General features: G+C 72.0%; 95 protein-coding genes (2 of these 95 only partly in view). 35 read left to right on the top strand and 60 right to left on the bottom strand.

Annotation, left to right across the window (positions count from 1 at the left end; all coding sequences use genetic code 11):
- From nudC to RCO28_RS07090, 6 genes are all read right to left on the bottom strand, one after another.
- Positions 1 to 938, bottom strand: partial view of an NAD(+) diphosphatase gene (nudC, locus tag RCO28_RS07065; RefSeq protein ID WP_282532949.1) — the 5' portion only. 4 nt of this gene lie to the left of the window's left edge; only the first 938 of its 942 coding nucleotides appear in the window; the start codon lies at positions 936 to 938; its stop codon lies beyond the left edge, outside the window.
- 102 nt (positions 939 to 1,040) lie between these two features.
- The gene (locus tag RCO28_RS07070; protein WP_308940090.1) at positions 1,041 to 2,477 is read right to left on the bottom strand and encodes a dipeptidase; all 1,437 of its coding nucleotides are present in this window, start codon (positions 2,475 to 2,477) and stop codon (positions 1,041 to 1,043) included.
- A gap of 10 nt (positions 2,478 to 2,487) precedes the next feature.
- A complete protein-coding gene (locus RCO28_RS07075; protein ID WP_308940091.1) occupies positions 2,488 to 6,135 on the bottom strand; it encodes a UvrD-helicase domain-containing protein in 3,648 nt (1,215 codons plus the stop codon).
- A 79-nt stretch (positions 6,136 to 6,214) separates the two neighbouring features.
- Positions 6,215 to 6,913, bottom strand: a complete 699-nt coding sequence (locus RCO28_RS07080) for a hypothetical protein (RefSeq protein ID WP_308940092.1) — start codon at positions 6,911 to 6,913, stop codon at positions 6,215 to 6,217.
- Between the two features lie 132 nt (positions 6,914 to 7,045).
- Positions 7,046 to 10,516 (bottom strand): ATP-dependent DNA helicase, encoded by a 3,471-nt coding sequence (locus RCO28_RS07085; RefSeq protein ID WP_308940093.1) that lies wholly within the window; start codon positions 10,514 to 10,516, stop codon positions 7,046 to 7,048.
- 377 nt (positions 10,517 to 10,893) lie between these two features.
- Positions 10,894 to 11,262 (bottom strand): MGMT family protein, encoded by a 369-nt coding sequence (locus RCO28_RS07090; RefSeq protein ID WP_308940094.1) that lies wholly within the window; start codon positions 11,260 to 11,262, stop codon positions 10,894 to 10,896.
- 200 nt (positions 11,263 to 11,462) lie between these two features.
- Here RCO28_RS07090 and RCO28_RS07095 point away from each other — a divergent pair, with 200 nt between their 5' ends.
- The 3 genes from RCO28_RS07095 (at position 11,463) to RCO28_RS07105 (ending at position 17,480) form a co-directional block, all read left to right on the top strand.
- Complete coding sequence (locus tag RCO28_RS07095; protein WP_374991106.1) at positions 11,463 to 14,204, top strand: YbhN family protein; 2,742 nt, start codon at positions 11,463 to 11,465, stop codon at positions 14,202 to 14,204.
- 71 nt (positions 14,205 to 14,275) lie between these two features.
- Positions 14,276 to 15,820, top strand: coding sequence for an alpha/beta hydrolase (locus RCO28_RS07100; RefSeq protein WP_308940096.1), 1,545 nt, complete (start codon positions 14,276 to 14,278; stop codon positions 15,818 to 15,820).
- 88 nt (positions 15,821 to 15,908) lie between these two features.
- Positions 15,909 to 17,480 (top strand): alpha/beta hydrolase, encoded by a 1,572-nt coding sequence (locus RCO28_RS07105; protein ID WP_308940097.1) that lies wholly within the window; start codon positions 15,909 to 15,911, stop codon positions 17,478 to 17,480.
- Between the two features lie 58 nt (positions 17,481 to 17,538).
- Here the strand turns inward: RCO28_RS07105 and moeZ are convergent, their stop codons facing one another.
- The 7 genes from moeZ to RCO28_RS07140 form a co-directional block, all read right to left on the bottom strand.
- Positions 17,539 to 18,717, bottom strand: a complete 1,179-nt coding sequence (moeZ, locus tag RCO28_RS07110; protein WP_308940098.1) for an adenylyltransferase/sulfurtransferase MoeZ — start codon at positions 18,715 to 18,717, stop codon at positions 17,539 to 17,541.
- 63 nt (positions 18,718 to 18,780) lie between these two features.
- Positions 18,781 to 19,533 (bottom strand): spherulation-specific family 4 protein, encoded by a 753-nt coding sequence (locus RCO28_RS07115; protein ID WP_308940099.1) that lies wholly within the window; start codon positions 19,531 to 19,533, stop codon positions 18,781 to 18,783.
- Positions 19,521 to 20,477, bottom strand: coding sequence for an NAD(P)-dependent oxidoreductase (locus RCO28_RS07120; RefSeq protein ID WP_282532931.1), 957 nt, complete (start codon positions 20,475 to 20,477; stop codon positions 19,521 to 19,523). Before RCO28_RS07120 ends, RCO28_RS07115 begins: the two co-directional genes overlap by 13 nt.
- Before the next feature lie 150 nt (positions 20,478 to 20,627).
- Complete coding sequence (locus RCO28_RS07125) at positions 20,628 to 21,782, bottom strand: hypothetical protein (RefSeq protein WP_308940100.1); 1,155 nt, start codon at positions 21,780 to 21,782, stop codon at positions 20,628 to 20,630.
- A gap of 250 nt (positions 21,783 to 22,032) precedes the next feature.
- The gene (locus RCO28_RS07130; RefSeq protein WP_308940101.1) at positions 22,033 to 23,838 is read right to left on the bottom strand and encodes a DUF3492 domain-containing protein; all 1,806 of its coding nucleotides are present in this window, start codon (positions 23,836 to 23,838) and stop codon (positions 22,033 to 22,035) included.
- Between the two features lie 190 nt (positions 23,839 to 24,028).
- Positions 24,029 to 25,300, bottom strand: a complete 1,272-nt coding sequence (locus RCO28_RS07135) for a DUF3152 domain-containing protein (protein ID WP_308940102.1) — start codon at positions 25,298 to 25,300, stop codon at positions 24,029 to 24,031.
- Between the two features lie 8 nt (positions 25,301 to 25,308).
- On the bottom strand, positions 25,309 to 26,289 hold the full coding sequence (locus tag RCO28_RS07140; protein ID WP_308940103.1) for an alpha/beta hydrolase: 981 nt from the start codon (positions 26,287 to 26,289) through the stop codon (positions 25,309 to 25,311).
- Positions 26,290 to 26,469: 180 nt separating this feature from the next.
- Between RCO28_RS07140 and RCO28_RS07145 the strand changes: the two genes are divergently transcribed.
- The 4 genes from RCO28_RS07145 to RCO28_RS07160 all read left to right on the top strand — a co-directional run bounded on the left by RCO28_RS07145 (position 26,470) and on the right by RCO28_RS07160 (position 28,474).
- The gene (locus RCO28_RS07145) at positions 26,470 to 26,688 is read left to right on the top strand and encodes a hypothetical protein (protein WP_308940104.1); all 219 of its coding nucleotides are present in this window, start codon (positions 26,470 to 26,472) and stop codon (positions 26,686 to 26,688) included.
- Between the two features lie 254 nt (positions 26,689 to 26,942).
- Positions 26,943 to 27,590 (top strand): TetR/AcrR family transcriptional regulator, encoded by a 648-nt coding sequence (locus tag RCO28_RS07150; protein WP_308940105.1) that lies wholly within the window; start codon positions 26,943 to 26,945, stop codon positions 27,588 to 27,590.
- Between the two features lie 138 nt (positions 27,591 to 27,728).
- The gene (locus RCO28_RS07155; RefSeq protein ID WP_308940106.1) at positions 27,729 to 27,956 is read left to right on the top strand and encodes a DUF3107 domain-containing protein; all 228 of its coding nucleotides are present in this window, start codon (positions 27,729 to 27,731) and stop codon (positions 27,954 to 27,956) included.
- 236 nt (positions 27,957 to 28,192) lie between these two features.
- Positions 28,193 to 28,474: a hypothetical protein gene (locus tag RCO28_RS07160; RefSeq protein ID WP_308940107.1), complete on the top strand. Its 282-nt coding sequence runs from the start codon at positions 28,193 to 28,195 to the stop codon at positions 28,472 to 28,474.
- A gap of 54 nt (positions 28,475 to 28,528) precedes the next feature.
- Here RCO28_RS07160 and RCO28_RS07165 read toward each other — a convergent pair whose 3' ends face one another.
- Positions 28,529 to 29,347, bottom strand: coding sequence for a ferritin-like fold-containing protein (locus tag RCO28_RS07165; RefSeq protein ID WP_308940306.1), 819 nt, complete (start codon positions 29,345 to 29,347; stop codon positions 28,529 to 28,531).
- A 317-nt stretch (positions 29,348 to 29,664) separates the two neighbouring features.
- Here RCO28_RS07165 and RCO28_RS07170 point away from each other — a divergent pair, with 317 nt between their 5' ends.
- Both RCO28_RS07170 and RCO28_RS07175 read left to right on the top strand, forming a co-directional pair.
- Complete coding sequence (locus RCO28_RS07170) at positions 29,665 to 31,797, top strand: DEAD/DEAH box helicase (RefSeq protein ID WP_374991107.1); 2,133 nt, start codon at positions 29,665 to 29,667, stop codon at positions 31,795 to 31,797.
- A gap of 112 nt (positions 31,798 to 31,909) precedes the next feature.
- A complete protein-coding gene (locus RCO28_RS07175) occupies positions 31,910 to 32,755 on the top strand; it encodes an alpha/beta hydrolase (RefSeq protein WP_308940108.1) in 846 nt (281 codons plus the stop codon).
- A gap of 32 nt (positions 32,756 to 32,787) precedes the next feature.
- Here RCO28_RS07175 and RCO28_RS07180 read toward each other — a convergent pair whose 3' ends face one another.
- On the bottom strand, positions 32,788 to 33,693 hold the full coding sequence (locus RCO28_RS07180; RefSeq protein WP_308940109.1) for an NYN domain-containing protein: 906 nt from the start codon (positions 33,691 to 33,693) through the stop codon (positions 32,788 to 32,790).
- Positions 33,694 to 34,040: 347 nt separating this feature from the next.
- Between RCO28_RS07180 and RCO28_RS07185 the strand changes: the two genes are divergently transcribed.
- Positions 34,041 to 34,193, top strand: coding sequence for a hypothetical protein (locus RCO28_RS07185; RefSeq protein WP_308940110.1), 153 nt, complete (start codon positions 34,041 to 34,043; stop codon positions 34,191 to 34,193).
- Positions 34,194 to 34,292: 99 nt separating this feature from the next.
- Here the strand turns inward: RCO28_RS07185 and RCO28_RS07190 are convergent, their stop codons facing one another.
- From RCO28_RS07190 to RCO28_RS07200, 3 genes are all read right to left on the bottom strand, one after another.
- A complete protein-coding gene (locus tag RCO28_RS07190) occupies positions 34,293 to 34,898 on the bottom strand; it encodes a MarC family protein (protein ID WP_308940111.1) in 606 nt (201 codons plus the stop codon).
- Positions 34,899 to 35,019: 121 nt separating this feature from the next.
- Entirely contained in the window at positions 35,020 to 35,901 is an 882-nt protein-coding gene (locus RCO28_RS07195; RefSeq protein ID WP_308940112.1) for a PHP domain-containing protein, read from the bottom strand.
- 153 nt (positions 35,902 to 36,054) lie between these two features.
- Entirely contained in the window at positions 36,055 to 36,696 is a 642-nt protein-coding gene (locus RCO28_RS07200) for a DUF6758 family protein (protein WP_308940113.1), read from the bottom strand.
- Between the two features lie 167 nt (positions 36,697 to 36,863).
- Here RCO28_RS07200 and RCO28_RS07205 point away from each other — a divergent pair, with 167 nt between their 5' ends.
- On the top strand, positions 36,864 to 38,117 hold the full coding sequence (locus tag RCO28_RS07205; protein ID WP_308940114.1) for an MFS transporter: 1,254 nt from the start codon (positions 36,864 to 36,866) through the stop codon (positions 38,115 to 38,117).
- A 28-nt stretch (positions 38,118 to 38,145) separates the two neighbouring features.
- Here the strand turns inward: RCO28_RS07205 and RCO28_RS07210 are convergent, their stop codons facing one another.
- On the bottom strand, positions 38,146 to 38,730 hold the full coding sequence (locus RCO28_RS07210; protein WP_308940115.1) for a suppressor of fused domain protein: 585 nt from the start codon (positions 38,728 to 38,730) through the stop codon (positions 38,146 to 38,148).
- 480 nt (positions 38,731 to 39,210) lie between these two features.
- Between RCO28_RS07210 and RCO28_RS07215 the strand changes: the two genes are divergently transcribed.
- Complete coding sequence (locus tag RCO28_RS07215) at positions 39,211 to 40,326, top strand: magnesium and cobalt transport protein CorA (protein WP_308940116.1); 1,116 nt, start codon at positions 39,211 to 39,213, stop codon at positions 40,324 to 40,326.
- 13 nt (positions 40,327 to 40,339) lie between these two features.
- Positions 40,340 to 40,951: a hypothetical protein gene (locus RCO28_RS07220; RefSeq protein WP_308940117.1), complete on the top strand. Its 612-nt coding sequence runs from the start codon at positions 40,340 to 40,342 to the stop codon at positions 40,949 to 40,951.
- 121 nt (positions 40,952 to 41,072) lie between these two features.
- On the opposite strand, the gene RCO28_RS07225 is transcribed toward RCO28_RS07220, so the two are convergent.
- On the bottom strand, positions 41,073 to 42,023 hold the full coding sequence (locus RCO28_RS07225) for a MerR family transcriptional regulator (RefSeq protein ID WP_308940118.1): 951 nt from the start codon (positions 42,021 to 42,023) through the stop codon (positions 41,073 to 41,075).
- A gap of 144 nt (positions 42,024 to 42,167) precedes the next feature.
- Here RCO28_RS07225 and RCO28_RS07230 point away from each other — a divergent pair, with 144 nt between their 5' ends.
- Positions 42,168 to 43,835 carry an alpha/beta hydrolase gene (locus RCO28_RS07230; RefSeq protein WP_308940308.1) on the top strand — a complete coding sequence of 556 codons (1,668 nt, stop codon included), beginning with the start codon at positions 42,168 to 42,170 and terminating at the stop codon, positions 43,833 to 43,835.
- Here RCO28_RS07230 and RCO28_RS07235 read toward each other — a convergent pair.
- Positions 43,808 to 44,593 (bottom strand): hypothetical protein, encoded by a 786-nt coding sequence (locus tag RCO28_RS07235; RefSeq protein WP_374991108.1) that lies wholly within the window; start codon positions 44,591 to 44,593, stop codon positions 43,808 to 43,810. The genes RCO28_RS07230 and RCO28_RS07235 overlap by 28 nt on opposite strands.
- 197 nt (positions 44,594 to 44,790) lie before the next feature.
- Here RCO28_RS07235 and RCO28_RS07240 point away from each other — a divergent pair, with 197 nt between their 5' ends.
- From RCO28_RS07240 to RCO28_RS07250, 3 genes are read left to right on the top strand one after another with little or no spacing between them, the layout of a single operon-like run.
- Entirely contained in the window at positions 44,791 to 46,062 is a 1,272-nt protein-coding gene (locus RCO28_RS07240) for a magnesium transporter MgtE N-terminal domain-containing protein (RefSeq protein WP_308940119.1), read from the top strand.
- Positions 46,055 to 46,639 (top strand): DUF1003 domain-containing protein, encoded by a 585-nt coding sequence (locus RCO28_RS07245; RefSeq protein WP_308940120.1) that lies wholly within the window; start codon positions 46,055 to 46,057, stop codon positions 46,637 to 46,639. Before RCO28_RS07240 ends, RCO28_RS07245 begins: the two co-directional genes overlap by 8 nt.
- A 40-nt stretch (positions 46,640 to 46,679) precedes the next feature.
- A complete protein-coding gene (locus tag RCO28_RS07250) occupies positions 46,680 to 47,828 on the top strand; it encodes an Mrp/NBP35 family ATP-binding protein (RefSeq protein WP_308940121.1) in 1,149 nt (382 codons plus the stop codon).
- A 74-nt stretch (positions 47,829 to 47,902) separates the two neighbouring features.
- On the opposite strand, the gene RCO28_RS07255 is transcribed toward RCO28_RS07250, so the two are convergent.
- From RCO28_RS07255 to sigE, 5 genes are all read right to left on the bottom strand, one after another.
- Entirely contained in the window at positions 47,903 to 48,520 is a 618-nt protein-coding gene (locus RCO28_RS07255; protein ID WP_308940122.1) for a hypothetical protein, read from the bottom strand.
- Positions 48,521 to 48,788: 268 nt separating this feature from the next.
- Positions 48,789 to 49,238, bottom strand: a complete 450-nt coding sequence (locus RCO28_RS07260; protein ID WP_308940123.1) for a sec-independent translocase — start codon at positions 49,236 to 49,238, stop codon at positions 48,789 to 48,791.
- Between the two features lie 152 nt (positions 49,239 to 49,390).
- Positions 49,391 to 51,412 carry a trypsin-like peptidase domain-containing protein gene (locus RCO28_RS07265; RefSeq protein ID WP_308940124.1) on the bottom strand — a complete coding sequence of 674 codons (2,022 nt, stop codon included), beginning with the start codon at positions 51,410 to 51,412 and terminating at the stop codon, positions 49,391 to 49,393.
- A gap of 166 nt (positions 51,413 to 51,578) precedes the next feature.
- The gene (locus RCO28_RS07270; protein WP_308940125.1) at positions 51,579 to 52,700 is read right to left on the bottom strand and encodes a zf-HC2 domain-containing protein; all 1,122 of its coding nucleotides are present in this window, start codon (positions 52,698 to 52,700) and stop codon (positions 51,579 to 51,581) included.
- Positions 52,697 to 53,476 carry an RNA polymerase sigma factor SigE gene (sigE, locus tag RCO28_RS07275; RefSeq protein WP_308940126.1) on the bottom strand — a complete coding sequence of 260 codons (780 nt, stop codon included), beginning with the start codon at positions 53,474 to 53,476 and terminating at the stop codon, positions 52,697 to 52,699. The genes RCO28_RS07270 and sigE overlap by 4 nt, the downstream gene beginning before the upstream one ends.
- Positions 53,477 to 53,590: 114 nt before the next feature.
- Here sigE and RCO28_RS07280 point away from each other — a divergent pair, with 114 nt between their 5' ends.
- Positions 53,591 to 54,298 (top strand): O-methyltransferase, encoded by a 708-nt coding sequence (locus tag RCO28_RS07280; protein ID WP_308940310.1) that lies wholly within the window; start codon positions 53,591 to 53,593, stop codon positions 54,296 to 54,298.
- 232 nt (positions 54,299 to 54,530) lie between these two features.
- Here RCO28_RS07280 and RCO28_RS07285 read toward each other — a convergent pair whose 3' ends face one another.
- Positions 54,531 to 54,698 carry a DUF3117 domain-containing protein gene (locus RCO28_RS07285; protein ID WP_282532901.1) on the bottom strand — a complete coding sequence of 56 codons (168 nt, stop codon included), beginning with the start codon at positions 54,696 to 54,698 and terminating at the stop codon, positions 54,531 to 54,533.
- Positions 54,699 to 55,057: 359 nt separating this feature from the next.
- On the opposite strand from RCO28_RS07285, the gene RCO28_RS07290 reads away from it, so the two are divergent.
- Complete coding sequence (locus RCO28_RS07290) at positions 55,058 to 55,858, top strand: enoyl-CoA hydratase-related protein (protein ID WP_308940311.1); 801 nt, start codon at positions 55,058 to 55,060, stop codon at positions 55,856 to 55,858.
- A gap of 25 nt (positions 55,859 to 55,883) precedes the next feature.
- Here the strand turns inward: RCO28_RS07290 and RCO28_RS07295 are convergent, their stop codons facing one another.
- Together RCO28_RS07295 and RCO28_RS07300 are read right to left on the bottom strand one after the other, a co-directional pair.
- On the bottom strand, positions 55,884 to 56,468 hold the full coding sequence (locus RCO28_RS07295; RefSeq protein ID WP_308940127.1) for a DNA-3-methyladenine glycosylase I: 585 nt from the start codon (positions 56,466 to 56,468) through the stop codon (positions 55,884 to 55,886).
- A complete protein-coding gene (locus RCO28_RS07300; RefSeq protein WP_308940312.1) occupies positions 56,465 to 56,908 on the bottom strand; it encodes a cell division protein DivIVA in 444 nt (147 codons plus the stop codon). Before RCO28_RS07300 ends, RCO28_RS07295 begins: the two co-directional genes overlap by 4 nt.
- 196 nt (positions 56,909 to 57,104) lie before the next feature.
- Here RCO28_RS07300 and folP point away from each other — a divergent pair, with 196 nt between their 5' ends.
- The gene (gene folP / locus RCO28_RS07305; RefSeq protein WP_308940128.1) at positions 57,105 to 57,974 is read left to right on the top strand and encodes a dihydropteroate synthase; all 870 of its coding nucleotides are present in this window, start codon (positions 57,105 to 57,107) and stop codon (positions 57,972 to 57,974) included.
- A gap of 109 nt (positions 57,975 to 58,083) precedes the next feature.
- Here the strand turns inward: folP and RCO28_RS07310 are convergent, their stop codons facing one another.
- Positions 58,084 to 58,833, bottom strand: a complete 750-nt coding sequence (locus RCO28_RS07310) for a TIGR00730 family Rossman fold protein (RefSeq protein ID WP_308940129.1) — start codon at positions 58,831 to 58,833, stop codon at positions 58,084 to 58,086.
- A gap of 166 nt (positions 58,834 to 58,999) precedes the next feature.
- Positions 59,000 to 60,088 (bottom strand): succinyl-diaminopimelate desuccinylase, encoded by a 1,089-nt coding sequence (dapE, locus tag RCO28_RS07315; RefSeq protein WP_308940130.1) that lies wholly within the window; start codon positions 60,086 to 60,088, stop codon positions 59,000 to 59,002.
- 74 nt (positions 60,089 to 60,162) lie between these two features.
- On the opposite strand from dapE, the gene RCO28_RS07320 reads away from it, so the two are divergent.
- A complete protein-coding gene (locus RCO28_RS07320) occupies positions 60,163 to 61,158 on the top strand; it encodes a heavy metal transporter (protein WP_308940131.1) in 996 nt (331 codons plus the stop codon).
- 334 nt (positions 61,159 to 61,492) lie between these two features.
- Entirely contained in the window at positions 61,493 to 61,945 is a 453-nt protein-coding gene (locus RCO28_RS07325) for an ATP-binding protein (RefSeq protein WP_308940132.1), read from the top strand.
- Positions 61,946 to 62,138: 193 nt separating this feature from the next.
- On the opposite strand, the gene RCO28_RS07330 is transcribed toward RCO28_RS07325, so the two are convergent.
- The gene (locus RCO28_RS07330; RefSeq protein WP_308940313.1) at positions 62,139 to 63,233 is read right to left on the bottom strand and encodes a bifunctional succinyldiaminopimelate transaminase/glutamate-prephenate aminotransferase; all 1,095 of its coding nucleotides are present in this window, start codon (positions 63,231 to 63,233) and stop codon (positions 62,139 to 62,141) included.
- Positions 63,234 to 63,338: 105 nt separating this feature from the next.
- The gene (gene fdxA / locus RCO28_RS07335; protein WP_187811607.1) at positions 63,339 to 63,659 is read right to left on the bottom strand and encodes a ferredoxin; all 321 of its coding nucleotides are present in this window, start codon (positions 63,657 to 63,659) and stop codon (positions 63,339 to 63,341) included.
- A gap of 140 nt (positions 63,660 to 63,799) precedes the next feature.
- Here fdxA and RCO28_RS07340 point away from each other — a divergent pair, with 140 nt between their 5' ends.
- Together RCO28_RS07340 and RCO28_RS07345 are read left to right on the top strand one after the other, a co-directional pair.
- Positions 63,800 to 64,798 carry a GNAT family N-acetyltransferase gene (locus RCO28_RS07340; RefSeq protein ID WP_308940133.1) on the top strand — a complete coding sequence of 333 codons (999 nt, stop codon included), beginning with the start codon at positions 63,800 to 63,802 and terminating at the stop codon, positions 64,796 to 64,798.
- A gap of 31 nt (positions 64,799 to 64,829) precedes the next feature.
- Positions 64,830 to 65,660, top strand: a complete 831-nt coding sequence (locus tag RCO28_RS07345; protein WP_308940134.1) for a transglutaminase-like domain-containing protein — start codon at positions 64,830 to 64,832, stop codon at positions 65,658 to 65,660.
- Positions 65,661 to 65,753: 93 nt separating this feature from the next.
- On the opposite strand, the gene RCO28_RS07350 is transcribed toward RCO28_RS07345, so the two are convergent.
- The 4 genes from RCO28_RS07350 to RCO28_RS07365 form a co-directional block, all read right to left on the bottom strand.
- Entirely contained in the window at positions 65,754 to 68,090 is a 2,337-nt protein-coding gene (locus tag RCO28_RS07350; RefSeq protein WP_308940135.1) for a hypothetical protein, read from the bottom strand.
- A gap of 380 nt (positions 68,091 to 68,470) precedes the next feature.
- Positions 68,471 to 68,884 (bottom strand): DUF6113 family protein, encoded by a 414-nt coding sequence (locus tag RCO28_RS07355; RefSeq protein ID WP_308940136.1) that lies wholly within the window; start codon positions 68,882 to 68,884, stop codon positions 68,471 to 68,473.
- Positions 68,881 to 69,837 carry an N-acetyl-1-D-myo-inositol-2-amino-2-deoxy-alpha-D-glucopyranoside deacetylase gene (gene mshB / locus RCO28_RS07360; RefSeq protein WP_308940137.1) on the bottom strand — a complete coding sequence of 319 codons (957 nt, stop codon included), beginning with the start codon at positions 69,835 to 69,837 and terminating at the stop codon, positions 68,881 to 68,883. The genes RCO28_RS07355 and mshB overlap by 4 nt, the downstream gene beginning before the upstream one ends.
- 47 nt (positions 69,838 to 69,884) lie before the next feature.
- The gene (locus RCO28_RS07365) at positions 69,885 to 70,079 is read right to left on the bottom strand and encodes a DUF2304 family protein (protein ID WP_282539368.1); all 195 of its coding nucleotides are present in this window, start codon (positions 70,077 to 70,079) and stop codon (positions 69,885 to 69,887) included.
- A gap of 221 nt (positions 70,080 to 70,300) precedes the next feature.
- Between RCO28_RS07365 and RCO28_RS07370 the strand changes: the two genes are divergently transcribed.
- Entirely contained in the window at positions 70,301 to 72,499 is a 2,199-nt protein-coding gene (locus tag RCO28_RS07370) for a prolyl oligopeptidase family serine peptidase (protein WP_308940138.1), read from the top strand.
- Between the two features lie 246 nt (positions 72,500 to 72,745).
- Here the strand turns inward: RCO28_RS07370 and RCO28_RS07375 are convergent, their stop codons facing one another.
- From RCO28_RS07375 to RCO28_RS07430, 12 genes are all read right to left on the bottom strand, one after another.
- A complete protein-coding gene (locus RCO28_RS07375) occupies positions 72,746 to 73,780 on the bottom strand; it encodes a dipeptide ABC transporter ATP-binding protein (protein WP_308940139.1) in 1,035 nt (344 codons plus the stop codon).
- Entirely contained in the window at positions 73,773 to 74,771 is a 999-nt protein-coding gene (locus RCO28_RS07380) for an ABC transporter ATP-binding protein (RefSeq protein WP_308940140.1), read from the bottom strand. The genes RCO28_RS07375 and RCO28_RS07380 overlap by 8 nt, the downstream gene beginning before the upstream one ends.
- Before the next feature lie 8 nt (positions 74,772 to 74,779).
- The gene (locus RCO28_RS07385) at positions 74,780 to 75,763 is read right to left on the bottom strand and encodes an ABC transporter permease (RefSeq protein ID WP_308940141.1); all 984 of its coding nucleotides are present in this window, start codon (positions 75,761 to 75,763) and stop codon (positions 74,780 to 74,782) included.
- The gene (locus tag RCO28_RS07390) at positions 75,756 to 76,679 is read right to left on the bottom strand and encodes an ABC transporter permease (RefSeq protein ID WP_308940142.1); all 924 of its coding nucleotides are present in this window, start codon (positions 76,677 to 76,679) and stop codon (positions 75,756 to 75,758) included. Before RCO28_RS07390 ends, RCO28_RS07385 begins: the two co-directional genes overlap by 8 nt.
- Before the next feature lie 24 nt (positions 76,680 to 76,703).
- Complete coding sequence (locus RCO28_RS07395; RefSeq protein WP_308940143.1) at positions 76,704 to 78,326, bottom strand: ABC transporter substrate-binding protein; 1,623 nt, start codon at positions 78,324 to 78,326, stop codon at positions 76,704 to 76,706.
- Positions 78,327 to 78,506: 180 nt separating this feature from the next.
- Entirely contained in the window at positions 78,507 to 79,655 is a 1,149-nt protein-coding gene (locus tag RCO28_RS07400) for a dipeptide ABC transporter ATP-binding protein (protein WP_308940144.1), read from the bottom strand.
- Positions 79,648 to 80,706 carry an ABC transporter ATP-binding protein gene (locus RCO28_RS07405; protein WP_308940145.1) on the bottom strand — a complete coding sequence of 353 codons (1,059 nt, stop codon included), beginning with the start codon at positions 80,704 to 80,706 and terminating at the stop codon, positions 79,648 to 79,650. Before RCO28_RS07405 ends, RCO28_RS07400 begins: the two co-directional genes overlap by 8 nt.
- Before the next feature lie 11 nt (positions 80,707 to 80,717).
- Positions 80,718 to 81,668 (bottom strand): ABC transporter permease, encoded by a 951-nt coding sequence (locus RCO28_RS07410; protein ID WP_308940146.1) that lies wholly within the window; start codon positions 81,666 to 81,668, stop codon positions 80,718 to 80,720.
- On the bottom strand, positions 81,661 to 82,587 hold the full coding sequence (locus RCO28_RS07415; RefSeq protein WP_308940147.1) for an ABC transporter permease: 927 nt from the start codon (positions 82,585 to 82,587) through the stop codon (positions 81,661 to 81,663). The genes RCO28_RS07410 and RCO28_RS07415 overlap by 8 nt, the downstream gene beginning before the upstream one ends.
- A 148-nt stretch (positions 82,588 to 82,735) precedes the next feature.
- A complete protein-coding gene (locus RCO28_RS07420; protein WP_308940148.1) occupies positions 82,736 to 84,376 on the bottom strand; it encodes an ABC transporter substrate-binding protein in 1,641 nt (546 codons plus the stop codon).
- A 513-nt stretch (positions 84,377 to 84,889) separates the two neighbouring features.
- Positions 84,890 to 86,797, bottom strand: coding sequence for a translational GTPase TypA (gene typA, locus RCO28_RS07425; protein ID WP_308940149.1), 1,908 nt, complete (start codon positions 86,795 to 86,797; stop codon positions 84,890 to 84,892).
- Between the two features lie 177 nt (positions 86,798 to 86,974).
- Positions 86,975 to 89,329: an ABC transporter family substrate-binding protein gene (locus RCO28_RS07430; protein WP_308940150.1), complete on the bottom strand. Its 2,355-nt coding sequence runs from the start codon at positions 89,327 to 89,329 to the stop codon at positions 86,975 to 86,977.
- Positions 89,330 to 89,772: 443 nt separating this feature from the next.
- Between RCO28_RS07430 and RCO28_RS07435 the strand changes: the two genes are divergently transcribed.
- The 6 genes from RCO28_RS07435 to RCO28_RS07460 all read left to right on the top strand — a co-directional run bounded on the left by RCO28_RS07435 (position 89,773) and on the right by RCO28_RS07460 (position 96,626).
- A complete protein-coding gene (locus tag RCO28_RS07435; protein WP_308940151.1) occupies positions 89,773 to 90,060 on the top strand; it encodes a hypothetical protein in 288 nt (95 codons plus the stop codon).
- Between the two features lie 70 nt (positions 90,061 to 90,130).
- Positions 90,131 to 90,955, top strand: coding sequence for a hypothetical protein (locus RCO28_RS07440; protein WP_308940152.1), 825 nt, complete (start codon positions 90,131 to 90,133; stop codon positions 90,953 to 90,955).
- Between the two features lie 13 nt (positions 90,956 to 90,968).
- Positions 90,969 to 92,915, top strand: coding sequence for a fumarate reductase/succinate dehydrogenase flavoprotein subunit (locus RCO28_RS07445; RefSeq protein WP_308940153.1), 1,947 nt, complete (start codon positions 90,969 to 90,971; stop codon positions 92,913 to 92,915).
- Entirely contained in the window at positions 92,912 to 93,682 is a 771-nt protein-coding gene (locus RCO28_RS07450) for a succinate dehydrogenase/fumarate reductase iron-sulfur subunit (RefSeq protein WP_308940154.1), read from the top strand. The genes RCO28_RS07445 and RCO28_RS07450 overlap by 4 nt, the downstream gene beginning before the upstream one ends.
- Positions 93,683 to 93,746: 64 nt before the next feature.
- Positions 93,747 to 95,855 carry a TPM domain-containing protein gene (locus RCO28_RS07455; RefSeq protein WP_308940155.1) on the top strand — a complete coding sequence of 703 codons (2,109 nt, stop codon included), beginning with the start codon at positions 93,747 to 93,749 and terminating at the stop codon, positions 95,853 to 95,855.
- Between the two features lie 57 nt (positions 95,856 to 95,912).
- Entirely contained in the window at positions 95,913 to 96,626 is a 714-nt protein-coding gene (locus RCO28_RS07460) for a PspA/IM30 family protein (RefSeq protein ID WP_308940156.1), read from the top strand.
- 92 nt (positions 96,627 to 96,718) lie between these two features.
- On the opposite strand, the gene RCO28_RS07465 is transcribed toward RCO28_RS07460, so the two are convergent.
- From RCO28_RS07465 to RCO28_RS07490, 6 genes are all read right to left on the bottom strand, one after another.
- On the bottom strand, positions 96,719 to 99,352 hold the full coding sequence (locus tag RCO28_RS07465) for a SpoIIE family protein phosphatase (RefSeq protein ID WP_308940157.1): 2,634 nt from the start codon (positions 99,350 to 99,352) through the stop codon (positions 96,719 to 96,721).
- Positions 99,353 to 99,522: 170 nt separating this feature from the next.
- Positions 99,523 to 99,957, bottom strand: coding sequence for an ATP-binding protein (locus RCO28_RS07470; protein WP_308940158.1), 435 nt, complete (start codon positions 99,955 to 99,957; stop codon positions 99,523 to 99,525).
- A 167-nt stretch (positions 99,958 to 100,124) separates the two neighbouring features.
- Positions 100,125 to 100,538, bottom strand: a complete 414-nt coding sequence (locus RCO28_RS07475) for a (deoxy)nucleoside triphosphate pyrophosphohydrolase (RefSeq protein WP_308940159.1) — start codon at positions 100,536 to 100,538, stop codon at positions 100,125 to 100,127.
- A 96-nt stretch (positions 100,539 to 100,634) separates the two neighbouring features.
- Positions 100,635 to 100,814, bottom strand: a complete 180-nt coding sequence (locus RCO28_RS07480; RefSeq protein ID WP_308940160.1) for an SPOR domain-containing protein — start codon at positions 100,812 to 100,814, stop codon at positions 100,635 to 100,637.
- 271 nt (positions 100,815 to 101,085) lie between these two features.
- Positions 101,086 to 101,835, bottom strand: coding sequence for a GntR family transcriptional regulator (locus RCO28_RS07485; RefSeq protein WP_308940161.1), 750 nt, complete (start codon positions 101,833 to 101,835; stop codon positions 101,086 to 101,088).
- Positions 101,836 to 101,912: 77 nt separating this feature from the next.
- Positions 101,913 to 102,779, bottom strand: coding sequence for a DUF4190 domain-containing protein (locus RCO28_RS07490; protein ID WP_308940162.1), 867 nt, complete (start codon positions 102,777 to 102,779; stop codon positions 101,913 to 101,915).
- A gap of 112 nt (positions 102,780 to 102,891) precedes the next feature.
- On the opposite strand from RCO28_RS07490, the gene RCO28_RS07495 reads away from it, so the two are divergent.
- A complete protein-coding gene (locus RCO28_RS07495) occupies positions 102,892 to 103,062 on the top strand; it encodes a hypothetical protein (RefSeq protein ID WP_308940163.1) in 171 nt (56 codons plus the stop codon).
- Positions 103,063 to 103,147: 85 nt separating this feature from the next.
- Here the strand turns inward: RCO28_RS07495 and RCO28_RS07500 are convergent, their stop codons facing one another.
- Positions 103,148 to 104,719 (bottom strand): S8 family serine peptidase, encoded by a 1,572-nt coding sequence (locus tag RCO28_RS07500; protein WP_308940164.1) that lies wholly within the window; start codon positions 104,717 to 104,719, stop codon positions 103,148 to 103,150.
- Positions 104,720 to 105,065: 346 nt separating this feature from the next.
- Between RCO28_RS07500 and RCO28_RS07505 the strand changes: the two genes are divergently transcribed.
- On the top strand, positions 105,066 to 106,187 hold the full coding sequence (locus RCO28_RS07505; RefSeq protein WP_308940165.1) for a pyridoxal-phosphate dependent enzyme: 1,122 nt from the start codon (positions 105,066 to 105,068) through the stop codon (positions 106,185 to 106,187).
- Positions 106,188 to 106,343: 156 nt separating this feature from the next.
- On the opposite strand, the gene RCO28_RS07510 is transcribed toward RCO28_RS07505, so the two are convergent.
- Complete coding sequence (locus tag RCO28_RS07510; protein WP_308940166.1) at positions 106,344 to 109,268, bottom strand: FAD-linked oxidase C-terminal domain-containing protein; 2,925 nt, start codon at positions 109,266 to 109,268, stop codon at positions 106,344 to 106,346.
- 58 nt (positions 109,269 to 109,326) lie between these two features.
- Entirely contained in the window at positions 109,327 to 110,601 is a 1,275-nt protein-coding gene (locus RCO28_RS07515; RefSeq protein WP_308940167.1) for an aminotransferase class III-fold pyridoxal phosphate-dependent enzyme, read from the bottom strand.
- Between the two features lie 184 nt (positions 110,602 to 110,785).
- Here RCO28_RS07515 and RCO28_RS07520 point away from each other — a divergent pair, with 184 nt between their 5' ends.
- Entirely contained in the window at positions 110,786 to 112,258 is a 1,473-nt protein-coding gene (locus tag RCO28_RS07520; RefSeq protein ID WP_308940168.1) for an NAD-dependent succinate-semialdehyde dehydrogenase, read from the top strand.
- A 64-nt stretch (positions 112,259 to 112,322) separates the two neighbouring features.
- The gene (locus RCO28_RS07525) at positions 112,323 to 112,841 is read left to right on the top strand and encodes a DUF3830 family protein (protein WP_308940169.1); all 519 of its coding nucleotides are present in this window, start codon (positions 112,323 to 112,325) and stop codon (positions 112,839 to 112,841) included.
- A gap of 91 nt (positions 112,842 to 112,932) precedes the next feature.
- On the opposite strand, the gene RCO28_RS07530 is transcribed toward RCO28_RS07525, so the two are convergent.
- Both RCO28_RS07530 and RCO28_RS07535 read right to left on the bottom strand, forming a co-directional pair.
- Positions 112,933 to 114,384: an amidase gene (locus RCO28_RS07530; RefSeq protein ID WP_308940170.1), complete on the bottom strand. Its 1,452-nt coding sequence runs from the start codon at positions 114,382 to 114,384 to the stop codon at positions 112,933 to 112,935.
- Positions 114,381 to 115,343, bottom strand: the 3' portion of a protein-coding gene (locus RCO28_RS07535) for a D-2-hydroxyacid dehydrogenase (protein ID WP_308940171.1). The gene runs 33 nt beyond the window's last position; 963 of the gene's 996 nt are visible here — the last part of the coding sequence; its start codon lies beyond the right edge, outside the window; it ends in the stop codon at positions 114,381 to 114,383. The genes RCO28_RS07530 and RCO28_RS07535 overlap by 4 nt, the downstream gene beginning before the upstream one ends.

A 115,343-nucleotide genomic window follows, 5' to 3' on the forward strand; every position in this document is an offset into this window, starting at 1 on the left:
GGTACGGGCCGGGGCAGCGGCCTGCCGTACCAGAGCTCGATGAGGCGGGCGGCGATCGAGATGCCGTACGGCGGCAGGACCTCGCCGGACTCGAAGGCGGCGGCGAGGTCGTCCCGGGAGAACCAGCGGGCCTCCTCGATCTCCTCGCCGTCCACGTCGATCTCCGAGGACGTGGCACGCGCGACGAAGCCCAGCATCAGGCTGGACGGGAACGGCCAGGGCTGGCTCGCCACGTACTCGACGTCCCCGACGGTGACGCCGGCCTCCTCGAAGACCTCGCGGCGGACCGACTGCTCGATGGACTCCCCCGGCTCCACGAAGCCCGCGAGCGTCGAGAAGCGCCCCTCGGGCCAGTGCACCTGGCGGCCGAGCAGGATGCGGTCGTCCTTGTCGGTGACGGCCATTATCACGGCCGGGTCAGTGCGCGGGTAGTGCTCGGCGCCGCAGGCCGGGCAGCGGCGGATGTGGCCCGCGGCGGCGATGACGGTGCGCTCGCCGCAGCGCGAGCAGAAGCGGTGCAGTCGCTGCCAGTTCTCCAGGGCCACGGCGTGCACCATGAGGCCCGCGTCCCGCGGCGACAGGAGCAGTCCGGCCTCCCGCAGGCCCGCGGGCCGCGCCGACTGGTCCATGCGGCCGGGCAGGGAGTCCTTCTGGAGCGCGAAGTAGCTCACGCCCTCGTCGTCGGTGCCCAGGAAGTAGCGGTGGGTCTCGGTGACGGGCGCCTCGAAGGCGGGCGTCGTGACGAGCTCGGTGCGGCCGTCGGGGGTGTCGTCGATCAGCACCTGGCCGCCCGAGACGACGAAGACGCGGGTCGTCGGGTGACTCCAGGCGGCGGCCAGCCACGCCTCGTCGAGCCGGTGGTGGGCGGCGCGGTCGATGCCGCTGGGCGCGGCCAGCGACAGGGGCCGGTCAGCGGTGCGGTCGGTCCAGGTGGTCACAGGTGTTTCCAACTCCCCCGGTGGAACGGGCTGTTCGGCAGGACGGGTACGGCGGTGACGGCGGGGCGTGGGGCGTGGGCCCGCACGTCACGGGCGGCGGGATCAGTCCGGGGCGGGCCCCTCGGGGGTCGTGGTTGCCGACTGCGCAGGCCAGGTCGCGGCGAGATCGCCCCACAGATAGGCGGTGGTTTCGACGCCCTTCAGGAGCAGGTCCAGCTCGACCTTCTCGTTGGGGGCGTGCCAGCCGTCGGACGGCACGGAGATGCCGAGGAACAGCACCGGCGCCTCCAGGACGTCCTGGAGGTCGGCCGCGGGGCCGGATCCGCCCTCGCGCGTGAAGCGGATCGGCTGCTCGAAAGCGCGCCCCATGGCGCGGGACACGGACTGCAGAGCGGGGTGGTCGAGCGGCGTCAGGCACGGGCGCGTGGCGCCGGAGAACGTGATGCTGTGCCCGATCCCGGCGGGCACCTGACCGGCCACCCACGCGCGTACGGCCTGCTCGACCTGGTCGGGGCGCTGCCCGGCCACCAGCCGGAAGGAGAGCTTCAGGAAGGCCGAGGCGGGCACGATCGTCTTGCCGCCCGCGCCCTGGTAGCCGCCGCCCATGCCGTTGACCTCGGCGGTGGGGCGGGCCCAGATCCGCTCGAGCGTCGAGTAGCCGTCCTCGCCGTGCGCCGCGCGCGACTTGGCCGTACGCAGCCACTCCTGCTCGTCGAAGGGCAGCTCGGCGAAGAGTTCGCGCTCGCGGTCGGTGAGCGGCACGATCCCGTCGTAGAAGCCGGGGACCGCCACGCGCGCGTGCTCGTCGTGGAGGGCGGCGGCCAGGCGCGCGGCGGCCGTCGCCGGGTTGGGCACGGCGCCGCCGAACGAGCCGGAGTGGATGTCCTGGTCGGGGCCCGTGAAGGCGACCTCGCACTCGACGAGGCCCCGCATGCCCGTGCACACGGTGGGGGTGGTCTCGGACCACATGCCGGTGTCGGAGACGATCACCGCGTCGGCGGCGAGGCGCTCGGCGCGCTCCTCGACCAGCGCGCGGAAGTGCGGCGAACCGGACTCCTCCTCGCCCTCGATCAGCAGCTTCAGGTGCACGGCGGGGGTGCTGCGCCCGGTGGCGGCGAGGTGGGCGCGTACGCCCAGGGTGTGGAAGAAGACCTGGCCCTTGTCGTCGGCGGCACCGCGCGCGTGCAGCCTGTTTCCGTCGATCACCGGCTCGAAGGGGTCGGTGTGCCAGCCGTCCTCACGGGCGGCGGGCTGGACGTCGTGGTGGCCGTAGACCAGGACGGTCGGGGCGTCCGGTTCGGCGGCGGGCCACTCGGCGAAGACGGCGGGGGCGCCTGCCGTCTCCCAGACCTCGGTGGTCGGGAAGCCGGTGTGCTTGAGCTTGTCGGCCAGCCAGTGCGCGCTGCGGCGTACGTCGTCGGCGTGCTCGGGCTGGGCGGAGACGGACGGGATGCGCAGCCACTCCGCGAGGTCGTCGAGGAAGGCGGCGCGATGCTCTTCGATGTACGCGCGGACGGCGCTGTCCGGGGTGTAGCTCATGCTCTTGAGCCTAGCCGGACGCCGACGTCGTCCGGTCGGCGTCCCCCCTCGGGCCTCGGCTCGGCCGGCCGCGGCCGCCCGCCTCGCGCGCGTGGTGCCGGTTTTCGCCGTGCCGCGCGGTGGCGCGGTCGTCGGCCTCCTCGGCGTCCGTCCCGGCGAGCAGGTGCTCCAGCTCCGCGCGGCCGGGCAGCCGCTCCGGGTAGGTGGTCTTTCCGGTGCGGACGAAGACGAACGCGGCCCTCACCGCCTCCACCGGCAGGCCGTGCTGCTCGGCCCAGGCCAGGCGGTAGATGGCCAGCTGCAGCGGGTCGGCGGCACCGCCGTGGCCCGTCTTCCAGTCGACGATCTCGTACGAGGTGGCGGCGCCGTCGCCAGGACCGGAACCGTCCGTGCGGTACACCGCGTCGATGCGGCCCCTGATCACCCGCCCGGCGATGGCCAGTTGGAAGGGCGCCTCGACGCAGTACGGGGTGCGGTACGCGTACGGGGTGTGCTCGAAGGCCTCCTTGAGGGTCTCCAGGTCGCGCTCGTCGGCGATCTCGGCGTCCGCGCCGGGGAGCTCGTCCGGGTCGAGCATCGGCAGTTCGAGGGCCTCGAAGCGGGACTCGATCCAGGCGTGGAACCGGGTGCCCCTGCGGGCCGCGGGCTGCGGCGGGCGGGGCATCGGGCGCGCCAGCTCCTGCGCGAACGCGTCCGGGTCGGCGGCCATCCGCATCACCTCGGAGGCGGTGAGCGAGAGCGGTACGGGCACGTCCCGCACGCCCACACGCGCGCGCTGCAGCTCCGCCGTCAGGGACTCGAGGTCCTTGTCCCAGGAGGCGACGGCGCGCTCCTCCTCCGGGGTGAGCCGGGGCGCGGGCGCCGGCCGCTGCGGCACAGCGCGCGCGTGCGGGTCGGTTTCGCCGTGCTGGTGGGGGATCTCCGGGCGGGTGTGCGTCCAGGTGTCCCAGGCTGCCGGGTCGTCCTCCGGAGAGCCGGAATCGGTCTCTTCCGGGGGGAGTTCCTCGTACGGGTCCGGGGTGCCGTCGCCGCACGGGTCCGGGGTGCTGTCGCCGTACGGGTCCCCGTGGCCCTCCTCGTAGAGGTCGTCCTCGGACGGCGGCGGGGGCCAGTCCGGGTCGTACGCCTCGTCCTCGGCGGCAGGGGACTGCTGGGGTGCCGTCAGGGCGTCCAGGTGGGCCAGGACGGTCTCGGCGGCGGCGTGGCGGCGGGCCGTCGCGGCGGTGTCCAGGGGCAGGGGCCAGGCGACGTCGGTGGTCTCCTCGCGCAGGGCGGGGTTCTCCTCGTCCGGCTCCGGCGCGTCCGCCCACGCCTCGATCTCGCCGTGGCCTGCGGCGCAGTGGTCGTGCAGGGCGAGCAGGAAGTCGGAGGGGCCGCGGGGGCGCTTCTGGGCCGGGCCCCACCAGTGTCCTGAGCCGAGCAGGAGGGAGCGGGGGCGGGTGAACGTCACGTATCCGAGGCGGAGTTCCTCCGTGCGCTGGTGGTCCTTCATCTCCTCGTGGAAGGCCTTCAGGCCCTTGCTGTCCCAGGCGTCGATGTCGGGCAGCGTCGCCGCGTCACCGCGCAGCTCGTGCGGCAGCACCTTGGAGCGGGCCGTCCACTTCTCGCGGCCTTGGGTGGAGGGGAACGTTCCGGTGACGAGTCCCGGCACCACGACGACGTCCCACTCCAGGCCCTTCGACTTGTGCGCGGTGAGCACCTTGACGGTGTTCTCGCCGCCGGGCAGCGCGTTGTCCAGGCCCTTCTCGTACTGCTCGGCCGTGCGCAGGAAGCCGAGGAAGGCGAGGAGGGACGCGGACGGGTCGTTCGCCGCGAAGGAGGCGGCGATGTCGAGGAAGTTGGCGAGGGTCTCGCGGCGGCGGGCCGCGAGGGCGTGCGGGGACGCCGACAGCTCGACGTCGAGTCCGGTGGTGGCGAGGACGCGGTGCAGTACGTCCATGAGCGGGTCTGCGAGGGAGCGGCGCAGTTCGCGCAGCTCGGCGGCGAGGCGGGCGAAGCGCACGCGCGCGTCGGCGGAGAACGGCAGCCGGTCCTGCGGGCCGTCCGCGTCCAGGAATGTGTCGAGCGCGTCCGCGAGGGAGATCACCTCCGCCGGGTCGACGCCCTCGACGGCCTCGGCGAGGCGCCGGTCGGCGTCGGCGGAATCGTCCTCCACGCACGTGTGCTGCACGAGGAGGCGGGCCCTGCGGCCGAGCAGCGCCAGGTCGCGTGGGCCGATGCGCCAGCGCGGTCCGGTGAGCAGGCGCACGAGCGCGGCGTTGGCCCCCGGGTCCTGCAGCACCTCGCAGACGGCGACGAGATCGGCCACCTCGGGGAGGTGCAGCAGCCCGGAGAGGCCGACGACCTCGACGGGGATGTCACGGGCGACGAGCGCGCCCTGGATCTGCGCGAAGTCGTTCGCCGTACGGCACAGGACCGCGATGTCGCCCGGCTCCTTGTCGGTGGCGACGAGGTGCGCGATCGAGTCGGCGAGCCACTCGATCTCCTCGGCGTGGGTGGGGAGCAGCGCGCACCGCACCGTGCCCGCGCCGACCGCGTCGGGTGCGGGCCGGAGCGCCTCCACGCCCGCGTGCAGGGCGCGCAGCGGGGCCGCCATGCCGTTGGCGAGGTCGAGGAGGCGGCCGCCGCTGCGGCGGTTCTCGCTGAGCGCGTACCGCGTGGCGGGGCTGCCGTCGGCGTGCGCGAAGTGCTCGGGGAAGTCGTCGAGGTTGGCGACGGAGGCACCGCGCCAGCCGTAGATCGCCTGGCAGGGGTCGCCGACGGCGGTCACCGCGTGCCCCGTTCCGGCGCCGAACAGGCCGGAGAGCAGGATGCGTTGGGCGACGGAGGTGTCCTGGTACTCGTCGAGCAGGACGACGCGGAACTCGTCGCGCAGGATGCGGCCGACCTCGGGGCGGGTGTCCGCGAGGGTGGCGGAGAGGGCGATCTGGTCCCCGAAGTCGAGGAGGTCGGCGGAGCGCTTGGCCGCGCGGTACCGCTCGACGAGCTCGGTGAGTTCCTGGCGCGCGGCGGCCGTCTCGGGGACCTTGCGCAGCTCGGCGTTGGAGAGCTTCACACCGTCGAGCACGCTCAGCAGCTCGGTGTCGTACGCGCGGAGCCTGGACGGTCGTACGAGGTGCTCGGCGAGCTCGGCGTCCAGGGCGAGGAGGTCGCTGACGAGGTCGGGGAAGGACCGGGTGAGCGCCGGATAGGGGCCGGGGGCTTCGCGCAGCACGCGCGCGGCGAGCTGGAAGCGGGTGGCGTCGGCGAGCAGCCGCACGCTGGGTTCGAGGCCGATGCGCAGGCCGTGGTCAGTGAGCAACCGCCCGGCGAACGCGTGGTACGTGGAGATCACCGGCTCGCCGGGTGGGTCGTTGTCCGGGTCGATCGTGTCCGGGTCGGTCACTCCGGCCTTGATGAGCGCGGTGCGCACGCGCTCGGCGAGTTCGCCCGCCGCTTTGTTCGTGAACGTGAGGCCGAGGACCTGCTCGGGGGCGACCTGGCCGGTGCCGACCAGCCAGACCACCCGGGCCGCCATCACCGTCGTCTTGCCGGAGCCGGCTCCGGCCACGATCACCTGCGGGGCAGGCGGCGCCACGATGCAGGCCGTCTGCTCCGGTGTGAACGGGATGCCGAGGAGCTCCTTGAGCTGCTCGGGATCGGTGATACGCGAGGACACTCCAGAGAGGCTAACGGCGGCCACTGACAACCCGGGCATCCCGGGAGCCGGCGGCCGCCGCATCGCTCAGCGCACGGGGTCAGGAACCCGCGATGAGGTCCTGCATGTCGGCGATCTCGGAGGCCGGCGGGGCCTCGACCTCGACCTTGTCGTTGAAGTCGGTGAAGTTCATGGTGTTGGGGTCGTCACCGCCCTTGGTGACGGCGCGCAGGAAGTAGGGCTCGCCCTCGGCCGCGACGTAGAAGGTGACGGTCTCGCCGCCGGACTTCTTCTTGGTGAGGGTGGCCGCCTTCTGGCCGTCGACCTCGGAGTCCTCGCCGCGCTTGACGCCCTTGAGGTCGCCCTCCTTGAAGAGGGACTTCAGGTCGCACATGTCGCCGTTCTGGCCGGAGGGCACCTTCACCCAGCGGTCGCCGACCTTCTTGGCGGTGGCCTCGTCGCCGAGGGTGCCCTTCCAGTAGGCGGTGTCGCCCTTCATGTAGCTGGTCTTGTCGATCACGCGGATGTCGACCGTGCCCATGTCGGCGGACTTCATCTCGCCGTTGCAGGCACCGCCCTTGGCGATCTGGAAATCGATCGAGGTGGCCTTGCCGCTCTGCTTGCCCTCGGCCGAGAGCTTCACGGAGTCGACGCCGCTGGTCGCCTTGGACGCCTTGTCGGCGATCTTGTCGGCGCTCATGCCCTCGAAGGGGTCCTTGTCGCCGAAGCAGCCGGTGACGCTGACGAGTGCGGCCGCGCAGGCCACTGCCGTCGCCAGGACCTTCCGATTGGCTGCCATGTGTATGTCCCCTCCTGGGTACCGATGTCGCGGTGTGCTTTACGTGGACTTTACGTCGGTGATAAGTCGGAACCGGTCACTCCGGGCGTGGGATGGATCACGCCCGGCAACATCCCGGATCCGCGAGAAAGCTCACTCCACTACGTGCCGTCCCTCGGCCCGCGCGCTGCACGAGGACCGGAACGAACAGTGCGTGCAGTGCTGGCCGGTGCTCGGCGAGAACCGTTCGTCGAGCACCTTGCCGGCGGCGGTGGCCAGCAGGTCGCCCACCCACTGCCCGGTCAGACCGTCCTGGGTCTGCACCTTGGGGAGCGCCTCGCCGCCGTCCTTCTTGGCGGCGGGCTGGCGCAGCTGCACCAGTTCCGCGCCGCCCGGCTCGGGTCTCTGCCCGTCGAAGACGTCGTCGACGGCGCCTTCGCGCACCGCCAGCTGATAGACGGCGAGTTGGGGATGGCGGTCCACCTCGGCCGCCGTGGGCGCCTGTTTGCCCGTCTTGAAATCGACCACATAGGCGCGCCCTTCGGCGTCCGCCTCCACTCGGTCCATGGAGCCGCGGATCCGCACCTCATAGGAGCCCGCTTCCAACGTGACGTCGAAATCGTGCTCAGTGGCGACCGGCGTACGCCCGGGACGGGTGCCGTTGGTGTCGACGTGCCAGTGCAGCAAGCGTTCGAGCGCCACGCGCGCGTGCTCCTTCTCCTGGGCCGACTTCCAGGGGGCGTCGAAAGCGAGCGCGTCCCACACCGAGTCGAGCCGCTCCATCAGCACCGACAGGTCGGCCGGGGTGCGCCCGGAGGCGACCTCGTCGGCCAGGACGTGCACGACGTTGCCGAAGCCCTGTGCGGCGGTCGCGGGGGCGTCGGCCTTCACCTCGCGGCCCAGGAACCACTGCAGGGAGCAGGTGTTGGCGAGCTGGTCGAGGGCGCTGCCGGAAAGGACGACCGGCTGGTCGCGCTCCCGCAGGGGCACCGCGCTGTGCGTGGGCTCGTACATGCCCCACCAGCGGGACGGGTGCGCGGTCGGTACGAGCGCCCTGCCGTCCTCGTCGCGCAGCGCGGCGAGCCGGGCCAGGCGCTCGGCCGCCGCCTCGCGCAGGGTGTCCGAGACGCGCGGGTCGACGGTCGTGGCGCGCAGCTCGGCGACGAGCGCGGCGACGGACAGCGGGCGGCGCGGGCGACCGGTGACGTTCTGCGGTTCGACGCCGAGTTCCGTCAGGAAGCGGGAGGGCTGGTCGCCGTCGTCCGCCGCGCCCTTCACCGCCGTGACGACGAGCCGCTCGCACGCGCGCGTGGCGGCGACGTAGTACAGGCGGCGCTCCTCCGCCAACAGGGCGCCCGGCGTGAGCGGTTCGGCGAGGCCGTCGCGGCCGATGCGATCCGCCTCAAGGAGGGAGCCGCGGCGGCGCAGATCGGGCCACAGCCCCTCCTGCACGCCCGCGACGACCACGAGGCGCCACTGCAGCCCCTTGGAGCGGTGCGCGGTCATCAGGCGTACGGCGTCGGGGCGCACCGCCCTCCTGGCGAGGGTGTCGGCGGCGATGTCCTGAGCCTCGACCTCGCCGAGGAAGTTCAGCGCGCCGCGTCCGCCGCTGCGCTCCTCCGCACGGGCCGCGGTCGCGAACAGGGCGCAGACGGCGTCCAGATCACGGTCGGCGTTGCGGCCCGCGGCACCGCCGCGCCGCGCGGTCCGTTCGAGGCGGGTCGGCCAGGGCGTGCCGCTCCACAACTCCCAGAGGGCCTCCTCGGCGGTGCCGCCGCCGGCGAGCAACAGCCAGGTACGGCGCAGCAGTTCCGCAAGGCGCCGGGCGCCGCCCGCGTACGACGGATCGTGCGCGACGAGCCTCTCCGGCTCGGCCAGGGCGCGCGCGAGCAGGACGTCCGACGGGGGCGGTACGCGGTTGCCGCCGGCGCGCTCCTCGTCCCGCAGGGCCCGCCCGAGGCGCCGCAGATCGGCGGCGTCGGTGCCACCGAGCGGTGAGGAGAGCAGGGTGAGGGCACGCTCGGTGCTGAGCCAGGGGACGGTCGTGCTTCCGTCCGGGACGGTCGTGCTCCCGTCCGGGGCGGCCTGGTCGGACGCGTCAGACGGGTCGGACGGGTCGGACGGGTCGACGGAGGAGGCTCCAGGCTGCCTCTCTGTGGTGCCGGTTTCGGGCACCTCCTCTGTGGTGCCGGTTTCCGGCGCCCCTGTAGTGCCGGTTTCGGAAGCCTCCGCAGTGACCGCCTCCGCTGCCGCGCGCAGGGCCTCGAGGAGCGGGGCCACCGCGGGCTCCTCGCGCAGGGCCACGTCGTTGCCGTCGACCTCCACCGGGACGCCCGCCGACGTCAGGGCTCGGCGGACCGCCGGGATGCGGACGCCCGCGCGGACGAGCACGGCCATGTCGGACCAGGCGACGCCGTCCTCCAGGTGGGCGCGGCGCAGGATGTCCGCGACGTTCTCCACCTCCGCACCCGGCGTCGGGTACGTGAACACGTCGAGTCGGCCGCCCTCGTCGACCGCGCGCAGCGCGCGGTGGCGCCGTACCTGCTCGGCGGGCAGGCGCGGCAGCGGCATCCGCTGGGTGATCCGGCGCGTGGCCTCCAGGAGGGCGGAGCCGGAGCGGCGCGACGTCGTGAGCACCTCGACCGGGGCCGGGCGGCCGTCGGCCCGGCGGAAGGTGTCCGGGAACTCGAGGATGCCGTTCACGTCGGCGCCGCGGAACGCGTAGATCGACTGGTCCGGGTCGCCGAACGCGACCAGGGAGTGGCCCCCGCCGGCCAGCGCCTGGAGGAGCCGTACCTGAGCGGGGTCCGTGTCCTGGTACTCGTCGACGAAAACCGCGTCGTAGCGCGCGGACAGCTGGTCGGCGACATCGTCCTGGCGGGCGAGCAGCACCGCGCGGTGCACGAGTTCGGCGTAGTCGAGGACGCCCTGCGCGTCCAGGACGTCCAGATACTCGGCGAGGAACGCGGCCGCCGCACCCCAGTCCGGGCGGCCGGTGCGGCGCGCGAAGTCGCCGAGGGCGGAGGGGCCGAGGCCGAGCTCACGGCTGCGGGCGAGGACCGCGCGCACCTCGTCGGCGAAGCCGCGCGTCGTCAGGCAGGCGCGCAGCTCGTCGGGCCACCGCACGCGCGCGTGGCCGCTGTTCTCGAGGTCGATCTCGCCTTCGAGGAGCTCGCGTACGACGACGTCCTGCTCGGGTCCCGACAGCAGCCGCAGCGGTTCGACGAACAGTTCGGCGTCCTGGTGGGCGCGGACCAGGGCGTAGCAGAACGAGTGGAACGTGGTGGCCCGCGGGGCGGAGACGCCGCCGATGCGCTGCGCCATCCGGTCGCGCAGCTCCACCGCCGCCTTGCGGCTGAACGTGAGCACCAGGATCCGCTCCGGGTCGGTGCCCTTGGCGATCCGGGCGGCGACCGCCTCCACAAGAGTGGTGGATTTTCCGGTGCCCGGACCGGCGAGCACGAGCAGCGGTCCGCCCGCATGGTCAACCACCGCGCGCTGTGGTGCGTCAAGACGAGGGGGATCCACTCTGACCGGCGGAGTACGCACCAGTCGGTACGCACGGGTGCCCCCCTGACGCACGGATGCGTCGGGAGCGCGCCGTTCGGAAGTAGAGGAGCTCACGTGGATCGCCGGTCCTGGTGGGTGTGCTGGGTGGAGAAGGGGCCGTGGGCCCCGCTGGTCGTCGTACGACCGCCGCGTCCCGCGCGAGCGGTGGCCGTTGCGGCGGCGGTTGCGGCGGCGGTCCGGTGACTGCCGCGCTCGACGCTACGCCAGTCGCCGGCCGGAACGCGCCGCTTCCCCGGCTTCGCCCGCTGCACCGCAGGCCGGGAGCCTGTCGCCGCGGGCCGGGAGCCTGTCGCAGGCCGGGGGCGTGTCGCCCGTACGGTCCAGCAGGCGCCCGCGGTGGCGCCGCATACCGGAAGCTGTCCCTTGTGAGACCCCGCTCACCCTTCCTTGCTGCGGGACCGCGCTCGGCGGACGCTGCTGCGAGGCCACGCTCAGCCGTCCCCGCCGTCCCAGCCATCCGCGCCGTCTCTGCCATCCCCGCCGTCCCAACGCGCCCGCCTCATGTCGAGGCGCTGCTCGCCGGCGCCCGTGCTGCGCAGCGGGGTGGCCTCGACGCGGTAGCGCTCCAGGGCGCGCCGCTCGTGCCCCGGCAGCAGGTGGCCGTCGGCCCGCACCACGCGCCACCAGGGCACCGCCCCGCCGTACAGCGCCATCACGCGGCCGACCTGGCGCGGGCCGCCCTCGCCCAGCCACTCCGCGATGTCCCCGTACGTCAGCACGCGGCCGGGCGGGATGCGCTCCGCGACCTGGAGCACCCGCTCCGCGTAGTCCGGAAGTTCCGGCAGGCTCTCCTCGCTCATCCGGCCCATATTGCCGCACCCCACCGACAATCCGGGCGGGAGAGGGAGCATGGTTCTGTGAACCCCGGGTGTGCGTATCAGGGACACAGTCCGACGGCTGAATGCACCCTGATGCCCCCTGTTGTCAGCGGGTCGTGCCACCATCATCCGGACGGTGACTGGTGATACGCGAGGAAAACGAGACGGAGAAGGATCAGGGAGTGCAGCCCCCCAAGGACGAGCGCACCCCTGACACGCCGTCGCGCCCGGACACCGACGGCCCGCGCGAGACGGACGACGACGCGCGCGAGAAGAGCCCGGCCGAGCACCCCGAGGCCCCCGTGCCGCACGGCTCCACCGCCTCCACGGCCACCGGCGCCGGCGACGAGGTCGAGGGGGACGAACCGCTGCTGCCCGCGCGCGTGCACCGGCCGTCCGACCTCATGCGGATGCTCGTCGGAATCCTGGCCGTCGTGCTCGTGCTGTCGATCGCGGCCTTCGCGCACGGCACCACGTCCGGCCTCGAACAGGACATCAACAAGGGCACCGACCAAGCGCCCGACCTGCTGATCAAGTTCGCCGGACTGAGCGCCTCCATCGCGGTGCTGCTCGTACCGGTGGCCTTCGCGATCGAGCGGCTCATCAAGCGCGACGGGCTGCGCATCGCCGACGGTGTGCTCGCCGCCGTGCTCGCCCACGGTGTGACGCTCGCCACCGACCTGTGGGTGGCGAAGGCCGCGCCCGACTCGATCCAGGACGCGCTGACCCGGCCGCTCGTGGAGGACCCGGGCTCGCTGACCGACCCGGTGCACGGCTATCTCGCGCCGGTCATCGCGTACATGACGGCCGTCGGAATGTCCCGAAGACCGCGCTGGCGCGTGGTGCTGTGGACGGTGCTGCTGCTTGACGCCCTCTCGATGCTCGTCGCCGGATTCACCACCCCGTTCTCGATCATCCTGACCGTCCTGATCGGCTGGACCGTCGCGTACGGAACGCTCTACGCGGTCGGCTCCCCCAACGTCCGGCCCACCGGGCAGACGCTGCTCGCCGGGCTGCGGCACGTCGGGTTCCGGCCGGTCAGCGCCGCGCGCGCGGAGGACGCGGCGGAGTCCACCGAGGCCGGCGACCGCGGCCGCCGCTACTTCGTCACCCTGGAGGACGGCCCGCCGCTCGACGTCACGGTCGTCGACCGGGAGCAGCAGGCGCAGGGGTTCTTCTACCGCGTGTGGCGCCGGCTCACGCTGCGCGGCATCACCACCCGGCGCAGCCTGCAGTCGCTGCGCCAGGCCCTGGAGCAGGAGGCGCTCCTCTCGTACGCGGCGATCGCGGCCGGGGCCAACGCGCCGAAGCTGATCGCCACGTCCGAGCTCGGGCCCGACGCGGTGATGCTCGTCTACGAGCACCTGGGCGGCCGCTCCCTGGACGCGCTGTCCGACGAGGAGATCACCGACGACCTGATGCGGGACACCTGGCTGCAGGTGCAGGCGCTGCAGTCGCGGCGGATCGCGCACCGGCGCCTCGCGGGCGACGCGATTGTGGTGGATCGTTCCGGCAAGGTGATCATCACGGATCTGCGGGGCGGCGAGATCGCCGCCGGTGACCTGGTCCTGCGGATGGACATCGCGCAACTGCTCACCACGTTCGGCCTGCGCACCGGCGCCGAGCGCGCGGTGGACGCGGCGGTCGGCCTGCTCGGTCCCGACGCGGTCGCGGACTGTCTGCCGCTGCTGCAGCCGATCGCGCTGACCCGGTCGACCCGGGCGACGCTGCGCAAGCTCGGCCGGGAGCGGTCCCAGCGCGAGCGCGACGCGGTCCTCGAGGCGTCCCGTAGCTCCAAGCAGGCGCGCGAGGAGAGCGGAACCGAGTCCGCCGCATCGGAGCGCAAGGCGGCGAAGGGCCACAAGCAGGCCGAGAAGCGGGCCCTTGACGAGGCGCTCGACGTGGCCCGCGAGGAGGATCTGCTCACCCAGATCCGGCACCAGGTGCTGAAGATCAGGCCGCAGGCGCCGGTCGAGCCCGCGCAGTTGGAGCGGATCAAGCCCCGCACCCTGATCAGCTTCCTCGCCGGGGCGATCGGCGCGTACTTCCTGCTCTCGCAGCTCACCGGCATCGACTTCGCGAAGCTCTTCGAAGAGGCCAAGTGGGGCTGGGTGGCCGCGGCGGTGGCGTTCTCGGCGCTCAGCTATGTGGCGGCGGCGATGGCGCTGCTCGGCTTCGTGCCGGAGCGGGTGCCGTTCCTGCGGACGGTGACGGCGCAGGTCGCCGGGTCGTTCGTGAAGATCGTGGCGCCCGCGGCGGTCGGCGGCGTGGCGCTCAACACCCGGTTCCTGCAGCGGGCCGGCGTGCGCTCCGGGCTCGCGGTCGCGTCGGTGGGTGCATCCCAGCTCTTCGGCCTCGGCTCGCACATCCTGCTGCTGCTGACGATGGGTTATCTGACGGGTACGGAGAAGACTCCGGAGCTGACCCCCTCCCGTACGGTCATCGCCGGCCTGCTGACCGTCGCGGTGCTCGTACTCGTCGTGACGGCGATCCCGTTCCTGCGGCAGTTCGTGGCGACGCGGCTGCGGTCGCTGTTCGCGGGCGTCGTGCCGCGCATGCTGGACGTGCTGCAGCGGCCGCAGAAGCTGATCACCGGCATCGGCGGCATGCTGCTGCTCACCGCGATGTTCGTGCTCTGCCTGGACGCGTCGGTACGGGCCTTCTCCACCGACGAGACCGTCTCGCTGAGCCTGGCCAGCGTCGCCGTGGTCTTCCTCGCGGGCAACGCGCTCGGCTCGGCGGCGCCGACGCCGGGCGGTGTGGGTGCGGTCGAGGCGACGCTGACGTTCGGTCTGGTGGCGATCGGCCTGCCGAAGGAGGTCGCGGCGCCTGCCGTGCTGCTGTACCGGCTGCTTACTTTGTGGTTGCCGGTTCTGCCGGGCTGGTTGTGCTTCAACCATCTGACGCGTAAGGGCGCGCTCTAGGCCCTGTCTGAGCCTCACCTGTACGGCCCCCGCCAAGAGCGCCCCCCAAGGCCCCGGCGCAGGATGGAGCCATGCCGAAACGTCCCGCACGCGCGCGTGCCGCCGTCCTCTCCGTGACCCTGTTGACCGCCGCGCTCGCCGCGGGCTGCGGGGACGGCGGGGACGAGGCCGACCTCCCGTCGCAGAAGCCGTCGTGGAAGGACTGCCCGGCGCCCTCGGCCGAGCAGGGCGGCGGCGACTCCCCGTCCCCGCTGCCCGGCGGCGCCGCATGGCAGTGCGCCACGATGAAAGCGCCGCTCGACTGGGACAAGCCGAAGGGCGACACCATCGACATCGCGCTGATCCGCGCCGAGGCCTCCGGCAAGGCGGAGAACCGGATCGGCTCCCTCATCTTCAACTTCGGCGGCCCCGGCGGCTCGGGCATCACGACGCTGCCCGCCTTCGGCGAGGAGTACGCGAAGCTCCGTACCCGCTACGACCTGGTCAGCTTCGACCCGCGCGGCGTCGGCCGCAGCGCCCCGGTGACCTGCCGTACGGACAAGCAGCTCGACGCGTACTACCAGCAGGACGCGACGCCGGACGACGCCGCCGAGGAGAAGTCGTACGTGAACGAGGTGAAGGGCTTCAACGGGGACTGCGAGGAGAAGTCCGGCGAGGTGCTGCCGCATGTGGCGACCACGGACGCCGCCCGCGACCTGGACCTGATGCGGCAGGTCCTCGGCGACGACAAGCTGCACTACTTCGGCATCTCGTACGGCACCGAACTCGGCGGTGTCTACGCCCACTTGTTCCCGAAGAAGGTCGGCAGGGCCGTGTTCGACGCGGTGGTCGACCCCACGCAGAGCGCGGAGCAGGGCTCGCTCGGCCAGACCAAGGGCTTCCAGCTGGCCCTGGAGAACTACGCCAAGGACTGCACGTCGAAGGTGGAGGACTGCCCCGTCGGCGACACCCCCGAGGACGTGCAGGCGCGGATCGCGAAGCTCCTCAAGGACCTCGACGCGAACCCGCTGCCCGGCATCGGCCCGCGCAAGCTGACCCAGACCGCGGCGACCAACGGCATCGCGCAGTCGCTGTACTCGCAGGACTTCTGGGAGTACCTGACGGAGGGCCTGGAGCAGGCGTACGACGGGGACGGGAAGATCCTGATGGCGCTCTCCGACTCGATGAACGGCCGCAGCCCCGACGGCACGTACAGCAATATCGGCGCCGCCAACATCGCCATCAACTGCGCGGACGACAAGCCGCGTTACTCCATGGCCGACGTGAAGGCGAAGCTCCCCGAGTTCCGCAAGGCCTCCCCGCTCTTCGGCGACTTCCTGGCCTGGGGCATGGTCGGCTGCACGGACTGGGCGGTTCCGGGCGCCGCCGACCACCCGGACGTGAGCGCCGCGGGCTCGGCCCCGATCGTGGTCGTCGGCAACACCGGCGACCCGGCGACGCCGTACGAGGGCACCCGCAAGATGGTCGACGCGCTCGGCAAGGGCGTCGGCGTCGAGGTCACGTACAAGGGGCAGGGGCACGGCGCGTACGACAGCGGTGACCGGTGCGTGCGGCAGGCGGTCGACGGCTATCTGCTCGACGGCAAGACCCCGAAGTCGGGGACGGTCTGCCCCTGAGACGGACCGTGTCGGGCGCCCGAAAACCGCCTCTACTATTGCGACACGTTTTCCCAGGGGGGAGGGCGTTTTCGAGGGGAAGCCGTTCATGCCCGCATCTGGTTCCGCTGGTTCCGCTGGTGACATATCGCGTACGGCCGTACGGCGCCTCGCCTCGGCCGTGCTCGCCGGGGCTCTGCTGATCACCGGCTGCAGCGGCTCCGGTCAGGGCGCCGCGCAGAAGGAGCCCGGACCTGCCGACAGCAGGGCGGTCGGCGGGCTGCCCGCCTCCCTCACCGGCCAGCAGCTCGACTGGGGTACGTGCGAGGCCGGCGCCGCCGGTGCTCCGGGCGAGGACTGGGAGTGCGCCACGATGAAGGCGCCCCTCGACCACGCCAAGCCGGACAGCGAGACGATCGACCTCGCGCTGATCCGCAGGCAGGCCACCGACCAGGACGGGCGGATCGGCTCGCTCCTGTTCAACTTCGGCGGGCCCGGTGGCTCGGGCGTGTCCGGGCTGCCCTCCATGGCGTCCCTGTTCACGAACCTCAACTCCCGGTACGACCTGGTGAGTTTCGACCCGCGCGGGGTCGCCGCCAGCTCGGGTGTGCGGTGCCGTTCGGACCGGGAGCTGGAGACCGCGGGCGCCGAGGTCGACCTGACGCCGGACACGGCCGCCGAGGAGAAGGCGTACTTCGCGGACGCCGCGGACTTCGGCGCGGGCTGCGAGCGCCGCTCGGGCACGGTCCTGCCGCACATCGGCACGTCCGACGCGGCCCGCGACCTGGACCTGATGCGGCAGGTGCTCGGCGACGACAAGCTGCACTACTTCGGTTTCTCGTACGGCACCGAACTGGGCGGTACGTACGCCCACTTGTTCCCGAAGAACGTGGGCCGGGTCGTCCTCGACGGGGTCGTCGACCCGAGCGCCGACAGCGTCGGCCACGCCAGGAACCAGACCACCGGCTTCCAGCGCGCCCTGGAGAACTACCTGCGGTCCACCGGCGCCGACCCGAAGCAGGGCACTCGCTCCCTGGTCGGCCTGCTGCGGCGCATCGACGCGGAGCCGCTGCCCGCCGGCGACGGACGCGAGCTGACGGAGAGCCTCGCCCTGACCGGAATCCTCGCGTCCCTCTACAGCGAGCAGTCCTGGTCCTCGCTCACCGCCGCCCTGGACGACGCGCGCGCGGGGCGCGGGGAGAAGCTCCTTGCCCTCGCGGACCAGTACAACGACCGTGACGCGTCCGGGAGTTACGGCACCCAGAGCCACGCCCAGCGGGCGATCTCCTGCGCCGACGCCAAGAAGCGGCCGACGGCGGCGCAGGCCAGGGCCGTGCTCCCGGAGTTCCGCCGGATCTCGCCCGTCTTCGGCGCGTTCCTCGGCTGGGACGTCGCGGGCTGGTGCCACGCCTGGCCGGTGCCGGGCGCGCACGAGACCCCCGAGGTGAGCGCGCCGGGCGCCGACCCGATCCTGGTCGTCGGCACGACCGGCGACTCGGCCACGCCGATCGAGGGCGCCGAGCGGATGGTCGAAGAACTCGGCCCCGGCGTCGGCGTCCAGCTCACCTACGAGGGCGAACGGCACACGGCGTACGGCGGTGGCAACGCGTGCGTGACGTCCACGGTCGACGCGTACTTGCTTGACGGAACGGTGCCGGAGCAAGGGAAGACGTGCACATAAGAAAGGGGCCCGACTCCCGCGTTCGGGAGTCGGGCCCACGTTCAGGCCGTAAGAACCCTTAGTACACCGGCTTGCTCGGCTCGATCTGGTGGACCCAGCCGATCACGCCACCGCCCACGTGGACGGCATCCGCGAACCCGGCCGACTTCAGCACCGCGAGAACTTCCGCACTGCGGACACCCGTCTTGCAATGCAAGACGATCTTCTTGTCCTGCGGCAGGTCCTGGAGGGCGTTGCCCATCAGGAACTCGTTCTTGGGGATCAGCTTGGCGCCGGGGATCGAGACGATCTCGTACTCGTTCTGCTCACGGACGTCGATGATCTCGATCTTCTCGTCCGCGTCGATCCACTCCTTGAGCTGCTTCGGAGTGATCGTGGAGCCGAGCGCGGCCTCCTGGGCCTCCTCGGAGACCACGCCGCAGAACGCCTCGTAGTCGATGAGCTCGGTGACCGTGGGGTTCTCGCCGCACACCGCGCAGTCGGGGTCCTTGCGGACCTTCACCTGGCGGTACTGCATCTCCAGGGCGTCGTAGATCATCAGGCGGCCGACCAGCGGGTCGCCGATGCCTGCGAGGAGCTTGATGGCCTCGTTGACCTGGATGGAGCCGATCGACGCGCAGAGCACGCCGAGCACGCCGCCCTCGGCGCAGGAGGGGACCATGCCGGGGGGCGGGGGCTCCGGGTAGAGGCAGCGGTAGCAGGGGCCGTGCTCGGACCAGAACACGGACGCCTGACCGTCGAAGCGGTAGATCGAGCCCCAGACGTACGGCTTGTTCAGGAGCACGCACGCGTCGTTGACCAGGTAACGCGTGGCGAAGTTGTCCGTGCCGTCGACGATCAGGTCGTACTGGCTGAAGATGTCCATCACGTTCTCGGCTTCGAGCCGCTCTTCGTGCAGGACCACGTTCACGTACGGATTGATGCCGAGGACGGAGTCCTTCGCGGACTCCGCCTTGGAGCGGCCGATGTCCGCCTGGCTGTGGATGATCTGGCGCTGCAGGTTCGACTCGTCGACCTCGTCGAACTCCACGATGCCGAGCGTGCCTACGCCGGCCGCGGCCAGGTACATCAGGGCAGGCGACCCCAGGCCACCGGCGCCGACGGCCAGCACCTTGGCGTTCTTCAGCCGCTTCTGCCCGTCCATCCCGACGTCCGGGATGATCAGGTGGCGGGAGTACCTGCGGACCTCGTCGACGGTGAGCTCAGCAGCTGGCTCGACCAGGGGTGGCAGCGACACGGGAACTCCGTTGATCGGTAATGCGGAACAGTGGTGCTTTCCGTAACGCTGCCACACCCTTCTTCATTCCGAGACACCGCGTCCGATGCGCGAGACGATTTCGTCCCAGTACCCGGGCAGGGCTCCGAAGGGGTCGACCGTGCCGCGCCGGTCCGTGCGGTCCGTGAACCAGATCGTGCCCGCGCCCTGCCAGCGGGCCACCCGCAGCGCCTCCTCCAGGTGGCCGCCGGGTACCCCGTGCACCAGGTGGCAGAACCGCTCGGGCGGATAGTCGGCGGTCCACTCGGCCACCTGCGACCAGCGGTAGTCCGCCCAGGCGCCGGAGAACGTGACCAGCTGGTCGGCCTCCTCCGCGTACCCGGGATACGGGTGGGTGCCGTGCCCGAACACCAGGTGCGCCTCGGGAAGCAGCGCCCTGAGGGTGGCGGCGATGCGCCGGGTCTCGGGCAGGGCGGCGCGCTCGGTGGGCGCGTGGTGCAGCAGGAAGCCGTCGATCCGGTACCAGTCGAGGTAGCGGTGCGCGTCCGAGACCAGCTCGCCGAAGTCGCGGGTGCCGTGGCCCAGGTCGAGGTGGCCGAGGACCCGCACCTCGGCGTTGCTGAGACGCCCGGCGGCGTCCAGGCAGTGCGGGTCGGGGCGGGCGCCCGGGCCGTTCGCGACGTTCAGGACGACCCAGTGCAGCGGGGTGTCGGGGCGGCTCAGCTCGGCCCACTCGACGGGCGCGAGCAGCGGGTGGGCGTAGCCGGGCACGCCCAGGCCCATGGTCGCGCCTGCGAGGGCGTGCGAGGGACCCGTCCGGTCGGTCAGATGCGGCATGCCGCCTCCATCCAGATGTCGGCGAGTGACTCTTCGAGGTTGATCCGGGGCCGCCAGCCGAGCCGGTCGCGCGCGGTGCGCACATCGGCCTGCTGCCAGCTGCCGCAGCCGTCCGGGTACGGGTACACGGCCGGCATCGCGTGGTCCGGGTCGGGCCGCGGGTGTCCGATGGCGGGGCGGCCGGTGGGCCCGGCGTCCAGCTCGTGCAGGGCGCCGCCGTATCCGGCGACCCGGGCGAGCACGGCCGCCGCGTCCCGCAGCCGGACCGCCCGGCCCGAGCCGATGTTGACGACGCCCTGCGCGGCGGACAGGGACGCGGCGTGCACGGCCCGCGCGACATCTCGTACGTCGACGAAGTCCCGCTGCACGCCCAGCCCGGCCAGCTTCAGCTCGCCGTCGCCGGACTGCATGGCCCGGCGCATGGCCTCGGCGAGCCGGCCGAGCGGGGTGGCGGGCGGGGTGCCGGGCCCGACGGGCGAGAAGACCCGCAGGACGACGGCGTCGAGCCCGGAGCCGAGGACCAGTTCGGTCGCGGCGAGCTTGCTCACGCCGTACGGGCCGCCGGGCCGGGGCGCGGCGTCCTCCGCGGTGGACGATCCCGGCTGGCTCGGCCCGTACTCGGCGGCGCAGCCCAGCTGGACGAGCCGCGCCCCGCAGCCGCTGCGGCGCAGCGCCTCGCAGACGGTGGCGACGGCCACGGTGTTGTGCCGGGTGAGCTCGCGGGCGCCGCCGCGGGTGGCGCCCGCGCAGTTGACGACGACGCCGGGGTGCACCGCGTCCAGGAACCGGGCGAGGGCACCCGGGCTGCCGCTGGCGAGGTCGAAGCGTACGTCCGCGTCGTCGCCGCGGCCGAGCGCGGTGAGCTGGACGGCGGGGTCGGCGAGCAGCCGGTCGGCGACGTAGCGGCCGAGGAATCCGTTGGCTCCGAGGAGCAACACCCTCATCGGGCGCCCCCAGGGACGGAAGCTCGGTGAGCGAGGGTGGTCATCTGGCGTTCTCCTTCAAGGTGTTGCACGAGGTGGTGCACGGGGTGGAGGCCCGCGGGGTCGGCCACGCGGGAGCGTTCGGGGTGGTCCGGGGCGGTGGGCTCGGGGTCACGGGGAGTCCCCCGGTCCGGCCGCGTGGGCGGAGGCGCGGGTGAGGCGTCGGGTCGCGGCGACGAGCAGGACGAGGACCCCGGCCCCGCAGGCGAGCGCCGGGACCGCCCCGGCGCCCACCGTCTCGACGGGCACGGCGAGCAGCTCGCAGCCGGGCAGCCGGGCCCCGAACACCGTGGCGACGGCGAGCCCTTCGAGGGCGCACACTCCGCCGAGCACGAAGCCCGGCGCGACGCGGAAGCCGTACGCGGTGAGCATCCGGGCGAGCAGCAGCAGGACGCCGAGCAGCGCGGCCCCGAGCGGTGGTCCGGCCTGGCCGAGGACCTGCCCGGCGAGGACGAGCAGCCCGCCGGCGGCAGCCGCGTACAGCGCGACGAGGGTGAGCAGCAGCGGGCGCGCCCCGGCCGCGAACTCCTCCAGGCCCCGGCTCTGGCCGAGCCGCCGCTGCGCACCCACGGCGAAGAGCCGGGCGCACCAGACGGCGGGCGCGTACGCGAGGGCCAGGCCGAGGAGCGCGGCGGTGTCCGGCGGCCAGGGCGCGTCGGGCCCACCGGCGAGGGCGGTACGAAGGAGCCCGTCGCCGAACAGTGCGTACAGGAGCAGAAACACGGTCCACGCGCGCGTGCCGGGCAGGGTCCCGCTGCGGGTGCGCAGCGGGCCGCGGCGCAGGGCGATCCGCAGCGCGACGGCGAGCGCGAGCATCCCGACGACCAGCGCGGTCAACCGGCCGCGCCCGCCCGTGAGTTCGTACGCGGCCACGGTGCCCGCGCCCACGGCCGGAGGCAGCAGTGCCAGCAGGGCGTGAGCGCGGGGCGACCGGCCTGCGGCGGCTGCGGGGCGCAGGGCGGAGGGGCGCTCGTCACGCGGCACGCGCGCGTACATCTCCTCGGCGAGCGAGAACACGTCCCGGTGCCGGTAGCGCGCGGCGGTCCGGTCGGTGACGCCGTGCGCCTCAAGCCCGGCGGCGATCTCCAGCGGGTCGACGGCGCGTTCGCAGAGCCCGCGGTGGCGGTGGATCAGCGCCTTGACGGGGTCGACGGCACCGCGCCGAGGGGGCCTGCGCTGCGTCACTCCGGCAGCGGATTCGGCTTCGGCTTCGGCTTCGGCCGTGGGCGTACCGTCAGGCGCCATTCCTGTACGAGAGTTGGTCATGCCTGCCCCTCACTCGCCGCTGGAGTGGGACGGCGGTCGGGACGGGGAACGGGAGCGGCGGCGGAGGCGGGCGCACGGACGATTGCGGACGCGGGCGCGGGGAGGGGCGCGGAGGCGTGCGCGGGCGCGGGCGCGAGGACGGGCGCGGGCGCCGGAGCAAGCGCGGCCAGCGCCGCCGCCGAGCGGGTGTCCCAGCTCCCGGGGCTTCGCGGCGTGACCGGCCAATCCCCCACGTCCGTAAGCGACTTGCTCATGCCTCCCCCTCGCTGACCGCGGCGGCGACCACCGGCTCACCCTCAGGCGCGGTCCCGCTCGCGGCCCAACTCGGCCCGCTCCGCGCCCCTTTGCGCGCGGCGAGCCACTGGCCGAACCGCGGCCCGGCTTCGCCGTCCGTGCCGGGTGCGGTGGACCAGCGGCCCGCCACGTGCGTCTCTGCGGGATTGGCGAAGGGCAGCGGATCGCCGTCCTCGTCCAGGACATCCCTGCGTACGGGGCAGTGCGAGACGATCTCCAGATAGATGCCGTGGAAGGCGGCGATGTTCTGCTCCACGGTGAAGAGTTCGAGGGCCCGCGCGCGGGCGGCCGCGCCCAGGCGCTCACGGCGCTCGGGGTCGCGCAGGAGCGCCACGCACGCGTCGGCGAGCGCCTTGGGGTTGCGCGGCGGGACGACGAGCCCCGTACCGCCGATGACCTCGACGACCGCGCCGGTGTCGGTGGACACGGTGGCCCGCCCGCAGAACATCGCCTCGACAAGGCTGATCGGGAAGCCCTCCACGACGCTGGAGAGGACGATGACGCTGCCCGCCGCGTACGCGTCCGCGAGCTCGGGCACCTCGGGGCCGCCCAGCTCCTCGAAGGAGACCGGGTTGTCGCCCACCGCGTGCACGCCGTCCGCCTCGTCCGGGAAGAGCTGCGCGGCCAGGGCGCGGCAGTGCGCGAGATACGTCTCGCACTCCTCGCCGTGCGCCGGTGCGCCGACGATCCGCAGCCGCGCCTTCGGCTCCTCCTTGCGGACCTCGGCGAAGGCGTGCAGGAGTCCGACCAGGTCCTTGGCGGGCTCGATCCGGCCCACCCACAGCAGGGTGTCCGGGTCCGCCTGGTCCGCCCCGGCCTCCCCGACCTCGGCGAACCGGCCGGCGGCCATACCCGGGTAGACGGTGCGCAGCTTGGCCCGCTCGGCGCCGCACTTCTCCTGCCAGCGGCGGGCGTGCGTGTTGCCGGGGGTGATCAGCGCGGCCTGCCGGTACACCTCGGCGGCGAGCCGGCCGTGGAAGGCGGCGAGCAGCGCACGCGCCGGAGCACCCGCCTGCTCACCGGCGCCCGCGAGGTAGTGCGCGCGCAGCTGCACGCCGTACTCCGTGACGAGCAGCGGCACCCCGAAGAAGTGCTGGGCGAGCAGTCCGGGCAGTGCGGCGCTGCCGCCGGAGGCGGCGTGGCAGAGGTCGACGGAGCCGAGCCCGCCCTCCTCGTCCTCGTACCAGTCGAGGGAGAGGGGCCGCAGCGCCTGCTCCAACTGCGCCGCGACGAGCAGGAGATCGGGGACGCGCGCCTCGTGCGCGGCGCGGGTGGCGCCGGGGGCGCGGCAGGCGCGCTCCAGGGCGCGCACGGCGGTCTCGGAGCGCAGCGCGACGGCGAGTCCGCCCTCGTCGCGGGCGAGTTCGGCAAGCCCGTAGAGCGCGTTGGCGAAACGGTCCGCCACTTCCGCCGAGGCCGATCCGTCGCCCGCGGAGCCCGCGGGGCCCGCGCAGACCGCGGCGGCCAGCTCGCCGTAGTGCTCGGCGAAGCGGCGCCGCTGCCGGCGGCGATAGCCCGTGCCGTCGCCGAGCCGGCCGCCGGGCCCGGAGCCGTCGTCGGCGCTCCACAGCGGCGCGGTGCGCACCCGTTGCACCTGGGGCGGGAGTTCGATCCACCCCTGCTGCTCCTGGTGGGCGCTGCGGGTCAGGGCGAACACGTCGAAGGCGTGCTGCTCAAGGCCGCGCACGAGCCGGTCGCACCAGAGCCTGGCCTCACCGGTCACATACGGGTAGCCACCCTCCGTGAGCAGTCCGATGCGCACGAGTACACCCCCGATCTCCCTTGTGGGGGGCCGCCGTTGCTCGGTCGGCCCGCAGCGGGACGAACGTACGCGGGGACGGCGGTGACACGATGGACAGTCGTCCGCCGCGCCACCAAAAGGGGTGAACGGTCGTAACTTTCGCGCGCGAGTAGCGTTCTGTTGCGCTAAGCGCGGATTCAGTTACGGAGCGTCAATTCCCGGGGAAGGCCCAGGGGTTGGGGCGGCACTTGATGCCGTCGTGCTCCAGGAACTTGGTCTGCTGCTGCATGACCGGCGCGAGCGCCCCGTCGTTGCTGCACATCACGTGGTTGTAGCCGAGCCGGTGGCCCACTTCGTGGTTGATGAGCATCTGCCGGTACGGGCGGATGGCGTCGCCGTACGGCTTCGCGCCCTGCGCCCAGCGGTAGGCGTTGATCATGATGCGCTCGGTGGCGGCGGAGTCGCAGGAGACGTTGTCGACGCTGGTGTCGAGCCCGGACTTGGCGCACCACACATCTGTCGTGCCCGGGCTGGCGAGCGTGATCACGAAGTCGGCCTCGCCGCTGGAGACCCGCTCGAAGGTCCTGGCGCCGCCGTGCGCCCAACTCCGTTCGTCGTTCAGGGTCTTCTGCACGGCCTGCGCGAACATCGTCCCGTCGAGGCCGAGCCCCTTCTCGACGTCCACGCGGTACCGGAACTTCTCCCCGGCGCCCGGCGCCTTGTCGAAGCCGCCGATGGCCTCGAACTTCCCGCCGCCCTTCAGCTCGGGGTCGAGCGGGACCTTCTTGCCCATCTTCTGCTCGTACGTCTCCGGCTTCGGCTCGGACGGCGGCGGGCGTTCGGCGTCACGGGACGCGTCGGACGCCGCCTCGGCCTGCTCGCGCACCTCACCGGCGTCCACGGCTCCGGCGCGGGCGTCACCGTCACTGTCGACGACCTGCACGGCGACGACGCCCGCGAGCACGGTCGTCACCGCGGCCGCGGCGATCCCGGCGAAGGCGCGGCCCCGGCCGCTCTTCTCCCGTACGGCATCGGGCTGCTCGGCCGGAAGGTCCTCGGCCTCGCCGTCGGGATCCCGGCCGTCGAAGCCGTCGTACGGGTCGTCCGGGCCGGCGGGCCGCCTGGGCGGGGCGCCCGCCGCGAACACGTCGTCCGGATCGTGCGGGCCGTGGGGATCGAGCCCGTCGAACGCCGCGACGTACTCCCGGCGCGGTCCGGGCACACGGGACGGGGGGCGGGTGGAAGGGTTCGGCGTCACATACGCCCCGGTGCCCAACTCGCCCCAGGCGCCGCCCTGTTCACGGTGCTCGGGGTGCGGGCGCGGCCCCTCGGGCGGCGCCGGGCGCGAGCCCTCCCCGCCAGGAGCCTGGCCCTGCGCGCTGCGCCGGCGGCGCCCGGAGCCGGAACCCGGCGCGGGCTGCGCGACCGGTATGGCCCCGGTGTCGGACTTCTCGGCGGCCCCCCGCCTTGAGTGCCGTCCCACGCGCCCCCTCAGCTTCCCGAAGTCGAGTCGTGTGTCGCGTCGTATTCCGCGAGCAGGTCGCGGAAGGCCGCGGCCACCGTGTCCGGATACTCCATCATCGCCACGTGCCCCGCGTCCGGCAGGGTCAGCAGCCGGGAGTCCCGGAAGGCTCGCGCCGCCTTCTGCGCCATGCGGGACGACACCAGCAGGTCGCGTCCACCGTAGACGAGCAGGGTCGGTGCGAGCACTCGCTCGGCCTGCCGCCACAGTCCGTGCTGCCCGCCGAGCGTGTACGCGTCCACGATGCCACGGGCCGAGCGTGCCATGGCGTCCCAGAAATAAGGGAGTTGAAGCCTGCGCTCCATCTCGTGCACCGCGTGGGCAAGGCCCTCGGGGGTGACACGGCCGGGGTCGCCGTAGCAGAGCCCGAGCACGCCGCGGGTGCGCTGCTCGGGCGTCCAGTCCCTGGTGAGGCGCGCGAAGAGCTGGGCGATGCCGGGCACCGCGAGCAGCGCGGTGGGCACCGCCGTGCGCTGCACCCGCAGCTCGGGCAGGGCGGGCGAGACCAGCGTCAGCGTCCGCACCAGATCGGGTCGTACGGCCGCTACGCGGGTGGCGACGGCCCCGCCCATCGAGTTCCCGAAGAGGTGCACGGGCCCGCGTCCGGCGGCGTCGAGCAGCCGGATCGCCGCGCGCGCGTGCCCGGTCACGGAGTAGTTGCCGTCGTCGGGCGGCGGGGAGTCCCCGAAGCCCGGCAGGTCGAGCGCCTCGCCGTCCACGACGTCCGCAAGCAGCGGCATCAGGTCCGACCAGTTCTGCGAGGAGCCGCCCAGCCCGTGGACGTACAGCGCGGGCGGCAGCCCTTGCGCCGTCCCGGGCCTGGAGCGCACGGACAGCGTGAGCCCCGGCAGGGTCACCGCACGCATGCGCTCCCCCTCGGCGACCCGGACAGGCAGCGTTCTGGGGGTCACCGCGGCGGCGAGGGCTCCCGGCAGCTCGGTCGACGACATGGTGGCAATGTTACGAGACGATCACGCGTTGGATCACGTGTTCGCTGTCACAGGCCTGCTCTGCCACCGCATGTCGGCCACAGGATCACGTAGCGCCACGAAAGGGACTCTCCTAGGCTCATAGAGAGAGCGGGACACTTCCTCGTGCAGAGGGCGCCCGCACCGGAAAGGGGAGCCAGCATGACTGTCGACCCGAGCGACCCCGAGACCTTCGATCCGGAAGAGCCCGAGGCTGACCTCGACGAGGAGACGCCGGAAGCCGACGCCGCCGAGCAGCACACCGATCTGCGCCAGAAGCGCGACGAACCCCTCCCCCACTACGACCCCTCCACCGCGAACCCGGCGGACGCCGCCGAGCAGGCCCGCGTCGTCGACCTGGACGAGGACGACTACCGCTGACCTGCGCCGACCACGGCACCCGCACGCGCGCGTGGCCGTCCTCGCGCGAGCGGATCTGTGGCTTGCCCGACAGCCCGCGATATCAGCTTTTCTCGCCCTAACAGGAGCCTTGTCCCCTGTCCGCTCCGTGAAATTCTCGGTCCGCACCGCGCACACGACGGTTACCGAAAAGTACGATGGCGGCGCGGCAGCACACCGCACACGGAACGGCCCTTGGATGCGTCAAGGCCGTGCTCAATGACATGGGAGGCGGCGTGACAGCCATCGAGCAGACAGATGCGGCGCGCCCGCGGGGCACGCGCCTGCCGCGCCGGGCCCGCCGCAACCAACTCCTCGGCGCGGCGCAAGAGGTCTTCGTCGCGCAGGGGTACCACGCGGCGGCGATGGACGACATCGCGGAGCGGGCCGGCGTCAGCAAGCCCGTGCTCTACCAGCACTTCCCGGGCAAGCTCGACCTCTACCTGGCGCTCCTGGACCAGCACTGCGACGCCCTGCTGCAGTCCATCCGTACGGCACTGGCGTCCACGACGGACAACAAGCTCCGGGTCGCCGCGACGATGGACGCGTATTTCAGCTACGTCCAGGACGAGGGCGGCGCCTTCCGGCTGGTCTTCGAGTCCGACCTGACGAACGAGCCCGCGGTCCGCGAGCGCGTCGAGAAGGTCACCCTGGAGTGCGCGGAGGCGTTCGGCGAGGTGATCGCCGAGGACACCGGGCTGCCCAAGGACGAGGCGATGCTCCTCGGCGTCGGCCTCGGCGGCCTCTCCCAGGTGGTCGCGCGCTACTGGCTCTCCAGCGACAGCAAGGTCGACCGCGACAAGGCGGTGGAGCTGCTCACCTCGCTCGCCTGGCGCGGTATCGCGGGCTTCCCGCTGCACGGCTCGGAGCAGCCGCAGCAGTGACGCGGCGGCGCCGGTCGGCGGGGGGTGTTCGCTGCGAGCGTGCAGCAGCGCGGCTTACCGGTCCCCTCACCGGGCTAATGTGTGCGGAGTACGGCGCGGACGGCCGCGCACATCACTGACCGTCGGAGGGACAAAGCCGTGGAGGTCAAGATCGGCGTGCAGTACGCGCCCCGCGAGATCGTTCTGGAGAGCGCCCAGACCGCCGAGGAAGTCGAGAAGGCGGTGGCCGAGGCGCTGAGCGGCAAGAGCGAGCTGCTCACTCTCGTGGACGACCACGGCCGCAAGGTCCTGGTTCCGGCCGGCAAGCTCGCGTATGTCGAGCTCGGCGAGCCGACCGCGCGCAAGGTGGGCTTCAGCGCTCTCTGAGCACGCGAGCGAGCAGCAAACGCAAGAAGGGCGCGGCCCGGTGGGACACCCACCGGGCCGCGCCCTTCTGCTGCCCGGCCCCCGCCGGGGCTCGTGCCGGGCGGAAACGTCCCCTGACCTGGCGCTCTCGTACGCTGCGGCCGGTCCGCCGGAGCGGTGAGGTGGAGGATTGCATTCCGGCCACCTCGGGTAGGACGGGCTAGGACCGATTGCACCCGGCCGGCGTGGGAGGACACATGATCTGGGAGACGCTCGGCTCCGTACTGCTCGGTCTGGCCCTGGCCTGGGCCGCCGACCACCGGCTCGCCCACCGGCTCCCGGCCCGCAACCTCGTCTTCGCCACCGGCGTCGCGAGCGCCCTCCTCGGCGCTTTCATCACGCACTCGGCGCTGGGTTCCGGCCACGTCCTGGCGACGCTGTTCGGCGCGGCGACCCTGGCGACGGCCCTGCTGTCCCTGCTGCTCCGCCCCCAGCCGAGGCGGACAAGGTCGACAAAGGTCAGCCCCTCCGGCGTTTGAGAAGCCGACGGCACAGAACCGCCCCCGTAAGCCCTCCCCCGTACGAAAAAACCCCTACGCCGCCAGGCCCAGCGCAGCCATCCGCTTGGTGTGCGCCTCCGTGATGCGGGAGAACATCCGGCCGACCTCGGCCAGGTCGAATCCGTCGGCGACGCCGCCGACCAGCATCGTCGACAGGGCGTCCCGTTCCGCGACCACGCGCTGCGACTGCGACAGGGCCTCGCCCATCAGCCGCCGCGCCCACAGCGCGAGCCGCCCGCCCACGCGCGGCTCGGCCTCGATCGCGGCGCGCACCTTCTCCACCGCGAAGCTCGCGTGCCCGGTGTCGTCGAGGACGGCGAGCACCAGCTTGCGGCTGTCGGAGTCGAGGCGGGCCGCGACCTCACGGTAGAAGTCGCTCGCGATGGAGTCGCCGACGTACGCCTTGACCAGGCCCTCCAGCCAGTCCGACGGCGCGGTCTGGCGGTGGAAGCCGTCGAGGGCGGCGACGAACGGCTCCATGGCCTCGGTCGGCTCGGCGCCGATCTCCGCGAGCCGGCCCGTCAGCTGCTCGAAGTGGTGGAACTCGGCCGACGCCATCTTCGCCAGCTCCGCCTTGTCTGCCAGGGTCGGCGCGAGCTTCGCGTCCTCGGCGAGCCGCTCGAACGCCGCGAGCTCGCCGTACGCGAGAGCACCGAGCAGGTCGACGACGGCGGCGCGGTAGGTCGGGTCCGCGGAGGCCGTGGCCCAGTCCTGGGCGGCGATTCCGGTGGGTGCGGCGGTGGCTGCGTCGGTGGCTCCGGTGGTCGCAGCGTCGGTCGCTGCGTCGGTCGCTGCGTCGGTCGCTTCGGTGGCAGCGTCCTTGGCGTTGTCAGGCGTCTCCATGCAGCGCACAATAGCCCGCCGACCCACGCCCGGAAGTCCCTGGTCAGTCCTTGTGACGACGGCTACGAAAATATTTCCCTGCCCCGCGGAGGCCGCTGTTGCGGGGGCCTGTGGGCGCCGTGCGGGGCAATTCGGCCGACACGCCTGCGCCGATCCGGGGTACAGTGGTAATGCGCCCGCCGAGTATGCATGTCAAATCGGCGGGACATCCGTATGAGGATGCCCGGTCGGTGGCCCGATCGGCTCCGACCCGACAGCCCTCCGGGCCTGACGCTCAGTGCGTTGGCAGGAGGGGCCCTCAGCGGCGTGACGCTCGAGCGACGGCAGTGGTCCCGTATGCCACCCGGCCTCGCGATTCAGCGGCCGGATGCAAACCCCGGCTCGGTCACGACCCCCAGCGTTCGCCTCACGCCGCGTCTCACAGAAGAGGCAGCACCCTGACTACGTTCCGAGAGCTCGGGATTCTTCCCGAGACCGCCGAAGCCCTCGAGGCCGTCGGCATCACGTCCCCCTTCCCCATCCAGGAGCAGACGCTTCCCGTAGCGCTCTCCGGCTCCGACGTCATCGGCCAGGCCAAGACCGGCACCGGCAAGACGCTCGGCTTCGGTCTTCCGCTCCTCGAGCGCGTGACCGTCCCCGCCGACGTCGAGTCGGGCCGCGCCGAGCCCGAGAAGCTCACCGACGCTCCGCAGGCCCTGGTCGTCGTCCCCACCCGCGAGCTGTGCCAGCAGGTCACCAACGACCTGCAGACCGCCGGCAAGGTGCGCAACGTCCGCGTCCTCGCCATATACGGCGGCCGCGCCTACGAGCCGCAGGTCGAGGCCCTCACGAAGGGCGTCGACATCGTCGTCGGCACCCCCGGCCGACTGCTCGACCTCGCGGGCAAGAAGCTGCTGAACCTCAAGCACGTGCGCGCCCTCGTCCTCGACGAGGCCGACGAGATGCTCGACCTGGGCTTCCTGCCCGACGTCGAGAAGATCATCAACATGCTTCCGGCGAAGCGCCAGACCATGCTCTTCTCCGCGACGATGCCGGGCGCCGTCATCGGCCTGGCCCGTCGCTACATGTCGCAGCCCACGCACATCCGCGCCACCTCGCCGGACGACGAGGGCCAGACCGTCGCGAACACGAAGCAGTTCGTGTACCGCGCGCACAACATGGACAAGCCCGAGATGGTCTCGCGCATCCTCCAGGCCGACGGCCGCGGGCTCGCGATGATCTTCTGCCGTACGAAGCGCACGGCGGCCGACATCGCCGAGCAGCTGGAGCGCCGGGGCTTCGCCTCGGGCGCGGTCCACGGCGACCTCGGCCAGGGCGCCCGTGAGCAGGCGCTGCGCGCGTTCCGCAACGGCAAGGTGGACGTGCTCGTCTGCACCGACGTCGCCGCCCGCGGCATCGACGTCGGTGGCGTCACGCACGTCATCAACTACCAGTCGCCCGAGGACGAGAAGACGTACCTGCACCGCATCGGCCGCACCGGCCGCGCGGGCGCCTCGGGTACGGCGATCACGCTGGTCGACTGGGACGACATCCCGCGCTGGCAGCTGATCAACAAGGCGCTCGACCTGGGCTTCAACGACCCGGTCGAGACGTACTCCAGCTCCCCGCACCTGTACGAGGAGCTGAGCATCCCGGCGGGCACCAAGGGTGTTCTGCCGCGTGCCGAGCGCACGCGCGCGGGCCTCGGTGCCGAGGAGATCGAGGACCTGGGCGAGACCGGCGGCCGTGGTGGCCGCGGTGGTCGTGGCGGCCGCCGCGAGGCGGAGGAGGAGCGCCCCAAGCGCACCCGTACGCCGCGCCAGCGCCGCCGCACCCGTGGCGGTACGCCGCTGGACGCCGAGGCCACCGAGGCTCCCGCGACGGACGCCACGGACACCCCGGCGGAGGACAAGCCGCGCACCCCGCGCCGCCGTCGCCGCACCCGCGCGGGCGCGACCGCGGAGGCCGAGGCCGCTGCGGTGACCGAGGTGTCCGCGGTGTCGGTGGTGGACACCGCCGAGGGCACGGAGACCGCCGAGGCCAAGCCGCGCCGCCGCACCCGCAAGACCGCCGAGGCCGCGGTGGACACGGCCGAAGGCACGGAGGCCACCGAGGCCAAGCCGCGCCGCCGCACCCGTAAGGCCGCCGAGGCCGCGGTCGACACGGCCGATGGCACGGAGACCGCCGAGGCCAAGCCCCGCCGCCGTACGCGCAAGACCGCCGAGGCCGCGGTGGACACGGCCGAAGGCACGGAGGCCACCGAGGCCAAGCCGCGCCGCCGCACCCGTAAGACCGCCGAGGCCGCGGTGGACACCGCCGAGGGCACGGAGACCGCCGAGGCCAAGCCCCGCCGCCGCACCCGTAAGGCCGCGGAGGCGCCGGTCGCCACGGAGACGGTGGAGACGGCCGACGCCGAGGCCAAGCCGCGGCGCCGCCGTACGCGGGCCGCGAAGCCCGCGGTGGAGTCCACCGAGGACTGACCTCCCCGCACACCGACCGGCCCGGTTCCCCTCGTGGGAGCCGGGCCGTCGTGCGTCCGCGGGGGCCGCCCCGGCCGAAGCCCCCGACCGCCCGTGCCGCTAGCCTCGTCGCATGAGCAGGCCTCCTACGTTCACGCCGCCGCCCGGGACCAGGGCGTACCGACTGGGCACCGTGCGCGGCGAGTTCGCCGTGCACGATCTCGCGCCGGAGGGCGTGCCGCGGGGCACCGTCGTGTTGCTGCCCGGGTTCACCGGCAGCAAGGAGGACTTCGTCGCGCTGCTCGCGCCGATCGCCGCTGCGGGGTATCGCGCGGTGGCCGTCGACGGCCGTGGGCAGTACGAGTCGGAAGGGCCCTCCGACGACCAATCCCCTTACCAGCAGGGCGAGTTGGCGCGGGACGTACTGGCGCAGGTGGAGGCGCTCGGCGGGCGGGTGCATCTGCTCGGGCACTCGCTCGGCGGGCAGATCTCGCGCGCTGCCGTACTCCTGGACCCCGCGCCCTTCGCGTCCCTGACGCTGATGTCCTCGGGCCCCGCGCAGATCTCCGCCTCGCAGCAGGAGCGCGTGAAGCTGCTGCAGGACGGGCTCGCCGTGCTCGACATGGCGCAGGTCTGGGAGGCGATGCAGTCGCTCGAACCGCCGGAGGAGGCCGAGACCGGCGACGGCGACGGCGCCCTGCGGGACCGCTGGCTGCGCCACAGCCCGGCCCAACTCACGGCCACAGGGCAGCAGTTGAGGGTCGAGCCGGACCGCGTGGACGAGCTGGCGGCGCTGCACCTGCCCGTGCACGTCGTGTCGGGCGCCAGCGACGACACCTGGCCGGTCCCGCTGCTCGACGCGATGGCCGAGCGCCTCTCCGCCCGCCGCACGATCATCGAGGGCGCCGACCACTCCCCCAACACGGACCGCCCGGAGCCGACGGCCGCCGCCCTGATCGCGTTCTGGGACGAGCAGTGACGGCCGCCTGACAACGCCCTCCGGAACGGGCCCTAGTACTGCGCGCGCAGGTGCTCCCAGAACCCGTCCCGCAGCGCGCGGCGCAGGTCGGCCTGGCCGCGCAGGGAGTACTCCAGGAGGCGCTCGGCCTCCACGAGCAGGTCCTGGTCGACCGAGCCCGGCAGGTAGGGGTGGCCGGGAAGCAGCTCCGCGAGCGGCTCGCGCCCCCGGGAGGCGAGCCACTCGGCGGCGATCCGGGCGCCGACGAAGCGCACGTCCTCGCGCGCGGGACGCGGCCTCGCCGGGTCGTACGGGAGTCCGGCGCGGCGTGTGACGTACGGCTTGAAGAAGTCCAGCTCAAGCGTGCGCCGGCTGTCGACCTCCCAGAGGAGCGGGTCGGCCTGGTTGCCGCCCTCGGGCGCCTCGATGCCCCAGAGGTGGACGCGGGCGCCGTACCCCTGGGCGGCCTCGACCGCGGAGACCAGGTCCTCGTCGCCGCCGATCAGGACCGCGTCGCTGATGGCGCGGTGCCGGGCGAGGGACTCCAGGTCCGAGCGGATCAGGGAGTCGACGCCCTTCTGCTGGTTGTTGGCGTTGAGGTTGCCGAGGCGGACCTTGACATCCGGGAGCTCGGCGATGGACTGCTGCTCGGCGGTGTGGATACGGCGGCGGGCGCCGTCGTACCAGTAGACGCGCAGCAGCCGGCTGTCGGCGAAGACCGTACGGGCCTTGTCGATCAGGGTGTCGATCAGCCCCTCGGCGTCGAGGTCGAAGGCGCGGCGGTCCTCGGTCCCGGTGGCGAGTCGGCCCGCGGCGGCGTAGAGATAGCCCGCGTCGACGAAGATCGCGTGCGTCGACGGGGTCTTGGCCACTTCGGCGAGCATGCGCTGGAGGAGCTCATTGGTGCGGTCGATCCGGGCGCCGAGATCCACGGCGTCGTACGCCGGACCCTCACGCACCGGCCCTTCACGCAGCAGAGCATCGCTCGCCGGACCTTCGCCCACCGGACCCTTGTTCAAACGTGACCCATTCATAGGGGATCCATTGTCCAGCCGGTCACGCAGCGAGTACAAACGGTTGCGCGACCTGCGATTACTTAGCTCGTCGAAAATTTTCTTTAGCGTAGGGAATGTTTGCAGGGAGCAAGTCGTTGGACCCTGTGGAAGCGCGGTGAGGACACCGTGTGACCTGCTCATAACGGCCGGGCAACCGCCCGGCCGTAAAGCGGGACAAGACTGGAGAACAGTGATCGTCTCGCACAAGTAGTTCTCCTGCAGGAGGATGACCAGACGAAGGGAGAAGCCCTATGCGCTTCGAAATCATGCGCCTTGACGACGTCGACGGCACCGCCGTGGACAGCACCGTCGTGGACGCCGCCTCCGTCAACCGGATCGTGCAGCAGGCCGCCTCGATCGGCCAGCGCATCTATATCCGCCCGACCGAATCCGCGGCTTCGTAACGCCGCAGCACCTGCGGCTCCGTAGCGCCGCACAGCTTCGAAGGCCCCCGCGCGAGCTTCGCGCGGGGGCCTTCGCGTGCCCGGAACACACACGACACCTCAGGCGCCCTGGATGACCTGCCTGACGCCGTTGATGATCTGCTGCACGGCGATCGCGGAGAGCATCATGCCCGCGAGCCGCGTCACGAGGACCACGCCGCCGTCCTTGATCACGCGGATGATCACCAGCGAGTACCGCATGACCAGCCACAGCACCACATGCATGGCGAAGATCGCGCTCCACACCGACAGCTGCCCGCCGAACCCGTCCGCGTCCTGTACGGCCAGGATCACCGCGACGATCGCGCCGGGTCCGGCGAGCAGTGGCATCCCGAGCGGCACGAGGGCGACGTTGACGTCCTTGGTCTGCTTCGGCTCGTCGGTCTTGCCGGTGAGCAGGTCGAGCGCGACAAGGAGGAGCAGCAGCCCGCCCGCGATCATCAGGGCGGGCACGGACACATGCAGATAGTTGAGGATCTGGTGACCGACCACGCCGAACAGGGCGATCACACCGAAGGCCACGCACACGGCCTGGAAGGCCATCCGCCGCTGCATCTTGGCGGGGCGGCCCGCGGTGAGCCCGAGGAAGATCGGGGTGATCCCGGGCGGGTCCATGATCACAAATAGGGTGAGAAAAAGGGATCCAAAGACGGCGACGTCGAACACAGTGAGCCTTGCACTTGCGGAGAAAAGGGAACCGGTGAGAGCGGGGCGGAGGTCGACCGCCGCCCACGCCGGGAGAGGTCCGGGACCACTGGGCCCCGAACCGACAACAGAGATACGGACGTTAGGAGCGCGCTCCCCCGGCGCCCGGCACGGGGAAAGCGCCGGTGGCACGGCGGGTGATCTCGCCGTAGATCTCGGGGTCCGTGGTGAACTCGCCGAGCACGCAGGTCTTGCGGCTGCCGTGGTAGTCGCTGGAACCGGTGACGAGCAGGCCGAGGTCCGCGGCGAGGCCGTGCAGCCGGGTGCGGGTGGCCTGGTCGAGGGCCGCGTGTTCAGGGTGGGCGACCTCGATGCCGTCGAGACCCGCGGCGGCCAGCTCGGCGATGGCGGACTCGGGCACACACGCGCCGCGCTTGACGGCCAGCGGATGCGCGAAGACGGTGACGCCGCCCGCGGCCTTGACAAGGCGGATCGCCTCGAAGGTGTCCAGCTCGTGCTTCTCCACGTACGCCCGGCCGTCGTTCGCGATCCACTCGGGCGTGAACGCGTCCGAGACCGAACGCACGACGCCGAGATCGACGAGTGCCTCCGCGATGTGCGGGCGGCCGACCGAGCCGTCCCCGGCGATCCGCGCGACCTGCTCCCAGGTGACCGGGACGCCCAGCTCCTGGAGCTTGCCGACCATGCCGCGGGCGCGCGGCACGCGGTCGTCCCGGACCAGCTCCCGCTCGCGCAGCAGCTCCGGATCCTCGGCGTCGAAGAGGTACGCGAGCATGTGCAGCGGGGTGCCGTCGAGGCGGCAGGAGAGCTCGGCGCCGGTGACCAGCGTCAGCCCCGTCGACAGCTCGGACAGCGCGGCGGCCGCCTCGGCGTGGCCGCGGGTGGTGTCGTGGTCGGTCAGCGCGACCACGTCGAGCCCGGCGGCGGCCGCGTTACGGACCAGCTCGGCCGGGCTGTCCGTGCCGTCGGACGCGGTGGAGTGGGTGTGCAGGTCGATGCGCACGACGCGTACTCCAGGCTCGGACGGGACGGAAGGGGACGCTCAAGGATAACGGGGCACACGGACACCCCCGGACCACAGCGCCCCCCGGACCACGGCACCCCAGGACCGCAGCGCCCCAGGCCCACGGCACCCCAGGACCGCAGCGCCCCCCGCTCAGCTGTCGAGCAGGCGCGGCGACAGCGCCCCGCACGGCAGCAGCTCCATCCCGGCGCCCGCCTCCCGCAGATCGGTCAGGACCAGCTCGTCGTACATCAGGAGGCCGGACTGCTCGGGCCAGACCACGGCCCACAGCCACAGGCCCCGAGCCTCTCCGGCGAAGACCGCGCGGTCCTCCGGGGTGCCGGAGACATGCCACAGCGGGGTGGGCCGGCCGGCCGCGAGGACCTTGGCCTGCGGGGGCTTCTCGACGCTCAGGTACGGGCCGGGGTCGGGGCCGTCGATGCCCGCGTACCGCGCGCCGAGTCCGACGCCCAGCTCCTCGGCGACGAGCACCAGCTCGCCCACCCCGCCCAGCGGCCCGGGCCCTGAGCACGCGACGGCGGTGGCGCGGCCGCCGCTGCGGTCGTCCCCCGCGCAGGCGACCCCGGTGAAGAGCCAGCCGAGGGGCAGCGGCCACGGCATCCAGACGGGCACCTGTGTGCGGTGCACCACGACGCCGAGCGCCTCGACGCTCGGCGGAACCACGGGCTGCAGCGGATGTACGGCGCCGTGCGCGTCGCATTGCCACGTGTCGGCGAAGAGACCGGGAGCCCTGACCCGGCCACCGCACTTCGGGCAACTGGGTTCGCCCCTCATAGCGTTCAACGGTCCTCCGGAGCCGTCGCCGCGTCAAGGAGCGATCACCCGTCGGAGTGCGGACTGACCCGGAAATATAGATGTAGCTTGCATTAATTAGCTTGCCTAACTTACTATATGTAGACACCACCCATCTGACACACAGCGAATGCAGCGAGGGAGAGGGCATGCGAAGCAGCAACAGCGGCCCGACAGGAGACGATCCGTTGAACGAGGGCCCGGTCAGCATCCTGCGCCAGCCCGGCGCGGTCTGGGCCACGGCCGGCGCCTCCGTCGTCGCCTTCATGGGCATCGGCCTGGTCGACCCGATCCTGCCGTCGATCGCCAAGGGGCTGGAGGCCACACCGAGCCAGGTCTCGCTCCTGTTCACCTCGTACTTCCTGATCACCGCCGTCGCGATGCTGGTGACGGGCTTCGTGTCCAGCCGGATCGGCGGCAAGAAGACCCTGCTCGCCGGGCTCGCGCTCGTCGTGGTCTTCGCCGCGCTGTCCGGTACGTCGGGCTCGGTCGGGGAACTCGTCGGGTTCCGGGCGGGCTGGGGGCTCGGCAACGCGCTCTTCGTGTCGACCTCGCTCGCCGTGATCGTCGGCGCGGCGGCCGGAGGCAGCTCGGCGGCGATCCTGCTCTACGAGTCGGCGCTCGGCCTCGGCATGGCCTGCGGCCCGCTGCTCGGCGCGGTGCTCGGCGACGCCAGCTGGCGCTACCCGTTCTTCGGCACCGCCGCCCTGATGGCCATCGGCTTCCTCGCCATCACCGCGTTCCTGAAGGAACAGCCCAGGCCCGCACGGAAGACCTCACTGCTCGACCCGGTGAAGGCCCTCGGCCACGGCGGCCTCGCCTCGGCCGCGGCCTCCGCGTTCTTCTACAACTACGCGTTCTTCACGATCCTGGCGTTCACGCCGTTCGTCCTGAACATGTCGCCGTACCGCTCGGGTGCCGTCTTCTTCGCCTGGGGCGTGCTGCTCGCGGTGTTCTCGGTGCTCGTCGCACCGCGGCTGCAGAGGCGGTTCGGCTCGCTGAAGGTGCTCGGCGGCTCGCTGCTGCTGCTCGCCGTCGACCTGGTGGTGCTCGGATACGGGAACCACACGGCGGCCGTCGTCGGCACGATCGTCTCGGGCGCGTTCATCGGCCTCAACAACACCGTCTACACGGAGCTCGCCCTCGGCGTCTCGGACGCTCCGCGCCCGGTGGCCAGCGCCGGGTACAACTTCGTGCGCTGGTTCGCCGCGGCGGCCGCGCCGTTCCTCGCGCCGAAGATCGAGGAGTGGACCAACGTCCACATCCCGTTCGTGGTCGCGGCCGTGGCGGCCGTCGTGGGCGCCGGGATCGTCGGCGTACGGCGCGCCTCCCTGCGGCACGAGGCCGAGGAACTCGAACCCAGGCACCGTACGGAGGACGGAGTGGCGGTCTTCGCCAACTGACCTCGACTCCCGTATTCCGTACGGGAGTTCAGTCCAGGGAAACGGACCTGCGCAGTGGATCGCGCAGGTCCGTTCCGCCTGCCAGCCACTTTTCCTGCAGGGCCGCCGCGCCGTGCACACGCTTCCACGCCGCCTCGTTCGGCGTCATCGGCAGCAGCGGCAGGAACTGGACCGGCTCCATCGGCTCGTCCAGGTCCAGGTCCTCCACCAGGCCGCCCGGCTCGGCGACCAGGACCGAGGTGAACTGGGCGCCGGGCCACAGCGGTTCACCCACGTCGAGCGAGGCGCCCGGGGCCACGATCAGGCCCTCGACCTGGGGCGATGCGGCGAGTACGGCGAGGGGCCGCAGCGCCTTGTCGGTGTCGGCGACGCCCGTACGCACGGAGAGGACCAGCTCGGCGCGCGGCCCGCGCACCTGATCGGCCAGGGGAGCAGTGGGGTCGGCCATCGGGGCGGCCGACATACCGAGCGTCGCGTACCGCACGATGTCGCCGTCCACGAACCGCAGCACCTCGATGCGGTCCGTGCCGAGGAACGTCACGGCCGCGCGGGCGTCCGGATCACCGAGGGCGCTGCGCAGCCGGGCTTCGACGAGAGCGAGAACATCAGCCATGCCGCGAGCATAGAACTCGTAGAGAACCGGCAAAGCCGCGGCTTGACACTTCAGTCGGCTGATAGTCTTGGCCGCTGGCCAGGGCAGCACGTGGATCGACCGCTCAAGCGGCGTTCCCAGGCCCGGCGTTGGGACATCCCCCACGGGGGACCGGCCGGAGGAGGTGGGGCTGACATGGATCGAAGTCGACCGTGCAGTAGCACCCGCTCTTCCGCCAAGTAGCAGCGTCCAGCGACCGAGGCTTTCCGTACCCGTTCATACGCCGGGTAAACCGCGAAGTTCACGGCAACCTCATCTCGCGCTCGGCGGACGCTTCCCGGAAGGGCATTCCGTCCCCGCTTGATCTGAGTCAGAGCGAAGGCCGCCACCGCGTCGGACCGGTGCCGCCCGCTTTGCGGACGTGACCTTTGAGCCCTACGTCCCCATTCCGGGCAGTTCCACCCCGCGTGCGTCGGCAGCCGCGCCGCGAAGGAGCCTGCCATGTCGATGATCCGTGACCTGCGTGCCGCCGTCCGCCCCCAGCTCCGCAAGGACGCCGTGCCCGGCAGCCCGTACGAGAGCACCCGGGACTCGACGGCCGCCAGTGCCGTCGTGGACTGCGCCGTCTACCGCGACGGGCGGCGCGTGCCGAGCGAGAAGCCGCTCACGCCGCACGAGGCGATGCTCGACGTCCGCCGTGACGGCGGCTTCGCCTGGATCGGACTGCACGAGCCCACCGAGGACGAATTCTCCGGTATCGCCCGGGAGTTCGGGCTGCACCCGCTGGCCGTCGAGGACGCCGTGCACGCCCACCAGCGCCCCAAGCTGGAGCGGTACGACGACACCCTGTTCACCGTCTTCAAGACCATCCACTACGTCGAGCACGCCGAGCTCACCGCGACCAGCGAGGTCGTCGAGACCGGCGAGGTGATGTGCTTCACCGGGCGGGACTTCTTCATCACCGTGCGGCACGGCGGCCAGGGCTCGCTCCGGGCGCTCCGGCACCGGCTCCAGGACGACCCGGAGCTGCTCGCCAAGGGCCCCTCGGCCGTCCTGCACGCCATCGCCGACCACGTCGTGGACGGGTACATCGCGGTCGCGGACGCCGTGCAGGACGACATCGACGAGGTCGAGATCGACGTCTTCTCGCAGCCCGGCAAGGGCAGCCCGCGCGGCACCGACGCCGGCCGGATCTACCAACTCAAGCGTGAGGTACTGGAGTTCAAGCGCGCCGTCTCCCCGCTGCTGCGCCCCATGCAGCTGCTGAGCGAGCGGCCCATGCGCCTGGTCGACCCCGACATCCAGAAGTACTTCCGGGACGTCGCCGACCACCTCGCGCGCGTGCAGGAGCAGGTCATCGGCTTCGACGAGCTGCTCAACTCGATCCTGCAGGCCAACCTCGCGCAGGCGACCGTCGCGCAGAACGAGGACATGCGCAAGATCACCTCGTGGGCGGCCATCGTCGCCGTACCCACGATGATCTGCGGGGTGTACGGCATGAACTTCGAGCACATGCCGGAGCTGAAGTGGGAGTACGGCTACCCGATGGTGATGGGCAGCATCGGCGTCGTCTGTTTCGCCATCCACCGCACCCTCAAGCGCAACGGCTGGCTGTAGTTAAGCTGCAGGCATGTCTGCCGATTCGTCCGCCGATTCGACTGCCGGTTCACCTGCTGGTTCGCCCGGTTCGCCTGCCGGTTCACCCGGTTCACCTGCTGGTTCGCCCGGTTCGCCTGCCGGTTCGCTGCTCGACCACGCCCTCGTCGAGGAAGCCACGAAGAAGTCGGGCCTGATCTGGGTGCGCGGCTCCGGGCCCGCGCGCGCCCTGTGGCACGTGTGGCACGAGGGCGCCGCGCACCTCGTCGGCGACGGCCCCGGCGAGCAGCCGCTGCCGGACCTCGCGGACGGCGCTGCCGCGGAGGTCACCGTCCGCAGCAAGGACAAGGGCGGCCGCCTCGTCGTCTGGACGGCGCGGGTCGTCGAGCTGGCGCCGCGCTCGGCCGAGTGGGAGGCGGCGGTCGCCGAGCTCAAGGGCAAGCGTCTGAACGCCCCGGACAGCGAGCAGCTGGTGGAGCGGTGGGCGCGCGAGTGCCGGGTTCTGCGGCTTGAGCCTGCGGGGGTGGAGACGGTGCAGCCGGACGGCTCGCTGGCGGCGGCGCCGCTGCCTACGTCTGCGACGACGCGGGGCCCCTTGCCGGGGGCGTTGCCTCGGATACTGTTCCGGCGGCGGAGGAAGGGTTAGGCCCCCTGCGGCCTGTTTGATCCCCTCCCCGCCCCTTCCCGAAAGCCTGCGGCGCTGTCATTCGGCTGACCCGCCGTGGTGGCCGGTCGCGCAGTTCCCCGCGCCCCTGTCGGGGCACGATTCAGCGGAAAAGAGCGCCCACCTCCAGCGCCAGCGCTCTGCTCAGCCAGTCGTGCGCCGTGCCCGGGTTCGGTTCGTCCGGGCCGGTGAGGTCCGTCACCAGTTGCCAGTAGCGGTCGATCCGAGGGTCCGCGGCCAGGACCGCGCTGAGCGCGCGGCGGAACGCCGGAGTGTCCCGTACGCCCTGGGCCGCCGCGTACGCGGCCACGAAGCCGTCCAACTCCTCGCCCGTGTGCGGCGGTCGGCCCGACCGGAGCGCTGGAGCCGCGAGCTCGAAAGCCTCCGCGAGGGCCGTGTAGAGCACCGCCGGGCGGTAGCCGTCGGACACGCGGTGGGCGGCCGGCTGGCAGTCGTCCCGGACCGCGTCGCCGGGGCACGGGCCCGAGACGAAGGCGTGCAGCCGGGCGAAGGCGAGGACCTGGTGCGGCGCCGGATCGTCGGGCAGCTGCGGCACCGCCTGCTCGACCACCGCCGACCGCACCCCGGCCGGGAGCCGCGGCGGCAGCCAGCGGCGCCAGAACCGGGCCAGCGCGTCCGTGCTCGGCGGGACCGTGACCGCGCCGACCAGCCGTAGCCGCTCCGCGCGCTCGCCGGGCGGGCAGTCGTGCAGCAGCCGCAGCGCCGCCTCCCGCCAGCGCAGCGCGGCCAGTTGGGAGCCGATGCCGCGCAACCGGTCCGCGACGACGTCCTCCAGGGCGCCCTCCCCCTCCAGGATCCGCCCCACATCGGGCACCGGCAGGTCGAGGGTGCGCAGCGCGCGGATCGTACGGAGCCGGTCGAGCGCGTCCGAGCCGTACCGCCGATGGCCGCCGGAGCTGCGCGCGGCCTCGGGCAGCAGTCCGCGGTCGGAGTAGAAGCGCACGGTCTTGACGGTGACGCCCGCCTGCTCGGCGAGCTCCCCGATGCTCCACAGACCGTCGGGCGAGAAGGCCCGAGACACGGCTTGCGACACGGCTTGAACCTCCCTCAGGGGGAGTTCCTACGGTACCGGCGAGCGCGGACGGCCGAGGAGGCCCGCCCGCTCGTACGGCTTCGGTCGGAGGAGGAGATGGAGATGGGGACGGAGATGGGGATGGGGATGGGGATGGGGATGGGGATGACGGCGTACGTTCTGGTTCCGGGTGCGCACACCGGCGGGTGGGTGTGGCGGGAGGTCGCCGAGCGGCTGCGCGCGGCCGGGGCCGAGGCGCACCCGGTGACGCTCACGGGGATGCGGGACGAAGCTCAAGCCGCCCACGCGGAGGGGGAGTTCGGGGATGTCGGCCTCGGCACGCACATCGACGACGTCGTCCGCCACATCGACCGGCTGCCCGCCACCGCGGAGGTCGTCCTCGTCGGCCACTGCTACGGCATCCACCCGGTCCTGGAGGCCGCCGCCCGCCGTACGGAACGGGTCGCGCGGATCGTGTACGTCGACACCGCGCCGGCACAGGACGGCGACCCGGCGCTCGCGCTGATCCCGGACCCGGACGTACGCAAGGCGCTGACCGGGGTGGGCGGTCCCGGCTCGCTCGTCCCGCCGCCGGAGCGGGAGCGCTGGCCGCACTGGGGGCATCTGGACGACGTGCCCCGCGCGGCCCTCGACCGGCTCGTGGCCCGTGCCGCGCCGCAGCCCTCCGGCACGCTGACCCGGCCCGTGCGGATCCCGCCGGAGGTGGCCGCGCTGCCCTCGACCGGGGTGCTGTGCACGGCGAACGGCTCGACCCTCGCCGTACTGGAGCAGGTCGTCGGCCTCGGCGAGCCGCGGCTGCTCGCGCTGACCGAGCCGCAGGTGCGCTTCCTCGAACTGGCCGCCGGGCACTGGCCGATGCTGTCCGCGCCCGACGAGCTTGCCGCGCTGCTGCTGCGCGCCGCGGCCGGTGAGGGCGAGCGGCTCACGGCGCCGAGCGGCCAGCCCTCGCACCTGCGGCCGTTCCTGCTCGACCTGCCGGAGCGGCCACGCGAGCGGGTGGGCCGCGTGGACCTCTACCCGCCGGACGAGACGGCCGGGGAGGCTGGGGCGGACACGGCGGACGGGGCGGACAAGGCGGACGCGGCGGACCCGGGGCCGCCCCTCCCCGCCGTCCTGCTCGTGCACGGCGGCCCGGTGCCCGAAGGCGTACCGCCGACGCCCCGCGACTGGCCTGCCTATGTGGGGTACTCCCACTACCTGGCCGGGCAGGGTGTGCTCGCCGCGACCGTCGACCATCGGCTGCACGACGTGGCCGACTACCCGCGCGCCGCCGAGGACGTGGCGGCCGCGGTCGAGCTCGTACAGGCCGATCCGCGCGTGGACGGCGACCGGGTCGCGCTGTGGTTCTTCTCCGGCGGCGGGCTGCTCGCGGCGGACTGGCTGGCGGCGCCGCCCGCCTGGCTGCGGTGCGTGGCGGCGACGTATCCGATCCTGGCGCCGCTGCCGAGCTGGGGGCTCGGCGACTCCCGGTTCCAGCCGGCGCGGGCGATGCGTACGGCGGGTGACCTGCCGTTCGTACTGACCAGGGTCGGTCTCGAGCTGCCCGAGATCTCGGCCACCCAGGACACGTTCCTGACCGCCGCCGAGGCGGGCGCGGCCCGCGTCGAGGTGATCGAGGTGCCGACGGCCCACCACGGCTTCGAGACGATCGACCACACGGACGAGGCGCGGGAGGCGGTGCGACGGGCGGCGGAGCAGATGCTGGGGCCTCCGGGGCTGAGCCCGCTCAGGAGCCCCGGAGGATCCCCGGAGAATTCCCCTGAGGGCTCCCCTCGGAGGTCCGCTCAGGACGTGGGGAGCTGTTTCCCGTAGTCCACCGTGTGGCTCGCGTCCGGCTTGCGGAACGCGAAGTCCTTGCCCCAGTCGGTCAGCAGGAGCGTGCCGGCCCCGCCGGCGCGCTCCAGGCGCAGCGGGTACGCGGTGCCCTCCAGTGACACGTGCAGGGTGCCGCCCGCGCCCTTGTCCCCGCTGACCTCGACGGTGCGCTTGCCGTCGGCGGTGCCGCGCTCGCCCGCCGACAGCGTGCCGTGCAGCGTGAGCAGGCCGTCGAGCAGCAGGCCCTTGTCGGTGAAGCCGCTGAGCTGCTTGTACGCGGGGTCGCCCTCGGGGACCTTCACGTACTTGCCGTCGAGCTTGTCCGCCGCCAGCTCGTCCGCCGAGTCCGGCTTGCCCTGCCCGCGCCCGCCCTGGGAGCTGTCGCCCTCCGAGGCCCAGAAGTCGGCGTCGGCCTTCAGATAGAGCTGGCCGTCGACCCGCAGCAGCTCGAACGTGCGGTTCTTGAACCGGACTTCACCGCTGCCGCCGTTCTCGGTCAGCTTCATGTCGAGCTTGTACGTGGCGCCCTTGCTGACCACCGAACCGGCGAGCCGTACCGAGTTCGCGCTCTTGGCCGCGTTCTGCGCCTTGCGCTGGATCTTCGCGGCGGAGAGCTTGCCGACGCCGTTGGTCCCGGCGTCCGGGTCCTCCTCGGCGCCACACCCGACGAGCCCCGTCATTCCCGCGACCAGGCCGACGCAGAGGGCGCCGGCGAGTGCGGTGCGGCGGGCTCGGCCCAGAGCGCTGGTGGTCACGTGCGGGGCTGCCTCTCGTGTGGGGTTCGGAGCGACAGTACGGCAGAGTACCCGGGCCCCGAGCCCCACCCGGCAGAGAGCCTTCTGCACCGCCCACCAGGGCGTATCCGACCGGGACGGGCTAGCCTGAAGCCCGCAAACGGTCAGATACACGTATGAAGTGCGACATACAGGCACACGGCCGAAAGGAGGCGGGCATGCCGGCTGCTTCCCGGATCTTCGTCTCCCATCTGTCCGGCATCGCCGTCTTCGACCCCAACGGCGACCAGGTGGGCCGCGTCCGCGACCTCGTCGCCATGCTCCGCGTCGGCCGCCGCCCGCCCCGACTGCTCGGCCTGGTCGTCGAACTCTCCACCCGGCGCCGCATCTTCCTGCCCATGACCCGGGTCACCGGCATCGAGTCCGGCCAGGTCATCACCACCGGCGTGCTCAACGTACGGCGCTTCGAGCAGCGGCCCACCGAGCGGCTCGTCCTCGGCGAACTCCTCGACCGCCGCGTCACCCTGGTCGACACCGGCGAGGAGGTCAGCGTCCTCGACGTCTCCGTGCAGCAGCTCCCGGCCCGCCGCGACTGGGAGATCGACCGGGTCTTCGTACGCAAGGGCAAGGCCGGTGCGCTGCGGCGCAAGGGGGAGGCGGTGACCGTCGAGTGGTCGGCGGTCACCGGGTTCTCCCTGGAGGAGCACGGCCAGGGGGCCGAGAGCCTGCTCGCCTCGTTCGAGCAGCTGCGCCCCGCCGACCTCGCCAACGTCCTGCACCACCTCACCCCCAAGCGCCGGGCCGAGGTCGCGGCGGCGCTCGACGACGACCGGCTGGCCGACGTACTCGAAGAGCTGCCCGAGGACGACCAGATCGAGATCCTCGGCAAACTCAAGGAGGAGCGCGCCGCCGATGTCCTGGAGGCGATGGACCCGGACGACGCCGCCGACCTCCTGTCCGAGCTGCCCGAGGAGGACCAGGAGCGCCTCCTCGACCTGATGGAGCCGGACGACGCGGCGGACATGCGGCGCCTGATGCAGTACGAGGAGCGCACGGCCGGCGGCATGATGACGACGGAGCCGATCGTGCTCCAGCCCGACGCCACGGTCGCCGACGCCCTCGCGCGCGTCCGCCAGCAGGACCTCTCCCCCGCCCTCGCCGCCCAGGTCTACGTCTGCCGCCCGCCCGACCAGACGCCCACCGGCAAGTACCTGGGCCTGGTGCACTTCCAACGCCTCCTTCGCGACCCGCCGTTCACCCTGGTCGGCACGGTGATCGACCAGGACCTGCAGAGCCTGCGCCCGGACACGCCGCTGCCCGAGGTCACGAGCTTCTTCGCCACATACGACATGGTCGCGGCGCCCGTCGTGGACGAGAGCGGCTCGCTGCTCGGCGCCGTCACCGTCGACGACGTACTGGACCATCTGCTGCCCGACGACTGGCGTGAGACCGAGTTCCATCTGGCCGGGGAGGTGAACCACAGTGAGTGAGCGCGACCGTGACCGCGAGCGCGAGCAGGCCAGAGCCGAGCCGGGCCGCCCCCGGATCCGCCTGGACCTGCCGCGCCCGCCCCGCCGCAAGCTGCTGCCCGAGTACGACCCGGAGGCCTTCGGCCGGCTCTCCGAGAAGATCGCCCGCTTCCTCGGCACCGGCCGGTTCATCGTCTGGATGACGGTCCTGATCATCCTGTGGGTGCTGTGGAACGTGGCCGGGCCCGCCCAGTGGCGCTTCGACGAGTACCCGTTCATCTTCCTGACCCTGATGCTCTCGCTGCAGGCCTCGTACGCGGCTCCGCTGATCCTGCTCGCGCAGAACCGGCAGGACGACCGGGACCGGGTCAACCTGGAGCAGGACCGCAAGCAGAACGAGCGCTCCATGTCGGACACCGAGTACCTGACCCGGGAGATCGCCGCCCTGCGGATGGGCCTCGGCGAGGTCGCGACCCGGGACTGGATCCGCTCGGAGCTCCAGGACCTGGTGAAGGACATGGACGAACGGTTCGACGTGTTCCCGCCGGAGCAGACCGGCCACCCGGCCCTCGCGCGTGACGAAGGCGACCGCCGATAGGCCTTCCCCGGCCCGTACCCCGTCGCCGTACCATTCCCGTATGGCTACCGACACGTATCCGACCGACGAGGCGATCCGCGAGGCGCTCGCCACGGTCAACGACCCCGAGATCAACCGGCCGATCACCGAGCTCGGCATGGTCAAATCGGTCGACATCGGGGCCGACGGCGCGGTGGCCGTCACCGTCTACCTCACGGTCTCCGGCTGCCCGATGCGCGACACGATCACGAACCGGGTGACCGAGGCGGTCTCCGGCGTCCAGGGCGTCACCTCCGTGGACGTCACGCTCGACGTGATGAGCGACGAGCAGCGCCGCGAGCTGGCCGAGGCCCTGCGCGGCGGCACCGCCGAGCGCGAGGTCCCCTTCGCCAAGCCCGGCTCCCTGACCAGGGTGTACGCGGTGGCCTCCGGCAAGGGCGGCGTCGGCAAGTCCTCGGTGACGGTGAACCTGGCGGCGGCGATGGCCGCGGACGGCCTGAAGGTCGGCGTCGTGGACGCGGACATCTACGGCCACAGCGTGCCCCGCATGCTCGGCGCCGACGGCAAGCCCACCCAGGTCGAGAACATGATCATGCCGCCGTCGGCGAACGGCGTGAAGGTCATCTCCATCGGGATGTTCACGCCGGGCAACACCCCGGTCGTCTGGCGCGGCCCGATGCTCCACCGCGCCCTGCAGCAGTTCCTCGCGGACGTCTACTGGGGCGACCTTGACGTCCTCCTGCTCGACCTGCCGCCCGGCACCGGTGACATCGCGATCTCGGTGGCCCAGCTGGTGCCGAACGCCGAGATCCTCGTCGTGACCACCCCGCAGCAGGCCGCGGCCGAGGTCGCCGAGCGCGCCGGCTCCATCGCCGTACAGACCCACCAGAAGATCGTCGGCGTCGTCGAGAACATGTCGGGCATGCCCTGCCCGCACTGCGACGAGATGGTCGACGTCTTCGGCACCGGCGGCGGCGAGAGGGTCGCCGAGGGCCTCACGAAGACCACCGGCACGCAGGTGCCCGTCCTCGGCGCCATCCCGATCGACGTCCGCCTGCGCGAGGGCGGCGACGAGGGCAAGCCGGTCGTCCTGACCGACCCGGACTCCCCCGCGGGTTCCGCGCTGCGGTCCATCGCGGGCAAGCTGGGCGGCCGCCAGCGCGGCCTGTCGGGCATGACGCTCGGCCTCACGCCGAAGAACAAGTTCTGACCCGGACGTTCTGACCCGTACGCGGGAGGGGGCGCCGTCATCCGCTGACGGCGCCCCCTCCCGCGTATCGGCGACTACTGCCCGTCGTACGCCGCGATGTCCTTGACCACCGAGAAGCCCAGGCCGTACGCGCTCATGCCGCGGCCGTACGCGCCGAGGTGGGCGCCACTCTGCGTGGAGCCGGCCAGGACCCAGCCGAACTCGGACTCGCGGTAGTGGAACGGCGTGGGCACGCCGTCGACCGGGAGGGTCAGCGTCGTCCAGGGCTCGCTCTTGAGGTCGTCCGCGAGCACCCAGGCGGTCTCGGTCTGCTGGTCCAGCCAGTCGTCGCGCAGCGTGTGGTCCATCTGCTGCGGCCAGGTCCGGGTGAGCAGGCCGACGCCCGCGAGCCAGGCGGCCGAGGAGACCGACGTGGCCTCCAGGACGCCGGTGCCGTCGCCGCTGCGGCGGACGGGGTTGGACGCCACGGTCACCACGACCGCGAAGCGGTCCTTGGCGCCCGAATCGTCGGCGCGCGGCGCGGGCTCGTCACCGTGGCCGATGGAGCCGTGCTCGACCGTCCCGTCCGCGCCCGCCCCGACCTGCATCAGCCAGCGCGGACCTGTGAATGCCTCGTCCAGGCCGTACCAGGGGAACGCCGCCGACAAGTAGCCGTCGACCGCGCGTGCCCCGGTGTGACTCGTCGTCTCCATGTACCCGGCCGCCTCCTCGTTCTCTGCCGGTCCGGAGCGGCCCGCCCCCCTCGGGCGTCCTGAGTCCGGACAACAACAGAGCAGAATAGCCACCCCGGTTCGCCGAGTCGGATTCCAGCGGGGTGCGCGGGTCGCACGGGACCCTTGCGCGGAGTGTTCCGTACTTCGGTACGAGGTTCCCGAACGGGATTCGCACGGGGGTCGCGCAGGGTCGTACGGGCGCTCGTACGGGCTCGTACCGGGGTTCGTGCGAGGTTTCCGTACGGCCTCAGGTGGCGTCGGAGTCGAACGGCGGGCGCTCGTCCTTGGCCGGTGGCTGCGGCTTCTTCTGCAGGTCGGCGCCGCCGCCCTTGGTGAGGCTCGGGCCGGACGCGGCGCCGCTCGCCGCCTCGCTCTCGTGCCCGTTCACCGCGTCCGTGACGTCGGCCATCTCCTTGCGGAGGTCGAAGCCGTTACGGATCTCCTTGAGCCCCAGCTCGTCACCGTCCAGCTGCTTGCGGATGAACGTCTTGGGGTTGAGGTCCTCGAACTCGAAGTCCTTGAACTCCGGGCCGAGCTCGTCGCGGATGTCCTTCTTGGCACTGTCGGAGAAGGCGCGGATCTTCCGGATGAAGCCGGAGACGTCCTGAATGACCTTGGGCAGCTTGTCCGGGCCGAAGATGAGCACGGCAAGGACCACGAGCGTCACCAGCTCAAGTGCGCCTATGTCATTGAACACCTTGCAGCTCCTTGCGATGTCCGCGGCCCGGGACAGGAGGGACGGAATCCGGGGTACGGGCCAGTTCCACGGTACCCGGCGATCCTGTACTGCCGGTACTGTCCCGGGGCGGTTCGGTGGCGTCCGGACGAGCGGCGGGTGACGGGGCCGCCTCAGCCGCCCGCCGCGCCCAGCTCCAGGGAGAGCGTGCGCTCGGCGCCGCCGCGTTCCAGGGTCAGTTCCAGGCGGTCGCCGGGACGGTGGGCGCGGATCTTCACGATCAACTCCTCGCCGGAGTGCACCCGTTGGCCGTCCACCTCGGTGATCACGTCGCCCGGCTCGATGCCCGCCTTGTCGCCAGGACCACCCGGGCTGACCGCCGGACCGCCGTCGCCGCCCTGCTTGGCGACCCGGGCGCCGTCGCCCGTGTACCGGGTGTCCAGGGTCACCTCGATCACCGGGTGCGTGGCCTTGCCGGTGTTGATCAGCTCCTCGGCGACCCGCTTGGCCTGGTTGATGGGGATGGCGAAGCCGAGCCCGATCGAGCCGGACTGCCCGCCCTCGAGCTCCGAGCCGTTGCCCGCCGAGCGGATCGCGCTGTTGATCCCGATGACGCGGGCCTTGTGGTCGACGAGCGGGCCGCCGGAGTTGCCCGGGTTGATCGGGGCGTCGGTCTGCAGCGCGTCCACGTACGACACGTCGCTGCCGTCGCCCTCCTCGCCGCCCGCGGTGATCGGCCGCTCCTTGGCGCTGATGATCCCGGAGGTCACCGTGTTGGACAGGTCGAAGGGGGCGCCGATCGCCACCACCGGGTCGCCGACCTGGACGTTGTCGGAGTTCCCGAGCGGCAGGGGCTTGAGCCCGCTCACCCCGGACACCTCGACCACCGCGAGGTCGTAACCGGAGTCCCGGCCGACCACCCGCCCCTTGGCCACCTCACCGCCACTGAACGTCACGGACACCTCGCCGCCGTCGCCCGCGGGCTCCACGACGTGGTTGTTGGTGAGGATGTGCCCCTTGTCGTCGAGCACGAAGCCGGTCCCGGTGCCCTGCGCGCTGTCGCCGCTGACGTGCAGCGTGACCACGCTGGGCAGCGCGCTCGCGGCGATCCCGGCGACGCTCTCCGGCGCCCGCTCCTGGGACCCGGCGTCCGCCTGCGGGAGTTCGACGGTACTGATGCCGCCGTGCCGCTCCAGATAGGCGCCGACCCCGCCGCCGACACCGCCCGCGACGAGCGCGAGCACCAGCGCGGCCACGAACAGCCGCCCCCGCCGCGGCCCCTTCGCGGGCGCGGGCCCGTCGGCCATCAGCAACGGCCGCTGAGCCTGCGGCGCCCGCCACGGGTCGTACTGCTGCCAGTGCCCCGCGGCCTGCGGCTGGGGTTGGGGCTGCGGCTGCGTGCCGTGCGGCGGGGTGGCCTGCGAGGGCGGGCCTGCTGGGGAGTGCTGGGCGCTCTGGTGGGGTGCGGCGGCCGGGTGCGGGGTGCCGTTCGCGGGGGTCGCGGAGGCGGGTGCGGCTGGGGGTGCGGTTGGGGGTGCCGCCGGGCCGGGTGCGGCTGGGGTCTGGGTGGGCGGCACGGCGTACGAGGGTACGGAGGTGCCCTGGGCGGGCGTGCCGTGTGTCGGCGTTCCCTGGGCGGGGGTGCCTTGCGTGGGCGTGCCCTGGGCTGGCGTGCCGTGCGTGGGCTGAACTGCCGTTCCCCGGGCGGGAGTGCCCTGCGCGGGCTGAACTGCCGTTCCCTGGGCGGGAGTCGGCACCGGGCGCTGTACGGGCGGGGCGGGGGCCCAGGGGCCGGGTTCGCCGTACGGCGGCGTGCCGTACGGGTCGGGGTCGTGCAGCGGCTTGGGGCGTGCGGCCGCGGGTTCGGCGGCCTGCTCGGCGGCAGCCGGGTCCTGGGCGCCCTCCCGGCGGGCGCTCGGCCCCTTGGCTATCGTGACGCCACTCCTGGCCTTGGGCAGGGCAGCAGCGGAGGCCTCGGGCTCGGTGGGCGGCTCCGGGGACTGCTCCACGGTCGGCTCGGCGGCGGCCGTACTGCCTTCCGCAGCAGGGGAGTCGGCGGCGGCAACGTCCTCCCCCTGCGCGCCCCGGTCCTCGGATATCTCGCCGCCCGAGGCGCGCTCACGGTCGTCGGACGCGCGTGCGGCCGGGCGGCTCCACCACTTCGCCTTCGGTCCGGTGGGCTTGCCCTCGTCCATGCTCTCCCCACACCTGGTCCGCGGCAGGGCCCGCGGGCGGCCACGCGGCGGTCCGCCGCTCCATCAGAGTCCTCGGTGTCCACGCGCACGCTCAGGTCGCACGAACACCGAGGATTCAACCAGGTTTGCGAACGGCAGGTGCAGGGAGCCGGTTCAGAGAGCCGGTTCAGCGGCCGGAGGAGAGGGCCGCCCCGGAGCCGGGCGCAGCCGAGGGCAGCGCCGTCGACGCCGTGGACTGTGTGGGCTCCGCCGAGTCCGCCGACGAACCGGACCGCTCCCCCTGCTTCTTCGCCTTCGGCTGTGCCGGGTACTGCGGGAACCCGGAAGCCGGACGGCGTATCAGCGGGGAGAGCGCCGAGGAGCCGGTGAGCATCGGTGATGCCAACCAGTCCTGCAGGGCGCGTGGCCGGTGCGGTGCGAGCGGCACTCCCGGCACTTGCGGCGCCGCCACTCCGGTGGCGGCCATCGGTGCCGAGAGCGCCCCGGGTCTGCTGCCCGGTAGCGCCCCTGCGGGATGGCTGCCGCGCCGCCGCTGGGTGTCCCGGGCGCTGTTGCCGTTCGCCCCTTGCGTACGCATCGGGCTGGCCTTGGAGCCGCGGGGGTCCGCCGATGGGTCGGCAGGGACGGGCGCACCCGCGGAGACCCCGCCGAGCGCGATCGCCGCGAGCGAGACGGCGCCCGCCGCCGCGAAGGCGAACCGGCGCCCGCGCGAGGCGGCCGCCCGCTCCTGCAGGGAACGCCCCACGTCATGGATCCGGAAGCCACGCTCCGGGGAGGCATCGGGCAACGCCCTCTCCGACAGCGGCCCATCGGAGAGAGGCCCGTCGGGCAGCGGGCCGTCGGCGAGAGGCCCCTCGGCAAGCGGTCCTTCGGACAGCGGCCCGCCCGGCAGGGCGTCGCCGGGCAGCATCCCGCCGTGGGCACCCGAAGGGTCGTACCCGAAGAGGTTTCCGCCTCTGCCGAAGACGCCGTCCGCGCGCATGCCGAAGAGCGGGTCGGTGACGGGGCCGCTGAAGTCGCCGCGGTCGTCGTCACCGCCCGCCGGTAGTCCCTGCAGGCGGGCCAGGAAGGAGTCGGAGGGGGGTGGGGGTGCCGTGGACGCGAAGTACGACTTCAGGCTGCGCTGGGCGTCGGCCTCCGCCTTGCACTTGGCGCAGGTCGCGAGGTGCGCGAGGACGCGCTCGCGGCTGTCGTGGCCCAACTCGCCGTCCACCAGGGCCGCAAGCCGGTCTCCCAGATGCTGCTCGGCCAGGTGTCGCTCGGCCGGGTTTCGCCGTGATCCGCTCACGCCGTCGCGCCCCCTCCTCCCAGCACGGGCACACCGGTGACCGCGAGCGAACGGCGCTCCGCGCGGGCCTCGGGCGACCGGTGCTGCAGGGCCTTGCGGAGCTGGGACCGGCCGCGGTGGATCCGGCTGCGAACCGTGCCGAGCTTCACGCCGAGGGTCGCGGCGATCTCCTCGTACGAGAGTCCCTCGATGTCGCACAGGACGACGGCGGCGCGGAACTCGGGTGCGAGGGTGTCGAGCGCCTGCTGGACGTCGGCGTCGAAGTGCGTGTCGTTGAAGACCTGCTGGGGCGAGGGCTCCTTGCTGGGCAGCCGCTCCGCCGCGTCGTCTCCGAGGGCGTCGAAGCGGATGCGCTGGCGGCGGCGGACCATGTCGAGGAAGAGGTTGGTCGTGATGCGGTGCAGCCAGCCCTCGAAGGTGCCCGGGGTGTACGTCGACAGCGAGCGGAAGACGCGGACGAAGACCTCCTGTGTGAGGTCCTCGGCGTCGTGCTGATTGCCGGTCAGGCGATACGCCAGGCGGTACACGCGGCCGCTGTGGGTGCTGACGATCTCCTCCCAGGTGGGCGGAGTCCACGCCTGCGATTCCGCTTCGGCGGCGAAGGTCGCGGTCTGCACGGAGTGGGCGGCGCGGGAACGGTCAGCGGTGTTGGTCACGGATTTCGGCCCGACCTCCGACCTGAGGAGACGCCGCAGTCGCGACATCCTTCCCCGGCCCTCGGCCGCAGCCGCACCTCCCCTGTCGGCTCTGGTGGTGTCCAGTGGAGCCCCTACCATAGCCACCTCGCCCGTTAGCTCCGGATAAGCGTTTTTACGTGAATTTGGAAGTCGGGCTGCGGTTCCCCGTGTTCCCGGCTTTCCTTTCCACCCCTTCTTAACGCCCGGTCCCATCTGCGGGTTCCCGGCCCCAACGGATACAGTCACCGGCAGGCCGAAGGCCGTCGACAACGGGGACAGGAGAGGGCGATTACCGGCAACCGTCAGCCGACCTTGGCGTTCGTGGACGCCTTTGTCGTCGAGGACGAAGCGCTGCACTGGGCCCGTGAGCGGGCCCGGGAGACGGGGCTTCGCCCGGTGTCGCCCGGCACCGGTACCGCGTTGCGGATGCTTGCCGCGACCGCGGGCGCCAAGGCCATCGCCGAGATCGGCACCGGAACCGGAGTCTCCGGTATCCACCTTCTCCACGGCATGCGACCCGACGGTGTCCTCACCACGGTCGACCCGGAGCCCGAGCGCCAGCAGTTCGCGCGCCAGGCCTTCCGCGCCGCCGGTTTCGCCAGCAACCGCGCCCGTTTCATCCCCGGCCGCGCCCTCGACGTACTGCCGCGGCTCGCGGACAGCGGATACGACCTGGTGTTCTGCGACGGCGATCGCACCGAGTACCTGGACTACCTAGCTGAATCGTTGCGCCTACTGCGGCCCGGCGGTCTCGTCTGCTTCGAGGGCGTCTTCGCCGACGGCCGCACGGTCGACTCGGGGCCGCAGCCCGCGGAGGTCGTGAAGCTGCGCGAGCTGCTGCGTGCGGTGCGGGAGAGCAGTGATCTGGTGCCGGCGGTGCTGCCCATGGGCGATGGGCTGCTCTGTGCCGTGCGGCGCTAGCCGTGTCTGTCGGTCGTCCGGTCAGCTCGGGTTACCCGTGGCTCGGTCGCGCAGTTCCCCGCGCCCCTGATCAGGCCGTCCGCGGCTCCGCACGCCGTAGCCGCACCGCCCTGCGTGGGTCGGTCGCGCAGTTCCCCGCGCCCCTCTGAAGGTCCCCCGGGGGTCGATACGACACTGCCCCGGCACGCTGTTAGTGTGCCGGGGCAGTTGAAAAGTGGTGAGCGCTTCCGCCTCAGCCGGCGACCTTCATCAGTTCGTCGCCGAGCGCTTTGGCCTCGTCCGGCGTCAGCTCGACCACGAGCCGACCGCCGCCTTCGAGCGGAACGCGCATGACGATGCCCCGCCCCTCCTTGGTCACCTCGAGCGGGCCGTCGCCCGTCCGCGGCTTCATGGCCGCCATGCTCGTTCCCCTTCCTGAAACCAGCTCATCGCAGCCGGCGGCCCCATGACAGGCGCTGTGTCACCGGCATCGAACACATTGCTTCCCGGCCATTATCCCGCATCGCAGGACCCGATGACCAACATCGGTAGGCATCGCTTGCGCAACGCGCTTGACCAAAACCACTCAATTCGGCGATGTGGCTGCGATACTGCGCCACCTCGCACGCCCTGCCGCACATCGATTGTTTGACGCAGGTCACATGCCGGGGCCCATGCCGGGCCGAGATGATCTCCGTCATGCTGTGCGTGAACGACGCCGAGCAGACCCGCGCCCACGGCCGTGAACGGCCGGGAGCCGCACCGATGGAGGGGACCGACATGGCCGACACCGTGCTCTACGAGGTGAGCGACGGGCTCGCGACGATCACGCTGAACCGACCCGACGCGATGAACGCCATGAACACCGACGCGAAGGTCGCCCTCCGGGACGCGCTCCAGGAGGCCGGCGCCGACACCGCCGTACGGGCCGTGCTGCTCACCGCGACCGGCCGGGCGTTCTGCGTCGGCCAGGACCTCAAGGAGCACATCGGCAAGCTCGCCGAGGACCGGGACGCGGGCACGGGCGACACGATGAGCACGGTGCGCGAGCACTACAACCCGATCGTGCGGGCCCTCACCGGGATGCCGAAGCCGGTCGTCGCGGGCGTGAACGGCGTGGCCGCGGGCGCGGGCTTCGGCTTCGCGCTCGCCGCCGACTACCGCGTCGTGGCGGACACCGCCTCGTTCAACACGTCCTTCGCGGGGGTCGCCCTGACCGCCGACTCCGGGGTCTCCTGGACGCTGCCCCGCCTGATCGGCCAGAGCCGCGCCGCCGACCTGCTGTTCTTCCCGCGCAGCGTCAAGGCGCAGGAGGCGTACGACCTGGGCATCGCCAACAAGCTGGTGCCCGCCGACGAGCTCGCCGCCGAGGCGGAGCGCACGGCCCGCGCCCTGGCCGCAGGACCGACCCTGGCGTACGCCGCGCTCAAGGAGTCCCTGGCGTACGGGGCAGGGCACTCGCTCGACGAGGCCCTGGAGAAGGAGGACGAGCTGCAGTCCAAAGCGGGCTCGTCCGCGGACCACCACATCGCGGTGGAGGCGTTCATCGCCAAGGAGCAGCCGAAGTACCTGGGCCGCTGAGGCGCACGGCATGCGGTCCGGCGGGCTACGCGCGCCGGGCCACGCAGTCCCGCAGGTGGTCGTCCACGAGGCCGCAGGCCTGCATCAGGGCGTAGGCCGTCGTGGGGCCGACGAAGCGGAGGCCGCGCTTCTTCAACTCCTTGGAGAGCGCGGTCGATTCGGGCGTGATCGCCGCTACGTCGGAGTGCGTGCGCGGCACCGGTCTGCCGGCCGCTTCGGGGGCGAACGACCAGATCAGCGCGTCCAGTTCACCCGGCGCCCAGTCGACGAGCACCTTGGCGTTGGCGAGCGTCGCGGCGATCTTCGCGCGGTTGCGGATGATGCCCGGGTCGGCGAGGAGGCGCTCGGCGTCGACGTCCGTGAACTCGGCGACCGCGGAGATCTTGAAGTCGGCGAAGGCACGCCGGAACCCCTCGCGGCGGCGCAGGATCGTGATCCAGGACAGGCCGGACTGGAAGGCCTCCAGGCTGAGGCGTTCGTACAGCGCGTCGTCACCGTGGACCGGGCGGCCCCACTCCTCGTCGTGGTACGCGACGTAGTCCGCGGTGGAGAGGGCCCAGGGGCAGCGCAGCACGCCGTCCGGGCCGGGCAGGGCGGTGTCTTCGGTCATGGTCGCGGCTCCTCGGGGGCGTCCGGTGGCGTGCCCGGCTGGACCGGTCTGTTCGGCAGAGTCGGCGGGGCGTCCTGGGGCCCTGGGGCGCCGGTGGTGTCCTCCGGCTCCTCGACCAGTCCGCGGCCCCCGCCCACCGCTATCGCCTGGGCGCCCGCGAGGGCCGCCTCCAGCTCGGCGATCCGGGCGTCCCGCTCGGCCAGTTCGGCGCCGAGGCGGCTGAGCGCGTCGTCGACGTCCAGCATGCGGTACCCGCGCAGCGCCAGGGGGAGGCGGAGCGCCTCGACGTCGGCTCGGTGCACCGGGCGCGTCACCGGCAGCGGGTCGGTGAGCCGCTCGGGCTCCGCGTCGGGCAGCGCGGTGGACTCGCCGCCGCCCACGACGGCGAGAGTGACCGCGGCGACCACCACGACCAGCGCGATGAGCAGGAACCAGAACACGAACAACTCCCGGGTGCGGGCCGCGCGCCGGTCCGGGCCGCCGGACGCGCGAGGAATGCGGACTGACAGAGTCTTCCTGTCGGGCGCGCCGTCCCGCGGGCCCGTCCGGGCGCCGGGGAGGCTCACCACGTCCGATCGTGCCATGCGCCACTGACAGTTAGGGTCGCAGGCGACCGATGCGAGGAGGAATCAGGGGATGGGCAGCCCGCTGCGGCTCGGACGACGCGAGTTCGGCGCGTACGAGCCAGTGATCATGGCGATCGTCAACAGGACCCCGGACTCCTTCTACGACCAGGGCGCCACGTTCCGCGACGAGCCCGCCCTGGCGCGCGTGGAGCAGGCCGTCGCCGAGGGCGCCGCGATCATCGACATCGGCGGGGTCAAGGCCGGACCGGGCGAGGAGGTCACGGCCGCCGAGGAGGTCCGGCGCACCGTCGGCTTCGTGGCCGAGGTCCGCCGCCGCTTCCCGGACGTGGTGATCAGCGTCGACACCTGGCGCCACGAGGTCGGCGAGGCGGTCTGCGAGGCGGGCGCCGATCTGCTCAACGACGCCTGGGGCGGCGTCGACCCGAAGCTGGCCGAGGTCGCCGCGCGGTACGGCGCGGGCCTGGTCTGCACGCACGCGGGCGGCGCCGAACCGCGCACGCGCCCGCACCGGATCGCGTACGAGGACGTGATGGCGGACATCCTGCGGGTGACCGTCCAACTGGCCGAGCGGGCCGTGGAGTTGGGGGTGCCGCGCGAGTCCGTGCTGATCGACCCGGGGCACGATTTCGGCAAGAACACCCGGCACTCCCTGGAGGCGACGCGGCGGCTCGGGGAGATGGTGGACACGGGCTGGCCGGTGCTCGTCTCGCTGTCCAACAAGGACTTCGTGGGCGAGACCCTGGACCGGCCGGTGAAGGAGCGGGTGATCGGCACCCTGGCGACGACGGCGGTCTCGGCGTGGCTGGGCGCGCAGGTGTACCGGGTGCACGAAGTCGCCGAGACGCGGCAGGTCCTGGACATGGTCGCCACGATCGCCGGGCACCGGGACCCGGCGGTGGCCAGGCGCGGGCTGGCCTGAGCGGTCGGGGTCGACCCCGAGTACCCGGGCACGCAAGCAGGCAAGCACGCAAAAACCCCCGCACGCGCGCGTGCGGGGGCTTTTCCCGTACGGCCGGGGGGGGCGGGAGCTACCGCCCGACCTCCTTCGTCACCAGGGACACCGCCTCCTCCACATCGTCCGTGACGTGGAAGAGGTGCAGGTCGTGCTCCGAGGCCTTGCCGCCCGCGATCATGGTCTTGCGGATCCAGTCGACGAGTCCGTTCCAGTACTCGGAGCCGAACAGCACGATCGGGAAGCGGGTGACCTTGCGGGTCTGGACGAGGGTGAGCGCCTCGAAGAGCTCGTCCAGGGTGCCGAATCCGCCGGGCAGGACCACGAAGCCCTGCGCGTACTTCACGAACATGGTCTTGCGGACGAAGAAGTAGCGGAAGTTCACGCCGATGTCGACGTGCGGGTTGAGGCCCTGCTCGAAGGGGAGCTCGATGCCGAGACCGACGGAGATGCCCCTGGCGTCGCGGGCGCCCTTGTTCGCCGCCTCCATCGCGCCGGGCCCGCCGCCGGTGATCACCGCGAAGCCGGCCTCGACGAGCGCGCGGCCAAGGCTCACGCCCGCCTCGTACTCGGCCGAGCCCACCGGCGTACGGGCGGAGCCGAACACGCTGATCGCGGGCGGGAGTTCGGCGAGCGCGCCGAAGCCCTCGACGAACTCCGACTGGATGCGCATGACCCGCCAGGGGTCGGTGTGCACCCACTCGGAGTCGCCCTCGGAGTCGAGGAGGCGCTGGTCCGTGGTGCCGGGCGTGACCTGTTCACGGCGCCGCACGACCGGGCCGAGGTGCTGTTCCTCCAGCGGGCCCTGTGCTTCCGGATTGCCCATGAACATCCCCTTCCGCTGACACTGTTGCCGTTTCAGCGTAGGCGGACAGGGGTGACGAACAACGTCATTACGAGCAAGATCGATGTGAACGCCGGACGAGGCAGCCCCGGGACGATCACGGACTCAGGTCACGGGCTCAAGCCACGGGCTCAGGCACCGGTCCGGCTCAGGAGGCCAGCCAGGCCCGCAGCCGCTCCTCCGCGCGCAGGATCTCGGCGGTCTGCACGCGCTCGTCCGCCTTGTGCGCGAGGAGCGGGGCGCCGGGCCCGTAGTTCACCGCGGGTACGCCGAGCGCGCTGAACCGGGAGACGTCGGTCCAGCCGTACTTGGGCCGGGCCTCGCCGCCGACGGCCGCCATGAACGCGGCCGCCGCCGGGTGGTCGAGTCCGGGCCTGGCCCCGCCTGTGTGGTCGTCGACGACGAACTCCTCGACGCCGCAGTCCGCGAAGTACTCCCGTACGAACTGCTCGGCCTCCTCCATGCTCCGGTCCGGCGCGTAGCGGAAGTTGACCACCACGGTGCAGGCGTCGGGGATCACGTTGGTGGCGACGCCGCCCTCGATCCGGACGGCGTTGAGGCCCTCGTGGTACTGGAGTCCGTCGACGAACGGCTGGCGCGGCTCGTACTCCGCGAGCCGGGCCAGGATCGGGGCGGCCTTGTGGATCGCGTTGTCGCCCATCCAGGCGCGCGCGGAGTGGGCGCGCTCCCCCGACAGCTTCAGGTGGACCCGCAGCGTGCCCTGGCAGCCGCCCTCGACCTGACCGTCGGAGGGCTCCAGGAGGATCGCGAAATCGCCCTCCAGCCAGTCCGGGTGTGCGTCCGCCACATGTCCGAGTCCGTTGAGGTGGGCGGCGACCTCTTCGTTGTCGTAGAACACGAAGGTGAGGTCGCGGTTGGGCTCGGTGACCGTCTGGGCGATGCGCAGCTGGACCGCGACCCCGGACTTCATGTCGCAGGTGCCGCAGCCCCAGAGGACACCGTCGTCGTCGAGCCGGGACGGGACGTTGCGAGGGTTGTCCGCGATCGGCACGGTGTCGATGTGCCCGGCGAGCACGACGCGTTCGGCGTGACCGAGGTTCGTACGGGCCACCACGTTGTTGCCGTACCGGTCCACCGTGAGGTGCGGCAGGGCGCGCAGCGCGGTCTCGATGGCGTCGGCCAGGGGCTTCTCGGTGCCGCTCTCCGAGGGGAAGTCGACGAGCTGGGCGGTCAGCCGGGCGGCGTCCAGGGCGAGGTCAAGTGCGGTTTCGGGCATGCCATGGACCCTACGTGCTCCGTTCACAAGGGCGTTGTGCGAGCCGTATCCCGGACTCCAGTACGGTTGGCGGCGTGTCCGAGCAGCCCCCCACCCGCTTCAGGCGCGGCCGCCTTCTGCGTGCCGGCGCGGCCTTCGCCGTGCTGCTCGCGCTCGCCGGTTATCTGCTCCTGCAGTACGAGGGCGGCGGCCGGCCCGCACCCGGCTGCCGGGTGGTCTCGGCGGCCGGTGACGGGGGCACGTACGAGATGAGCACCGAGCAGGCCGTGAACGCCGCGACGATCTCGGCGGTCGGCACCTCGCGCGGCATGCCCGAGCGGGCCGTGACGATCGCGCTCGCGACGGCCCTGCAGGAGTCGGCGCTCCGCAACATCGACCACGGCGACCGTGACTCGCTCGGCCTGTTCCAGCAGCGGCCCTCGCAGGGCTGGGGGAACACCGACCAGATCATGGACCCGGTGTATGCGTCGGGGAAGTTCTACGAGCACCTGGACAAGGTCCCCGGCTACTCGCGGCTTCCGCTCACCGTGGCCGCGCAGCGCGTGCAGCGTAGCGGCTTCCCGCAGGCGTACGCGAAGCACGAGCCGGACGCCGCGCTGCTCTCCGCCGCCCTGACCGGCCGCGCCGCCGCGACCCTGACCTGCGGCACCGAACCGTCCCGCGAGCCGGGCGAGCCGGAGCGGGTGCGGGAGGCGCTGGTCCGGGACTTCGGCGACGACGTGCTGCCGCGGGCGAAGAGCACGGACTCCAAGCCCGCCGAGGACGGCGGCGCGCAGGCCGCCTCGCCCACGCTGCGGGTGCCGGTCAGCGCGGCGGTGTCGGCGCGCGGCGGGGACGGCCGGCGCGGCTGGGAGCTGGCGCACTGGGCGGTGGCGCACGCGTCCGCGTTGCGCATCGAACGGGTCTCCTACGCGGGCCGCGAGTGGAATGCCGCGGATTCCGGGCACACCTGGCGCAAGGCCTCGGACGGGACATCGGGCGACACTTCGGAGCAGGCCGCGGGTGCGGCGGGCCCCTCGGGCGGTGCGAGCGGTGCCGCGGACGAGGTAGTGATCACGACCGCCCAGTAGTGCGGACCCTCACCCGTTCGAGGGAGCGGGGTCAGCTCGCGTCGACGCCGCACGGGTCTCGGCGCACGTACGTCCGACACTCCTCCGCGAGATCGTCAATTCCCTTGCGTACCAAGCGAAGTGAGGATTCTGCAGAGCGGCCCGCACGGACACCCATTCGGCATTGTTCGTCCGGTTTTAGTCGCAGCCGATAATGCGACGCATTACCAACTCTTTACGTTGCCGTCCCGCAACCTTCGACGGCTTCGAGCGGTAGTCACGGCGTCCGTACGCCGGTCCAGGCCGGAGGCACCACGCGGACACACCAACTGTCTTCCGTCACACAAGGAGCACCATGTCCCTCCCCCTGACCCGCCGGATCGCCCGTGCCGCGCTGCTCAGCGCAGCGGGAGCAGTTTCCGTGGTCGGTGCGGCCGGCTCCGCGAGCGCCGTCGACCTGCCGGGCGCACCCGGCAGCCTCGGTGGCGTGACCGCCCCGGACAGCGGCGGCGTCGGCAACACCGTCGAGGGTGCCGCCGACAACGTCTCCGGGCTCGCGGGCAACGCGAGCGACAAGGCCACCGGGAAGGCCGTGCCGTCGGCGGGCAAGAAGGCGGGCAGCACCGTCGGCAAGACCAGCAAGACCGTCGGCAAGACCGGCAAGAGCACCGCTCCGGTCGCGAAGAAGGCCGCGGGCGGGCTGGTCGGTGGCGCGACCGAGACGCTCGGTGAGACGGCGGGCTCCGCCACGCAGAACGAGCTGCCGGTCGAGACGCTGCCCACGGGTGGGCTGCCGTCGCTCGGCTAGTCACTGCGTGCGGCGTACGACGAGGGGCCCGGGGAGCGTTCTCCCCGGGCCCCACTGCGCTTCTCCCCGCCCCGCCCCTTCCCGAGATCCTGCGGAGCCTCGGGGGCTCCGCCCCCGGACCCCCGCTCCTCAATCGCCGGAGGGGCTGAATTTTGCCGCCGGAGGGGCTAAAAGGCACACGGGGGCTGAAAGATCAGCCCAGCCTCCGCACAGCCTCCGAGACCCGCTCGTCCGTCGCCGTGAACGCGACGCGGACGAAGCGGTCGCCCGCCGGGCCGTAGAAGTCGCCGGGGGCCACGAGGATGCCGCGTTCCGCGAGGTGGGCCACCGTCGACCAGCAGTCCTCGTCGCGCGTGGCCCACAGGTACAGGCTGGCCTCGCTGTGCTCGATGCGGAAGCCGTGGCCGAGCAGGGCCTCGCGCAGGGCGGTGCGCCGGGCCGCGTACCGGGCGCGCTGTTCGGTGACGTGGGTGTCGTCGCCGAGGGCCGCGATCGTGGCCGCCTGCACCGGGGCCGGCGTCATCATGCCGCCGTGCTTGCGGATCTGGAGCAGCTCGCCGAGGACCGCCGGGTCGCCCGCGAGGAACGCCGCGCGGTAACCGGCCAGGTTGGAGCGCTTCGAGAGCGAGTGGACGGCGACGATGCCCTCGTGGGAGCCGCCGCACACGTCCGGGTGCAGCACCGAGACCGGCTCCGCCTCCCAGCCGAGCTCCAGGTAGCACTCGTCGGAGATGAGCAGCACGCCGTGCGCGCGGGCCCAGGCGACCGTGCGGGTCAGCTCGTCCTTGGAGAGGACCCGACCGGTCGGGTTGGAGGGCGAGTTGAGCCAGAGCAGCTTCAGGCCGGCCGGGTCGAGCTCCGTCGGGTCGTCGTACGCCACGTACTCGGCGCGGGCCAGGCGGGCGCCCACCTCGTACGTCGGGTAGGCGAGGCGCGGGTAGGCCACAGTGTCGCCGGGGCCGAGGCCCAGCTGGGTGGGGAGCCAGGCGACGAGTTCCTTGGAGCCGACGACCGGCAGGACGCCCTGGTGGGTCATCCCGCGGGCGCCCAGGCGGCGCTCGCACCAGCCGGTGATCGCGTCGCGCAGCTCGGGCGTGCCCCAGACCGTCGGATAGCCCGGGCTGTCCGAGGCGGCCGTGAGCGCTTTCTGGACCAGCTCGGGCACAGGGTCGACGGGGGTGCCGACCGACAGGTCGACGATGCCGCCCGGATGTGCTGCTGCGGTCGCCTTGTACGGCTCCAGCTTGTCCCAGGGAAAGACGGGAAGGCGCGAAGAGACCGCTCCCACGCTTGGACTCACGGGGGTGCTCACTTTCTCGTACGTACGAAAAAACCGCGGTCCCGTGCGGCAGTCGAGGCCGTACGGGACCGGGGTGAGGTGCTGGACTGGCCGTTACTGGTTCTGCGGCGGCAGGCCGGCGATGAAGGGGTGGTCGCGCTCGATCAGGCCGAGCTTGCTGGCACCACCGGGCGAGCCGAGCTCGTCGAAGAACTCGACGTTCGCCTTGTAGTAGTCCTTCCACTCCTCCGGGGTGTCGTCCTCGTAGAAGATCGCCTCGACCGGGCACACCGGCTCGCAGGCTCCGCAGTCGACGCATTCATCCGGGTGGATGTACAAGGACCGCGAGCCCTCGTAGATGCAGTCGACCGGGCACTCCTCGATGCACGCCTTGTCCTTGACGTCGACACAAGGCTGCGCGATGACGTAAGTCACGCTGTCGTTCCTCCTCGATAGGGCGCTGGCGGGCCTCCTCAGGCTCCGCCGCCTGGCGCGCGGGAGCGCGGCGTCGTCGATGCCCGCACCTAGTATCTCCGTTCCGGGTCATGATCCGAACAGGAGGGGCGGACTGAGCTGTGGAAATCATCGGAGGCGGGCTCCTCGAAGTCCACATCAAGCCTACTGACGTGGGAAAACGCGTGTCGGTTCGGTGCTTGAGCGGGACCGGAATCCCAGGTCAGAAGTTCACCGATACGGTCGGGGTTCTCACATCGTGGACCCAGGGTGTGCTGCTGATCACACGCAGGGACGGGGAGGCCGTCCACATCGCGGAATCCACGCTGGTCGCCGGGAAAGTGATCCCCGCCGCCCCGGCGCGTCGCCGCGGACCCGCCGCCTCCTTCGAGGAGCTCGCCCGGGTCACCGCGCGCGCCTGGGAGCCGGTGGAGAGCGAGCCGCTGGGCGCGTGGACGCTGCGGGGCGCCTCCGGGTTCACACGGCGTGCCAACTCCGTTCTTCCGCTGGGCGATCCGGGCCGGCCGCTCGACGATGCACTCGCGTACGTACGCGACTGGTACGCGCGCCGTGCGCTCCCCGCGTACGTACAGATCGCGACCGGCGCCGAGGGCACGCAGGAGGTGCTCGGCGCGGAGCTCGCACGGCGCGGCTGGGGGCGCGAGGTGAGCGCGCAGGTGTGGATCGGCGCGCTCGCGCCGGTCGGCGACCTGGACGTGGACACGGACCTGGTGCGGCTCGCCCGCTCGTACGACGAGGGGTGGCTGCGGCGCTATCAGCGGTTCGGGACGCCGGGGCCGCACGTGGGCCGGGTGCTCGGCAGCGGGCCTTCGACGTGGTTCGCCTCCGTGCCCGGTACGGGCGAGGTTCCGGCGGCGATCGGGCGGTGCGTGGTGGACGGGCGCTGGGCCGGGTTCATGGCCGTCGAGGTCGACCCGGAGCAGCGGCGGCAGGGGCTCGGCACGGCCGTGATGGCGGCGCTCGCGCGGCGGGCCCTGGACGAGGGGGCGTCGGCGGCGTGGCTGCAGGTCGAGGAGGACAACGAGGCCGCTCGGGCGCTGTACGGCGGCATGGGCTTCTCGGTGCACCACAGCTACCACCACTACCGCGCCGCGGAGTGAGCCGGTCCGGATGACAGGGCACGATGCACCCATGGGATCGGAGTCCACGGACCGGCGGGAGCAGTTCGCGCGGGAGGCCCGCGCGGAGCGGCCCGACCTGGCGCTGCTCTGCCTGCTGCTCGCCGCGGAGGGCGACCCGGCGCTCGACGAGGCGGGCATCGACGCCGCGCAGATGGAGCTCGACCGGCTCGCCGGGCTGCTTCCGTACGGCCCCGGCGGCGCGCGCGCCTGGGCCGCCGCGCTCGCCGAACTCCTCGGCGGGCGCTACGAGTTCCGCGGTTCGGCGGCCGACTACCAGCGCCTGGAGTCGTCCCTCCTGCACGAGGTGCTCCGGCGCAGGCGCGGGCTGCCGATCCTGCTGTCGGTGGTGTGGACGGAGGTCGCGCGCCGGGCGGGTGCGCCGGTGTACGGGGTGGCGCTGCCGGGCCACTTCGTCGTCGGCTTCGGTCCGCCCGGTGACCAGGTGCTCGCCGACCCGTTCGACGGCGGGCGGGTCCTGACGGGCACGGACGCGGAACTCCTCGCCTCGGGGGCGACGGGCCGGCCGCTCGACCCGTCGATGCTGCGCCCGGCCGACCCGCTGGACATCGTCGTACGCATCCTCAACAACATCCGCGCCTGGGCCGCCACCCGCCCCGAGTGCTCGGACGTCGCCCTGTGGGCCCTCGACCTCTCCCTGCTGCTCCCCTCCCACCCGGCCCGGCTGCGCCACGAGCGGGCCCAACTCCTTGTCCAGCGCGGCGAGTTCCTCATGGGCGCGGCGGAGCTGGAGGAGTACGCGGAGGTGGTGGAGCCGGTGGACGCGCAGGCGGCGGAGCGGGTGCGGCGGGACGCGCGGCTTGCCCGGGCCCGGCTGAACTGAGGCACCGTACACATGCGTACGGCACGACCTTCAGGGGTCGTGCCGTACGGGTGGTGCGACTGCGGTGGTGCGGTTGCGGTGGTGCGGCGGCGGTCAGTTCTGCTGCTGCGGGCCGATCTGGACGATGCGCTCCGCGGGCGTCTTGCCGACCAGGGCGCGGTTCACGGCCTGCGCCACTAGCGCGGGTGTCACCGGCTTCTTGGAGCCGTCGGCCATGGTCAGCTGCACGTCGTCGAAGGCGCCGCCGTACAGCTCCTTGAGGGCCTCGCGGTCGTAGTACGGGACGAGGCGGGTGCGGTCCTCGCTCGGCACGACGCTGACGAACTTGTAGATCGACTTCTCCGGGCTGAACGACACCGTGTGGGCGGCGTCCGTACGGACCGTGATGAGGCCGGACATCGCCGGGGTGGCGAACTCCTTCATCATCCGGTCGACCTCGGCCTTCGGGACGTTCGGGTCGGCCGCGGAGACCGGGAGCTGGACCGGCTCGGTGGAACCGGTCTCGACCTGGGTGCGGTAGGCCGCCTCCACGGCCGCCACCGAGCCCTCCGGGTTCAGCTGCTTGCCGGACTTCCCGTACGACGGGACGGCCTTTCCGGGCAGGAACTTGATGGTCGCCTCGGCGGCCGAGCCGGACGTGCCCGCGACGCGCTCCAGGGCGTCCCGCAGCTTCTCCTCGTCGGTCGGCATCACCGGGTCGACCACGCGCTCGGCGCCGAAGAGGGAGCCGATGACGGAGACCGGGTTGTAGTCGCTGCCCGCGGCCTGACGGACCGTCTCCTGAGTGTCGACGGTGAGGCCGGCCTGGCTCGGCTTGAGCGTGGCCTTGTCGCCGTCGACGGCCAGCTGCAGCGACAGGTCGGCGCGCTTCGCGATCGCCGCGTCCAGCTTCTGCACGGCCTCGTCGCGGGTGCCGCCGCCGATGTCGACGCCGAGCACCGTGGTGCCCTTCGGTACGTCGGAGTGGTTCATCAGGAGCCCGGCGCCGTACGCGAGTCCGCCGAGCACGACGACGCCCGCGCCGATCAGGACCAGCTTGTTGCGGCCCTTCCTGGCGTTCTCGGGGGCGGCCGACGTGGGCTCGTCCGCGTACGCGTCGGACTCGCCGTGGTCGCCGCCCGAATGCCGGCCGCGCGGGGCGGGCGGGTCCGGGAGCACCGGCGGGGTGTGCCGGGACTGCGGCGCGGACGGTCCGGGGAAGCCGGGCTCGGCCTGCGGTCCTGACGGCACCACGGGGATGCCGCTGGTCAGGGTGTCACCGGAGACGTGCCGGCCACCGGGCGGCGGTCCGTCGCCGCTCTGCGGAGTGAGTACGGCGGTGTCGTCGGCGGCGGCCGGGGCGGCGGGTCCTGACGGGCCCGCGCTGATGCCGTTGCCGGCGCCCGCGCTCTTCTGGAACGCGGCGGGCAGCACCGGGCCGTCACCGGTCGCCGGACCACCGGTCGGACCGGAGGGGCCCGCGGGTCCGGAGGGGCCGGGCCGGCCGGGTGCCGTCGAGCCGCCCGGTCCCGGCCCGAACAGGCTGGAGCGGGCGAGGGGGTTGTCCGTGCCCTGGTCGCCGGGCGCACCGCCGATGCCGGGAGCACCGCCGGGGCCGGGCGCACCGCCACCGCCACCGCCGGGGCCGCGTCCGCCCGGGCCGCCCGAAGGGCCACCGGGACGTGCCTGGCCACCGGAGCCGCCGGGACCACCCGGCGCACCGTGGCCGCCAGGACCACCCGGACCACGTCCCGGGCCCTCACCGGACTCCGAGAAGTACGGCAGGTCCCCGCGCGTACCACCCGCGGACGGGCCGCCGGGCGCGGAGGGCGGGGGCGCGGAGGGCGCGGAGGGCGCGGGGGCGCCACCGGCGGCGCCTGCGGAACCCGGTGCGCCACCGGGCCCGCCCAGTGCGCCGCCCGGGCCGCCCGCCGAACCGCCGGTGGGCTGCGCGGGCTTGCGCGGGGCGAACCAGTCGCTGGTCTTCTCGGCCGGGGCGTCGGCGGCGGGCGCCGGGGCGCTCCTGGGCGCACCCTGGGAGCCGGTCGCCGAACCACCCGAAGGAGCACCGGCGGGAGCACCCGAAGGCCCGCTTCCGCCGGACGTACCGGGTGACTTGCGGCCACCGATCGGCGACGAGGGGCCACCGGCCTCCGCGTTGTCGCCCTCGCCGACCGGCGTACGCATCACCACGGGCGGGATGGGCCGCGAACCGGGGATGTTGATCCGGATGCGGGTGGTCAGCGTGGTCTGGGTCTCCGGCGACTCCTCCGCCGGGGGCTCCTCGGCCTCGGGCTCGGCGCCCTGCTGCCAGGGCGCGCCCTGCGGAGTGCGGTCGCCGCCTCTGCCGCGGTCGCCGCCGGGCGGTCCGTACGGCGGGGTCCCCGAGGGGTACGCGGCTCCACCGCGCCCCTGGGGCCCGGAGGACGAACTGTCAGTTTCACGACTCAAGGCAGGTTCTCCCGATCGGCTTCACCGCCCCGCCGATCCTCCATCGGCACAAGCACTGTGCCAGCGCGGGCAGCTCGGCGGCGCGCACCACCATACTGGCCGCGCGCGGCGCTCAGCGGGCGACCGCAGTCAATCCCATCCGCCCGGGGAGCCCAGGGCCCGTCTTCCTGCATGTTTGCGGGCCCGCACCTCCCCCAGCCTCCGGCCGGGAGGTGCCCCCAGGCACGGCACCTCGACGCACGCCCGAATCACCCAAGTACGTCCCGTACGAGGCCGATCCGGGCGCACGCCGATGCGCCGCACCAACTGCACCCATCAGCCGCTCCGCGGCGGGCGCGGCCTGATCCGCAAGCATCGGGAAGACGGGCCCTGGTGGCACGTCACTTGCCAAGTCGGCCGTCGGGGCGCATCGGTTGCGAGGGCGCCGCGACCGTGGCGCACATCACAGCAACGGCCATTCCGCCCAACAAGTAGACATACGAGCCAAGTCCGGCACCGAACACGAAGTCGCCCTCGGGCCTGCTCGATGTCAGCAGGATCACCGCGACCAGCCAACCGGCACCGGCCGCGAAGCCGCCGCCCTTGGCGCCGGTGGCGCGCGCCCCGCCGTAGCAGACCCCGGCGGCGCCGAGCAGCGCGAGCAGCAACCCGCCCGGGAACCAGGCCGCTTGGATGAGCGCGCCCGCGGCGCCCGCGACGGCGCCGATGGCGATGAGGAGCAGATGCAGCAGGATCCGGGCGGGCTTCAGGGGCTGGGCCGTGAAGCCTCCGGGGGTGTTTCCTTGCGGGCTCACGTGCTGGTCACCGTTCCTCGGTCGTGCTGCGGGTTGTCCGTGCTGTCGGGGCCGTCGGCGGTGTCCGGCAGGCCCGCGAAGAGGTCGGTCTCGCGCTCTCCCGGTGCCGCGCCGGAGCGGCCGCGCACCAGCTCGTAGTACTCGATGTCGAACAGCGGCTGCGCCAGGTCGTTGGAGAGCGCGAACCACGGCTCCGCCACGGCGATCTGGGTCGCGTGGGCGCGCATCGCGGCGGCCTTGCGGGCGGCTTGGGGGCGGCCGTCGATCGCGGTGGTGATGCGGTCGTCGTCCACCACGCCCGGTACGTCGTCGAGCTGCGCGGCCGCCCACGGGAGTCCGGCGAGGGCGTGCTCGCGCAGGTCGGTGAAGAGGCGCTCGCCGACGGACCGGGGCACGCGGTTCCAGTAGATCTTGGCGATCGTGTGCGCGGCGCCGAGCTCCGGGCGGAAGCCGGTGTCGGCGGCGAGGTCGGCGGCGCGCATCGCGACGCGGTGGGCCTGGATGTGGTCGGGGTGTCCGTACCCGCCGTCGGGGTCGTACGTGACGAGGACCTGGGGGCGCAGTTCGCGGATCACCTCGACGAGGAGCGCGGCCGCCTCGTCCACGTCCGCGGACCAGAAGGCGCCCGCGCGGTGGTTCTGCTCGGCGCCCATCATCCCGGAGTCGCGGAAGCGTCCGGGCCCGCCGAGGAAGCGGTGGTCGGTGACGCCGAGCTCCTTCATCGCCGCGGCGAGCTCCTCGGCGCGATGGGCGCCGAGGGTGTCCTCACGGTCCGCGGCGAGGTGGGCGAGGGCAGGCGGAATCACCTCGCCCTCCTCGCCGAGGGTGCAGGTCACGAGCGCGACCTGGACGCCTCGTGCGGCGTAGGTGGCCATGGTCGCGCCGTTGTTGATCGACTCGTCGTCGGGGTGCGCGTGCACCAGAAGCAGACGCCGGTCCGCCAGTTCCGTCATGCCCCCAGCCTACGAGGCGCGCCGCGCGCCCCCGGGTCCCGTCCTCGTCAGAACTTCAGGTCGCCCAGCATGCCCGCCACATTGGTCGTCACCTCGCTGATCGTGGGAGCGATCGACGAGCTGGCCAGATAGAAACCGAGCAGCACACAGACGAGCGCGTGCCCCGCCTTCAACCCTGACTTCTTGATCAGAAGTACGACGATGATCGCGAACAGCACCACCGCCGAAATCGACAGGGCCACGGCGGTTCACCTCCATAGGACGACGGGACGTCGGGACGTCGGACAGCAAGCGGGCGGCCCGCTCGGACCGCCTCAACACCGGGGCGGCGTACGCCAGTTCGGCACACGCCAGGGGTATACCCACCCAGTGCTACGGATCATAACTTTCCGTGTGTCGGCATGGATCGGTGCATGGCAGCACGAGGGGCGCATGGCGGCGGCACGATCAGTAGCCTCGGGTCATGACCTCCCCACTGCCCCCACAGTCGCCGCAGGCGCCGCACGCGCCGCGGGCGCCGAAACCGTCGTTCCCTCGCCGGCACGCACGCACGCAGCGCTTCTCGCTCGGTGCGCCCCGCGCATTCACCGTCTCACCTGATGGATCGCGGGTGGTGTTCCTGCGTTCCCGCTCCGGGACGGACCGGGAGACCGTGCTGTGGGTCCTCGATCTCGACACCGCCGCGCGGACGGAGCCCGCGGAGCGGGTCGCGGCCGACCCGGCGGCCCTGCTGCACGGCGCGGGCGAGCAGTTGTCGACGCAGGAGCGGGCCCGCCGGGAGCGCAGCCGCGAGAGCGGCGCGGGCATCGTGGGGTACGCCACCGACGCGGCCGTGGAGTTGGCGTCCTTCGCGCTCTCGGGCCGCCTCTTCACGGCCGAGCTGCGCGCGGGCACGGCACGTGAACTGCCCGTACCGGGACCGGTGATCGACCCGCGCCCCGCGCCCGACGGCCGCCATGTCGCGTACGTCAGCGGCGGCGCCCTGCGCGTGGTGGGCGCCGAGGGCGAGGACGACCGGGCGCTCGCCGAGCCGGACCCGGGGCCGGGCGGGGCGCCCGGGACCGTGGCGTACGGCATCGCGGAGTTCATCGCGGCCGAGGAGATGGGGCGTTCGCGCGGGTTCTGGTGGTCGCCCGAGTCCGACCGGCTCCTGGTGGCGCGGGTGGACGACGCCCCCGTGCGCCGCTGGTGGATCGCCGACCCGGCGCACCCGGACCGGGAGCCGTCCCCGGTGGCGTACCCGGCGGCGGGCACGCCCAACGCGGAGGTACGGCTCTGTGTGCTCGGCCTGGACGGCTCGCGCACCGAGGTCGAGTGGGACCGGGCCCGGTACCCGTACCTGGCGCGCGTGCACTGGTCGTCGGCCGGTGCGCCGCTGCTGCTCGTACAGGCACGGGACCAGCGCGACCAGCTGTATCTGGCGGTGAACCCGGACACCGGCGCGACCCGCATGGTGCACGCCGACGAGGATCCGGACTGGCTGGAGCTGCTGCCCGGCGTGCCCGCGTGGACGCCCTCGGGGCAGCTGGTGCGGATCGCGGACGAGGGCGGGGCGCGGGTCCTCACCGTGGGCGAACGCCCGCTGACCGGGCCGCAGTTGCAGGTGCGGGCTGTCCTGGACATCGCGGACGAGGACCTTCTGGTCGCGGCCTCGGCGGGGGCGGCCGCCAAGAGCCCGGAGACCGGCGAGACGCATGTGTACCGGGTCAACGAGCTGGGCGTGGAGCGCGTCTCGCAGGAGCCCGGCGTGCACTCGGCGGTGCGCTCCGGCGGCGTCACGGTGCTCGTCTCGGCGCGGCCCGAGCACCCGGGCGCACAGGTGCAGGTGGTGCGGGAGGGCAAGCAGCTCGCGCAGATCGCCTCGTACGCGGAGCGGCCGGACATCACGCCGAGGCTGACGCTCACCGAAGCGGGCGCACGCCGGATTCCGTGCGCCGTCCTGCTCCCCACGCACTACCGGGAGGAGGACGGTCCGCTTCCGGTGCTGCTCGACCCGTACGGCGGTCCGCATCACGCGCGCGTGGTGGCGGCGCACAACCCGTATCTGACCTCGCAGTGGTTCGCCGACCAGGGTTTCGCCGTCCTGGTCGCGGACGGCCGGGGCACTCCGGGGCGAACTCCCGCCTGGGAGAAGGAGATTCGGGACGATCTGGCCTCGGTCGTCCTTGAGGACCAGGTCGACGCGCTGCGGTCGCTCGCCGGACAGTTCCCCTTCGACCTCTCCCGGGTCGCGATCCGCGGCTGGTCCTTCGGCGGCTACCTGGCCGGTCTCGCCGCGCTGCGCCGCCCCGACGTGTTCCACGCGGCGATCGTCGGCGCCCCCGTCACCGACCAGCGGCTGTACGACACGCACTACACGGAGCGGTACCTGGGCGACCCGCACGCGCAGCCGGAGGTGTACGCGGCGAACTCTCTCGTCACGGACGAGGGGCTGTCGGGGGCGGCGGAGCAGGCCTGCCCGATGATGATCGTGCACGGCCTGGCGGACGACAACGTGGTGATGGCGCACACCCTGCGGCTCTCGTCGGCGCTGCTCGCGGCGGGGCGTCCGCATGAGGTGCTGCCGCTGTCGGGGGTGACGCACATGACGCCGCAGGAGCAGGTCGCGGAGAATCTGCTGCTGCTTCAGGTGGACTTCCTGAAGCGGTCGTTGGGGCTGTAGGGCGCGCGCCGCGGGACTGCGATCGGCCGGGACGACATGGTGCGCCCCGGCCGATCCACGGCACCCGCACGGCCGCACGTTCTTCAGGGTGCGGGTTCGTCGTGTCGGGGGTGCGTCGGGCCCGTTGCGGTGTTGTTTCTCCCCGACCCGCCCCTTCCCGAAAGCCTGCGGCGCTTCGGGGGCCAGCCCCCGGACCCCCGCTCCTCAAACGCCGGAGGGGCTGAATTTCAGCCCCTCCCCCTGGGGTCAGGTGCCGTCGGGGACCACGTGCCGCTCCTCCGCGAAGTGGCACGCCGAGGGATGTGCCCGAGGGCCGTCCGCGAAGGACTCCGGTACCGCCAGCAGCGGCACCTCCACCTCGCAACGCCGCTGCGCCTTCCAGCACCGCGTGCGGAACCGGCACCCCGACGGGGGGTTCGCGGGGGACGGGACGTCCCCGGCCAGCAGGATCCGCTCGCGCTGCTCCCGCGCGTCCGGGTCCGGCACGGGTGCCGCGGAGAGCAGTGCCTGGGTGTAGGGGTGCGTGGGATGCTCGTAGATCTGCTCGTCCGTGCCCGTCTCCACGATCCGGCCGAGGTACATCACCCCGACCCGGTCGGAGATGTGCCGCACGATCGACAGGTCGTGGGCGATGAAGACGTAGGAGAGAGCGAACTCCGTCTGGAGGCGGTCCAGGAGGTTGACCACCTGGGCCTGGACCGAGACGTCGAGCGCGGAGACCGGCTCGTCGGCGACGATGATCTCCGGGCGCAGCGCCAACCCCCGGGCGATACCGATGCGTTGCCGCTGTCCGCCGGAGAACTGGTGCGGATAGCGGTTGATGTACTCCGGGTTGAGCCCGACCACGTCGAGCAGCTCCTGGACCCTGCGGCGGCGGTCGCCCTTCGGGGCCGCCTCCGGGTGGATCTCGTACGGCTCTCCGATGATGTCGCCGACCGTCATCCGGGGGTTCAGGGACGTGTACGGGTCCTGGAAGACCATCTGGATGTTGCGGCGTACGGCCTTCAGGGCGCGGCCGGACAGGCGCGTGATGTCCTCGCCCTTGTAGCGGATCGCCCCCTCCGTCGGCCGCTCCAGGTTCATCAGGAGCTTCGCGACCGTCGACTTGCCGCAGCCCGACTCCCCCACGATGCCGAGCGTCTCGCCGCCGCCCAGGTCGAAGTCCACGCCGTCGACGGCCTTCACGGCGCCGATCCTCTTCTTGAAGACGATGCCCTGGGTGAGGGGGAAGTGCTTGACGAGGCCGCGCACTTCGAGGATCGGTTCGGCCTGCTCAGGCATCACGCAGCGTCTCCCTCCAGAAGTGGCAGGCGCTCCGCCGCTCCCCGTCCTCGGCGGTCCCTGGCCCTTCGACCCGGAACAGCGGCGGCTCGTCCGTACGGCAGATGTCCTGGGCGCGCGGGCAGCGCGGGTTGAAGGCGCAACCCGGCGGAATGGCCATGAGGTTGGGCGGCAGGCCCTTGATCGCGTACAGCTCCTGGCCCTTCTGGTCCAGGCGCGGGATCGAGTCGAGCAGGCCCCGGGTGTACGGGTGCGCCGGGGCCTTGTAGATGTCGTGCACGGGGGCGGTCTCGACGATGCGCCCCGCGTACATCACGGCGATCTTGTCGGCGACGTCCGCGACCACCCCCAGGTCGTGGGTGATCAGGATCAGGCCCATGTGGTACTCCCGCTGCAACTCGGCCAGGAGATCCATGACTTGGGCCTGCACGGTCACGTCGAGGGCGGTCGTGGGCTCGTCGGCGATGATCAGCGCGGGTTCGAGCGCGAGCGCCATGGCGATCATGATGCGCTGGCGCATACCGCCGGAGAACTGGTGCGGATACTGCCCGACCCGTTCCTTCGCGGCCGGGATCCGCACCCGGTCCATCAGCTCGACCGCCTTGGCGCGCGCGTCCTTCTTGGACATGCCGCGGTGCACGAGGAACATCTCGCCGAGCTGGTCGCCGACGGAGAGCACCGGATTCAGGGACGACAGCGCGTCCTGGAAGATCATCGCCATCTCGGCGCCGCGCACCTTGCGCCGCTCGTCCTCCCCCAGCTGCAGCAGGTCCCGGCCCTGGAAGAGGATCTCGCCGCCGGTGATCCTCCCGGGCGGGATGTCGAGGATGCCCATGATCGCCTGCGCGGTGACCGACTTCCCGGAGCCGGACTCGCCGAGCACGGCGAGCGTCTCGCCCGCGTCCACGGAGTACGTGACGCCGTTGACGGCCTTGGCGACCCCGTCGCGGGTGCGGAACTCCACGTGCAGATCGCGTACTTCGAGCAGCATCGCGGCTCTCACCTCAGCTTCGGGTCGAGGGCGTCGCGCACCGCGTCGCCGAGCATGATGAACGCGAGCACGGTGACGCTCAGGGCGCCCGCGGGCCAGAGCAGCATGTGCGGGGCGTTGCGGATGGACTGTGCGGCATTGGCGATGTCGATGCCCCAGGACACGGTGGGCGGGCGCAGTCCGACGCCGAGGAACGACAGAGTGGCCTCCAGGGCGATGTACGTACCGAGGGCGATGGTGGCGACGACGATCACGGGGGCGACGGCGTTGGGGGCGACATGCCGCAGCAGCATCCGCCCGTTGCCCGCGCCGAGCGCCCGCGCGGCCTGCACGTAGTCGTTCTGCTTGGCGGTGATCACCGAGCCGCGGGCGATGCGGGAGATCTGCGGCCAGCCGAGCAGCACGATGAAGCCGACCACCGGCCAGACCGTGCTGCTGGTGACCACCGAGAGCAGCACCAGGCCGCCGAGGATCACCGGGATGCCGAAGAAGATGTCCGCGACCCGGGAGAGCAGCGCGTCCCACCAGCCGCCGAAGAACCCGGCGAGCCCGCCGAGCAGGCTGCCGAGCAGCGCTGCCCCGAGGGTGGCGCAGACGCCGACGGTGATGGAGGCGCGGGCCCCGTACACGGTGCGGGTGTAGACGTCGCAGCCCTGGCTGTCGAAGCCGAAGGGGTGGCCGGGCTGCGAGCCCTCCTGGGCCTTGGCCAGATGGCACTCGAGGGGGTTGCCGGTGGCGATCAGTCCGGGCCAGAGGGAGATGAGGACGAGGAAGAGGATGAGAAGCCCGGAGACCAGGAAGATCGGGTTGCGGCGCAGTTGGTACCAGGCGTCCGACCACAGGCTGCGCGGCTTCCCGGCGGGCCCGGTGCCGAGCGGCCCGCCCGGGGTCTTCGCAGCGCCCTCGACGGCTTCGGCCTCGCTCATCGCCAGGTCCAGCGCGCCGCCGCCACCGTGCGGGGCGATGGCCTGGGAGTCGTACGGCTCAGGCATAGCGGATCCTCGGGTCCAGGACCGCGTAGAGGAGGTCGACGAACAGGTTGGCGAGCAGGAAGACGATCACCAGGATCGTCACGAAGCCGACCACCGTGGGGGCGTTGTTGCGCAGGATGCCCTGGTAGATCTGGTAGCCGACGCCGTGGATGTTGAAGATCTTCTCCGTGACGATGGCGCCGCCCATCAGCGCGCCGATGTCCGTGCCGATGAAGGTGATCACCGGGATCAGCGAGTTGCGCAGCAGATGCCGGGTGATGATCCGGCGCCGCGGCAGTCCCTTGGCGACGGCGGTCCGCAGATAGTCGGCGCGCACGTTCTCCGCGATGGACGTACGGGTCAGGCGCGTGACGTACGCGAGCGACACCAGGGCGAGCACCACGCCGGGCAGGATCAGCTCGCTGAACGGCGCCTCCGGAGAGACCGTCGGCCGGATCACGGCCCACTTCACGCCGAACAGGAACTGCAGCACATACCCGCTGACGAAGGTCGGGACGGAGATGACGACCAGGGTGAGCACCAGCACCGAGGTGTCGACGGAGCGGCCGCGCCGCAGTCCGCTGACCACACCGAGGGTGATGCCGACGACGAGTTCGATGACGAGGGCGACGAGGGTCAGGCGCAGGGTCACGGGATAGGCACTGGCGAGGAGTTCGGTGACCTTCTGGCCGTTGAAGGCGGTGCCGAAGTCGCCCTGGAAGATCTGCCCCATGTAGTGCAGGTACTGCTTCCACAGCGGCTGGTCGAGGTAGAGCTCCTTGCGGATACGCGCCGCGGTGGCGGGGTCGGGCGCCTTGTCCCCGAAGAGCGCGGCGACCGGGTCGCCGAGCGCGTACACCATCACGAAGATCAGGAACGTACTGCCGATGAAGACCGGGATCATCTGGAGCAGGCGCCGGATCACATAGCGTCCCATGAGGGTGCTCCCTGCCTCGGTTGCTCAGCTGACCTTGATCTGGTCGTAGACCGGGACGCTGAACTGGTTGAGCTGGACGTCCGAGACCAGGTCCGAGTAGCCCGCGGAGCCGTTCTGGTACCAGAGCGGGATCGCCGGCATCTGCTCGGCGAGGATCTTCTCGGCGTCCTGGAACTTCGTCACCGCCGCGACCGGGTCGCTCTCCCGGTTGGCCTCGGCGATCAGCCCGTCGAACTCCTTGTTCTCGAACTTGCCGTAGTTCGAGGAGCCGCCGGTCGCGTACAGCGGCTGGAGGAAGTTCTGGATGAGCGGGTAGTCGGCCTGCCAGCCGGAGCGGAACGGGCCCGTCATCTTGAAGCCGGACATCTGGTTCTTGAAGTCGGCGAAGGTGCCGACCGGGTTGACCGTGCACACCGCGCCCTTGCCGAGGGCGTTGTTGATGCTGTTGCAGACCGCGTCCATCCAGTCGCGGTGCGAGCCGGTGTCCACGTTCGACGTCAACTGGACCTTGCCGCCGGGCAGTCCGCCGCCCTCGTCGATCAGCTTCTTGGCCTGCTCCGGGTTGTACGTACAGGCCTCGCCGCACAGGCCGTCCTCGTAGCCGCCCTTGTCGTGCAGGGCGGGCGAGGTCCAGTCGGTGGCCGGGGTGCGGGTCTCCTGGTAGATCTGCTTCGTGATCTCGTCCCGGTTGATCGCCATGGACAGGCCCTTGCGGACCTTCTCCATGCCGGGCTTGTTCCAGCGTTTGTCGTACATCGGGAAGACCACGGTCTGGATGATCAGCGCGGGCTGGTTGATGTACCGGTCGCCGAGGTCGCCCTTGACGTTCTTCAGCTGCTTGGCCGGAACGTCGTCGACGAGGTCGAGGTTGCCCGCCATCAGATCGGTGTACGCGGTGTTGTTGTCCGTGTAGACGACCAGGTCGACGCCGCCGTTCTGCGCCTTGTCCGGGCCCTTGTACCCGTCCCAGGTGCGCAGCTTCATCGACGAGCCTCTGGTGTACGACTCCACGGTGTACGGGCCGTTGCCCACCGGCTTCTTCAGCCAGGCGTCGTGGTCCTTGAAGAAGGCCTGCGGCAGCGGCGAGAACGCCTGGTAGCCGAGGGTCTCCGGCCAGGTGGAGAACTTCTCCTTCAGCTTCACCGTGAACGTCCGCTCGTCCTTGACGACCAGTCCTGACATCGTCTTCGCCTTGGCGTTCCCGGACTCCGGGTGGACGTCGTCGTAGCCCTGGATGTTGGAGAAGAACGGGGAGTTGTTCTGCTTGTTGTCGATGTGCGCGCCGTAGTTCCAGGCGTCCACGAAGGACTTGGCGGTGACCTTCTCGCCGTTGCTGAACGTCCAGCCGGGCTTCAGGGTGACCGTGAAGTTCTGCTGGTCGGTGGTGTCGATCTTCTCGGCGACCATGTCCTCGGCCTCGCCGGTCTTCGGGTCGTACCTCTTCAGACCCCGGAAGATCAGGTCGAGGACCTTGCCGCCCTGGACCTCGTTGGTGTTGGCCGGTTCGATCGGGTTCTGCGGGTCGCCCCAGGAGGAGCGCACGATTCCGGCACCGTCGCCGCCGGTGCTTCCGCCGCCGCAGGCCGTCGCCGCGAGTGCGACGGAGACCGCGCACACGGCCCACTTGGCATGGGTGGCTCCGCGCATGGTGTGCCTCCTCGATGCGTGACGCAGGTAGGCCCCAATACACCCCACACCCGGACAGGCCGCATGTGCACGACCGCCTTCCGTGCGCCCCCGTACGCCAAAACCCCCCGGATGCCCGAGTGGGCTTCCGGGGGGTCGAGGTGAAACAGCGTCAGGCCGATTGCGCGCCATGACACAGGGTCAGGCCGCGTGCACGACGTCCTTCTCCTCGGCGAAGTGGCAGGCCGACTCGTGCGCCGCCGGGGTGTCCGAGCTCTTGAACCGCTCGGGCACCGCGAGCAGCGGCGTCTCCTCGGCGCACTTGTCCTGCGCCTTCCAGCAGCGCGTACGGAACCGGCAGCCGGAGGGCGGGTTGGCCGGCGACGGGACGTCCCCGGTGAGGATGATCCGCTCCCGGCCCTCGCGGGCCTCCGGGTCCGGCACGGGCACCGCGGAGAGCAGCGCCTGCGTGTACGGGTGCGTCGGGTGCTCGTAGATCTGGGCGTCCGTGCCGATCTCGGCCATCTTGCCCAGGTACATCACGCCGACACGGTCGGAGATGTGCCGCACGATCGACAGGTCGTGCGCGATGAAGAGGTAGGACAGGTTGAACTCGTCCTGCAGCTTCTCCATCAGGTTGATGACCTGCGCCTGCACCGACACGTCGAGCGCGGAGACCGGCTCGTCGCAGATGATGATCTCCGGGTTGAGCGCGAGGCCGCGGGCGATGCCGATGCGCTGGCGCTGGCCGCCGGAGAACTGGTGCGGATAGCGGTTGATGTACTCCGGGTTGAGACCCACGACGTCCAGGAGGTCCTGGACCTTGCGGCGGCGGTCGCCCTTCGGGGCCGCCTCCGGGTGGATGTCGAAGGGCTCCCCGATGATGTCGCCGACCGTCATGCGCGGGTTGAGCGAGGTGTACGGGTCCTGGAACACCATCTGGATGTTGCGGCGCACGGCCTTCAGCGCACGGCCCGACAGGCGGGTGATGTCCTGGCCCTTGTAGAACACCTCGCCGGAGGTGGCCGTTTCGAGCAGCATCAGGAGCTTGGCGACCGTGGACTTGCCGCAGCCGGACTCGCCCACGATGCCCAGGGTCTCGCCCTGGTACAGGTCGAAGGAGATCCCGTCGACGGCCTTGACCGCGCCGATCTGCCGCTTCAGGAGGATGCCCTGGGTCAGCGGGAAGTGCTTGACCAGGTTGCGCACCTGAAGGATCGGCTCACCGCGCTCGACGGGCGCCTCGATCGCCTCGACCGCCTCGCTCTCGCTGGCGGCGCCGGACGCGTCCACCTCGGAGACGTTGGGCGTCGCGTCCATCGGCTCTTCGCCCTTGTTCAGCTCAGCCATGGATCGTCTCCTTCCAGAAGTGGCAGGCGCTGCCCCGGCCGGCGATGTCGCCGCCGCCCTGCTCGGTCACCTGGTGCAGGACGGGCACGTCCGTACGGCAGATGTCCTCGGCCTTCGGGCAGCGCGGGTTGAAGGCGCAACCGGTCGGGATCCGGGTCAGGTTGGGCGGCAGGCCCTTGATCGCGTACAGCTCCTGGCCCTTCTGGTCCAGGCGCGGGATCGAGTCGAGCAGGCCGCGCGTGTACGGGTGCGCGGGCCGCTTGTACAGCTCGTGCACCGGGGCGGTCTCCACGATCCGGCCCGCGTACATCACCGCGATCTTGTCGGCGACGTCGGCGACCACACCCAGGTCGTGGGTGATCAGGATCAGGCCCATGTTGAACTCCTGCTGCAGCTCAGCGAGGAGGTCCATGACCTGGGCCTGCACCGTCACGTCGAGGGCCGTGGTCGGCTCGTCCGCGATGATCAGGTCGGGCTCCAGGGCCAGCGCCATGGCGATCATGATGCGCTGGCGCATACCGCCGGAGAACTGGTGCGGGTAGTCGTTCACCCGCTCCTTGGCCGCCGGGATGCGCACCCGCTCCATCAGCTCGATGGACCGGGCCTTGGCCTGCTTCTTGTTCATGCCCTGGTGCACGCGGAACATCTCGCCGAGCTGATAGCCCACCGAGAGCACGGGGTTGAGGGCGGAGAGCGCGTCCTGGAAGATCATGGCGATCTTCTGGCCGCGGACCCTGCGCCGCTCCTCGTTGGACATGGTGAGCATGTCCTCGCCGCGGAAGCGGATCTCGCCGCGCGGGATCCGGCCGGGCGGCATGTCGAGGATGCCCATGATCGCCTGCGCGGTCACGGACTTGCCGGAGCCGGACTCACCGAGCACGGCGAGCGTCTCGCCCGCGTCCACGGTGTAGTTGACGCCGTTCACCGCCTTGGCCACACCGTCACGGGTGTGGAACTCGACGTGCAGATCGCGCACTTCGAGCAGGGGGGCGCCGGACTCGGACCCGCCGCGCGGGCCCGGGACGCTCATGGTCTTGTCGATAGTGGTCACGTACGCCCTCCTCAGCGCAGCTTGGGGTCGAGGGCGTCGCGGACCGCGTCGCCGAGCATGATGAACGCGAAGACCGTGAGCGTCAGCATTCCGGCCGGGAACATCAGCGCGTGCGGGTTGTCGCGGATCGCCTTGGAGCCCTGCGAGATGTCGATGCCCCAGGAGATCGTCGGCTCGGAGAGACCGAGGCCGAGGTACGAGAGCGTCGCCTCCGCCGAGATGTAGCCGCCCAGGGCGATCGTGGCGACCACGATGGTCGGCGCGATGGCGTTGGGCAGCACATGCCGGAAGAGCATCCGCGTGGTGCTCGCGCCGAGGGCGCGGGCCGCCGTCACGTAGTCCGCCTGCTTGGCGCTGATCACCGAACTGCGGGTGACACGGGCCATGGAGGTCCAGCCGAGGAAGGCGAGGGCCAGCACCACCACGTACACCTTGCGTTCGGTGAACGCGTTCAGGACGACCATCGCGCCGAGCAGGAACGGGATGCCGAAGAACATGTCCGTCAGCCGGGAGATGATCGAGTCGACCAGTCCGCCGAAGTACCCCGCGACCAGGCCGAGCAGGCCGCCGACGAGCGTCACCGCGGCGGTCACGCCGACGCCGACGAGGATCGAGGCGCGGGTGCCGTAGATGACGCGGGCGTAGATGGAGCGGCCCTGGCCGTCGTAGCCGAACCAGTCGGGCTGGAAAAAGTGCGTCAGCTCCGGCTTGCTCAGGAAGTGGTTCGTCAGGTCGCCCTTGGTGGGGTCGGCGCTGGTGAACAGGCCCGGGAAGGCGGCGATCAGCAGGAGCAGTACGAGGAGCGTGGCCGACACCCAGAACATGGGCCGGTGCCGCAGCTCGAACCAGGCGTCTCCCCACAGGCTGCGGGGCTTGCGCTGCTCGGGCTTCGACACGGGGGCGGCGGTGTCGCCGCCCGTCTTCTCGGCTGCCGTGAGCGTGGTCGATGAGGTGTCAGGCATACCGGATCCTCGGGTCCAGGACCGCGTACAGCAGGTCGATGACGAGATTGATCAGGAGGATGACGAGCACCAGGACCGTCACCACACCGACGATCGTGGTGCCCTCGCTCGTCTGGATGGCCCGGAAGAGCACGTTGCCGACGCCCTGAACATTGAAGATGCCCTCGGTGATGACGGCGCCGCCGATGAAGGCGCCGACGTCCGTGCCGATGAAGGTGATCACCGGGATCAGCGAGTTGCGCAGCAGGTGCACGCCCACGATGCGGCGCCGCGGCAGGCCCTTGGCGAGCGCGGTGCGCATGTAGTCGGCGCGCAGGTTCTCCGCGAAGGTGGTCCGCGTCAGCCGCGCCACGTACGCCATGGAGAGCATGGCGAGGACGAAGGCCGGCAGGAACAACTGCCCCCAGTTCTCGGAGTCCTGGACGTTCGGCGCCACCCAGCCGAGCTTGTCCGCGAGGACGAAGCGGGCGAGGTAGCCGAGCACGAACACCGGGATGGAGATCACCAGGAGCGTGAAGATCAGCACGCCGGAGTCGGGGGCCTTGCCGGCCTTGAGACCGGCCCAGGCGCCGAGCCCGATGCCGACGACGATCTCGATGGCGATCGCGAAGAGCGTGAGGCGGAGCGTCACGGGGAACGCCTCCGACATCACGTCGATGACCTGCCGGCCACCGAAGGTCTTGCCGAAGTCTCCCTGGAAGAGATTCAGCATGTAGTCGATGTACTGCTTCCAAACAGGCTGATCGAGCCCGAACTCATGGCGCAGCGCGGCGACCTGAGCGGGGTCGGCCGCCTTGTCACCCCACATCGCCCGGATGGGGTCTCCGGGAAGGATGTGGACCATGAGGAAAATCAACAGAGTCGTCCCGATGAAGATCGGGATCATCTGGAGCAGTCGCCTGGCGGCGTAGCGCCCCATCATGCCTCCATGCCGTGAGGGGTCCGGCGCAGCCTGGCACTCATCAACCGCTGGTGGGGGGTGGAGAGTTACGGGCCTACGCCTGTGGCCCGAGGCCGCCGCACCCCGTCGAAGGGGGCGCGGCGGCTCGGGCCTGCGGTCCCGGAACTTACTTCTTCTTCACCTGGACGTCGGTGAAGATCGGGTCGCCGTCCTGGCCGTAGGGAATCTTGCCGAAGACGTTGGTCGACTGACCGCTGTTGACCTTGTAGAACCACAGCGGGATGGCCGGCATGTCCTTGACGAGGAGCTGCTCCGCCTCCTGGTAGAGCTTCACCGTCTCGTCGAGGGTGGGAGCCTTGTCCGCCTTGGCGGCGAGCTCGTCGAACTCCTTGTTGGAGTAACCGCTGGTGTTACCGGCGGCCTTGCTGCCGTACAGGTCCCTCATGAAGTTCGAGTTGACCGGGTAGTCGAGCACCCAGCCACCGCGGTACATGGACTTGACCTGCTTCTTGTCACGCGCGTTCAGGTCGGCCTGGAAGGTCGGCTTGGAGTCGCCGACGCACTCGACGCCCACGGACTGCTTGATGGAGTTGCAGACCGCGTCGACCCAGGGCTTGTGGTCCTGGTCGGCGTTGTACTGGATGGAGATCTTGTTCTTCGGGACGCCGCCACCCTCCTTGATGAGGGCCTTGGCCTTCTTCGGGTCGAACTTGGCGACGTCGCCGAGAGCGCCCGGCTTGTGGCCGATGACGCCGCGGGCGACGAAGGAGTCGGCCGGGGTGCGCGAGCCGTGCAGCACCGTCTTGGTGATCTGCTCACGGTCGATCGCCATGGACAGACCCTGGATGACCTTCGGGTCGATGTCCTTGAACTGATCGGTGTAGAACGCCGGGACGATGGACTGGACCGCCGAGTACTCCTCGTCGATCGCGCGCTTGCCCAGGTCGTCCTTGTAGTTCGTCAGGGCCGTGGTCGGGACCTGCTCGATCCAGTCCAGGTTGTCCGAGCGCAGGTCCGAGTAAGCGGCGTCCGCGGTCGTGTAGTTCTTGAAGTCGATGCCGCCGTTCTTCGCGGCGTTCGGGCCCTTGTAGTCCTCGTACTTGCGGACCTTGATGAGCTTGTTGTGGTCCCACGAGACGAACTTGTAGGGGCCGTTGCCGATCGGCTTCTCGCCCGCGGCCTTCGGGTCCTTGAAGAAGGACTCCGGCAGCGGGGCCCAGACGTCGTAGCCCAGCTTGTACGCGAAGTACGAGACGGAGCCGGTCAGGGAGATGGTGAAGGTGTGCTCGTCGACGACCTTCAGGCCGGACATCTTGTCGCTCTTGGGGTCACCCTTCTCCGGGTGGACGTCCTCGTAGCCCTTGATGTCGGCGAACCAGCTGGAGTTGGTCTGGTTGTTCTTGACGTTGGCCGACCAGTTCCACGAGTCCACGTAGGACTGCGCGGTGACCGGGGTGCCGTCGTGGAACTTCCAGCCCTTCTTGAGCTTCACGGTCCAGACGGAGGAGTCCTTGTTGGGCTCGACCGACTCGGCGTTGATGTTCTGCAGCTTGCCGGTGCCGGGCTCGTAGTCGACGAGCGTGGCGAACACCGTGCGCAGGACGCGAGAGCCCTGGCTCTCCTTGGCGTTGGCGGGCTGGAGCGGGTTCTGCGGCTCGCTCAGCTGGGCGGTGACGATGCCCTTGGGATCGGCCGACCCCTTGTTCATGTCGTCACTGCCGCTGTTGCCGCCGCCGCCACAGGCGGTCGCACCCAATGCGACGACGCTGGCTATCGCGACCCATTTGGCGCTCTTGGCACCGCGCATGGGTTCCTCCTCATGAGTCCACTTGTTCACTACAAGAGAGGGCACGCGACATCCCACCGACACCCCTGACGGCGCGAGTTGAGTGCCCCAGTGTGCTCGTGAGTCGGCGCTCCCCACAGCGCGTGACCCATTGACCCGAGCTCTTCGCGCTCAACTATTAGCCATGGGGTTCGGCCCGGCCACACCCTTTTGGTCTCGGTTCGATCACACCTGACACGTACATCTTCCGAAATGTGGACAAACCGATCCTAGATAGATGGCCGCGAAACGGACTCGTTACCCATCTATCGGTCAGCTACGTCCGGTATTCGGACGGCCCGTGAGACAAAACCTGTTGCGCGTACGGCGCCGCGGGTCACTTCCGTTCAAGGCGCGTAGACCCGACGCCGGGAACGACCCCGGAAAACGCCGACTGGCCCGACTCTACGCCGAGTTGGGCGTGGAGTCGGGCCAGTCGGAAAGGCTCTGGCGGAGCCTCAGGTGTGCTGGGGTGCCTCAGCTGTGTTCGGTGCCTCAGCTGTGCTTGGCGCGCGAGGCGTTGCGGGCGCGCTCGGTCTTGTTCAGGTTGACCTTGCGGATACGCACGGCCTCCGGGGTCACCTCGACGCACTCGTCGTCGCGGCAGAACTCCAGGCACTGCTCCAGGGAGAGCTTGCGGGCCGGCACCACGTTCTCGGTGGTGTCCGCGGAAGCCGCACGCATGTTGGTGAGCTTCTTCTCCTTGGTGATGTTCACGTCCATGTCGTCGGCGCGCGAGTTCTCGCCGACGATCATGCCCTCGTACACCTCGGTGCCGGGCTCGGTGAACAGGACGCCGCGCTCCTGCAGGTTGATCATCGCGAACGGGGTGACCGAACCGGCGCGGTCGGCGACCAGCGAACCGTTGTTACGGGTCGTCAGCGTGCCGAACCACGGCTCGTGGCCCTCGTGGATGGAGTGCGCGATACCCGTACCGCGGGTGTTGGTGAGGAACTCCGTACGGAAGCCGATGAGGCCACGGGACGGGACGACGAACTCCATGCGGACCCAGCCGGAGCCGTGGTTCGACATGTTGTCCATGCGGCCCTTGCGGACGCCCATGAGCTGGGTGACGGCGCCCATGTGCTCCTCGGGCACGTCGATCGTCATGCGCTCGACCGGCTCGTGCGTCTTGCCGTCGATCTCCTGCGTGACGACCTGCGGCTTGCCGATGGTCAGCTCGAAGCCCTCGCGGCGCATCTGCTCGACCAGGATCGCCAGGGCCAGCTCACCGCGGCCCTGCACCTCCCAGGCGTCGGGGCGCTCGGTGTCGAGGACGCGGAGCGAGACGTTACCGATCAGCTCGCGGTCCAGGCGGTCCTTGACCTGGCGGGCGGTGACCTTGCGGTCCTTGACGGCGGCCTTCGCGTCGGCGCCCTTGCCGGTGCCGCCGCGGCCGACGAGCGGCGAGGTGTTCGTACCGATCGTCATGGAGATCGCGGGCTCGTCGACCGTGATCAGCGGCAGCGCGACCGGGTTCTCCGGGTCGGCCAGGGTCTCGCCGATCATGATGTCCGGGATACCGGCGACGGCGCAGATGTCACCGGGGCCCGCGACCTCGGCGGGCTTGCGGGTGAGCGCCTCGGTCATCATCAGCTCGGAGATGCGGACGTTCGCGACGGAGCCGTCGCGCTTCATCCAGGCCACGGTCTGGCCCTTGCGCAGCTCGCCCTGCTCGACGCGGAGCAGCGCGATACGGCCGAGGAAGTTGTCGGCGTCGAGGTTCGTGACGTGCGCCTGCAGCGGGCCGTTCTCGTCGAACTTGGGCGCCGGGACGTGCTCCAGGAGCGTGGTGAAGAACGGCTCCAGGTTGGTGGAGTCCGCCGGGACCGTGCCGTCCTCCGGCTTGGTCAGCGACGCGACGCCGTCACGGCCGCAGGCGTAGACGATCGGGAACTCGATCTGGTCCTCGTCGGCGTCCAGGTCGAGGAAGAGGTCGTACGTCTCGTTGACCACCTCGTCGATCCGGGAGTCCGGGCGGTCCGTCTTGTTGATGCAGAGGATGACGGGCAGCCGCTGCATCAGGGCCTTGCGCAGCACGAAGCGGGTCTGCGGCAGCGGGCCCTCGGAGGCGTCGACGAGCAGGACGACCGCGTCCACCATCGACAGGCCGCGCTCGACCTCGCCACCGAAGTCGGCGTGGCCGGGGGTGTCGATGATGTTGATCGTGATGGCGTCGCCGCCATCCTTGGGGTGGTACTTCACCGCCGTGTTCTTCGCCAGGATCGTGATGCCCTTCTCACGCTCCAGGTCGTTCGAGTCCATCATGCGGTCGTCGAGCGACTCGGCGGCGTGCGCGGCGAATGCACCCGCCTGCTTGAGCATGGCGTCGACGATGGTCGTCTTGCCGTGGTCGACGTGGGCGACGATGGCGACGTTACGAATGTCATGGCGCGTGGGCATACTTGCGGCGCTTCTCCCGGGAAGAGTGGTCGGCTGGCGCGTACGGTCCGGTACGCGAGCCCTGCCGGGCTGGACACGCCACGGCCTCACCCCATCCTACGTTGACCTCGCAGGGGCGGCATGGGCGGGGTCCGCGAGGAGGTCCGGGGCAGGCGCCCCGAACCCCCTCCCACGTCGCTACTTCTTCGGCTTCCCGGCCCCCGGCTTCACGTAGCCGATGTCCTCGAAGTGCGGCGTCTCGAAGCCGAAGGCGCCCGCGTTCGCGAGGTTCGGCCGCGCCGCGTACAGCTGCGGCCGCTGGTAGAGCGGGAGGGAACCGGCCGCGGCCCAGATCCGGGCGTCGGCCTTGCGCACCAGCTCCCGCGCCTTCGCCTCGTCCAGCTCCGCCACGGCCTGCTCGAAGAGCTGGTCGATGTGGTCGGTGCCGACGCGGGTGTAGTTCTGCTCGACGTTCAGCGACCCGTCGGCCGCGGGCACCGGCTTGGCGAAGATCGGCCGGCCGTCGGTGGCCGGGTAGGCGGAGGCGGGCCACGAGTAGAGCGCCAGGTCGTACTGGCCGGACGCGATGTGGTCCTTGAAGTAGCTGTCGTCCTCGACCTTCTCGATCTCCGTACGGACCCCGATCCGCTCCAGCATGCGGGAGATCTTGTCGCCGACGGTACGCAGCGACTCCGAGCCGGGACCGGAGGGGAGGACGAAGCGGAGGGTCAGCGCCTTGCCGTCCTTGGCCATCGGCCCGGAGGCGGGCTTGGCCGCGGAACCCTTGGCGCCCTTCCCCTTCTCCTTGTCCTGCTCCTTCTCCTTGTCCTTCTCCTTCTCCTTCTTCTGTGGCTCGGCTTCCTTCTTGTCCTTGGCCTTCTCGCCGTCCCCCTCCTTCTTCTCCTTCTCCTTCTTCTCCTTCTCTTCCTTCTCGTTCTTGGCCTTCTCGTCCTTCGGGGCGGCCGTGCCCTTCGGGGCGTACGCGCCCGGGACCGCGTCCCTGCTCTTCGCCTGCTGCCGGTCGTCCCGGTCGGCGGGCTTGTCGTCCTGGCCGACGATGTACGTGCCGTCGCCGGACTCGGACTCGGAGCCGGACTCGGAGCCGGACGAGCCGGCCTCGGACTCCTTCTCCGACTTGCCCTTCTCCTTCTTCTCGGACTCGGAGCCCGCGCCCTTCTCCTCGAGCACACCGCCGCGCTCCCAGCCCGCCTCGGCGAGCAGGGCCTGGGCCTCGGCGGTGTCCTGGCTGCCGAGGGCCTTGCTGTTGTCGGCGTACGCGTACTGCCCGGCGAGGGCGAGGTGGCTGCCGACCGGCTTCGCGGGGAGGCCGAGCGGCTTGAGCACGGTCTCGGCGATCTCGGCGCGGTCGATGGCGCGGGCCACGGCACGGCGGACGCGCTCGTCGGCGAGCGGGCCCTCGGCGCCGTTCAGGGCGAGCTGGGTGTAGGCCGGTTCGAGGGACTTGCGGACCTTGAAGCCGCGCAGGCCGTTCTGCTGTTCCGCGTACTGCTTGATCGCCTTGCGGTTCTTCTCGCGGGCCTCGATCTCCTCTTCCGCCTGCTCCTCCCCCTTCGCGCCGTGTGCGATCGCCCAGGAGCGCAGCGCCTGTGCGGGGGTCAGGTCGGCGCCGGGGCCGTGGGTCAGCGGGCCCTTGGCGCCGGCCTCGCGGCGGGCGAGCTCGATCCGCTCCGCATCGTTGGCACCGATCTCGGCCAGGTCGACCTTGCCCTCGGCGAGCGCGGCTGCCCGTTTCGCGCGCGGTACGGCACGGAAGACCAGCTTCTCCAGCTTGGCGGGCTCACCCCACCAGCGCGGGTTGCGGACCAGCGTCATCTCGCCGGCCTTGCGGTCCGTCTTCGCGATGCTGAACGGTCCCGCGGAGACCTTCAGCTTGCCGCGCGCCCCGTCGTTGAAGCTGTCCGGCGTCCCCATGACCTCCTTGGGGTACAGCGGCGAAAACAGCGAGCGCCAGTCCGCGTACGGCTTGGCGAAGGTGACCCGTACCTCCAGGTTGTTGGCGCCGCGCTCGACCTTCTCGATGCGGTCGTACCCGGCGTTGCGGGCGGTCCAGTACGCGCTGTCCTTGCCGGACAGGGCACGCCACTGGGCGGCGAAGTCGGCGGCGCCGATCTCCCGGCCGTCGCTCCAGACCGCCTGCTGGTTGAGCTTGTAGAGCACGACCTGCTTGGGCTCGCGCTCGATGACCTCGGCCTTCTCCAGGAAGTCCGGGTTGGCCTGCGGGCGGCCCTTCTCGTCGAGCGTGAACATCGACGGGAGTACGGCGCCGGCGACGCGGTTCGTGGCCGGATCGGCGTCCGCCTGGAAGGAGTTGAGGGTCTGCGGCAGTCCGTCCACGGCCCAGGTGACCTTGCCCCCGTCGACGAGTCGGTCGCGTGCCGCGGGCGCGATGTCCTGACCGGCGGTGGGGGTGCCGGACTCGTCGCTCGAGCCGCAGCCGGCCAGGGCGGGCACGGCGAGGACTCCCGTGGTGAGGAGGGCGGCAGCTCTGCGGACATGGCGCTTTCTGACGCCGGCCGAATCGATTCGGGCCATGGCTAGGTACCTCCGGGGCTCGCCCGGCCGCCCGAATCCGGTGTAGGCCGGGTTTGATCACGTTTGGCGGTATAAGGAGTTGATCACACCTATCGCCCCCACTGAAGGTGACCGGTGCGCGCCCGCGCCACAGACACGGCGACACGCCGCCCGAACCCCACCCACCCGGCCCAACAGCGCCCCATTGGCCGAGGGTGGGGCAGGCCGTCGAGGCGTACCGTCGGAAGTGGGACGGCGGGCCGTACAGCTGAGGGCCGGCCGCCCTGCCGCGAGCGAGAGCGCGGCCACCGGAGGTCGATCGCGGGCGCTGAGCGCAAGGGACCGGCCACTCGGTGCACCGAAGCGTTCAATCCGCGCGCATCCCTTCACAACCCAGGATGTGACGCGCGACACTCGCAGGCGCATGAGGATGCCACCGCACCACCGCGGAAGTGAGGGCAGTCATGTCTCTTCAAGACGATCTGAAAGCCGCGCAGCGCTCCCTGGACGAGCTCGGGCGCTCCGTCGACAGCCTGGAGCGGCAGGTCGGCGACACCCTTGACGTACGCCGGGTGCGCGCCGACACCGACCATCTGCGCGCCAGCCTCGCCCAGCTCCGCGAGGCCGCACCCGGACAGGGCCCCGGCGCCCGCCCCGAGGTGATCCGGATCCCGGACAAGCCGTACGACAGCTCTCTGTGGTCGGACGTGGACGACGAGGGCCTGGGCGCGAAGGACCGGCACGCACCCTGACAACCGGCCCGGGTGGAACCCACCCCCGTCCCCCACCGACGACCGGTAGCTCTCCCCACTGGAGATCCCGTTGGCCACTGGCACCGAACCCGACCTCGATCCCGCGGGCGGGGTGCGCGGCGCCTCGCGTGCCGCCATCGCCGCCCCGCATCTGCGCACCGACCGCTGGTGGCTTTCGCCCGCGCTGACCGCCGCGGGCCTGCTCGCCTTCGTCGTCTACTCGACCTGGCGGGCCTTCGCGAACGCGGACTACTACGCGGCGCCCTATGTCTCGCCGTTCTACTCGCCGTGCCTGGCGGAGAACTGCGTCCCCATGAAGGGCGGGCCCAACTGGGAGATCTTCGGGAGCTGGTGGGGCCTGTCCCCCGCTCTCCTCATCCTGATCTTCCCGCTCGGCTTCCGGCTGACCTGCTACTACTACCGCAAGGCGTACTACCGGGGCTTCTGGGCCTCGCCGCCCGCCTGCGCCGTGGCCGAGCCGCACAAGAAGTACAGCGGTGAGACGCGCTTCCCGCTGATCCTGCAGAACATCCACCGGTACTTCTTCTACGCGGCCGTGCCGGTCGCCGTGATCCTCACGTACGACACCGTGCTCGCCTTCCGGGACGAGAGTTACGCGTGGGGGCACATGGGGCTCGGCACCGTGGTGATGCTGGTGAACATCGGGCTCATCTGGGCGTACACGCTGTCCTGTCACTCCTGCCGGCACATCGTCGGCGGCAAGCTGAAGCACTTCTCGAAGCACCCGGTGCGGTACCGGATGTGGCAGTGGGCAGGGAAGCTGAATGCCCGTCATATGCAGCTCGCCTGGGCCTCGTTGATCAGCGTGGCCGTCGCCGACCTGTACGTGTATCTGCTCGCCACCGGCGCCTTCGCCGACCCGCGGTTCTTCTAGGAAGGGTGCCTCGATGACTCAGGTGGAGCGGCAGCAGTGGGACGTGGTCGTGGTCGGCGCGGGCGGCGCCGGCCTGCGCGCCGCGATCGAGGCGCGCGAGCAGGGTGCTCGTACGGCCGTGATCTGCAAGTCGCTGTTCGGCAAGGCGCACACGGTGATGGCCGAGGGCGGCATCGCCGCGGCGATGGGCAACGCCAACGAGCACGACGGCTGGCAGGTGCACTTCCGCGACACGATGCGCGGCGGCAAGTTCCTCAACCAGTGGCGGATGGCCGAGCTGCACGCGCGCGAAGCACCGGACCGCGTATGGGAGTTGGAGACCTGGGGCGCGCTCTTCGACCGGACCGCGGACGGGCGGATCTCGCAGCGGAACTTCGGCGGGCACGAGTACCCGCGGCTCGCGCACGTCGGCGACCGTACGGGACTTGAGCTGATCCGCACGCTGCAGCAGAAGATCGTCGCCCTGCAGCAGGAGGACTTCCGGGAGACCGGGGACTACGAAAGCGGGTTGAAGGTCTTCCAGGAGTGCACCGTCACCCGGATCGTGAAGGACGCCGACGGCCGGGTCGCCGGAGTCTTCTGCTACGAGCGGGAGTCCGGGCGGTTCTTCGTCATCGAGGCGTCGGCCGTGGTGATCGCGACCGGCGGCATCGGCAAGTCCTTCAAGGTGACGTCGAACTCGTGGGAGTACACGGGTGACGGCCACGCCCTCGCCCTGCTCGCGGGCGCGCCGCTGCTCAACATGGAGTTCGTGCAGTTCCACCCGACGGGCATGGTCTGGCCGCCGTCCGTGAAGGGCATCCTGGTCACCGAGTCGGTGCGCGGCGACGGCGGGGTGCTCCGGAACTCCGAGGGCAAGCGGTTCATGTTCGACTACATCCCGGACGTCTTCAAGGAGAAGTACGCGGAGTCCGAGGCCGAGGGCGACCGCTGGTACGACGACCCCGACAACAACCGCCGCCCGCCGGAGCTGCTGCCCCGCGACGAGGTGGCCCGCGCCATCAACGCCGAGGTGAAGGCCGGCCGCGGCTCCCCGCACGGCGGGGTGTTCCTGGACGTGTCGACGCGGATGCCCGCCGACCGGATCCGGCGCCGGCTGCCGTCCATGTACCACCAGTTCAAGGAGCTGGCCGACGTGGACATCACGGCCGAGGCGATGGAGGTCGGCCCGACCTGCCACTACGTCATGGGCGGCATCGCGGTCGACTCGGACTCGGCGGCGGCGCGCGCCGTGCCGGGCCTCTACGCGGCGGGCGAGGTGGCCGGCGGGATGCACGGCTCCAACCGGCTCGGCGGGAACTCGCTCTCCGACCTGCTCGTGTTCGGGCGGCGGGCCGGACAGCACGCGGCGCAGTACGCGGCCGGGCTCGGTGAACGGCCCGCGCTCGACGAGGGCCAGGTGGACGCCGCCGCGGCCGAGGCGCTGCGGCCGTTCTCGGCGGAGGGTCCCACACCGGGCGAGGCGGACGAAGGGCGGCCGCCGGAGAACCCGTACACCCTGCATCAGGAGTTGCAGCAGGCCATGAACGATCTCGTCGGGATCATCCGGCGGGAGCCCGAGATGGAGCAGGCCCTTAAGAAGCTGGCCGATCTGCGGGTGCGGGCGCGGCGGGCCGGGGTCGAGGGGCACCGGCAGTTCAACCCCGGCTGGCACCTCGCCCTGGATCTGCGGAACATGCTGCTCGTCTCGGAGTGCATCGCGCGGGCCGCCCTGGAGCGCACCGAGTCGCGCGGCGGGCACACGCGCGAGGACTGGCCCGAGATGGACCGGCAGTGGCGGCACGCCAACCTGCTGTGCCGGCTCGCCGATCCCACCGGCGGGCTCGCGGCCACCGACCCGGTGCGCGGCCAGATCCGCCTCGAACGCGAGGAGACCGAACCCATCCGACCCGACCTGCTCGCCCTGTTCGAGAAGGAAGAGCTGGTCAAGTACCTCAGCGAAGAGGAGCTCGGGAGTTGAGTTCGTACGAAGCGGGCTTCAGGGTCTGGCGCGGGGACACCGAGGGCGGCGGCCTGGAGGACTACAGGGTCGAGGTCAACGACGGCGAGGTCGTGCTCGACATCATCCACCGGCTGCAGGCGACGCAGGCCCCCGATCTGGCCGTGCGCTGGAACTGCAAGGCGGGCAAGTGCGGTTCGTGCTCGGCGGAGATCAACGGGCGGCCGCGGCTGATGTGCATGACGCGGATGTCGGTGTTCTCGCGCGAGGAGACGATCACGGTGACGCCGCTGCGGGCGTTCCCGGTGATCCGCGATCTCGTCACGGATGTGGGCTTCAACTACAAGAAGGCGCGGGAGATCCCCTCGTTCGTACCGCCGCGGGAGCTGGGGCCCGGTGAGTACCGGATGACGCAGGAGGACGTGGACCGCTCGCAGGAGTTCCGCAAGTGCATCGAGTGCTTCCTGTGCCAGGACACCTGCCATGTGGTGCGTGACCACGAGGAGAACAAGGGCGCCTTCGCGGGCCCCCGCTTCCTGATGCGGATCGCCGAGCTGGACATGCACCCGCTGGACGCCGCCGACGCCGAGGGCCTCGACCGCAAGACGACCGCGCAGGACGAGCACGGCCTCGGCTACTGCAACATCACCAAGTGCTGCAGCGAGGTGTGCCCGGAGGGCATCCACATCACCGACAACGCCCTGATCCCGCTGAAGGAGCGGGCCGCCGACCGGAAGTACGACCCGCTGGTGTGGCTGGGCAACACGATCCGGCGGCGCGGGCGCTGAGCCCCACAAGGGGTTCCACGGCGCCCGGTCGCGACCGGGCATAACGGGACATACGCTCCCCCATGTGACGTCTTCCCGTTCGCTGCCCGGCGTGGCGCTCGTCGCGACAGCACTCGCCGCGTTCGGCCTGTTCCTGTTGGCCCCGCCGCCACGGGCGTACGCCGACGACCCGGTCAGGCTCACCGGCGGCGGGCAGATCACCGACAAGGTAGGAGCGCTCGGCAACCGCGAGGACGCCGTCGAGCAGGCACTCGACCGGCTCTACGCGGACGGCGGGGTTCAGCTCTTCGTCGCGTACGTGCAGGACTTCTCCGGCCGTGACGCGCGGAGCTGGGCCGACGCGACGGCCCAGCGCAACGGCCTGGGCGCGGACGACGCGCTGCTCGCCATCGCCACCCGGGACCGGCAGTACGCCACCTCCGTGGACCAGGACTCGCCGCTCACCGACGCCCAGCTGCGGGAGGTCTCCCGTACCGCGATCGTGCCCGCGCTGCGGCAGAACGACTGGGCGGGCGCCGCGATGGGGGCCGCCGACGGGTACCTGGCCGTGCTCGCCGGGCAGCCCGTGCCCACCCCGAGGATCACGCCCGGCCTCGCCGATCCCGGCTCGGGCGCGAAGGGGATCACCGGGGACCTGGTGCTGCCGATCGTCGTGGTCGGCGGCGCGGGGGCGCTCGCGGCGTATGCGTACACCCGGCGCAAGCGGCGGGCCGCCACCCGCACCACCCCGCACGGCGGCGAGCGGGGCCCGCCGGTGGCGCCGCTCGACGAGCTCGACGCCGAGGCGAAGCGGCTGCTCGTCGCGACGGACGACGCGGTCCGCACCAGCACCGAGGAACTCGGCTTCGCCCGCGCCCAGTTCGGCGACGAGGCGGTGGCGCCGTTCGGTGCGGCGCTCACGTACGCGAACAGCGAGCTGACGGCGGCCTTCCGGCTGCGGCAGCGGCTCGACGACGCGACGCCGGAGAACGACACGACACGGCGGCGGATGCTGGAGGAGATCGTCGCCCGCTGCACCACCGCCGACCGGCGGCTCGACGCCGAGGCCGCCGCCTTCGACCGGCTGCGCGACCTGGAGAAGCACGCGCCGGACGCGCTCGCCCACGCCGGGGAGGAGTACCGGCGGGTCGGCGCACGGGCCGACACCGCCGCCGCCACGCTCACCGCGCTCAGCGGCCGGTACGCGGACTCCGCCGCCGCGCCCGTCGCGGGCCATGTCGACGAGGCGCGCGATCGGCTCGTCTTCGCCGAGGCCCAGCTGGCTCCGGCCCGGGAGGCGGTGAGCGCGGGTGACAACGGGCGGGCCGCGGTCCATCTGCGGGCCGCCGAGGGCGCGTTGGACCAGGCGGGCACGCTCGTGGACGCGGTGGACCGGCTCGCGCAGGAGATCGCCGAGGCGAGCGGGAAGCTGCCGGGTGCGCTCGTCGAGACCGACACGGACCTGGCGGACGCGCGCGGCCTCCTCAAGGGCACGGCGCCCGGGACCTCCACGGCCGACCTGCAGGGACGGATCGCGCGGGCCGAGTCGGTCGCCCAGGACGTGCGCGCGGAAGTGGCCGCCGGGCGCTACGACCCGATCGACGCGCTGCGCCGGGTCGAGGAGGCCGACGCGGCCCTCGACGAGGCGCTCGCCGGCGCGCGCGAACGCGAGAGCGCGGAACGGCGCGCCCGCGCGCTGCTCGACCAGGCCATGCTCACCGCGCGCAGCGCGATCGGCGCGGCGTCCGACTACGTGACGACCCATCGCGGCGCCGTCGGCAGCGGCGCCAGGACCCGGCTCGCCGAGGCCGAGCGGCACCTCGCGCAGGCGGAGTCGCTCGCCGCGGACGACGCCTCGGGCGCCCTCGCCACGACTCAGCGCGCGGACGCCCTGGCCAGGGAGGCACGGCAGCTCGCGGAGCAGGACGTGGGCGGGTTCGAGAGTCCGTACGGCGGCGGGTTCGGCGGTCCGACCGGCACGGTCGGCGGGCGCGGCGGGGGCGGGATGGGCGGCGCGGTGCTCGGCGGGATCATCCTCGGCGAGCTGCTGGGGGGCGGGCGGTCGCGCGGAGGCGGCGGGTTCGGAGGCGGGTTCGGGGGCGGCGGGTTCGGCGGCGGCTTCGGCGGGGGCGGGCCGGGGAGTTTCGGGGGCGGCGGGACGCGGGGGCGCAGGGGCGGCGGGGGGCGCTTCTGACTCGTACGCCTGCCAGGTCCCTCTCGTACGGCTTACCCCTTGTGCAAGGAGACAGAGATGAGCAAGCAGACCATCCTCGGGCGGGTCGCCCAGCTCGCGAAGGCCAACATCAACGCGTTGCTCGACCAGGCCGAGGATCCGCAGAAGATGCTGGACCAGCTGATCCGCGACTACACGAGCAACATCTCCGAGGCGGAGGAGGCGGTGGCCACGACCATCGGCAATCTGCGGCTCCTGGAGGCGGACCACCGGGAGGACGTGGACGCGGCCGGCGAGTGGGGCGGCAAGGCGCGCGCCGCCAGCAACAAGGCCGACCAGCTGCGCGCCGCCGGCGAGGGCGCGGACGCCGACCGCTTCGACGCGCTCGCCAAGGTGGCCCTTCAGCGGCAACTGCAGTCCGAGCGGGAGGCGAGGGACGCGGAGCCGACGATCGCCGCGCAGACGGAGGTGGTCGAGAAGCTGAAGTCGGGGCTTGACCGGATGAAGGGGAAGCTGACCGAACTCCAGTCGAAGCGCGACCAGTTGGTAGCTCGGGCCAAGACCGCGCAGGCGCAGAACCAGATGCTGGATGCGGCCCGGAGCATCGACGTACTCGACCCTACGAGTGAGCTGGGGCGGTTCGAGGAGAAGGTGCGGCGGGAGGAGGCGCGGGCGCTGGGCAAGGAGGAGTTGGCGGCGTCCTCCCTTGACGCGCAGTTCGAGGAGTTGGACGTAGCGTCCGACCAGGCGGAGATCGAGGCGCGGTTGGCTGCGCTGAAGCAGACGGCTTGATCCCTTCCCCGCCCCTTCCCGAAATCCTGCGGAGCTTCGGGGCTCCGCCCCGGACCCCGCTCCTCAAACGCCGGAGGGGCTGAATTTGAGCCCTAGAACATGCTCAACAGCGCCTCCACCGAAGGCTCCTCCGTAGGACCTCCGTCCGGCAGTGGCAGTTCGAACCAGACCGTTTTGCCGCGGGGGGTGCGGCGGGAGCCCCAGGCGGCGCTGAGGAGGCCGACCAGTTGGAGGCCGCGGCCGCCCTCGTCCGTGTCGCGGGCTCGGCGGCGGCGGGGCTGGACCAGGCCCGCGTCCCAGACCTCGCAGACGAGGCTGCGGTCGAGGAGGAGGCGGAGCCGGATCTCGCCCTCGCCGTAGCGCAGGGCGTTGGTGACCAGTTCGCTGACCAGCAACTCCGTGGTGTCGACGAGGGGTTCGAGGTCCCAGGCGAGCAGCTGGGCGCGGGCGTACTCGCGGGCGCGGCCGACGGAGCGGGGCTCGCGCGGGAGCGTCCAGTCGCCGACGGACTCGCCGGGCAGGCCCTGGACGCGGGCCATGAGGAGCGCGATGTCGTCCTCGCCGTGGTGGGTGTCCAGGGTGTTCAGGACGTGGTCGCAGGCGTCCTCGAGGGAGCGGGGCTCGCCCGGGGTGTCCGCCGGGGGCGTGATCGCGTCGCGGAAGGCGCGCAGGCCGTCGTCGAGCGGGTGGTCGCGGGACTCCACGAGGCCGTCGGTGTAGAGGGCGAGCAGGGCGCCCTCGGGGAGATCGATCTCGACCTCCTCGAAGGGCTCGCCGCCGACGCCGAGCGGCATCCCGGGCGGCACCTCCAGCATCAGCGCCGGCTCGCCGGGCTCGACCAGGACGGGCGGCAGATGGCCCGCGTTGGCGAATGTGCAGCGCCGGGTGACCGGGTCGTAGACGGCGTACACGCAGGTCGCGAGGTACACCTCGGCCGGGTCGATGTCGCGGCCCTGCAGCGCGCGGCGGGTGGACTGCGGGGACTGCGGCGGGCGCAGCTGGTTCCCGGCGGTGTGGGCGGGGTTGCCGAGGCCGCGGGCGATCTCGTCGAGGGCGGAGAGCACTTCGGCGGGTTCGAGGTCGAGGAGCGCCAACGTCCGTACGGCCGTACGGAGTTCACCCATGGCGACGGCGGCGCGCAGGCCGCGGCCCATCACATCGCCGACGACGAGCGCGGTGCGGTGTCCGGGCAGTTCGATGACGTCGAACCAGTCGCCGCCGACCTCGGTGGCGGCGTTGCCTGGCAGGTAGCGGCAAGCGATGTCGAGCCCGGACGCCTCGGGGTCGCCGGGCGGGAGCAGGGAACGCTGCAGGATGAGTGCGCGCTCGTGCTCTCTTCGGTACAGGCGGGCGTTGTCGATGCAGACGGCGGCGCGGGCGGCGAGTTCCACGGCGAGGGCGCGGTCGCGGTCGCCGAAGGGTTCGCTGCCCTTGGCGCGGGAGAAGCGGGCGAGTCCTACGACGGTGTCGTGGGCGACCATCGGCACGGCGAGCGTGGACTGCACCAGGCCGTTCTCGTCGCCCCCGGAGATCGTCACCGGGCGGGCGGTGCGCAGGGCGTCCGCGCAGGGCGAGTTGAAGGCGTAGCGGTGCACGGCGCCGACGGTGACGGGCGTGGCGCCCGCGTCGGCGAGCGGGGCGTCGGAGACGGCGCTGGCGAAGGCGACCCGGCGCAGCTCGGCCGAACCGTCGGCGAGGCTTCCGACCTGCGCGGACTCGTCGCCGTCGAGGAGGCCCTGGTAGAGGTCGACGGAGGCGAGGTCGCAGAAGACGGGGACCGTGACGTCGAGGAGTTCGCGTGCGGTGGTCTCCAGGTCGAGGGAGTTGCCGATGCGGGCGCCGGCCTCGTTGAGGAGGGCGAGGTTGCGGCGGGCGTTCGCGGCCTCGCGGGCGGCGGCTTGTCTGCGGGTGACGTCGGTGCCGAGCCCGGCGACGCCGATGGGCCGGCCGCTGCCGCTGTGCACGCGGTAGAGGTTGATCGACCAATGCCTGCGGTCGTTGTTGGAGCCGGGCGCGGGGCCGACGAGCTGCATGTCCGTCACGGACTCGCCGGTCTCCAGGACGTGCCGCAGCGCGGCCTGCATCCGCTCGGCCTCCTGCCGCGGCAGGTAGTCGTGGACGGTGCGGCCGCGGTGCTCGTCCGCGCCACCGCCGAAGACGGCCGCGAAGCGGCGGTTGGCGCGCTGCACCTTGAGGTCGGTGCCGAAGAGCAGGAAGCCGAAGGGTGATTGGCCGAAAATGGCCTGGGACGCGGCGAGGTCGGTCTCGATCCCGCGCAGGGCCCGTACGTCGACGACGATGCAGACCGCGGCCCGGTCGCCGTGCTCGGTCTCGGTGGGCATCACGTACACCTCGGCGATGCCGTTCAGGGCGCGGTCGCCGGGCATCCGGAAGGGGACGACGCCCGTCCACTCACGCCCGTCGAGTATCTCGGCGACCTTGCGGTGGCCGGCTGCGCGCAGGTCGGCGGGGACGAACGCCTCGATCGGGTCCTTGCCGACGGCCTCCCGCGCGGGGATGCCGAAGAGCTGCTCGGCGCGGAGCGACCACTGGTCGATCAGCCCGTCGGGGCCGAGGGCGAAGGACGCGACCTTGATGTAGTCGTAGATCGAACCGGGCGGGCTCGACTGCCACGTGATGTCGCCGGGGGCACCCTCGGCGGCAGTTGGCCGAGTCTCGCCCCTTCGCTGCTCGGGCGTCCGCGCCCTGGCTGGTATCTCGCTCACGCGACCGTCCCCTCCAGCTCACCGCCACCGACCAGGCCCATCGGACGGCTAGCCCGCAGTATCCAGCACTACGGCCGCACGCAACACCGCGTTCACATCTCCTGTCCGTCCCGACATATTCCGGCCGTGTGCCGTCGGGGCGTTCGAGGAGATCGGCTCTCCCTCACCTTCTAACCAGGCAGGGACACCTCGAACCACACGGTCTTGCCCGTCCTGCCTTGTCGAGTACCCCAGCGGCGCGCGGAACAGGCCACCAGCTGCAGTCCGCGCCCGCCTTCGTCATCGGGTTCGGCACTGCGTTCGCGGGGTGGATCCGGAAGCGGGTCGGACACTTCCACCCGCAGCGGATCGGAGCCGTTCACGGGTCGTACGAGGCGTACGCCGATGGGTCCGGTGGCGTGCCGCAGGGAGTTGGTGACGAGTTCGCTGACGAGCAGCACGGTCATGTCGCCGACCTCGTCGAGCCCCCAGGCGTCGAGTTGTTTGCGCACGCGGGCGCGGGCGGTGCGGACGGCTCCGGGTTCGGCGGGGAAGTGCCACTCGGCGCGCTCCGGGCCCTCGGCTCCCTCAGCGCGGTCGCCGTCGCTGTCGATCACGCCGATCACTTCCAAAAGGACCAGGGGGAAGGTGGCAGTACCCGTCCGGTTTCATGGGGTTAATCAGCACATACCCGATATCAAGAGGGCCCTACCGTATGCGCGGGCGCACGGTGGAGCGAACGGCGCGACGAGTTCCGCGCCCGCCACCTCGCACGCCCCCTGCCGATGGGTCCTCACGAGCGATGCGCGTGCCAGCGTGCCGCCTCCGTCACCGCCGGCCGGTCGTGCTCCAGCCAGTCCACGTCCCAGAGCTCGTCGGGCGCGAGCCAGCGCAGCGCGTCGTGGTCCTCCAGGGGGCGTACGCCCTCGGGGCTCGCGGAGATCAACTCGGCGGCCCAGACCCGCAGGACGTACCCGGGGCGCTCGAGCGGCCACTCGCCGGGGACCCGTTCCAGGAGCTTGACCTCGACGCCGAGTTCCTCGCGCAGTTCGCGCACGAGGGCCTGCTCGGGGTCTTCGCCCGGTTCGACCTTGCCGCCGGGGAGTTCCCAGCGTCCGGCCAGGTGGGCGGGGGCGCTGCGCCGGGCGGCGAGCAGGCGCCCTCCGGCGTACAGGGCGCCGCCGACGACGAGGATGCGTTCCGTCATGCGCCGGAGCCTAGGCGCACTCCGGCGCCGGGCCGGAACGCCAGGGGCAATCCCCGGCCGTCGCGGACCCGCAAAGACCGGGAGACGTCCCCTGGGTCACGCGGTCTTCTGGCTCAGCCGCTCGATCACGTACAGCTGCTTGTGGCCGCGGTTCTCCAGGCTGTCGGCGACCTGCTGGGCCTCCGACCTGGTGGCGTACCGGCCGACGCGGTAGCGGTTGCCGTTGTCGTCCTGGCGTATGACATGCCACGGGAGCATCGTGCTGCCTTCGTTCATCGCACCTCTCCCCCCGCCGCCGGCCGTGGCCGTCTCCCGTCCGCTGACGCAATCCCGTGACGCATATGCCCGAGCGTACGCCCGGACTTCACACAGCGGATACGGAATAGCACAAAGAGATACGCAATCGGCCAGGACCGGACCAAGTCCGAGGGGGCGCACGGCTCGCGTGCGCCCCTCAAGGCCTGTGCGTCAGCACCGAAGACCGTACGCGGGCGGGGAGTTGAGCCCCCGTCACGGGCGGGGGGCGCCTCGCTTCACGGGCTCGCGGTCACTTCACCGGCAGGTGGTACGCCACGCGGTACCGGTCGGCGGGCACGACCACGTCCGCCGTCTCGACAGGGCGGCCCGAGGCGAAGTACGTCCGCTCGATGACGAGGACGACATGGCCCGGCACGCCGCCGAGCGCGAGGAGCTCCCCGGCGAGGCCGGGGCGGGCGCCGACCTCCTCCGCGACGTTGTCGACGATCACGTCGATCGCGGCCATCCGCTCGACCACGCCGCAGCCGCCGAGCGGGCCCTCCTCGGGGAGCATCACCGGCGTACGCCCCGTGACCGCCAGGGGCTCCCAGGAGGTGGAGAGCATCATGGGCTCACCGGCGTCCCGGAAGACGTACTTCGTCCGCATCACGCGGTCGCCCGGCTTGATCGCGAGCCGCTCGGCGATCTCCGGGTCGGCCTCGACCTGTTCGCTGCGGGACTCCCACGTGCCGCGCGCCCCGGCCTCGGCCTGCTCCTGCCGGAAGGGCGTGGAGCCGCTCGACCGGTACGCGGAGCGGGCGACGCGGCGCGGCACCGGGCGCTCCCGCACATAGGTGCCGGAGCCGGAGCGGCCCTCGACCAGGCCCTCGGCCATCAGGACCTTGCGGGCCTCGAGGGCGACGGTGTCCGAGACCCCGTACTCCTCGCGGATGCGTGCCTGCGAGGGCAGCCGGGTGTGGGGCGGGAGCGCGCCGTTGACGATCTGCTTGCGAAGATCGTCGGCAACGCGCAGATACGCCGGCTGCTCACCGATTGTCACGAGCCACTCCCATCAGGTTGACAGACAGCAACAGCCTGACAACCCACGGTTGAGGACCGCAACCTTAGGCCAGAGAATCACCCGAAGTGATGACTTGTCTTGACGGAGACCGCGGCACCCTCACCGGGGTTGCCGTCGAGGCCGCCCGGGTCGCCTTCGAGGCCGCCCGGGTCGCCGTCCTGGCCCCCGGTGGATCCAGAACCTCCGTCGGACCCGCCGCCCGTCGTGTCCCGCAGCGAGCCGGTGAGCTTGCCGCCGTCCTCCGCGCCGACGAGGCAGGTCACGGTGCGGTCGCCGAGGGACCAGCTCCGCGCGGTCGGGTAGAAGTAGTAGTCGTAGACGTTGCCGGAGGACGCCGCGCGGTCACCGAAGTAGCCCTCGGAGAAGGCCGCACAGCGTTCCTCGGCGAGGCGGCTGATGCGGTCCACGCCGGGGTAAGGCCCTTCGTCGAGGCGGAAGTTGCCGTACGCCTCGCCGTCATGGGGCTGCGCGCAGTCCACGATGTCCACGTCGTAGGTCTCGCCCTCCAGCTTGCCCGTGGGCGAGTCGAAGCAGTCCCCCTCCGCCAGCGAGAACGCCGAGCGGTCGTCCCGCGACTCCTCGGCCGCGCCCGTGAAGCCGCCCCAGAAGCTCGCGGCCCAGCCGAGCGAGAAGGCGAGCACGACGAAGGCGGTACCGATCGAGGAGAGGGTGACGCCCGCGACCGCCATGCCCTTGCCGCGCTGCCCGTTCCGCTTGATCTGCGAGAGCGCGACGAGCCCGAGGACCAGGCCGAGCGGCGGCAGGAAGCACAGGATGCCGAGCACCATCGACGTGACGGCCAGCCCGTTGGTCGACTGCGGCTGCTGCGGGTACGGATAGGGCGGCTGCCAGCCGTACGGCGGCGGAGCGCCCTGCCCGTAAGGCGGCGGCTGCGGGCCCTGGGGCGGCGGGGGTATGGCCACGGGTACGGTGCTCCTGGTCGGGATCGGACGGCGGTACATGCGAACGGTCGCGCGAATCGTACGTCGGGGCAGCGGGGCCGGGGGCGGCAGATGGCCGTGAACCGGGGGACGGGTGCGGGCGCTGAACGCGCTCACGGCCCGCTGGGCGGACGCCGCGAGGGATGCAGGCAGGGGCACCGTGTTCGCGGCCGCCGTTGTGTGGCCGCTCCTCGGACTGCTCGGACTGCTCGCGGAGGGCGCGGACGCGGCGGTACGGGGCGAGTTGGCCATGAAGCACAGTTGACAGGCCGTCATACAGGAAAGGGGCCCGGAACGTTGCCGGCGCCGGCAACGTTCCGGGCCCCTTCAGGCAGCCGGACCCGAGCGCGCTAGAACTGCAGCGCCCAGGAGTCGATCTTCCCGGTGTCATAGCTCGCGTTGTCGCTGACCCGGAGCTTCCAGGTGCCGTCCGCCGTCTCGGACGAGGCGTTCACCGTGTACGTGGTGTTGATGTCGTTCGCGCTGCCGCCCGTGCCGTACCCCTTCAGCGTGTACGCGGTGCCGTCCGGGGCGATCAGCTGGACGCGCAGGTCGCCGATGTAGGTGTGGGCGATGTTCACCGGCACCTGCAGCGCGGCCGGGGCCCTGCCGGAGACGCCGGTGACCGGGAGCGGCGAGTCGACGGTCGCGTTGTCGTTGATCGCGTAGTCCGTGGCGTTCTCGAAGCGCTTGCCGGGCGGCGTGGTGTCGCCCGGGCCGACGTTCAGGAGACGGTTCGGCGAGCCGCTGCCGGGGCTCGTGACGACGCCCGTGCTGGCCGCGGCGACCAGCGCGTCCCGCACCTGCGCCGGGGTGGCGCTCGGCGCGCCCGCCAGGTGCAGGGCCGCCGCGCCCGCGACGTGCGGGGCCGCCATCGACGTACCGGAGATCGTGTTGGTGGCGCTGTCCCCGGTGTTCCAGGTCGATGTGATGGACGAGCCCGGCGCGAAGATGTCCAGGACGCTGCCGTAGTTGGAGTAGCTCGCCTTGGCGTCCGTGCTGGTGGTGGCGCCTACGGTGATGCCCTCGGTGACGCGTGCCGGGGAGCGGGTGGAGGCGTCGGTGGACTCGTTGCCCGCCGCGAGCGAGTAGGTCACGCCGGAGGCGATGGAGTTGCGGACGGCCGTGTCGAGGGCCGAGTCCGCGCCGCCGCCGAGGCTCATGTTGGCCACGGCCGGCTTCACGGCGTTGTTCGTGACCCAGTCGATGCCCGCGACGACACCCGCGGTCGTGCCCGAGCCCTGGTTGTCGAGGACGCGGACGCCGACGACCTTCGCCTTCTTCGCCACCCCGTGCGCGGTCCCGGCCACCGTGCCCGCGACGTGCGTGCCGTGGCCGTGGCCGTCCTGCGCGGTGTTGTCGTTGTCGACGGCGTCATAGCCGTACGAGGCACGGCCGCCGAAGTCGCTGTGGCTGATGCGGACGCCGGTGTCGATGACGTACACGGTCACACCCTCGCCGGCCTTGTCCGGGTAGGTGTAACTCTGGTTCAGGGGAAGGGACTTCTGGTCGATCCGGTCCAGGCCCCAGGACGGCGGGTTGGGCTGCGTGGCGTCGATGGTGAAGGTCCGGTTCTGGACCACCGAGGCCACCGCCGGGTCGGCCGCGAACCGCTCCGCCTCGGCCTTCGATGCCTCGACCTCGTAGCCGTTCAGCGCGGCGGTGTACGTGCGCTCGATCTTCGCGCCGTACCCCTTCGCCAGGCTCTTGCCCTTCGCCGAACTCGACTTCGCCGCGCTCTTCTTGAGGGTCACGATGTAGCTGTCCGCGATCGCGCCGGGCGCCCCGGCGTTCTCGATGGTGCCGACTCGGGCGTCGGCCGCTCCCGCCTGGGGTGCGGCGAGGACGCCGAGCGCGAGGGCCGCGACGGCGAGGCCGGTGGTGCCTGCGAATCTTCGCCGTGCGGTTCTCTTCAGTGCCATCTGAGGGATCCTCCTCGTCGATGGTGCGCTGGTGGGGGTGGTGGTGCAGGTGTGCACGCCGAAGCGCCGATCGGGCAGGAGAGCGTGAAGCACGAGCACGAGCAACGAACTGGGCGAGCGTGCACAAGGAACACGACCAGGCCCGCCGCACAGACGTTCTGGGCCGGTCGCCGTCCGAAAGATTGGCTGATCCACAGGATTCCCACAAGAGGCCGGTACGACGTAACCGTGCTGCCACGCCGCCGACATGATGACCAGTCAGCACCATTCGTGCACTAATCGCCAACAGTCGCTATCAGTCAGCACATGAGCGGATTCACGGCACTTGAAGATCTAAGGTCGGTTCATGATGTCTCTGCCGGACTTCGTCTGCCCAGCGGACGGCACCCGGGTGCGCGCGGGCTCCCTCGCCTGGTGCTGCCCGGTCTGCCGCGGCCCCCTCGACCTGGACTTCCATCCGACGCCCACCGATCTCAAGGCGCTCGCCGGGCGGGTCAACTCGCTGTGGCGGTACTCCGGTTCACTGCCGCTCGCCGCGCCCGAGGTGAGCCTCGGCGAGGGCCGGACCCCGCTCGTCGACCTGACGGAGACGATCACGGCGAAGCTGGACTTCCTGATGCCGACGCTCTCCTTCAAGGACCGCGGCGCCGTCCTCCTCGCCGAGCTGGCCCGCCGCCTCGCCCCCGAGCGGGTCGTCGCCGACAGCAGTGGCAACGCGGGCACGGCCGTCGCCGCGTACACCGCCCGCGCCGGCCTTGACTGCACGGTGTACGTGCCCGTCACCACCTCGCCGAAGAAGCTGGAGCAGATCCGGGCGCACGGCGCGCACGTCGAGACGGTCCCCGGCGACCGCGAGGCCACGGCGCTCGCGGCCCGCGCGGCGGCCGACGAACCCGGCACGTTCTACGCGTCCCACGTGCACAATCCGTACTTCCTGCACGGCACGAAGACGTACGTCCTCGAACTCTGGGAGGACCTCGGCGGCCGTCTGCCCGATGTCCTGGTCGTGCCCGTCGGCAACGGCACCCTGCTCCTGGGCGCCGCGCTCGCCCTGCGCGAGCTGCACTCCGCCGGGCAGATCGGGCGCTTCCCGGCGCTGTACGGGGTGCAGGCCGCGGCCGTCGCCCCGGTCGCGGCGGCCTGGGCGGAGGGGGCCGCCGACCTGCCGCCGGAGCCGTACCCTTCGCGGCCCACGTACGCCGAGGGCATCGCCATCCCCCGGCCGCCGCGCGCCCGGCAGATCCTGGCCGCGGTACGGCAGTTCGGCGGCGGCTTCCTCACGGTCCCGGACCCGGCGATCGCCTCCGCCCAGCGGGATCTCGCCGAGCGCGGCCTGTTCGTCGAGTCGACGGCCGCGGTGTGCTGGGCGGCGGTACGGGGCGGGCGCTTCGGGGAGCGGACGGTGGCGGTGCCGTTGTGTGGGGCGGGGGTGAAGTCGGGGTTGGTGCGGGAGCCCAGGTGGGCGTGAGGGTGCCGTCGACTCGGGCCCCGCCACGGGGGGCTCCGCCCCCGGACCCCGGCTCCTCAATCGCCGGAGGGGCTCCCTTTGCCGTCGTTCGGCTGCCGCGCCGCCGTGGCTGGTCGCGCCCCGCGGCGGAGCCGCCGATGTCACAGCCCCGCGCCCCTATCGGGGCAGCGCGTCCCGCAGCAGCTCAGCCAGGTGCCGGGCCCGCCGGGACGACAGCTGATCGATCTGCGTACGGCAACTGAACCCGTCCGCCAACACCACCGCCTCATCCGGCGCCGCCCGCAACGCAGGCAGCAGCGCCTGCTCTCCGACCTGCACCGACACGTCGTAATGCCCCCGCTCGAAGCCGAAGTTGCCCGCCAGGCCGCAGCAGCCGGAGTCGAGGCGGCCGCTGTCGACGCCGACGCGGGCGAGGACCCGGTCGTCGGCGGCGCTGCCGAGCGTGGCGTGCTGGTGGCAGTGGGTCTGGGTGAGGGCCGTGGTGTCCAGGCGGGCGAACGGGGCGTCGGGGGCGCGCCGGTCCAGGAGCTCGGCGAACGTCAGGGTCTGCTCGGCGGCGCGCCGGGCCCGTTCATCCCCGGCGAGGAGTTCCGTACCGTCGCTGCGGAACAGGGACGTGCAGCTGGGCTCCAGGCCGACCAGGGGGATCCCGCGGCGCAGATACGGGTCGACGGCGTCGAGCGTGCGGCTCAACCGCCTGCGCGCGGCGTCGAGTTGGCCGGTGGTCAGCCAGGTGAGGCCGCAGCAGAGCCGGTCGGGAGGCAGGAGCACCTCGAAGCCCGCGCTCTCCAGGACCTCCACCGCTGCCCGTCCGACCTCGGGCGTGAAGAACTCCGTGAACGTGTCCGGCCAGAGCAGGACCTGCTGCCGTTCACCCTCCGAGGCAGGTGCGGGACGGGACTCGAACCAGCGGCGGAACCGCTGCGTCGCGAACAGCGGCACCGCGCGCTGCGGGGCGATCCCGCCCATCCGCTTGAGCAGGGCCGCCGCGGCCGGGTTCTGCGTCACCGCGTTGGCGAGGCGCGGCGCCTTCCCGGCCAGCCGGGCCCACAGCGGGAGCCGGCCCAGGGTGTAGTGCGTGACGGGGCGCAGCCGGCCGCGGTAGTGCTGGTGCAGGAACTCCGCCTTGTACGTGGCCATGTCGACGCCGACCGGGCAGTCGCTCTTGCAGCCCTTGCAGGACAGGCACAGGTCCAGGGACTGCCGTACCTCCTTCGAGCGCCAGCCGGCCGTGACCACGTCGCCCTGCACCATCTCGTAGAGGACGCGGGCGCGGCCGCGGGTGGAGTCCTTCTCGTCGCGCGTCGCGCGGTAGCTCGGGCACATCACGCCGCCGGACGACGTGCGGCACTTGGCGATGCCGACGCAGCGGCGCAGCGCGCGGCTCAGGTCGCCGTCGTCCTCGGCGAGGGCGAGGGTCGTGGTGAGCGGCAGTTGCGGCCGGTGCCCCGGCCGGATGCGGAGGCGTTCGTCGGCGGGGCGGGGGTGGACGAGGATGCCGGGGTTGAGCCGGTTCTCCGGGTCCCACACGTCCTTGAAGTCGGCGAACGCGGCCATCGCCTCGGGGCTGTAGACCAGCGGCAGGAACTCGGCGCGGGCCTGCCCGTCCCCGTGCTCCCCGGACAGCGTGCCGCCGTGCGAGGCGACGAGCCGGGCCGCGTCCGTCATGAACTGCCGGAACGTGCGCAGACCTTCCGGCGTCTCGTGGTCGAAGTCGATCCTGATGTGTACGCAGCCCTCGCCGAAGTGCCCGTACGGCGTGCCCTGCAGTCCGTGCCGGGCGAGCAGCGATTCCAGGTCCCGCAGATAGTCGCCGAGGTGCTCGACGGGGACGGCGGAGTCCTCCCAGCCGGGCCAGGCCTCCGAGCCGTCCGGGGCGCGGGTGGCGAGGCCCGAGCTGTCCTCGCGGATCCGCCAGAGCGCGGCCTGCTCGGCGGGGTCGGCGACGAGCCGGACGGCGATCGCGCCGGTGTCGCGGCGCAGGGCGGCCGCCAACTCCTCGTCGGAGTGGGGGTCTTGAGCGGCGATGTCGGAATCGGAGTACCCGAACTCGCAGAGCAGCCAGCCCCGGCCCTCCGGCAGGAGCTTCTCCGGTTCGGCGTCGGGAACGTTGCGGCGCAGGGCCGCCACCTGGTCGCCGCCGAGGCCCTCGCAGGCGATCGGGTGGTGCTCCAGGACGTGCCGGGCCGCGTCGCCCGCCGCGGGCAGGTCGGCGAAGCCCAGGGCGACGAGGGTGCGGCGGGCGGGCAGCGGGACGAGCCGGACGGTGGCGGCGAGGACGACCGCGCAGGTGCCCTCCGTACCGACGAGGACGGCAGCCGGGTCGAAGCCGCGCTCGGGCAGCAGATGTTCCAGGCTGTAGCCGGACACCTGGCGAGGAAAGCGGCCGAACTCGGTGCGGAGCAGGGCGAGATGGGCGTCCCGCAGGTCCCGGAGCCGGGCGTGGATCTCGCCGCGCCGGCCGCCCGCCTCGATGACCCGCAGCAGCTCCTCCTCGCTGAGCTTCCGCAGGGTCATGCGGTGTCCGTCGTACGTCACCACGTCGAGCTCGACGACGTTGTCCGCCGTGCGGCCCCAGGCGACGGAGTGGGTGCCGCAGGCGTTGTTGCCGATCATGCCGCCGACGGTGCAGCGGGCATGCGTCGACGGGTCGGGCCCGAACCGCAGGCCGTACGGGCGGAGCACCTGCTGCAGGTCGTCGAGGACCACGCCGGGCTCCACGCGCGCGGTGCGGACCTCGGGGTCGACGTCGAGCACGGCGCCGAGGTGGCGCGAGGTGTCGACGACGACGCCGTCCCCGACCGCCTGCCCGGCGATCGAGGTGCCCGCGCCGCGCAGTGTGACGGCCATGCCGTACCGGTGGCAGACCGCGAGCGTGTCGACCAGCTCGTCGGTGGAGCCGGGCAGCACCACGGCGGCCGGGACCTGCCGGTAGGTGGAGGCGTCCTGGGCGTACTCGGCGCGGCGGCGGGCCCCGAAGGCGACCTCGCCGCTCACGACGGCGGCCCGCAGGTCCCGTTCCAGCCGTGCCAGGGTGCGCCGTGCGGGGGTGTCGGTGCGCGGCTCGGCAGAGGTGGACATGCGGGCTCAACTCCTCGGTGTACGGGGTGACTTGGCGGTGGGGTGGGTCAGTGCGGCCTCACCCGCCCAGGACCGCGTCCACGGACTCCGTCCACAGCCGCAGGCCCTCCGCGACCTCGCCCTCGTTCACGACGAGCGGCGGGATCATGCGGACCACCTGGCCCTGGGTGCCGCAGGTGAGCAGCAGCAGGCCGCGCTCCCCCGCCGCGGCGTGCACCTTCGCGGCGGTGGCGCCGTCCGGCTCGCCCTCGGCGTCGGTGAACTCGGTGCCCGCCATCAGGCCGAGCCCGCGCACGTCGCCGATGCCGGCGCGGCCCTCGCCCGCCGCGTGCCGCGCGGCGACCTCGCGCAGGCCCGAGAAGAGCTGGGCGCCGCGCGTGGCCGCGTTCTCGACGAGCTTCTCGTCCTGGATGACGTCGAGCGTGGCGATGGCGGCGGCGCACGCGACCGCGTTCCCGCCGTACGTACCGCCCTGCGAGCCCGGCCAGGCCTTCGCCATCAGCGCCTCCGGGGCGGCGATGGCCGACAGCGGGAAGCCGCTGGCCAGGCCCTTCGCGGTGACGACGATGTCGGGCCTGCCGCCGAAGTGGTCGTGGCCCCAGAACTTGCCGGTGCGGCCGAAGCCGGTCTGCACCTCGTCCAGGATCAGCAGGATGCCGTGCCGGTCGGCGCGCTCCCTGAGCCCCTGGAGGAAGGCGGTGTTGGCCGGTACGTACCCGCCCTCGCCGAGGACCGGTTCGACGATGAACGCGGCGGTGTCGGCGGGGGCCGTGACCGTGGCGAGCAGCTGGTCCAGCTCGCGCAGCGCGAAGCGGGTCGCGGTCTCCTCGTCCCAGCCGTAGTGGAAGGCGTTCGGGAACGGGGCGAGGGCGACGCCGGGCATCAGCGGGCCGTACCCGGAGCGGAACTTGGTGGCCGAGGTCGTCATCGAGGCGGCAGCCATCGTGCGCCCGTGGAAGCCGCCCTGGAAGGCGACGATGTTGGGCCGCCCTGTGGCCTGCTTGGCCAGGCGCATGGCCGCCTCGACGGCCTCGGAGCCGGAGTTGACGTAGAACAGCGAGTCGATCCCGGCGGGCAGGACCTCGCCGAGGCGCTCGGTCAGGGTCAGCAGCGGCTGGTGCAGGACCGTCGTGTACTGGCCGTGCACCAGCTTTCCGACCTGGTCCTGCGCGGCGGCGACCACGCGCGGGTGGCAGTGCCCGGTGCTGGTGACGCCGATCCCGGCGGTGAAGTCCAGGTGGGCGCGCCCGGATTCGTCGTAGAGGTGGACACCCTCGCCGCGTACGGCCAGGACCTGCGTTGCCTGCTTCAGGACGGGGGACAGTGCACTCATGGGACGTCTCCTCGGACGCTTACGGCACGGCTCTCGGTCACCCGAGGGACTTCCCGGGGCGTGCCCGGGGGCCTCTCGGGGCGTTCTCAGGACTGTCGATTCATCGTAGGATTGTCAACAACCTGCACGCATGCAAGCATGCCATTTCAGACGCTGTCCATAGGCGAGTTGAGCGGGAGTACGCGTGAGCACTTGGACGCAACACGAGCGGGCCGTCGTCGACGCCGTGCCGGACGGACTCTTCATCGGCGGGAGCTGGCGCCCGGCCGCCTCCGGGGCGCGGTTCCCGGTGGAGGACCCGGCCCTCGCCCGCGAGCTGCGCACCGTCGCGGACGCGGACGCGCAGGACGCCCGCGCGGCGGCCGAGGCGGCGGGCGCGGCGCAGGAGGCCTGGGCGGCGACGGCTCCGCGCGAGCGCGGCGAGATTCTGCGCAGGGCCTACGAACTGCTGCTTGAGCGCAAGGACGACCTCGCGCTCCTGATGACCCTGGAGATGGGCAAGCCGCTGGCCGAGGCCAAGGGCGAGGTGGCGTACGCGGCGGAGTTCTTCCGCTGGTTCGCCGAGGAGGCCGTCCGGATCGACGGCGGGTTCCAGACCTCGCCCGACGGCAAGGACCGCTTCGTCGTGATGCGCCGCCCGGTGGGCCCGGTGCTGCTGATCACGCCGTGGAACTTCCCGCTCGCGATGGGTACGCGCAAGATCGGCCCGGCCGTCGCCGCGGGCTGCACGATGATCGTCAAGCCCGCCGAGCAGACCCCGCTGTCGCTGCTCGCGCTCGCCGGGATCCTGCGCGAGGCGGGCCTGCCGGACGGTGTGCTGAACGTCCTGACGACCAGCCGCCCGGGTGAGGTCGTCGAGCCGCTGCTTCGCGGCGGGATCATCCGGAAGCTGTCGTTCACGGGGTCGACGGCCGTCGGGCGGCTGCTGTTGGAGCAGTCGGCCGCGCAGGTCCTGCGGGTCTCCCTGGAGCTCGGCGGCAACGCCCCGTTCCTGGTCTTCGAGGACGCCGACCTGGACCGCGCGGTGGAGGGCGCCCTCGCCGCGAAGATGCGCAACATGGGCGAGGCCTGCACGGCCGCCAACCGCCTGTACGTCCACGAGAGCGTCGCCGGGGCCTTCGCCGAGCGCCTCGCCGCCCGGATGGGCGCCCTCACCGTGGGCCGCGGCACCGAACCGGGCGTCGACGTCGGCCCGCTGATCGACGCGGACGGCCGCGGCAAGGTCGACGAGCTGGTCGAGGACGCGGTGGGGCGCGGTGCGAAGACCCTGGTCGGCGGCGAACATGCCCCGGGCGACGGGTACTTCTACCGGCCGACGGTCCTGACCGGCGTCCCCGCCGACGCGGCGATGCTGCACCAGGAGATCTTCGGGCCCGTGGCCCCGGTGCTCACGTTCACCGACGAGGACGAGGTGGTCGCCGCCGCCAACGACACCCCGTACGGACTGGTCAGCTATGTCTTCACGCAGAGCCTGGAGCGGGCGTTCCGGCTCGGCGAGCGCCTGGACACCGGCATGGTCGGGCTGAACAAGGGCGTGGTGTCCAACCCGGCGGCGCCGTTCGGCGGGGTCAAGCAGTCGGGCCTCGGCCGTGAGGGCGGCACCGTCGGTATCGACGAGTTCCTGGAGACCCGCTATCTCGCCATGCCGCTGAGCTGATCCCGAGCCCGGCCCCGCACGCCTGTCGGCCCGCCCGCACCCACCGCATCGGAGAGTCAAGCCCATGGCCCGCCACATCGAGGTCTCGCTGCCCAAGCGCGGCGTCACCTGCACCGCCCTGCTCCTCGACGACAAGGCCCCGGTCACCTGCCAGGCCGTGTGGAACGCGCTGCCGCTCGGCGGCGACGTCTACCACGCGAAGTACGCCCGCAACGAGATCTACACCCTGGTCCCCCCGTTCGCCCCGCAGGAGCCCCCGCTGGAGAACCCGACGATCACCCCGATCCCGGGCGACCTCTGCTACTTCACGTTCACGGACACGCAGTTGAACACCTCCTCGTACGGGTACGAGGCGGCGGCCGAGCAGCAGGGCGGGCAGGCCGCGCACGCCGAGCGCAGCACGGTCGTCGACCTCGCGCTGTTCTACGAGCGCAACAACCTCCTGATCAACGGCGACCAGGGCTGGGTGCCCGGCATCGTCTGGGGCACGATCGTCGACGGCCTCGACGAGATGGCGGAGGCCTGCCAGGACCTGTGGCGGGCGGGCGCGCTCGGCGAGTCGCTGCAGTTCCGCAGGGCCTGAGCACAGGTGAAGGGGCGGGCCGTCCGGCCCGCCCCTTCACCTGTGATGTCTCACTGTGTCATCACTTCTCGGAGGGGACACGTCCCGGGGGTCAGCCCACCGGGTCCGTGCTCACCACGCCCTCCCGCAGCAGCTCCTGCTGCAGCAGATGCGCGGCCCTGAGCACCAACGCGTCCCCGTGCCGCGCCGCCACCAACTGCGCGCCCACCGGCAGCCCTTCGTCCGTCGTCCCGCACGGCACGCTGGCCGCGGGCTGCTGCGTCAGGTTGAACGGGTACGAGAACGGCGTCCACCCGGTCCACCGCGCCAGCCCGCTGCCCTCGGGGAACTCCACGCCCGCCGCGAACGCCGTGCACGGAACGGCCGGCGTGAGCAGCAGGTCGTACGTCTCGTGGAAGGCGCCCATCAGGACGCCGAGCGCCATCCGGGTGTCCACCGCGCCCAGGTAGTCGAGCGCGCTCTTCTCCGCGCCCTCCGCGACGATCTCCTGAAGGCCCGGGTCGAGCCGCGCGCGCTGCTCGGGCCCGAGGTGCTCCACGACCTTCGCCGCGCCGGTGAACCACAGGGTGTGGTACGCCTCCACCGGGTCCTCGAACTCCGGTGCCGCCTCCAGGACTTCGGCCCCGAGACCGGCGAGCAGCTTCGCCACCCGCGCCACCCGCGCGGCGATCTGCGGGTCGACCTCGGCGTCCGCGAGCGTCGGCGCGTAGGCGATGCGCAGGCCCGCGAGCGAGTCGGCCTCCAGGGCCGCGCGGAAGCTCCCCTCGGGCAGGGCGAGCCCGGACCAGTCGCGGCTGTCCGCCCCGCACACCACGTCCATCAGGAGCGCCGCGTCCGCGACGGTCCGCGTCATCGGGCCCGCGTGCGCGAGCGTCCCGAACGGGCTCGCGGGGAACAGCGGGATCCGCCCGTACGTCGGCTTCATGCCGAAGACGCCGCAGAACGCCGCCGGGATGCGCACCGAACCGCCGCCGTCCGTACCCACCGACAGCGGCCCCATCCCGGCCGCGACGGCCGCCGCGCTGCCGCCCGAGGAACCGCCCGAAGTCCGGCTCGGGTCCCAGGGGTTGCGGGTCACGCCGGTCAGCGGATTGTCGGTGACGCCCTTCCAGCCGAACTCCGGCGTCGTCGTCTTCCCCACGAACACCGCGCCCTGCTCCCGAAGGCGAGCCACGCACGGCGCGTCCGCGTCCCAGGCCTGCTCGGCGGCGATGCTGAGCGAACCGCGCAGCGTCGGCCAACCCCGGGTCAGGAACAGGTCCTTGATGGACGTGGGCACGCCGTCGACCAGTCCCTGCGGCTGCCCGCGCCGCCACCGCTCGGCGCTCTGCTCGGCCTGCGCGAGCGCCGCGTCCCGGTCGACCAGGCAGTACGCGTTGACCCGCGGGTCCACCTCCGCGATCCGGTCGAGCACCGCCTCCGTCGCGGTCACCGGGGACAGCTCACCGGACGCGTACCGGTCGATCAGCTCGGTCGCGGTGAGCGCCGCCGGTCCGGACAGCGAACCGCCGGGCACGCGGGCTTCTTCCTGCACGTTCGTCATCGGAGCACTCCATCAGCAGGGGCGGCGTACGGGACGTAACCGAGCTTCTTGTCGACGACGTTGCGCAGCGGGCAGCCCGCGCGCCAGCGGCCGAAGTTGTCGACGAACACCGCCGCCAGGTCGTCCAGCCACGTCGTGGTGTCCGCCGACATGTGCGGCGAGACCAGGAGCCCCGGCGCCTCCCACAGCGGACTGTCGGCGGGCAGCGGCTCCTCGCGGAACACGTCGAGCGCGGCGCCGCCCAACCGCCCGGCGCGCAACGCCTCCAGGAGGTCCTCCTCGACGACGAGCGGGCCGCGCCCCACGTTCAGGAAACGGGCCCCGCGCTTCATCAGGCCGAAGGCGCGGGCGTCGAACATGTCCCTGGTCTGCTCGGTCAGCGGCGCCGCGCTCACCACCCAGTCGGCCTCCGGGAGCAGCGCGTCGAGCTCGGCGAAGGCGTGCACGCGGCCCACCTCCGGGTCGTCCGCGCGGGCCGTCCGGCCGACCAGGGCGACCCGCAGGCCGAGCGCGCCGAGCGTGCGTGCCGTGGCCCGGCCGATGGGCCCGCCGCCGACGACCACGGCGCGGGTGCCGCCGACCCGCTCCGTGACGCGGTGCTGCCAGACGTGGTCCCGCTGGCGGGCGTACGTACCCGCGAAATCCTTGGCGAGGGCGAGGATCTGGCCCGCGACGTACTCCGCGATGGGCTGCTCGAAGACGCCGCGCGCGTTGGTGAGGACGGTGTCCGAATCGACCAGGGCGCGGAACATCAACCGGTCCACGCCCGCGCTCGCCGTGTGCACCCAGCGCGGTCCGCCCGCGCGCGGCCAGGCGGCGGGCAGCGCGTCGGTGGCGAACTCCCAGACGAGCAGGGCGTCCGCGGCGGGCAGTTCGGCGGCGAGCCGGTCCTCGGTGACGAGGCGCAGCTCGGCCCGGCCGTCGAGCGGTTCGAGGCCGGGCGGCGGTTCACCCGAGAG

This window comes from Streptomyces sp. LHD-70 (genome assembly GCF_031157275.1).
Taxonomy (GTDB): Bacteria; Actinomycetota; Actinomycetes; order Streptomycetales; family Streptomycetaceae; genus Streptomyces.

Excerpts from the sequence above, each read along its gene's own strand:
- RCO28_RS07070 (WP_308940090.1), bottom strand. The coding sequence starts at position 2,477 with ATGAGCTACACCCCGGACAGCGCCGTCCGCGCGTACATCGAAGAGCAT.
- RCO28_RS07080 (WP_308940092.1), bottom strand. The coding sequence starts at position 6,913 with ATGGCAGCCAATCGGAAGGTCCTGGCGACGGCAGTGGCCTGCGCGGCC.
- RCO28_RS07090 (WP_308940094.1), bottom strand. The coding sequence starts at position 11,262 with ATGAGCGAGGAGAGCCTGCCGGAACTTCCGGACTACGCGGAGCGGGTG.
- RCO28_RS07100 (WP_308940096.1), top strand. The coding sequence starts at position 14,276 with ATGCCGAAACGTCCCGCACGCGCGCGTGCCGCCGTCCTCTCCGTGACC.
- RCO28_RS07105 (WP_308940097.1), top strand. The coding sequence starts at position 15,909 with ATGCCCGCATCTGGTTCCGCTGGTTCCGCTGGTGACATATCGCGTACG.
- RCO28_RS07115 (WP_308940099.1), bottom strand. The coding sequence starts at position 19,533 with ATGCCGCATCTGACCGACCGGACGGGTCCCTCGCACGCCCTCGCAGGC.
- RCO28_RS07120 (WP_282532931.1), bottom strand. The coding sequence starts at position 20,477 with ATGAGGGTGTTGCTCCTCGGAGCCAACGGATTCCTCGGCCGCTACGTC.
- RCO28_RS07125 (WP_308940100.1), bottom strand. The coding sequence starts at position 21,782 with ATGACCAACTCTCGTACAGGAATGGCGCCTGACGGTACGCCCACGGCC.
- RCO28_RS07140 (WP_308940103.1), bottom strand. The coding sequence starts at position 26,289 with ATGTCGTCGACCGAGCTGCCGGGAGCCCTCGCCGCCGCGGTGACCCCC.
- RCO28_RS07145 (WP_308940104.1), top strand. The coding sequence starts at position 26,470 with ATGACTGTCGACCCGAGCGACCCCGAGACCTTCGATCCGGAAGAGCCC.
- RCO28_RS07160 (WP_308940107.1), top strand. The coding sequence starts at position 28,193 with ATGATCTGGGAGACGCTCGGCTCCGTACTGCTCGGTCTGGCCCTGGCC.
- RCO28_RS07175 (WP_308940108.1), top strand. The coding sequence starts at position 31,910 with ATGAGCAGGCCTCCTACGTTCACGCCGCCGCCCGGGACCAGGGCGTAC.
- RCO28_RS07185 (WP_308940110.1), top strand. The coding sequence starts at position 34,041 with ATGCGCTTCGAAATCATGCGCCTTGACGACGTCGACGGCACCGCCGTG.
- RCO28_RS07200 (WP_308940113.1), bottom strand. The coding sequence starts at position 36,696 with ATGAGGGGCGAACCCAGTTGCCCGAAGTGCGGTGGCCGGGTCAGGGCT.
- RCO28_RS07205 (WP_308940114.1), top strand. The coding sequence starts at position 36,864 with ATGCGAAGCAGCAACAGCGGCCCGACAGGAGACGATCCGTTGAACGAG.
- RCO28_RS07210 (WP_308940115.1), bottom strand. The coding sequence starts at position 38,730 with ATGGCTGATGTTCTCGCTCTCGTCGAAGCCCGGCTGCGCAGCGCCCTC.
- RCO28_RS07215 (WP_308940116.1), top strand. The coding sequence starts at position 39,211 with ATGTCGATGATCCGTGACCTGCGTGCCGCCGTCCGCCCCCAGCTCCGC.
- RCO28_RS07220 (WP_308940117.1), top strand. The coding sequence starts at position 40,340 with ATGTCTGCCGATTCGTCCGCCGATTCGACTGCCGGTTCACCTGCTGGT.
- RCO28_RS07230 (WP_308940308.1), top strand. The coding sequence starts at position 42,168 with ATGACGGCGTACGTTCTGGTTCCGGGTGCGCACACCGGCGGGTGGGTG.
- RCO28_RS07240 (WP_308940119.1), top strand. The coding sequence starts at position 44,791 with ATGCCGGCTGCTTCCCGGATCTTCGTCTCCCATCTGTCCGGCATCGCC.
- RCO28_RS07250 (WP_308940121.1), top strand. The coding sequence starts at position 46,680 with ATGGCTACCGACACGTATCCGACCGACGAGGCGATCCGCGAGGCGCTC.
- RCO28_RS07255 (WP_308940122.1), bottom strand. The coding sequence starts at position 48,520 with ATGGAGACGACGAGTCACACCGGGGCACGCGCGGTCGACGGCTACTTG.
- RCO28_RS07265 (WP_308940124.1), bottom strand. The coding sequence starts at position 51,412 with ATGGACGAGGGCAAGCCCACCGGACCGAAGGCGAAGTGGTGGAGCCGC.
- sigE (WP_308940126.1), bottom strand. The coding sequence starts at position 53,476 with ATGGTAGGGGCTCCACTGGACACCACCAGAGCCGACAGGGGAGGTGCG.
- RCO28_RS07285 (WP_282532901.1), bottom strand. The coding sequence starts at position 54,698 with ATGGCGGCCATGAAGCCGCGGACGGGCGACGGCCCGCTCGAGGTGACC.
- RCO28_RS07290 (WP_308940311.1), top strand. The coding sequence starts at position 55,058 with ATGGCCGACACCGTGCTCTACGAGGTGAGCGACGGGCTCGCGACGATC.
- RCO28_RS07295 (WP_308940127.1), bottom strand. The coding sequence starts at position 56,468 with ATGACCGAAGACACCGCCCTGCCCGGCCCGGACGGCGTGCTGCGCTGC.
- folP (WP_308940128.1), top strand. The coding sequence starts at position 57,105 with ATGGGCAGCCCGCTGCGGCTCGGACGACGCGAGTTCGGCGCGTACGAG.
- RCO28_RS07310 (WP_308940129.1), bottom strand. The coding sequence starts at position 58,833 with ATGGGCAATCCGGAAGCACAGGGCCCGCTGGAGGAACAGCACCTCGGC.
- dapE (WP_308940130.1), bottom strand. The coding sequence starts at position 60,088 with ATGCCCGAAACCGCACTTGACCTCGCCCTGGACGCCGCCCGGCTGACC.
- RCO28_RS07325 (WP_308940132.1), top strand. The coding sequence starts at position 61,493 with ATGTCCCTCCCCCTGACCCGCCGGATCGCCCGTGCCGCGCTGCTCAGC.
- RCO28_RS07345 (WP_308940134.1), top strand. The coding sequence starts at position 64,830 with ATGGGATCGGAGTCCACGGACCGGCGGGAGCAGTTCGCGCGGGAGGCC.
- mshB (WP_308940137.1), bottom strand. The coding sequence starts at position 69,837 with ATGACGGAACTGGCGGACCGGCGTCTGCTTCTGGTGCACGCGCACCCC.
- RCO28_RS07370 (WP_308940138.1), top strand. The coding sequence starts at position 70,301 with ATGACCTCCCCACTGCCCCCACAGTCGCCGCAGGCGCCGCACGCGCCG.
- RCO28_RS07375 (WP_308940139.1), bottom strand. The coding sequence starts at position 73,780 with ATGCCTGAGCAGGCCGAACCGATCCTCGAAGTGCGCGGCCTCGTCAAG.
- RCO28_RS07380 (WP_308940140.1), bottom strand. The coding sequence starts at position 74,771 with ATGCTGCTCGAAGTACGCGATCTGCACGTGGAGTTCCGCACCCGCGAC.
- RCO28_RS07385 (WP_308940141.1), bottom strand. The coding sequence starts at position 75,763 with ATGCCTGAGCCGTACGACTCCCAGGCCATCGCCCCGCACGGTGGCGGC.
- RCO28_RS07390 (WP_308940142.1), bottom strand. The coding sequence starts at position 76,679 with ATGGGACGCTATGTGATCCGGCGCCTGCTCCAGATGATCCCGGTCTTC.
- RCO28_RS07395 (WP_308940143.1), bottom strand. The coding sequence starts at position 78,326 with ATGCGCGGAGCCACCCATGCCAAGTGGGCCGTGTGCGCGGTCTCCGTC.
- RCO28_RS07400 (WP_308940144.1), bottom strand. The coding sequence starts at position 79,655 with ATGGCTGAGCTGAACAAGGGCGAAGAGCCGATGGACGCGACGCCCAAC.
- RCO28_RS07410 (WP_308940146.1), bottom strand. The coding sequence starts at position 81,668 with ATGCCTGACACCTCATCGACCACGCTCACGGCAGCCGAGAAGACGGGC.
- RCO28_RS07415 (WP_308940147.1), bottom strand. The coding sequence starts at position 82,587 with ATGGGGCGCTACGCCGCCAGGCGACTGCTCCAGATGATCCCGATCTTC.
- RCO28_RS07420 (WP_308940148.1), bottom strand. The coding sequence starts at position 84,376 with ATGCGCGGTGCCAAGAGCGCCAAATGGGTCGCGATAGCCAGCGTCGTC.
- typA (WP_308940149.1), bottom strand. The coding sequence starts at position 86,797 with ATGCCCACGCGCCATGACATTCGTAACGTCGCCATCGTCGCCCACGTC.
- RCO28_RS07430 (WP_308940150.1), bottom strand. The coding sequence starts at position 89,329 with ATGGCCCGAATCGATTCGGCCGGCGTCAGAAAGCGCCATGTCCGCAGA.
- RCO28_RS07435 (WP_308940151.1), top strand. The coding sequence starts at position 89,773 with ATGTCTCTTCAAGACGATCTGAAAGCCGCGCAGCGCTCCCTGGACGAG.
- RCO28_RS07445 (WP_308940153.1), top strand. The coding sequence starts at position 90,969 with ATGACTCAGGTGGAGCGGCAGCAGTGGGACGTGGTCGTGGTCGGCGCG.
- RCO28_RS07460 (WP_308940156.1), top strand. The coding sequence starts at position 95,913 with ATGAGCAAGCAGACCATCCTCGGGCGGGTCGCCCAGCTCGCGAAGGCC.
- RCO28_RS07475 (WP_308940159.1), bottom strand. The coding sequence starts at position 100,538 with ATGACGGAACGCATCCTCGTCGTCGGCGGCGCCCTGTACGCCGGAGGG.
- RCO28_RS07480 (WP_308940160.1), bottom strand. The coding sequence starts at position 100,814 with ATGAACGAAGGCAGCACGATGCTCCCGTGGCATGTCATACGCCAGGAC.
- RCO28_RS07500 (WP_308940164.1), bottom strand. The coding sequence starts at position 104,719 with ATGGCACTGAAGAGAACCGCACGGCGAAGATTCGCAGGCACCACCGGC.
- RCO28_RS07505 (WP_308940165.1), top strand. The coding sequence starts at position 105,066 with ATGATGTCTCTGCCGGACTTCGTCTGCCCAGCGGACGGCACCCGGGTG.
- RCO28_RS07510 (WP_308940166.1), bottom strand. The coding sequence starts at position 109,268 with ATGTCCACCTCTGCCGAGCCGCGCACCGACACCCCCGCACGGCGCACC.
- RCO28_RS07515 (WP_308940167.1), bottom strand. The coding sequence starts at position 110,601 with ATGAGTGCACTGTCCCCCGTCCTGAAGCAGGCAACGCAGGTCCTGGCC.
- RCO28_RS07525 (WP_308940169.1), top strand. The coding sequence starts at position 112,323 with ATGGCCCGCCACATCGAGGTCTCGCTGCCCAAGCGCGGCGTCACCTGC.
- RCO28_RS07530 (WP_308940170.1), bottom strand. The coding sequence starts at position 114,384 with ATGACGAACGTGCAGGAAGAAGCCCGCGTGCCCGGCGGTTCGCTGTCC.